Below are 115,343 nucleotides of genomic sequence, written 5' to 3' on the forward strand. Positions count from 1 at the left end.
ACCGTCCACGTTCCGTCCGCAGGTCTGGCGTTTTCTGAATGACATGTGGGAACAGCTCATGTTCTGGGCTGGCTCACTGGTGTTCCTGCTGGCCTCGATGCTAGTGCCGCGGCTACTGATCGGCATGACTAAATGGGACTGTGTCCTGATCCTGATCGCCAGCGTGGCGGGATTGGCCGCGCGGGCAGCCGTGATTTTCGGCATGCTGCCGCTTCTGGCCATCACAAAGCTCTCTCCACCCGTTCCGCTGCCTTTCAAGGCTACAATGGCCTGGGGGGGACTGCGCGGCGCCATCACGCTGGCACTGGCGCTGGCCGTTACTGAAAATCAGAGCGTCTCCAGTCCGATCGCCCATTTCATTGGTATTATCGCAACCGGCTTCGTGCTGATTACGCTGCTCGTCAACGGTACGACCCTGCGGTCTCTGGTGCTGTTTTTCAAACTGGATCAGCTTTCACCCGTCGATCAGGCAATCCGGCAACAGATCCTAGGAATCGGGCTAGGAGAAGTCGCAGAACGGACGAAAACACTTTCCGAAGAACTCGGCTTCAGCGAGCAGACCCGTACCGGCGTCATACGACGACTGGAAAAGCGTGCGGAAAGGGAGAGGGCGGCCAATAATTTCGAATCCGCACTCGGCGACCGGGACCGTGTCAACGTTGCCCTGATTACCCTTGCAAATCAGGAGCGCTCCATTCTGCTGGACCTGTTCCGTATGCAGGGCCTGTCACGACGCGTGATGGAAACCCTGCTGCGGACAGCGGAGGCCATGGCGGATGGTGCGCGGCTTGAAGGGCGATATGGATATGTCCGTGCCCTCAAGAGGCGTCTCCAGCCAACACTGCGTTTCCGAATTGCGCAGATGCTGCACAGCCGGTTTCACATCGACGAGCCGCTAACGCATTGCATGATGGAACGGTTCGAGATGCTCATTATCGTGCATCTTGTCTCGCTTTCCCTGCAACGCTTCATCCGTCAGCGGATGGAGCCGACGCTCGGGCCGCGCATTACGGAAATCGTGTCGGAAGTTCTGGGGCGCCAGCGCAAGCTTCTGGACGATGCCCTTGAAACGTTGCGCCTGCATTATGCGGGGTATTCGGAGGCGCTTGAAAGCCGCATCCTGCGGCAGATCGCGCTGCGTCTCGAGGACGAGGAATACGATGCGCTCGAATCAGATAGCCTCATTTCAGAGGAACTGCATCGGGAACTTCATCGGGATATCGAGCGCCGTCGCAGCCGCCTGGACGCTCCGCTGCGTTTCAACCTGAAAAGTGGGATCGAGCAGCGCCTGCGGGCTTTTCCGGCATTCAATGGCCTGCCGGACAGCGCCATCCGCAAGCTGTCACGCCGCGTTTCCCTGCATTTCGTCTCTCCAGGAGAAATCCTGTGTAAGCGCGACCAGCGGGTAAAGGTCGTATATGCACAGGTTGCCGGACTGGCTGAGGTTCACCTTCCGGAACAGGAAATTCTCTACGGCAGCGGAGATCTGATCGGAGCGGCTTCTGCCATTCGGAATGAGCGGATGGCGGGCACCGTACGGTGCCTCCAGTTCAGTCATCTCCTCGCTATTCCGCGACCAGTTTTCAACCGCCTTCTGCGGAAATATCCCATCGTAAAGCGCACCATTATCAAAAGAACAGAAAAGCGCGAGGAGGGGGCCCTAAGGCCCATGGTTCTACGCGCGCCGGACGGTACGGCTATTCCACCCGCAGCCATTATTGAAGTCCGCAAGACAACAATGCCTTCTCACTCACCCTGAGAAGGAGCGGAAACTGATGTTTCGGGTGCCAGAAGGGGCCGGAAAATCATGGCGCAGAATCCCAGAACCACCGAGGCTCCAAGGGCTGCCCCGGAGTGAAGGAACCAGAATGTAGCGTCACTGACATGTCCAAGGAGCGTTGAGAACTTGCCGACGATCAGGTTGGCCAGAAACAAGTGAAGCGAAAAACAGGCCACCATGATGGTGTTCACACTTTTCGGGGCAGCCCGTGAGAACAGAGCCATCCCGATGGCGTAGTTCATCGCAAAACCGATATCGTTGACGGTATGGAACGCAATGCCCCAGAGCAGACTGAGCTGATGGGGCTGGGGAGTGATCCATGATCCGAGAGCGAGCAGAAGCGGGCTGAAAGACGCAATGAATGTACCGATCGCAACTTTCGTGATTTCGGACACGTCCGGGCGATAGCGGGCATAGACTTTCCAGAATCCCAGAACCGCGACAGCCGTTATGGTGCTGATAAAACCATCAAGAGAAAGCAGCGCGCTGACCGGGAAGGGATAGCCCAGCAGGGTCAAGGCGTAGTGCTGCTGTCCCCACAGAAGGTAACCATCAAAAATTTCTTCATTCGGCAGGGCGGCAATTGCCAGAACCGGAATGAGAAACAGGAGAAGTGCGCAGGTTTTCTTTTCCGTCCGTGTCAGGGCAGGGCGAGGAACCGAGACCTTTCTTGCGGCAATGTTCTCGGACGGTAGCCAGTGTCGCCCGGCAGCATAAATGACCAGTCCGATCAGCATTCCCAGACCGGCCGCCAGAAACCCCCAGTGCCAGGCGACCTGCGCCAGTGCGCCGCAGAGAAGCGGAGAGACGATCACCGCAGCCTGAATGCCCAGCATGTAAATCTGGTAGGCATCCGAGCGTCGTCGATCGTCCACGGCATAAAGCGCGCCGACCTGTGCCCGGAGACCGCCTGCAGCGCCAATCCCCAGCAGCAGCAATCCCAAAGCGATCACAAAGCTCCAGTCAAATGACAGCAGGATATGTCCCGCTGTCATCAGAACGGCCCCAAGCAGGATCGTACGGGTCTGGCCAAGCACGCGATCTGCCAGAAAACCGCCAAACAGCGGCATGGCGTAAATTCCCGCCAAAAAAAGCCCCGTGATCGCACCTGCCGTGGCCTGACGGCCGGAAGGTGCATAAAGGAATGAGACGAAGTGGTGCAGGGCGCCATACCCCCAGACATGGGCGACATGCTCCGGTGTCAGAAGGCTGTACGTAAGATAGAGAACGAGAATGGCCTGCATCCCATAAAGCGAGAACGCCACCCAGGCTTCTGTCAGCACCAGAATCCACAGGCCCCTGGGATGTCCCATAAAATCGGGCCTTGCAGAGGCAGAAAAAGAATCCGTGGGAGGGGAAACGGGCAGAATTTCGGCCAAGGCTTTTCTCTTGCTCAGTCAGGGCAGGTGTAAGAATGGCGTAATGGCCAAACACAGGAATGGTAAAGAGGGAAAGCGCTTATGGCGCTTTGCCATAAGCGCTCATTCCATGGCAAAGCGCCATAGAACATGATTGGGCCATTTTGCCATAGACCGTATCAAACTGGCCTTTTGGCAATTTGCCTTAAAGAAGAAACCCAAGTTTCCCGCAGAATTCTGCGGGAAACGACACATCTAAATCAGTGGCAAAATGCCAAAATTGGCTTTGGTCTTTGCGGTGGTTGGATTTACACGAGCCCGAGGATTGCAAGGCTGAGGCCATCAAACAGGATGAAATTCGATTGTCATCGAGAATGGAAACAGGAACACACGCAAGTCGTATAAGATATATTATGCCAACTAGTGTGGTAAAAATATCGATTTTTCTGACGATTACGTGAGCACACACGCAATTGTTGCGAAGAATGTCCGAATGATCGCTAGGAAGAATAAAGTTCAGTTCATCTGGCTGTCATGTCTGAGCCGCAGCCGGATTTTTTGCCACCGCTGGGAGCGGCTACCGCATGCCCCGTTTTTGTTTTCGTAATCTATTCCTGTTTGGCAGTGCCCTGTGTGTTGGATCACTTTCCTTCTTCCCGTCATCAGCCTTCGCTGATGATTATACGGAGTTGCTCGATATTCTTCGGGCAAAAGGCAGCCTCACGCGCTCTGAGTACAGTAGCCTTCTCGCGCATCACCTGCATCATGCGCGTCCTTCCCTGACGCCTGAACGGCAGACCGCCTATCAGCCTGCCAGCCGGCATCGTAACCGCTACATGCGTTATGGGCCCCAGAATGAAGGCAGTACGCTTGAAGCTCCTCCTGACGTCGAGACAATCGCTTCGATCAACGCGGCACGGCAGGCTGCGCAGGATGCCCGCATGAGTGCAGCTGACGCTCGCAACTCCCTCATGGAGGCCCGCCGGACCTACAATCCGGACAGCATTGTGAGGGTAAAACCCTATGTTGCGGGTAAAGGCGTTACGATTCAGGCCGGACAGATCGATATTAACGTCTCCGGCTTCGTAAATGCCTATTACACCTACAACAGCCCTGCAGGCGGCCGGGCGGTTGCCGGTGGTGTCTCCACAGGCAGCAGCGGATTCGATTCCTCGTCCATCCGTAATGGACTGCTGCCTGGCGGCCTGATCCTGAAGCTCAATACGACGCAGTCCGGAATTGATCTCGGGGCCGTCTTCGGCATGTATCCAGGTATCAACAACGCAGATGTGGGGACGTTCAATGCCAACTCGGGCGGTAGCCCCGTTGGTCTGGGCACGGCCGGACTGGATTTTCGTCAGGTTTACATGACCGCCGGAACCAAGGATTTCGGTACCGTCAAGCTGGGTCGTGATATCGCCCTGTTTGCTTCTGACGCCATCCTGAATGACGCCACGCTTCTCAGTGTGGGCAGTACGGGCAGTAACGCCAATCCGGCCAATACGTCCCTTGGCCGTATCGGCGTGGGTTATGTTTATACGGACTGGCTGCCGCAGATCACCTACATTTCTCCGAAATGGCGTGGTTTCCAGGCTTCCGTCGGCATCATGACACCGCTGGATGAATTCAATTATGCGGGCGGCGGTCTCTCCGCCACGACAACGCAGCACAGTTCACCCATGCTTCAGGGCAAACTGACCTATGACGGCAACATTGCCGGCTTCACCACCCGGTTCTGGACGAGTTACCTCGTGCAGCATCAGCAGAATCTTACGAGTTCCACTCTGGGAAGCAGCAGCCGGAAAGGTACGACGGTTGAAGCCGGCGACGTCGGCGTGAAAATCAGTCGCGGTCCGTTTGAAGGCGTGGCCTATTACTACTACGGCAGCGGCCTTGGCACGACGGGACTGTTCTTTGACGGTGTCGCCAGCAATGGACGCAAGCGTGATTCTGAAGGGTATTACGTCCAGGCAGCCTACAAGATCCTGCCGAAACTTAAGATGGTCGGCAGCTATGGTGTCAGTAATCTCTATCGGGCACAGGGAGATGACAGCCCGTCACTGGTCCGGCGCAACCAGTCCGAAGTGGGTGCTATTTACTACAACCTGACCGACTGGTTCACGATCGTGGGCGAATACGCTCATACGGAATCGGACGGACACAGCCGCCTCTACAAGGAGAGCGATCATACATTCTCCGCTGGTGCGATGATGACGTTCTGATCCACCGGAACACGATCGGATCGGGTATGGCCTCCCTGCCCGATCCGATCGTTTGTTCAGAGATCCAGCACCATACCGTCATAAGCCGGTTCGACATCTGCGGGCAGCGTCTGACAGAGCATTCGGTAATCCATCTCCGGCCCCATGTGAGTCAGAATGGTTCTGGGGCAGCCAATCCTGTCACGCCATTCCAGCACGCGCTGCACCCAGGCGTGTGCCGGATGGGGCTCGTGCTGGAAGCAGTCCACGACCCATGTCCTGATGCCAGTCAGCGCCATCAATCCGTCTTCGGAAAGTGTGTCGACATCCGTGGAATAGGCGAAGTCATCTACCCGGATGCCCAGGGACGTGATTCGTCCATGCTGCTGTTCAAACAGACGGAGCGTCATCTCTGGTAGCGGAATGACGTCCCCTGCCCTGACAATGGTTTCATCAAAGACCGGTCGATAAAAATCCGGTCCTTTCCACGGCGCAAAGGCATAGGCGTAACGCAGGCGCAGTTCGTCCATGACGTCCTGTGCGGCAAAAAGCGGCAACGGTGATTCAATGACACGATTGACGGCCCGCAACTCATCCAGACCGCCAATATGATCCCCGTGCGCATGCGTATAGATCACACCATGAACATGGCTGAGCCCGCAGGCCAGCATCTGGTGACGGAAATCAGGGCCTGAATCCACCAGCAGCCGAAAGCCGTTTTCACTCTCCAGAACAGCGGAGGTGCGGGTGCGCCTGTTACGGGGTTCCTGCGGATCGCAGGAACCCCAGATTCCCGTCTGTAGACCCTCCCCGCCCCCGATCATCGGGACACCGGCAGAGCCTCCACATCCGAGAATCGTTACTTTCACAGGCGGGTCCTTGCAAACAGGCGATGGACATTGGCAGTTGTCACATCCGCCATTTCTTCCGGACTGACGCCCCGCTCCTGCGCCAGATGCGCAGCCGTGTGCGCGACGTAACCTGGTGTGTTGGGTTTGCCACGTTTCGGGACTGGCGCGAGGAACGGACTATCCGTTTCAACCAGAATGCGATCCTGAGGCAACGCCCGCGCAACTTCCCGGATTTCCTCGCATTTCGGAAATGTGAGAAGACCGGAGAAACTGATATAACCGCCCAGTTCCAGTGCAGCCTGCGCCAGCTTTGGCCCGGATGCAAAGCAATGGATCAGAAAGGGAAAGGCCCCTTTCCCGTGCTCATCCCGAAGAATGGCAATCGTATCGTCATCCGCCTGACGCGTGTGGATCACGACGGGAAGTCCGGTCCTGCGAGCCGCAGCGATATGGGTGCGGAACGCCGCATGCTGGGCAGGTTTGGCCTCGTCCCCGCTATGGAAATAATCCAGCCCTGATTCTCCGATGGCAACAATACCCGGATGTTCAGTTCTGGCGACGATTTCATCCACGGAAGGAAGCGGTTCCTCCACGACATGATCGGGATGAATGCCAATCGCACACCAGACACGCATCTGCGGCGTATCATATCGCGTCAGGTCAATCTGGCGGCTTGCCTGTGTCCAGCGCGTACCGATCGTAATCATGCCTGATAGACCGGATCCCCGCGCGATATCCAGAGCGGCGGGAACATCATCCAGAAGATCCAGATGACAGTGGCTGTCGATCAGTCCGGTCATGCGCTTTCCTCAACAAAGCGCGGGAAAAGCCCGGTCGGTTTCGGCAGGATCTGCCCGCCCGGCAGAGGCGTCTCCAGAGCGTCGAAACCGCGTTCGCTATCTTCAACGCCAAGCTGGGTCAGCATTTTTGCCATCGTATCGGGCATGTAAGGCTGAAGCAGCGTCGCGATGGCCCGGATGACATCCACCAGAACACGCAGTACGTCCGCCATGCGCGCCGTATCTGTTTTTTTCAGCGCCCAAGGCGCCTGACGGTCGATATAGGCATTGGCTGCCCGGATGACTTTCCAGACTTCCTCCAGAGCATCCGTAATGGCCTTGCGCTCGATCTGTTCAGTCATGATGGTTGGAAGAACTTCCGTCATGGCGAGTATGGCCTGGTCATCTTCCGTCAGCGCGCCGCGTTCTGGCAGAACACCGTCGAGATTCCTGGCGATCTGGCTCAGTGTGCGCTGGCACAGATTTCCCAGATCATTTGCCAGTTCGACATTCGTGCGCGTGATCATGGAACGGCGACTGAAATTGGAATCCCCGCCAAACGGCACTTCCCGCATCAGAAAGAAGCGCAGCGCATCCAGACCGAATTCATCAGCCAGCGCCTTCGGATCCAAGACATTCCCGAGGGACTTGCTCATTTTTTCGCCCTCGACTGTCCACCAGCCATGGGCAAAGACGCTTTTCGGCAGAGGCAGTCCGGCCGCCATCAGGAAAGCCGGCCAGTATACACAGTGGAAGCGCGCGATTTCCTTGCCGACAACGTGCAGGTCAGCTGGCCAGAACCTAGCCCTCGGATTATTCAGATCTGGATACCCTACAGCCGTCAGATAGTTGGCCAGAGCATCGAACCAGACATACATCACGTGATCCGGGTCATTCGGAACCGGCACGCCCCATCTGAAACTGGTGCGGCTGATGGACAGGTCCTTCAGGCCCTGTCTGACAAAACTTTCAATTTCCCGTTTCGGACCATGCGGACCAATGAAATCGGGGTTATTTTCATAAAGTTCGAGCAGCCGTCCTTCGAATTCGGAGAGTTTGAAGAAGTAGGATGGCTCCTTGACGCGCTCGACCGGTGCACCGGACGGCGCCATCATCGTCCCATCAGGTTTCCTGACCAGTTCGTCTTCGCCAATGAATGCCTCATCACGCGTGGAATACCAGCCTTCATAAGCTCCGAGATAAATGAACCCGTTTGCCGCGACCTTCTCCCACAGTGCACAGGCGGCATTCTTGTGACGGTCCTCGGTCGTGCGGATGAACTCGTCGGTCGAGATCGCCATGTCCTTCTGCATCTGACGGAAGCTGGCTGAAATCTCATCCGCGTATGCCTGAGGCTCTTTGCCGAGCGAACGCGCCGTCTGCTCGACCTTCTGGCCATGCTCGTCCGTCCCGCTGACGAACAGGACGTCTTCCCCGTTCAGACGATGGAAACGCGCCATGACATCGGCGGCGATGCAGGTATAGGCGTGCCCGATATGAGGAGCACCGTTCACATAGAAAATCGGGGTCGTGATGGTGAAGCGCCGCGTCATATCCACTCATTTCGTCACGCCGGAACCATCACACGCCGGCAGCGAGTTCCACTGCCTGCCGGATGGCCTGGGCCTTATCCAGATTGAAGCCTTCCGTCTGCCGCTTCAGTGTGTCGAGTTCCGAACACATCCGGGCCGCAGTGTCAGCCTGTGTCAGGTTACCGTGCCGCGCTGCTTGGCGCGCACGATCTGCCAGACCCTCACCTAGCAAATCGCACAGCAATGCAAAACCGTCTGCTTCCCGCGCGATACGATCAATCAGCACCATCATGGCCGCATCCAGCATCCGGCCCTTCAGGATATCCGCCACGAATGCAGCGATTGCTCCATCCCGGTCACGGGAAAGAAATACGGCGCGTCCCGGTGAACCATGCGCCCGTTCCAGCACGTGTTCCGGTACATCCGGCAGGACAGCATGCATGTCATCCGCAGAAAGCGGAGAGAGAGCCAGAGGACGGCAGCGGCTGCGGATGGTCGGCAGCAGAGCACCGGGAGATGACGTCGTCAGCAGTACGATGGCACGTGGTGGGGGCTCTTCCAGAATCTTGAGCAGGGCATTGGCGGCAAAGCGGTTGAGGTATTCCGCCCCATCCACGATCACTACGCGCCATCCGCCTTCCGTCGCCGTATGGTGCAGGAAGGACTGGACGGGCCTGACATCCGCAGCCGTGATTTCCCCCCTCAGCCGTCCCTTCTTTTCGTCCATGGCGCGGGAGATTTCTAACAAATCTCCATGCGTTCCGGCTGTAATCCGGCGTCCGGCTGGCGATTCAGGGTCTTCGCCATGCAGCAGAAGACGGGCGAGACGGAAGGCCAGCGTGGCCTTTCCCACACCGGCCGGCCCTGAAATCAGCCAGGCGTGGTGCAGTCGCCCAGAGGCCAGCGCTGCTCGAAAAGACTGCTCCGCCGCGTCATGCCCACGGAGGGTAAAAGTATGCCGTGGATCGGTCACGCCACCCCGGCATTTTCGGTCTGCGTCAGTCGTTGATGAACCAGTTCCAGCAGGACATGACTGACGGCTTCAGGAGTCTGATCCGCATCAATGCGCTGCACGCGGTCCGGCTCCGCCACGGCAATCCGGTCAAAAGCCATCAGAACCCGGTCATGAAACGCCTCGGCCTGCCCTTCATATCGATCCGTGCGGCCGCCACGTGCTTTCAGGCGCGTAATCGCCTTCGTCCGCGATACATCGAGCAGAAGGGTAAGGTCCGGTTCGCACCCCACGAGAGTCCGGGCCTTTTTCAGAAATGCCAGTCTGGCCGGCGCCCCCTGCCCGATCCCGTAACCCTGATAGGCCAGGGTCGAGTCGTGGAAACGGTCACAGATCACGATCTCACCACGCGCAAGCGCCGGTAGGATGGCATTGTCCAGATGATCGCATCTGGCGGCCATATGTCCCAGAATTTCCGCACGCCATGAGAGGTCAGCTTCACCAAACAGCAGAAGGTGACGGATTTCCTCGGCACCAGGTGTCCCGCCCGGCTCTCGGGTCTGGAACACCGACCGGCCTTCTGCCCTCAGCGCATCGGCCAGAAGGCGTGCCTGGGTGGATTTTCCGGCTCCCTCGCCGCCTTCCAGCGTAACGAACAGTCCTTTACGCTGGGCCATGGCCCAGCCGCGCCATGGCACGTCCTATCAGCCCGAGCTGTCCAACGGAACGCCCTGCCTGAAGCGGCACCCGGATATCCGGCATTCCCGCGGCGGAAATCACCAGTGCACCACAGACCTGCCCTTCCCGTACCGGTGCGATCACCGGAGAAGAGTAGTCCACTCCGATATGAGAGCGCTGCTGCCAGCCGATCGGCAGGGTCATGACGATATCGGAACCGGCCACCAGAGGTACGTCCTTGTGTTCCCCCATCCAGACCGGGGCATGATCCACAACCTGTCCCCGGCGGAACAGGGTCGCGTTTTCGAAATTGGCGAACGCCCAGGCCATGAGCCGTTCCCCTTCATGGGCACGCTCGTTACTGGAAGACGTTCCATTGATGACCACGATCACGCGGTTGCCGTTACGGTTCGAACTGGCACAAAGACCGAAGCCACCCGCGTCGGTATGTCCGGTCTTGAGACCATCCGCGAGTCCCTTGTCCACAAGAACGTTGCGGTTGCCCTGCTTGATGCGGTTGAAGGTAAATTCGGTTTCCCCGAAGAAGTGATAATACTGCGGGAAATCACGGATCAGGTGCAGCGCGACTGTGCCGACGTCATGGGCGGACATATAATGCCCCTCAGCCGGCAGACCCGTCACGTTCATAAAGTGCGAATTGGTCAGGCCGATCTTGGGCGCTTCCTCATTCATCATTGCAACGAAGCGTTCTTCCGAACCGGCAATGCCTTCGGCCAGAACTACACAGGCATCATTGCCAGACTGAATGACCATGCCCTGAATGAGATCGGATACCAGAACGCTTTCGCCCAGCGGCACGAACATCTTTGAGCCCTGGGTGCGCCATGCCTTCTCACTCACCGGCAGGGACTGATCGAGGCGGATCCGTCCCGTCGCCAGCATTCCGAAGACGATGTAGGCCGTCATCATTTTCGTCAGGGACGACGGCGCCATGCGTTCATCCGACGCCTTGTCCAGCAGCACCGCGCCCGTCGTGTAATCAACGACATAGGCCCAGCGCGCCACTGTATCGAACGGCCCGATGGGTGTGTTGGCCGGAACCGAAGGTACGGCGTCAGCACCGGCAGCCACGCTGGCGGCCTTGGCATGGGCGGGATGAGCATGATGATGCGGGCGGGCGAAAGCCCTCAGTGGCCCCGCCAGAGAAGCGCAGGCTGCAAAACCTGCCACACCACCAAAAAGAGAGCGTCTAGTCCGCACGTTCGTCCCCAGTTGTTCGGCCGTCAGAATGGCCGTCATTCCACAATGATCCGCGCGCCCTCTACCCCGCAGAGCCGGGTATGGTCCAGTGCTTCATCAGCCTGCGACACATCGCGATAGGGGCCACTCCTGACCCGCCAGTCCAGTCCGGTCCCGTCACGGGTATGCAGAACCGTACCATTACAGCGGGCCGCAACACGGGCGGCCGTGGCCTGCCCGGAAAAAATTCCCACCAATACGTAAAGATCGTGCGGGCCCGGCGCCCCCTGCTGCCAGACGGTAGGAAGGGGCGCCACGGAAGCCCTGGAGGTATCCGCCTCGGAGGAACCGTTGCCATAGACGCGCGATGTTCCGTCATTCAGGGATGTCGCCTGAACTTCTCCGACCGGCGCAGACTGAATGACCAGTGCGGGTGTCTTCATCAACACGGCTGAAAGCCTGTGACTTTCCTGCTCGTCTTCGGTTATCTCGACAGGAGTATCACCTTTCATGACAAGAAGTTCTGCCACCTTTGGCGAAACTGCGAGGATGCGCCCCTGATCGGCCGGGCCACGGTCATTCAGTCGAATCCGTACAATACGGCCATTCTCTAGATTGCGGACATTCACGATCGCAGGCAGTTGGAGGGTCTGGTGAGCGCCTGTCATGCTGGACGCCGACCAGATTTCCCCATCCGCGGTTACATGTGAATCCTGATCCTTCTCGATCGTGGCCAGACCGGTGGCGTGGTAGTCGAACTGCTCGTTCGGATAGAACCAGCCATACGTTCCATGCCAACCATTGCCGAGTTCATAATGCATGCTCTCTACCGGAGCAGGCGCTTCCCGATGACAGGCCACCAGAAGCGGCAGGACTGTCAGAAGCGTCGCGGCTTTACGAGGCGGGAGAAACAATGCCTGTCCCCAGAAGACCTACGCCTAGCGCGTAGTAGTCAGATGGATTATAGCGCCGGATCACGTTGAAATTATGGTAAACCATGAAGGCCTGCGTTCCTGGTCCGTCAGGCTGGATGACAGCCCCCACGACATCGGGCCGTGAGAAAGGCTGCCCGTCAGCACGACGCACACCATTCTGCATCCATTCTGCCAGTGTCCGGGTGTTCGTCCGTCCGATCTGGTTTTTGGCCAGCACGGTCTGGAGAGAAACCTCCTGTCCCCAGGGTTCCTGTGGCTGCCAGCCGCATTTTCCGAGGTAATTGGCGATAGAGGCGAACACATCGGGTTCCGACGTCCAGATGTTACGCTTCCCGTCTCCGTCTCCGTCAGCAGCATATCGCAGATAGGCACTTGGCATGAACTGCGCCTGCCCCATAGCACCCGCATAGCTGCCGATCATGGCGGCGGGAGTAATGTCTCCGTCGTTGAGAATCTGAAGAGCCTTGAGCAGTTCACCCCGGAAAAAGGAAGCCCGGCGTCCGTCAAAGGCCAGCGTCGCGAGTGCATCAACCACGGAATAGGTGCCGTCATGCGCGCCGAATCCCGACTCGAGCCCCCAGATCCCCATGACGGCCCGGTCATCGCAGCCGAAGCGGTCGCTGATCGGCGTCATGACCGACTGTTGTGAAGCATAGATGGTCCGTCCCTTCTCGAAACGCGACTCGGGCAGGACACGATCACGGTACTGTGCCCATGTCAGGGTAAATTCCGGCTGATGCCGGTCAAGTTTCAGGACCTTCGGATTGGGCTGACGCGTCAGGGCCAGAGCCTGCGTCACGATGGAGGATGATACACCTTGGGCAATGGCCTGCGCCCGGACACCTGCCAGGAAAGCGCCATAGTCCAGAGCCAGCGCAGGCCGCCCTCCCATGGCCGCCAGACCGGCGGCAGAAGTCAGGACAGTGAGAAGTGAGCGTCTTTGAAGCACAGGCCAGAACAGTCCGCAGCAAAGGGGAAATTGCGTTTCACAGGCTAGCAATCCGCGTGCCGGACCGCCAGTGGCACGCCTTTGCAGGCAGGACATTCATCGAAAATCGTGCGGCAAGATTGTCGTCCGGTCTCTGGCGTGCGAAACCGGCGCTGCAATGTTCATGAAACTGTCCCTTTCGTGATTGCCATTGGTCCTGCCATGGCATCCCAGCCGGCCTGGCTGAAAGCTGCCACCATCATCGTCGGCACCTTCATTCTTGAAGATGTGGCCACCGTGCTGTCCGCCATTGCCACCCGCGCCGGCGAGGTCAGCATGCCACTGGCGCTGATCGCCCTTTATTTCGGCGTTGCGGTGGGTGACATGGGACTTTACGGACTGGGCGCCGCAGGCGCGCGCTGGCCCTATCTGCGCCGCTTCCTGACATTGCCGAAGCGCGAACGCACCCATGACTGGTTCACGAAGCACGTCATCCGCGTTGTTGCCATTTCGCGTTTCATTCCCGGTGCACGACTGCCGCTCTATACGGCGTGCGGATTTTTCCGGGCGCCTTTTCTCCCCTTTGCGCTGACTGCCGTTCTCGCTACGCTTGTCTGGACGACACTCCTGTTTCTTCTGGCCATGCGGGTCGGCGGCTGGCTGCTCGCCCATCAGGGCGGCTGGCGCTGGGCGGGGCTTGCCGGATTTGTTCTGTGTATCGTCCTTATCGGGCGTCTGATCGCCCGCATCCAGACCATGAGCCAGTAACAGCATGTCCGAGACAGAGACCAACACAAACCCGCTTTCCCTTTTCGAATTCTGGCCGGGATCGATTTTCTATACGCCCATCGTCCTGTACTGGATCGCCATGGGGCTGAAATACCGCGATCTCAGCATCGCTACCGCCGCAAATCCCCGGATCGAGACCGGCGGCCTCTGCGGGGAGAGCAAGTCCTCGATCCTCGACATGGCCGGTCCTGTCGCACGTGCGGTCATCGCGCCCTATGTCGTCTTCCACAGCGGACGCGGCGCCATGCAGCGCGCGCTTGAGGGCATGAAGCGCGAAGGGTTGTTCTTTCCCGTCGTCGTGAAGCCCGATATCGGCTGCAACGGGACGGGTGTGAAACTTGTCCAGAATGAACAGCATCTGGAAACCATCCTGACGCAGTTCCCTGACAACGTGAATCTCATGGCACAGGAACTGATCGACCTGCCGTTCGAAGCCGGCCTGTTCTACATCCGCCATCCGGACGAACCCCACGGACGCATCACCTCCATCACCTACAAGGAAACGCCGCTTCTGACCGGAGATGGCGTCTCCACGGTGGAGGAACTGATCATGCAGGACCCGCGGATGGGTCAGGTTCCCCAGATTTACCTTCCCCGCCTGGCCGGACGCGAAAAAACCGTTCTCGCAAAAGGGGAGGAAATGCAGCTCGTCTTTGCCGGCAATCACTGCAAAGGATCCGTGTTCCGAGACGGGCGCGCGGATACAACACCCGAACTGACGGCACGACTGGATGCCATCATGAAGGACGTCCCGGATTTTCATTTCGGACGTGTTGACGTCAAGGCTGCGTCTATTGAGGCGCTGCGCCGTGGCGAGGATTTCCGTATCATCGAGATCAACGGTGTGGGATCGGAAGCCACCCACATCTGGGACCGCCGCACGACCCTGTGGGAGGCCTACCGCGCCCAGTTCTCGCATTACCGTCAGACATTCCTGATCGGGGCGGCCAACAAATCCCGCGGGTGGAAGTCGTCCGGAGCATTCAACATGCTGCATTCCTGGCGCAAGCAGCGCCGCCTGCTGGCCTCTTATCCGCTGAACGACTAGTCCGAACGGCTGGCGTTACTGTCCCAGGCTACCACCACCGAAAATGTAATTGCTGACCTGCTGCTCCAGTGAAAGCTGGTCCTGTGTGTCCCGGATGGTGCCGCCCGGCGGCAGGGCTGTCCGGGAATGCCCCGGATGGATCTCCAGGGCATTGTCGGCCGTCATGGTCGGAGCGTTGATCCCGACAGCCGTATCGTCCGGAAGGGTGATGCGTCTGTCCATGGTAAAAGCCACATCGGCCATCTGTGTTCTGGGATCCAGCGTGATCGCATTCACCCGCCCGATCGTCACGCCAGCCAGATCGACATTCGCACCGACCTTCAACCCGTTGGCTGAATTGAACGAGGCATGCAGGGTCTTTCCCTGCATCGCCGGGCCCTTGCGGAGGTCATTGCTGTAAAGCAGGAATGCACCGGCTACAACCAGCACCAGCCCGCTGGCCAAGATGGCACCTCCACGGCCGCTCAGAGTTGACTGCATTCGAGCCCCGCTTTCCGGAAAATCATGAACAGAACGGGAGTTAGTCCTCTCCCGACAGGCTGGTCAAGGTTGCGTCCCCTGCCCCCATGAGGCAAGGGACTTCCTTTTCCGCCTTTAAGTGCAGGTTTCATGACACTTCTTCAGGCCATCATCCTCGCCATCGTTCAGGGCATCACCGAACCCTTTCCGGTCAGCAGCCTTGGTCATGCCGTCCTTCTTCCAGCCCTTCTGCACTGGAATCTGGACGAGCATGCACCGATGTTTCTGCCGTTCCTGACCATGTTGCATGTCGGCACGCTCGTCGCGCTTGCCGGCGTCTTCTGGAAGGACTGGATGGCCATTCTGGATGGCATGACAGGGCGGTATGGCCAGTATGCCCAGATGGAGGCGATTCGGATTTTCGGGCTTCTGGTGATCGCCACCATTCCCGCCGTTCTGGTCGGTGGCCTTCTGGAACATCGCCTGCGAGCCTTTTTTGGTGCCCCTCTTGCGGTCGCTGGCTTTCTTGTTCTCAATGGCCTGCTTCTCATGACAACCGAATGGCTACGACGTCAGCAGGGCCGCAGCGATCACAAGCCGATTGCCGCCCTTGCGCCACGTGACGCCCTTATCATTGGAATTTGGCAGTGCCTCGCTCTCCTGCCTGGGCTGTCACGCTCCGGCGCCACGATGAATGGTGGCCTTCTGCGGGGGCTCGATCATGAAACGGCTGCACGCTTCTCGCTGCTCATGGCCCAGCCGATCGTACTGGCCGCCACCGTCAAGGAAGCGTGGCAGATCCGTCATGTACCCCTGACACATGATATTCTGGTGCAGTGTGGTGTCGGGGCGGTGGTTGCAGGCGTAACGGCCCTGGTGTGTTCCCTGCTCATGCTCCGTTTCTTCCGCAATCATGATGGATGGGCTCTGACACCCTTTGGACTTTACTGCATGGCTGCCGGGCTTCTGGCCGCCGGTGTCATCCTTTTCTGACCTTTCCAGCCGCCGCGTTTCCCGGCACACAGAGATCATGCCAGCTCCGATACGATCCAGTTCCTCCTCCGCCCGCCGCAAGACCCTTGAACAGGTCATGTTCGAAAATGATACAAGCGGGTTGAAACGGAGCCTGACAGCGACCCAGCTTGTCGTTCTGGGTGTGGGATCGACCATTGGCGCGGGTATCTATGTCATGACCGGCACTGCGGCGGCAGAATATGCCGGCCCGTCGATCCTGATCTCTTTCGTCATTGCGGCGCTGGCCTGTCTGTTCACCGCCTTTTCATACGGAGAGCTTTCTTCAACGCTGCCTGTTTCCGGCTCTGCCTATTCCTACGCCTATATTTCCATGGGAGAACGTGTAGCCTGGATCGTCGGCTGGCTGCTGCTTCTGGAATACGGTATTTCCTGTGCGGCTGTGGCGGCGGGACTATCCGGCTATGCCAGTTCACTTCTGGAGGTGTTTGGCTTCCACCTGCCGGCCGCCCTCACCCATGCCACGCTCCAGCCTGTTCCGGGAACGGATGGCGGTGCCATTGCCGCCGGGTGGCGTTTTGACCTGATCGGCTTTACCGCGACCCTGCTCGTCACGGCGCTTCTTGTGCGGGGCATTGAGGAATCCGCCAAGGTCAACACCATGATCGTCATACTGAAGGTCGGGGTTCTGTTTGTTTTCGTGGCGCTCGGAATTCATGCGGTCAATCCGGCGAACTGGCATCCATTCATCCCGCCCAGCGAAGGCGGCTTTCATTACGGAACCAAGGGCATCTTCCGGGCGGCTTCGGTGATTTTCTTTGCCTATGTCGGGTTCGAGGCCGTCTCCACCGCTTCGGCCGAAGCCCGGAACCCGACCCGCGACGTTCCCATCGGCATCATCGGCAGCCTGCTGGTCTGTACGGTGGTCTATATCATCGTTGCAGCCGTTCTGCTGGGGATTGTGCCCTACCGCCAGCTTGACGTACCCGATCCGCTCGCCATTGCAGTTCGGATCATGCACACGCCATGGCTGGCCCTTGTCATCAATATCGGAGCCACGATCGGTCTGTGCTCGGTTCTGACGGGCCTGATGTATGCGCAGTCCCGGGTCTTGCTGACCATCAGCCGGGATGGTCTGATTCCGCGCCTTTTCGGGGTCATCCATCCCCGTTTCCGTACCCCTTGGCTGGGAACGATCATTCTGGGTATCGTGGTGGCTCTCATGACTGCCACACTGCCCATCGACATCATCAGCGACCTCGTATCCATCGGCACGGCGGCGGCTTTCGGGATCGTCTGTTTCACGGTCATCTGGCAGCGGAACATGCATCCTGACCTTGAGCGGCCTTTCAGCGTGCCTTTTGGTGGAATTCGTATCCGGGGAATCTGGATCGGCCTGACACCTGTCCTCGGTATCCTGTTCTGCCTGTTCATGACTGTCCCGCTGGTGACGGACATGGTTCATGCCGTGGCCAGCGGAAACCCCGTACCCCTGATCCTGCTGGTGACCTACATCGTACTGGGCGCGGCAACCTATATTTTTTACGGTCGCCGGAATTCACTCATGCGCCAGCCCCCTGACGCCTGAACCTTCAACCTTCTCAGGACTTCGGAGATCCCATCCCTGGTCCAGGTGTTCCTGGCCCCATGTAACTTCCGGGGGGTGGTCGATTGATCGGGGGGGAAATCATGTCTGAAGGCCATGCCTCCATTCCCGGCTTCGGCGGCACCATCGCGAAGCGGGCCCGGGGCAGCGCCTCGGGACATTCTTCCCTGAGCCGGGAGATGATCTTCTCCCGGATGTCGCATCGCAGATCCCAGCTCTGAAGCGCATTCCGTGCGCTGGCAATGATGCGGATAGACATGACATGGGAGTCACAGTCGGCCACCTGCGCATCAAACACCTTGCCGTCCCAGAGCGGACAGGTCCGGATGATCTCGTTCAGCATTTCACGGACACGGTCCATTGGCGCCTCATAGTCCAGCCACAGAAACACCACACCGATGATGGCCGCGGAATTATGGGTCCAGTTCTCGAACTGGTTTTCCAGAAAATAGGAAATCGGCACGATATGACGCCGCCAGTCCCAGACCCGCAGTACGACATACGTGGCGTTGATTTCCTCCACCCAGCACCAGTCCCCGTTGATGATGACGAGGTCTTCCATCCGGATCGGCTGGGTGATGGCGATCTGCACACCGGCGATCAGGTTTGTCAGAAGTCCCCGCGCCGACAGACCGACAATCAGGGATGCTGCACCGGCCGAAGCGAACAGGGACACGCCATACTGCTTGACAGAGGGAAACAGCATCAACGCCGAAGCCACCGTCACGATACCCACCATGATCTCAGTCAGACGCCGCAGAACACGGATCTGTGTCTGATGGGTCCGGATCATGATGTCATCCGTCTGCTCCCGGGAGGACAGGCGGTTCAGATAGGCTTCCGTCATGATCCGGAAGACGATGATCGCGGAGAATCCAAACGTCAGGACCAGGAGGAACAGGAAGAACAGCTTGAGGTCCTGTGCGTTCTCGTATGAAAACCCGGTCGCGGCCGGCAACGCCGACAGCATGGCGAGCAGGGCAACCATAATGCGCGTGGGCCGGCGCAGGGCCGCCACGATGGTCCGGATCAGGGCCGCGCTTCGTGTCCCGGGGATACGAAGCAGCAGCGATGTGACGAGATTACCGCAATAGAACGCCAGCACGCCGACCACTGCAAGCATCAGGACAGAGACCACGGATGCTGGCAGCCAGGTGAAATAGGAACGGATGGCAAACAGCGTGCTGACGAAATGCTGCGTCACTAGGGAGAAATCTCCTTGAATCAGGTCTGTTTTGAAAGGTCTCTATAAGAGACACGTCCATTCTGAAAAATGCGACCCGAAAAACATCTTATTTTTCCGGCAATAACGTGTTGACACCTCTCGGGATCCTCCTTAAAACCCCGCCTCAACGCCGGGAACACCCGGCCGGATGGCGGCGTAGCTCAGCGGTAGAGCAGGGGAATCATAATCCCTTGGTCGGCGGTTCAAATCCGTCCGCCGCTACCATCCTTATTCTCCTGAAAATAAAAGAATTCTTTCGCGGCATTTGACCTGAAGGCAATTCTGTATTCTGAACAGCGGCATGAAAAAGCCTCTCGCTGTTGTCACCATGGTTTACAACGAACCAGCCCTTCTCCCAGCCTGGTGCCGCCATTATGGCGCTCAGGTCGGTGCGGAATCCTGCTACGTGATCGATCATGGTTCAAGCGATGGTACGACCCGGAATTGCGGTGCGGTCAATGTCAGGCGCATTCCCCGTTCTCCGCAGGACGACGAGCGCCGCACGCGATCCGTCGGGCATTTCTGCGAAAGCCTGCTCGAATGGTATGAGAGTGTCATCTACGTGGACGTGGATGAATTCCTTCTGGCCGACCCTGCCCTGTTCCCGTCCCTGACGGAATTTGCCTGCGCCACGCAGGCTCCAGTCATCACTGCGACAGGCTTTGACGTTGTTCATGTGCTGGAACAGGAAGAAGCGTTCGACTATTCACGCCTTATCTCCTTCAGCGAACCCATCTGCGCTTTTCCAGCGCCATGTGTAAACCCGTGCTGATCCGTGCACCCGTGACATGGGCGCCCGGATTTCACTGCTGCGCCGAAATTCCCCCTCAACTGACTGCGCCGCTGTTCCTGTTCCACCTGCGCTATGCAGATCTTTCATCAGGGCTGGCCCGCCTAAAACGCACACGTGAGCAACCATGGTGTTCCGACGATGCCGGTCGGCACCAGCGGCTTGCGGATACAGACTGGGAAAACATGCTGAACGGCATGGCGGCCCTGCCCTGTGTCCCGGTCACGCTGGATCAGACTGACAGGCGGCTTGCCAACTGGCGGAGGGCAGTGGAACAGAGCGCGGTCAGTCGTCACCAGGAGCGTTACCAGCTGGATCTTCATCTGAGCGGAACAGAACTCTGGAAGCTGCCGTCCCGTTTTATCGGGCGTATCTAGGCACAAAAAAACCCGGCTCCTGATGAGACCGGGTTTACGAGAAGAGAACTTATTCTTCTTCGCTGGATGAAACTTCTTCCACCCGCTCTTGGCTGTTGTTCCGTGGCTGACGTTCACCGCGGTCTGTCCGCGGGGAGCGGCGTGACTGACGAGGCGGAGGCGCTTCAGACGAAGGCTGCTCGCTGTTTTCCGCTTCAGGTTCGCCCAGCGAGGATCCACCTTCTTCATCATTCCGTTCGCTGCGACGGTCCTCGAAAGCGCGCTGGCGCTGCTGCTGACGCTCCGCACGCTCCTGCTGGCTCTTTTCCGCAGCCTGGTTCATGGCGTTGAGAATACGGAAATAGTGCTCCGCGTGCTGGAAATAGGCTTCCGCCAGTATGCGGTCCCCGGTTCCTGTCGCATCCCGGCCGAGCTGGAGATATTTCTCGAACAGCTGCTGAGCCGTCCCGCGGATCCGGAGATCCGGACCGTTGCTGTCAAACACATGGTTGCGGTTCAGAGGAGTCTGGGCATTACTGTTACGTGATGACCCACCGCCCGTACGGTGATGCCGGCCTCTTATACGCTTCATATTCATCGACCCGTGATGCACTTTCCTGATGGCGGGGCGTTGTCTGCTTTCAGCAGAAAACTCCTACCGCCGCTGCCGAAAAGACGTCCTGTCTGTTTCGCTGTGGCCGGACTTCCTCCGGCCTGCCTTCCACCACTTACCCTTTCCGGGAGCAGGTAACGGGCGTAACCACCGCTGAGAAGAGCCACAAAGACCCTACGCATCTGGCGTATGAAGCCTTTACTCATATCCCACAATGAAGGTCAAGCCAACGTTTTCCCTTGGCTTCCCGTCCATCGCATGACAAGTGCCCGTTCCACTCCTCCCAGATCCGCCCGACGGGCGACTTCATGAAGGCCATTGCACCGGCCAAGAGCCGAGACTGCCTCCATCTGCCCGATTCCCATTTCCAGGATGACATGCCCACCCGACACAAGAAGCGTAGGCATGGCTTTACAGATAAGCCGGTAAGCTTCCAGTCCGTCATTGCCACCATCAAGCGCCCGGACGGGCTCGTACCGCGATACCTCTGGCATCAGTCCGGCAATATCCGCACTTTCAATGTAAGGGGGATTGGACAGCACAACATCAAACCGTCCACACAGGGCATCTCCCCAGTGCCCCGCCAGAAACATGCATCGTTCTGCAAGTCCCGTGCGTCTGGCATTGCGCCGGGCCAAGTCAACCGCCTGGGGCGCAAGATCTACCCCCACCCCCCAGGCATTCGGATATTCAGAAAGAGCTGCCAGCAGGAGACATCCAGTTCCCGTACCCAGATCCAGAATGGACAGGGGAACCTTCTGGTCCGGCCGGACAGCCAGAAGCACCTCGATCAGGCTTTCACTGTCACCCCGAGGGATCAGCGTATCCGGAGCCGTTTCAAGATCCAGCGTCCAGAAGCCGGTTTCACCTGTAATAAATGCCATCGGCTCACGCGTGGCACGACGTTCAAGAGCTTTTTCGAATCGATCAGCCTGTACATCATTGATCTGATCGATCTGCCACAGACCCGCAGCATCCAGTCCCGTCGCCCAGCAGAGCAGAAGACGCGCTTCCCACCGGGCATCCTCAATCTCTGCCTCCTTCAGAACCTGAACGGCATTTTGAAGAAGCGTGTCTTTGGCGATCATCTTTTTAACGGAACCTGCTATACTGGAAACCATGAAGTCCAAACGTGCATTTCTCTTTTCCGCCCTTCTGTTTGGTTGTGCCTTACACCCGGCTTTGGCCCAGTCAGAACTGCCCGGTGCCTTTACCGTTACCGACGAGCGCGCACCCGAAGAGATTTCCGAGATTTCCCGTCTTTACCTCGACGGCAATCTTGTCGCCACCTTCCGCCTCGGACTTTCGAAATCTCACGAAACCCAGACCATTCGGCTCCCTGCAGGACGGCTGGATGTGGACTATGCCCTGTGTGGCGAAATCACCATCGTCCATAACGGACATCAGGAAACACATCAGGTCAGCAGTGAAGGTCAGCTCCACAACCCGGAAGGTCATTCACTTGACGCCGTGGGAAGCAATAATTTCACGGATTTCTTCCTCGTGGATTACGACGACTCGACCGTGGCAACACATCGGCATGGGCGCGCAGCTGTCTGCGCCAGCCCCAGCGCCTAGCCTCCTCAGAGCCCTTCCGCTGCCAGAAGCGCTGTCTGTTCTTCCTGCGTCAGGGCGTCGATGATCTCATCGAATTCTCCCGCCATGACGCGGTCAATCTTGTAAAGAGTCAGATTGATCCGGTGATCGGTCACACGCCCCTGCGGGAAGTTGTAGGTACGGATCCGTTCCGAACGGTCTCCCGTCCCGACCTGTGATTTCCGGTCCGCTGCCCGTGATTCATGAGCAGCCGAGCGCTGCCGTTCATAGAGACGGGCACGCAGGATCTTCATTGCCTTGGCGCGGTTCTTGTGCTGGCTTTTCTCTTCCTGCATCGCCACCACGACCCCGGTCGGAAGATGCGTGATCCGGACCGCACTCTCGGTCTTGTTGACGTGCTGTCCACCGGCGCCAGACGCACGATAGACATCAATGCGCAGATCATCATCATTGATCGTCACATCCACTTCTTCCGCTTCGGGAAGTACGGCGACAGTCACGGTCGAGGTGTGGATGCGTCCCTGACTTTCCGTGGCTGGAACACGCTGGACGCGGTGCACGCCGGATTCGTATTTGAGTCGTGCAAAGACAGATCTGCCTGAAATGGTCGCCATTCCCTCCTTGAGGCCTGCGACTTCATTCTCGGCATATTCCATGACTTCGAAACGCCAGCCATTCTGTTCAGCAAACCGGCGGTAGGCATCAAACAGTTCTGCTGCGAACAAGCCCGCTTCATCTCCGCCAGCGGCAGGCCTTACTTCAAGGATGGCGCTGCGTTCATCTGCGGCATCACGGGGCAGAAGGGCCAGACGCAGATCGTGCTGTAGCCTGGGAAGGCTGGCATTGACCTCGTCCAGTTCCGCCTGCGCCAGTTCCCGCATTTCCGGATCTTCCAGCAGAGACAGCGCCCCTTTCCGCGCCTTTTCGGCTTCCTGCCAGGCACGAATGGACGTTACGACAGGCTCGAGTTCCGCATATTCACGGGAAAGCGCCGTAAACTCCTCTCCCGCGATGTCGCCGGACGCCATGAGCGCCTGGATTTCCTCGGATCGCGCAACGATCCGTTCAAGCCTGTCATCAAACGCCATGGTTTCAGGCGCCTCCCAGCGCCTCGACCAGAGCGGAAAGCGCCACATCCTTCTGCTCGCGGGTCTGAAGATCGCGAAGCTGCACGACGTCGCGGGCAAGCTCGTCCTCTCCCAGCACCACGACATGTGATGCACCGGATTTTACGACCCGCTCCATCCGCTTTTTCACGTTGCCACGGGTCTCGATCTCTGCCCGAAAACCGGAATTCCGAAGACGACGTGCCACGGACGCCGCCGCAAGGGTCGCCTCCGTCCCCATCGGAACGATTCCGATCCCTGCGGGGACATCAGGCACATGATCCACCAGCAGGGCCAGCCGCTCAATTCCAGCAGCCCACCCAATAGCCGGAACGGCCGGGCCGCCCATCTGTTCGACAAGGCCTTCATAGCGACCACCCGCCAGCACTGTGCCTTGCGCACCCAGCTTGGTGGTCACGAACTCGAACGCCGTGTGGCTGTAGTAATCGAGACCACGGACGATCCGGGGATTTTCCCTGAATGTCACGCCAAAGGCCGTCAGGAAATTCCGCAGTTCATCCCAGAACCGGCGCGAATCATCGTTCAGGTAATCCGCGAATGCCGGCGCTTCATCGAGAAGCCTGCGGTCCTGTTCGGACTTGCTGTCAAGAATGCGCAGCGGGTTGGCATCAAGCCGGATACGGCTTTCCTCGGACAACGCGTCCTCATGCTGGCGGAAATACGCGACTAGAGCCTCGCGCCAGGCCTGACGACTGGCCAGGTCACCCAGTGTGTTCAGTTCCAGCGCGACATCATCCGCCAGTCCAAGCGCCGTCAGGATATCCTGCGCCATGGCAATGACTTCCGCGTCCCGCAACGGACCTTCCGCCCCCAGTAGTTCTGCACCGATCTGGTGGAACTGGCGGTAGCGGCCTTTCTGCGGACGCTCGTAGCGGAACATCGGGCCGTGATAGAAGACCTTCTGCGGAAGCGTCTGGGTCAGCCCGTTCGTGACCAGCGCGCGACAGATGGACGCCGTGTTTTCAGGACGCAGCGTGATGCTTTCCCCGCCCCGATCCTCAAAGGTGTACATTTCCTTGGAAACGACATCCGAGGTTTCACCGAGGGTGCGGGAAAAAACCCGCGTATCCTCGAAAACCGGCGTACTCCATTCCTCGAACCCATAGGTCTCCAGCACCCGACTTGCTGTTTCCACCACATGCCGGTGACGGCGCATGGTTTCACCAATCAGGTCGTGCGTGCCGCGGGGGGGCTGAAGTCCTGCCATCAGTTGCCCGCCGGGTCCATCTGCTTGGCCGTGCTTGCCTCGGCCTTTCCGGCTTCAATATCGGCAACCTTCTGTTCGACCATTTCAACAATATGCTCGATCATGTCACCTGCCGGCATCGTATGATCCTGACGTCCTGCCGAATAGACCATATGACGACCATTGCCGCCGCCCGTCACACCGAGATCGGTCATCAGTGCCTCACCCGGCCCATTCACGACGCAGCCGATGATGGACAGCGTGAGCGGGGTCTTGATGTGCTGAAGGCGGTCTTCAAGCGTCTGTACGGTTTCCACCACATTGAAGCCCTGACGGGCGCAGGACGGGCAGGAAATGATCTTCACACCGCGATGACGCAGGCCGAGGGACTTCAGGATATCCCAGCCCACGAGCACTTCCTCTTCTGGCGCGGCGGAAAGGGAGACGCGCATGGTGTCACCCACACCGGCCCAGAGCAGATTCCCCAGCCCGATAGAGGATTTCACCGTTCCCGCCCGCTTGGAGCCAGCTTCCGTGATGCCGATATGCAGGGGATGGTCACAGCAGTCAGCAAGCTGTTGATAGGCAGCAACGGCCATGAAGACATCCGAAGCCTTCACGCTGATCTTGAATTCATGAAAGTCATGATCTTCAAGAATTTTAGCGTGTTCCAGGGCACTTTCGACAAGTGCTTCCGGGTTGGGTTCACCGTATTTCTCAAGCAGGTGCTTTTCCAGTGATCCGGCGTTCACACCGATCCGGATGGAACAGCCATAATCCCTGGCGGCATTCACCACTTCGCGCACACGTTCGGCACTGCCGATATTGCCGGGGTTGATGCGCAGGCAGGCAGCCCCGGCCTTTGCCGCTTCAATGGCGCGTTTGTAGTGGAAATGAATATCCGCAACGATCGGAACGTTCACTTCATGCACGATTTCCTTGAGAGCCTCGGTACTGGCTTCATCGGGACAGGAAACGCGCACGATGTCCACGCCTGCCAGTTCGGCACGGCGGATCTGCTCGATCGTGGCCTGCGCGTCGGATGTCAGGGTGTTGGTCATGGTCTGCACGGAGATCGGCGCATCACCACCGACCGCAACCTTTCCGACATGAATCTGGCGCGACTTGCGACGCTCGATATGCTGATAAGGGCGGTAGCTGCTCATGGTTTACCTCTTCGTGCCCGCTTGCGGGGTTTCTGGCTCTGGGGCGTCGTGTCGCCAGTTTAGTGCGACGGGGATGATTGTTCCAGTTGTCGGGCGTTCAGATCATCAGCTGAAACATTTTCCGAAGGCGCTGCCGCCTTTCGGGGTTGGGGTGTCACATGGGGAACGAATGACGCTGGCGGCGGCTCGCCCCCGGACGATTCGGCCTCGCTGGGAGAAGCATCCGGGGAAATGTCCGTCGGTGTCGGTGCAGACGGCTGAACCGGCAGGGCAACTCCCCGTCCGAAAACACCGGTCCGGATGGCATCTTCCGTAACCTCGACATTGCGCCGGACTTCACCCGCCCGCCCGAGAGGCGCGCTCGTTGTTCCGTCGGCAGACAGAACAACGCCACCGGCATTGCCAAAGGACATATGGAAAGGCTCGGCATTGCTGTCACCCTGCCAGCTTTCCCCGGCCTTCAGAAGACGGGACAAAACAACATGTCCGTCCTTGTCCTTGACCTGCATCCAGACGGGCGCCAGCGTCCGAACGACCACACTTCCAGCAGGCACCGCAGGCGGAAGGGACGCTGCAGGCTCAGAAGCCGGCGCATTTTCCGTCGTGGGGGCCTGCGCGTCCTGAAAATCGGATTTCTCCGATGGGACCGGATCTGCAGAAGAGCCAGGCGGCCCCTCATTTTCCGTTACCTCTCCAGCTACAGGAGGAGAAGGAACGGAAGAGGCCTCCTGCTGTACCGGTCCTTCACTGTTCGATGGCACTTGCGGGACGGTTGGCCGGGAAGCCGGAAGAACATCATCCGGCCGGAGCGACGGTGCACGTCCGGGCATGACCGAAGCGACCTGCGGAGACGTCGTGGCAGGGGTGGCGGCACCAGGCATCAGTTCGGCAACAGGAGGCGCGTGCCGTGTGGCGGGTATGTCGTGGGCCGTGAAACGGTACCAGCCGACATAGGCCACGACCACAACAGCCAGCCCGACCCCGACCAGCAGACCAACGGGCACCCCGCGATCTCCCTCGGGCTGCGGGAAGACGAGTTCGGTTTTCGGGCTGGCCTGACCACGGCTTTCACGCCGGAACCTTGCTACCAGCGCATCGGCATCCAGGTCCATTGCTGTCGCGTAGGTCCGCAGGAAGCCCACAGCATAGGCCACACCGGGCAAAGCCCGCAGATCATCCGCCTCCAGGGCCACAAGCAGTTTTGGCCGGATCTTCAGCCACTGGGCCACATCCCCGATCTGCCACCCCAGTTCTTCACGACGCAGGCGAAGAACCGTTCCGACACTCGGTTGGTCGGACCGCAGGGGCATCATTCGGTCAGGGGAAACAGGTGCCATCCAGGATTACTCAGGCCGGGACGTGAACGCGGGCTTCCCGCTGTTCGATGGCCGTCACGGCCTCACTGACCAGCGTCTGGATGATCTCGGCGACCGGCTTGACCGCCTTGACCATGCCCACGGACTGACCTGCCATGACAGAACCGTTTTCCACGTCTCCTTCGATCACCGCGCGCCGCAGCGCACCGGACCAGAAATGTTCGATGGAAAGCAATGCTTCCTGCTTTGTAAGTTCCCCGTCGAGGAATTTCTGCAGGGCCTCGCTCTGAAGCTGCCGGAAGCGGCGTCCTCCTTCATTGGCCAGCCCGCGCACCGGAATGACCGGGAACATCTCGTCAAGCTGAACGGTTGTAACCGCATCGCGGGCATTGGCGCGCAGAAAAGCCTTTTTGAAATTCTCATGCGCAATGCTCTCGGTGGAGGCAGCAAAGATCGTTCCGAGCTGCGCACCGGATGCGCCCTGTTCGAGATAGGAGACAATGGCATCTCCCCGCCCCAGACCACCCGCCACAAAGACGGGGACGTCGCGAATATGCGGCAGGATTTCCTGCGCGAGGACCGTCAAGGATACTGGACCAACATGCCCACCCGCTTCCGAGCCTTCGATCACGAGCGCTTCGATCCCCATCTTCACGAGCCGCTTGCCCAGCGCCAAGGCAGGTGCAAACCCGATCACCCGGGCGCCGCCGTCACGCACGCGGCGGATGGTGGCGCTCGAAGGCACACCACCAGCCAGAACGATATGCGAGACATCATGCGCCAGACAGACATCGACCAGTCTGTCGAGGTCGGGATGCATGGTGATGAGGTTCACGCCGAAGGGTTTTTTCGTCAGAGCCTGCGTGGCGACGATTTCCTCTTCCAGACGATCGGGCGACATTGCCCCACAGGCAATGACGCCGAACCCGCCGGCATTGGAAATGGCCGACACCAGATGCCGCTCACTGACCCATGACATTGCCCCACCGAGAATAGCGAATTCACTGCCCAAGAAATCGCATCCCGGCTTCCACAGCCGGTCGAGTGTCGCGCGGGCGCTGAGTGAGGTGTTCACGAGGATGCCTCCTCCTGCCTGTCGAGGCCATAGGCGGCATGCAGTGCGCGCATGGCGAGTTCGGTATATTCCGAATCGATCAGAACGGAGATCTTGATTTCACTGGTCGAGATGACCTGCACGTTGATGCCACGTTCGGACAGCGTGCGGAACATGGTAGCGGCCAGCCCGGCGCTGGAACGCATCCCAATCCCGACCACACTGATTTTCACCACGTTATGTGACGCCAGCAGTTCACCATACTGAACTTCCTCACGGGCCTTTTCCAGCACGGCCCGCGCGGCGGCTTCATCCGTCTTGCTGACCGTGAAGGTCATGTTGGTCAGATTGTCCGTACCAACGCTCTGGACGATCATGTCCACATTGATGTTGGCTGCCGCAAGCGGACCAAAGATCGCAGCGGCAATACCCGGACGGTCCGGAATGCTGCGCACGGAGATTTTTGCTTCATCATGCGAGTTGGCAATCCCCGCGACCAGTTCCTTCTCCACGATTTCGTCCTCATCCACTACAAGCGATCCGCTCTCGTCATCCGTATCCGAGAACGATGACAGAACCCGGACGCGGACTTTCTCGCGCATGGCGAGACCGACGCTGCGGGTCTGAAGTACCTTGGCTCCGACGGAAGCCAGTTCAAGCATCTCCTCATAGGTAATGCGATCCAGCCGTTTGGCATTTTTCACGATGCGCGGGTCCGTCGTGTAAATACCGTCCACGTCGGTATAGATATCACACTGGTCCGCCCGGATGGCCGCGGCGATGGCGACGGCGGATGTATCCGATCCCCCGCGCCCCAGCGTCGCAATCCGCCCGTCCGGGCCAACACCCTGGAAACCGGCGATCACGGGGACAACTCCATCATCAAGGCATTCCAGCAGCGCAGTGCCGTCAATATCCTCGATGGCGGCTTTTCCATGCGCATCATCGGTGAGCAGCGGAATCTGCCATCCCTGAAAGGAACGGGACTTCACGCCAAGCGCCTGAAGGGCGATGGCGGTCAGGCCGCTCGTCACCTGTTCACCCGCCGCAACAACGGCATCATATTCCCTGGGATCGGCCAGGGCATCCAACTCGGCGCAGTAGCCGACCATGCGGTTCGTCACGCCAGCCATGGCGGACACTACGACCGCGACACGACGCCCACGGTTCACCTCGGTTTTCACCTGCCGTGCCACGTTGCGGATACGCTCGATATTACCGACAGACGTACCGCCAAATTTCATGACGATCGTTTTCCGTTTCCCGTTTGCCGCTTCCGAAGCGGAATGACTGGCAACACGACCGGAAACATGGTCGCGGACAGGAGTATCGGACATGGACATCGCGGAAAAGGCTCCAGTACGTGTCTGGCGTTGCGCGCTCGGGTCTGGCATCCGGTACGGCACGAACATGAAGCCGGCCGGGTTTCTGAACAGACTCTGCCGGTCCACATACTCGTCTCGCTCCGTCGCGTCCAGATGACGCGCGTCATGCGGACACATAGAAGGACATTCTGATGGCCACGGACAGCTTTTCAGGGACCGCTTTCCGCCGTGCTTCGGTTTCAGAAACGGAAATCGCCCATTTCAGCGCTCTTGCTGAAAACTGGTGGAACCCGCGTGGCCCGATGGCGCCCCTTCATGCCATGAATCCGCTGCGTACACAGTGGGTCCAGAAACACACCATCGCTCTTGCCGCTACGCGCGGCGAACCGCTTTCCCTGCTGGACATTGGCTGTGGCGCGGGGCTGGCCAGCGAAGCATACGCAAAGCTGGGCTTCAACACACTGGGCATCGATGCCAGCGAAGCCGCCATCCGTGCAGCCGAAACGCATGTGAACGATCATCCGCTACCTCCTGGTTCCGGCTCTCTTTTCTATCGCTGCGGCAGCGCGGAAGACCTAGTGGATGAGAGAGCACGCTTTGACGTCGTCAATGCTCTTGAAATCATTGAGCATGTGAACGACCCGCAGGAATTTCTCAACATGCTGTCTACCCTCACAACTCCGGGCGGCATGGTGGCGGTTTCCACAATGAATCGTACGCCGCGTTCCTTTGCCATGGCCAAGATCGGGGCAGAATATCTGCTACGGATGCTTCCGGTTGGCACACATGACTGGAAGAAATTCATCCGCCCCGAAGATCTGGCCGCCATGGCGCGTCGGGCCGGCCTGAGGATGACAGATATTGCGGGCATGAGCTATCTGCCGCCCCGCTGGCGCATCACCCGGGATACGGGCGTGAATTACATTGCCATGTTCCGTAAGGACTGAATGAAAAAGGGCGCCCCGGGAGGCGCCCTTCCTGCACGGTCAGGAATACGGGTCAGACTTCCGTATTCATGAACGCGAATGTGGTCGGACTGCCCACGGGTGTGAAATTATCCGTAAACGCCAGCTGGCCTGTTTTCTTGTCCACTTTGAAGGAGGTCACGGCATCCGAACGCTGGTTGGCACAGAAGAGGAACGTGCCTGACGGATCGAACATCATGGCGCGTCCGTAATCCGCGTGCATCCAGACTTCATCCTGGAGGTTGAGCGTGCCATCCGATGCGATGGCGAAAACAGCCAGGGAATCACCGAGGCGATTGGAGGCGTAAACGTATTTCCCACTGGCGGAGATCAGAATTTCCGCTGCCAGGGTCGATCCGCGGAAATGGGACGTGACCGTACTGACCGTCTGGATATTGCTGATGGCTCCCGTCGCCGGATCGAAGGTGGAAACGACGATTTTCGAATCCTGTTCACACAGGTTGTAGAGAATACGCCCCGTATGATTGAACCGGAAATGCCGCGGCGCCGAGCCGGGCTCCATATCGTAATAGGGCGTCTTGGCCGGGATCAGCTTGCCCTTCGCCAGATCGAGCGTCCAGACATAGATCCGGTCAAGCCCGGCATCATCCGCCAGAACATACTTACCGCTGGGATCCGAATGGATCATGTGCGGATGTGACCCCGAATGATCGGAAATCGCAAAGTTACCCTGTGGATTGTCAGACGCGCGTTCGGGCTGGTGCGGACCGGTATTGTGCACCACGTCCGTTGCCGCTCCGAGAGAACCGTCACTGCGGATTGGAAGGACGGCAACGCAGCCTCCCATATAGTTCGCGACGAGAACATAACGTCCGGAATGATGAATGCTCAGGTGAGCCGGAACCGCGCCTTCGGAACTGACAGCATTGAGTTTGCGCAATGAACCGGTTTTGCCATCAACGGCAAAAGCCGTGACCGCCCCGTCCCCATCCTTGTTGAAATCGTTGATCTCACTGAGAGCGTACAGAAAACGCTTGTCCTCTGAGAGCACGATGAAAGACGGACTGGCAATATCCATGAACGTCGAGATCGGGGTCAGGACTCCGCTCTCACGATCCATTTCGAAAACGGAAATCCCCTGCCCGTTTCCTGCCTCGTTTCCCGGCGGGCCATGCTTCGTATAGCCGCCGACAAAACAGATCGTTTTGGAGACCGGTTTCGGGGGTGGCGGCGGTGTTGGCGTGGAAGGAGTCGTATCAGCGGCACGGACAGTACCTGTGCCTATGGCTGCGACACCCGCGGCCAGCCCGAACGCTACGCTACGACGGGAAACAGGGTGGGACATGACGGTTCCACGATCCTTTCAGTTTGGCCAAGGCAGCCTTCCGCCCTTTGCGTGGCAGGATGCCACTGGAAGACAGACGGACTGCCGGCTCAGATCAGCCGCGATTGGCAGGCAGCTTGCAGCGGGGTCCGACAGGTGAACCCTTGTAACGGGTCCAGGTTTCAGTCTCGCCCAGCAGGGGCATTCCGAGCACGAACCCACGCAATTTCAGAACATCGGACCCGGAAGTCCAGATGCGCGCCTGATAGACCCGCCCCGTCCGGGGATCAAGGATGTGACCCTGCCATTTCTGGTCTTCAATCGGAACAAAGTCCGTCAGCATCCACAATCCGCACTCAGACCGCCCCCAGACATCCTTTGGGATATCCTTGTCGTAATCCAGACCAATCAGCTGACCGCACAGCATGTGCCCACAGGGTTTGATGGAAAAAAGCCCGTCATGATCAGCGGAAAGCCAGAGACCCTCTTCCGGAATTTCCGAAGACAGTTCAGAAGGTTGGCCTGTCTGAGCCTGTACCTGCGGCGCAAGGACTGCCAGCAGGATTACCGCAATCGCTCCCCACCGCATTCAGGAAACACCCAGCAGGGAATTGAGCTGTCCGGCACGTTCGAGCCCCATGAGATCGTCACAGCCTCCAAGTCCCTGCCCGTTCACGAAAATCTGCGGCACGGTCCGCCGCCCGGAACGCCGGATCGACTCTTCACGCTCCGCCGTTCCGTGAGGAGCGTTGATTTCCTTGAAGGGAACGCCCTTGGCTGCAAGGAGGTCAACGGCGTGTATGCAATAAGGACATCCAGGTTGGGTATAAATTTCGATTTTCGGCATCTTATCCTCATTCCTGGAGAAACGGCGTGCCCTGTTCATCCACCCTGCCGGTCCGGGCTGCAACAAGAATATCGACGTTTTTGGCTCCCGCATTCAAGAGCGCTGTTACACAGGCTGTCGCTGTTGCCCCTGTTGTCAGCACATCATCTACCAGAAGAACCGATTCTCCATAGAGAGCGCCAATCCGTTTTTCGCTCATGACCACCGCATGCTTCATCTCATTCCTCCGCTCCGCCGGAGAGAGGCGGGCCAAAGCGTGGGTGGATCTGACACGCTTGAGCCCATCGACAACACATCGGAGATGACGATCCGAAGCAATGTGACGGGCCAGCAGGGCTGCCTGGTTATATTTTCGGCGTCTTAGTCTGGCCCGATAAAGCGGCACAGGCACCACAACCGTCGTCTCAGAAAGTATGTCATACCCGGCGATGATCATCTGCCGGGCAAGAACTGCCGCATTTTCTGTGTGATCCGAATATTTCAGGGGCAGGATCAGCCTGCGGGACCAGTCGTCATACAGAAAGGCGGCACGTGCAGACCGCCAGACAGGAGGATGGGCGCTGCAATTCGTGCAGACTATGTCCCGACCGCCCGCGGCTTCACTGTCCAGAGGAACGCCACACCGTCTGCAACAGGGATAGACAATGCGCTGCGCGGACCGGAAACAGTCAGCACAGAACGCCCCTTCCGTCATGACGTCTTCTCCGCAGGCCGAACAGGTCGGAGGCAGAAGAACGTTCAGAAGACCCCGCTTCAGGCGGGCAAGAGAAAGGAAAAACACCCCGAAGGGCTAGCTGGAAACAGTCTTCAGTTCAACACGGGACGCATCAATCAGCACTTTTCCTTCGTGCTGAAAATTGACTGTTACGCGCTCGCCAATCGCTGATTGCACTTGGCCCCATCCCCATTCCGGATGGCCAGGGTGGTGGACAATCTGTCCAGGTTCCAGAAAGGACCGGAAAGGGGTGAACGTCATTGACGATATGCCGTAGTTACGGATGCGCGGAAATTTCCACTGGAAATCACTGCAACGTGAAATCCAGCGGAAAAGTCAATTCGCGACCAGTCAGTCGATGTACTTCTTGTATTTCTGCAGGAAGGCCTTCACGGCATCACCAAGATCTTCGCGATCAATGGAAAATGCCAGCTGCGCTTCAAGGAAACCGGCCTTGTTGCCGCAGTCATAGCGCGTTCCCTCGTAACGGAGACCATGGAACGGAACCGAACCAATGGTCTTGGCCATCGCATCTGTCAGCTGTACTTCATTACCAGCGCCGCGTTCCAGCTTTGCAAGGTACTGCATAACGTCCGCCGTCAGAACATAACGGCCGATAATGGAAAGATTGGACGGGGCATCCTCAGGCTCCGGCTTCTCAACCAGCCCCTTGACCTCAACCAGTCGCCCGTCATCCTTACCGACATCAAGAATGCCATAACGATTGGTCTGCTCGGGCGGAACTTCCGTAACTGCCACTACATTACCGCCCGTCTGGTTGTAGGCTTCGACCAGCTGACCGATGCACCCTTTCTTGCTCTTCACGATGTCATCGGGAAGCAGAATGGCGAACGGATCATCCCCGATGAAGGACCGGGCGCACCAGATGGCATGACCGAGACCAAGCGGCTCCTGCTGCCGTACGGCCACCAAGGAACCAGCCTTGACCGAACTGGGCTCCAGAGCTTCAAGCGCGCTCTTTTTTCCGCGCTCACGCAGGGTGGCTTCAAGCTCGTAATTGATATCGAAATAATCGATCAGACTGTCTTTGCCGCGACCAGTCACGAGACAGAATTCTTCGATCCCGGCCTCCCGTGCCTCATCGATCGCATACTGGATCAAAGGCTTGTCAACGACGGGCAGCATTTCCTTCGGCATAGCCTTGGTTGCAGGCAGAAACCGGGTGCCAAGACCGGCGACGGGAAGAACTGCTTTCTTCAGGGGCTTGATCACGAAACCTCACACATCAGCCAAATTGATACCCATTCGCCACGAAAGGATGACCGGGCGACGGGATACAAACTAGAGAAATAATCCTGCCTGTATAGTCTGGCAACAAAATGGCAGACTGCGACATACAGACCGAAACGTTGTTCCAGTCCTCTGGTTTATATGGCTATGCTGATTTCAGAGTTTTTCACTGCTTTCTGAGCAGTGGTGCGGCCGAGAAGACTCGAACTTCCACGGGGTTGCCCCCACAAGCACCTCAAGCTTGCGCGTCTACCATTCCGCCACGGCCGCCCCGTGACAAACCGCCCTGCGTAGTGCAAGACCGTCCGGTGGGAGGGGCTATAGCCGATGCCTGAAACGAGAGCAATGACCGCTAGCGATATTTATGAAGAAATCTTCTGGAGGACATCCTCCGGCCTTACGCCCTACCCGGACGCTCTCACCTTCATGGCCGAACACAGCCGCCTAATCCGGCAGGAAGGCGCCGCGCCGCTCGTCTGGCTGGTCGAACATCCTCCCGTCTTCACGGCTGGAACGTCCGCCAGGGATGCCGATCTCTACAATCCGCATGGCTATCCCACCTATGAAGCCGGACGCGGTGGCCAATGGACCTATCATGGTCCCGGACAAAGGCTGGCCTATGTCCTGCTCGATCTGACACGTCAGAACGGAACTGTCCCGCCACGGGACCTGCGCGCCTATGTCAGGGCTCTGGAGTTATGGCTGATCGATACACTGGCATTACTGGGTATCGATGCCTTTACCTGTGAAGGACGCATCGGTGTCTGGGCAATGGATCCCCTGACCAGTCAGGAAGCCAAGATTGCCGCGCTTGGTATCCGGATCAGCCGCTGGGTGAGCTGGCATGGAGTTTCCGTGAATGTCGACCCCGATCTTGAGGATTTTGACGGCATTGTTCCCTGTGGAATCCGGGATTTCGGCGTGACGAGCCTTCGCCGCTTTGATGCTGCCCTCGGTATGCCAGAGCTGGACGAGGCTCTGGCAAAAGCTTGGCCAGCGCGGTTTGGTACTACCCCCCGGGTGGCGTGAAAACCGTCGGGTCGATCCTGACACCTTCCTGTACGTCGGAGAGGCTGACACTGAAATGATGCTGGCGGGCATCAACGCCTTCCAGTCCGATCAGCCCGAGGCGACCGTTCATATCGGAAAACTGGATTGTCAGAAGGCCCTGTGAAGGATTGTCGGCTTCCGCCACGGATATCTGGAGAGAACCGTCTCCATGACGAACATCCGTGACCTGGATGCTCCCGTTATCAAAACGAATCGGCTGATGGAGCAGCAGGCCAAGGGGATTCCGTTTCAGGGAAAGATGGGTCACTGCGCCCGAACCTGCATCATCCAGAACAAGATGTCCCTTTCCGGCCACCAGCTCCATGGGATGGGGAATGACGTAATCTAGTCTGAGATGCCCGGGACTATAGGAGAATCGTCCCTCACTCTGCCCGGCATCCGGACCGTTCTGGATAAAAGCGGCCCGCATGCCGCCTATTCCATTCAGATATGTCTCGATGCGATGGACGTCCTGCTGCTGCCCTGCGGACATGCGGTCATATCCACTTGTCGCGCATCCCGAGAGCAACAGGAGCGCACAGAAAGCACGCTTCATGGGGTCTTTTCTCCATGCAGCACCAGCGACAGGGCATGAAGCCCGGTTCGGAATTCCCCGGCAAGCAGATCATTGACGAGGCGATGCCGGGCGATCCGGCTGAGACCATCGAATTTTGCGCTCGTGATGGCGATGTTGAAATGCGTCTCTCCCTCCGCTCCTAGCGCTCTGGCACCGGCATGATGGGCATGACGGGCGCTGTCATCCTGAATCTCGATCCGGCTCGGATGCAGTTCCCTTTCAAGAAGCGCCGCAATTCGGTTTCGCCGTGTACCAGTATCAGTCACGATAAATAATCCATCCAGAAATTGCCCGCTTGCATCGGGCCCGTGTCATTGCCCATATCAGACACCATGCAGCGCAAATCTACCAGACACCGGGCATTCGATCCCGATCCAGAGGCGCCGGATCAGGTGTGTGACCATCCGGGCTGCACCGAGCAGGCAGGCTATCGCGCGCCCCGCGGACGCGAGGCCCTGCGGACCTATTTCTGGTTCTGCCTTCACCATGTGCGCGAATATAATGCGCGCTGGGATTATTACCGCGGCATGACCCCGGGCCAGATCGAGGCGCATCTCCGGGCGGATGTCTCATGGCAACGTCCGTCCTGGAAACTGGGGACAGGCAGCGCACAGAAGGCCGAGTTCAACGAGGAGGATATTCTCGATCCGCTCGATATCCTTGGAAACACACGCCGCAGCCGCGCCCAGCGTGCACAGGATGCTGCCCGCCAGCGTGCCGCCGGCAGTGAAATACCCGAGCAGCTGCGTCAGCCCCTCGCCACGCTGGACCTGACATGGCCAGTCTCCTTTGACGATGTGAAAAGCCGGTATCGGGCGCTGGCCCGCCGCCATCATCCCGACGCCAACCAGAACGACGATGGTGCCGAAGAGCGTTTCAAATCCATCGGAGCGGCTTATGCTGTTCTCAAAGTCCACTTTACCCGTCAGGATGACTTCGTTTCCTGATTTCCAGACTGGAAGCCGGACGCTCAAGGCTCCATCTCGAATGGTATCTTCCGCCCCTCCCAATGAAAGTCCCTCTCAATCATGAGTGATGATTTCGCGACGATCGACGCCCCGGAAACCGTAACAACCGCCGAGAACGAAACCGTTCCGACCAGCGTTCTCGGCGCCCCGGACCTTGTGGTCTCGTCCCGCGAGGTCTTTGGCATCAAAACCGACATGAAGGTGCCGGCCTTTTCCGTGCGGACCGAACACGTGCCGGACATCGATCCGGCCTACAAGTTCGATGAGGACACCACCCGCGCCATTCTTGCAGGTTTTGCATTCAACCGTCGCGTCATGGTGCAGGGTTTCCACGGAACGGGAAAATCCTCCCATATTGAGCAGATTGCCGCGCGCCTGAACTGGCCCTGCGTCCGCATCAATCTGGACAGCCACGTTTCGCGGATCGATCTGGTCGGCAAGGATGCGATTGTCCTGCGGGATGGGAAACAGATCACGGAATTCCGTGAAGGTCTGCTGCCTTGGTGCCTGCAGCATCCCTGCGCCCTGATTTTCGACGAATATGATGCGGGGCGGCCGGACGTGATGTTCGTCATCCAGCGCGTTCTGGAAGCCGAAGGGCACCTCACCCTGCTGGACCAGAACCGCGTCATCCGCCCCAACCCGTCTTTCCGCCTCTTTGCCACGGCCAATACCGTCGGGCTGGGCGACACCACGGGCCTCTATCACGGGACACAGCAGATCAACCAAGGTCAGATGGACCGCTGGAACATCGTCGCCACCCTGAACTATCTCCCGCTGGAACAGGAAGTCGGGATCGTCACATCCAGGCTGAAGATTGACCCGGACGATGCAGAAGGAACGAAACTGGTCGAGCGGATGGTCGCACTTGCCAACCTGACCCGCGCCGGTTTCATGGCGGGCGATATTTCCACGGTCATGTCTCCCCGTTCCGTCATCGCATGGGCAGAAAACAACCGCATCTTCAACGACGTGGCTTTCGCTTTCCGTCTGACGTTCCTGAACAAATGTGATGAGGCCGAACGGGGGATCGTCGCCGAGTATTACCAGCGCTGTTTCAACGTTTCTCCCCTGGAGTAAAAAGCCGTGACTGCGCACAAGAACGGCCTTCCTGACGAAAACCGACAGGAAGGCTTCCGCCGCGCCACGATCGCGACCCTCCGCGCCATGGGCGGCGTTCCTGAACAGGACGTGGATTTTCAGGGCGCCGTCAACGGCAACAGGCCTCCTGCCCCGCCGTCCCCCGATGCCGTACAGCTTCCCTACCTCTCTCGGAACATGCACGACCGGGAAATCCAGAAAGTGCGCGGCGCGGCGGATGCTGCCGCCCTGCGGTTGCGCTACCACAAAGATGCAACCGCTGCCGCGCCCCCGGAACCGGAAGCACAGCAGGCCTTCGATGCAATCGAACAGGCGCGGTGCGAAATTTATGGCTCCCGCCATATGGCGGGCGTGCGGGCCAATCTGGACCAGCGCGTTATCCAGCGCTGTGCGGAACTCGGCACCAACCGGATGCACGTGCGCGAAGACATGCCGCCTGCCCTTGCTCTGGATCTTCTGGCCCGGGAAGCCATGTCCAGTGAACCGGCCCCTCCGCAGGCCGGTGAGGCCCTGAAGGCTTGGCGCACCTCCCTGTCGCCGGCCGCGCAGAACGCATTGGAGGACATGGCCCGGACACAAAATGACCAGACAGCTTTCGCCCGTGCTTGCACATCTCTGCTCGGCGCCTGCCAGCTTACGGAGATGGCAGATGAAACGGAGCAGAAAGCTCCGTCCGAAGAGCAGTCAGACAATGACGAGCAGGCAGAAGCCGACAGCGAACCTGCCGCACAGACAGGAGAGGAAGAAGCACCGGCGCCACAGGAGGAAGACAACGAAGAGGGTTATCAGCCCGAAAGCGGTGAAACCGATCAGTCAGGTGAAAGCGAAACTTCCGAATCGCTGGATACGCCGGAAACGGGTTCGGAAGAGGCGGCCGGCCCCTCCGACCAGTCGCCAGACAGCGCACCGACCTCCGATGCCGCGCCACTCTACAAGGCTTACACGACGGAATTTGATGAAGTCGTCAATGCGGCTGATCTCTGCGACCCCGAAGAGCTGGACCGTCTCCGGCAGCAGCTGGACCAGCAGATGACTCAGCTTCACGGGGTGGTTTCCCGTCTGGCCCACCGCCTGCAGCGGCGCCTGATGGCGCAGCAGCAGCGACGCTGGCAGTTCGATCAGGAGGAAGGCATCCTTGATGCCGCGCGTCTGTCGCGCGTTGTCACCAATCCGACCATTCCCCTTTCCTTCAAGCATGAATGTGCGATGGAGTTCCGCGATACGGTCGTAACCCTTCTGATCGACAATTCCGGCTCCATGCGGGGACGTCCGATTGGAACCGCTGCCATCTGCGGAGATATTCTGGCGCGGACACTGGAACGCTGTGGGGTGAAAGTGGAAGTTCTGGGTTTTACGACCCGGCAGTGGAAAGGGGGACAGAGCCGTGCACGCTGGACTGAGGCTGGCAAGCCACCAGGGCCGGGGCGCCTGAACGATCTGCGGCACATCATCTACAAGGATGCCGATGCGCCAATGCGCCGGGCCCGGCGCAATCTGGGCCTGATGCTGCGAGACGGACTTCTGAAGGAAAACATCGATGGCGAGGCGCTTCTGTGGGCCTGGAAACGGCTTCAGAAGCGGCCGGAACACCGCCATATCCTCATGGTCATTTCAGATGGCGCGCCGGTAGATGACAGCACGTTTTCCGCCAATGCGCACAACTATCTGGAAGATCACCTGCGTCAGATTATCGCCATGATTGAAAACGACCGGAAGACAGAACTTCTGGCCATCGGCATCGGACATGACGTTACGCGCTATTATCGTAACAGCGTCACGATCAGTTCCGTTGAGGATCTGGGCGGAACCATGATGGCACAGCTCAGCGAACTGTTCCGTCCAGCCGGCGCGCCGCGAAGTCGATGACCGCATCCAGCATCCTGTCCACGTGAACGGTCTCCGTGCGGTGATTGACAATCGCCGCACGGATGGCGAGGCGACCGTTGATCCGGGTCGTTGACGGCGCGGCAATCCCGCTTTCATGCAGATCCTGCACCAGCTCCGAAGTCTCCGTATCCGAAAGCCCCTCGACGCCGAAGCAGACGATGTTAAGCGTCACCGGCGCTAGAAGCACCAGTCCCTGCGTCTCTGTCACACGCTGAGCCAGATGGCGGGCAATAGCACAACAGCCTTCCACCATTTCTCCTAGACGATCCGCACCATAATGACCGAGTGTCATCCAGACCTTCAGCGCCCTGAAGCCACGTGAAAGATCCGGCCCGAAGTCACAGAACCATGGCGCATCACTGGCGAGACCACGCTTTTCACGTGTCAGGTAATCAAGGGACTGGGCAAAAGCGGCGGCGTGAAGCGTACGATCCCGTACCAGCACACAGCCCGCATCGTATGGCACCTGTGCCCACTTGTGAAAATCAAACGCCAGACTGTCCGCGTTTTCTATTCCGGCCAATCGAGGCCGGAAACGTGGCGACAGGCAGGCCAGCGCGCCAAACGCCGCATCCACATGGAACCAGAGGCCGAAATCCCGGGCCGTCTTTTCAATCGCCGCAAGATCATCGATGGCCCCACAATCCACCGTACCGGCTGTGGCTGCGACCATGAACGGCGTCAATCCGGCTTTCAGATCAGTCTCGATCATGCTGCGCAGTGCAGCGACATCCATCCTGTGATCCGCATCGACCGGAACACGGCGCAGGGCATTGCTGCCAAAACCCGCCATGTCGAATGCACGCGGCAGACAACCGTGAGCCGTTGTCGCGGCATACCCTACCATGGTCTGATTTCCCACGCCTTCCTGCCGAAGAGCCGGATCATGTGCACGGCTGGCTGTAATGACGCCGATGAAATTCGCCATGGAAGAGCCGGTTACCAGAACGCCCGAACCATTCTCCGGCATCCCGACCATCTGAAGCGCCCAGCGAATGACATTACGCTCCACCTCGTTGGCGGCGTGGCTTCGGCCACCACAGTTTGCGTTCAGTCCACCAGCCAGCATCTCCGCCAGCATACCCACGGGCGTTCCCGCACCATGCACCCACCCCATGAAACAAGGGTGCGTATTGCCGTTGCCATAGGGTACGACATTCTCGGAAAAGCTGCTGTAGAGCGCTTCAAGACTCTGCCCATCTGCAGGCAGATCCTGTCTCAGAGCATCCCTGGCCTCCTGCGGCATGGGGCGCCAGACAGGTCCCTGCCCCATTGTCTCCATACGGTCGAAGACCTCATCCAGCATCCGGTGACCCATTGCACGGATACCGCTCCAGTCTTTGGGATCGAGCCCGGCCATGGAAAAATTCCCTTCATCCAGAAATCCGTCACAGGCTGCGATACAGACCACGGACGCGGATGTCACGCACTACAGCAGGGCGGAATAAAGGGGATTCGTATTGTCCGATGAGGTGTTACCCGTAAAAAGCGAGAGAATGCTTGTGGAAGACCCACCTCCTCCATAGAGCGTCATCATGCTGGCTGGCGTACTGGATGTCTGGGGATGAACCTGCAACAGCGCCAGATACTGTTCAGCCATTTTCTGGACACCCTGCGTTGTCTTGAGTCTGGACATATCCATTTTCGATCCCAGTAGCCGGACCTGCTGATCGTAATCCAGCGCGCCGAACTGGGTGGTGTCGAACCCGCTCACGACCTCGGCTACCCTGAGCAGTTTGGGATCGGCCATGATGCCGGCGAGCGTCGTATCCGAAGTAACGGTCCGCGTGAAATAGAGGGCATCCCCCAGCCCCGGCGTTTCGGTCTGGACACTGTTTTCATAGCTGCTGGTCAGATAGCCCTGCGCGATACTGTCGACCGTTTCGGACGAGGAAAAGGGCGATGTGGACCAGTCGGAAAATGCCTTGGCGAAAGCCTGCCAGGACGTATTGCCGCTTGTTTTTGCCAGCGAGGTCGAAGAGGTCGGGTCCTGCGTCATGAGCTGTTTAAGGACCGCTGTCTGACTGATGGCCGAAGACATGCCGTAGGCCCCGAGCACCACCGTCAGCGCCTTGTAGTTTTTCAGAAGCTGATCCGGCGTCGTGATGGACGATGCATCTTTCTGGAACGCGGCGACGGCCTGCTGGGAAGAAACGCTGGTCTTTTCCCAGCGGGTAACGGAAGACGTTTCGTCTTTCACGATCGAAAGATATTGCGGAACGGCAGGCATGGCGGAAATTGACGATGACATGCACGTTCTCCTGCACTGAAACCCTCTGCCTGTCTTAGGCGGAAAGTCCTAATGTTTTACTAACGCCCTTTTCAACCCGATGGCTCGCCAGCCTTTACCCGTTGTACACGAGCCATTCCGTTCCCAACTGGACGCCCATGATAGCCCGTATCCTCTGCCTCGCTGCGCTGGCCGCAACCCTTCCTCTTTCAGGCATCGCGCATGCGCGGGCCGATACGCTTTCACCGATCCCGGAGTCCTGCTTCACCTATACCCTCGCCAGCCCGCAGCCTTCGGCGCATGGACTGGCAGCCGGAGGCATGCACGCCACGCTGACAGGCACGGGGATTACGCTGGATGTTCATACTCTTTCCCTGAACGACCCACAGGGAAAGGTTGATGGTGACAGCCTGAGGCGTTTCAACGCCGCCGCAGCCTATGCAGCCCTGACGGCTTTCCGTGGCGGCAACAGCGGCGCCTGCCAGAACCGCTCCCTGACCACCGATGACGCCCATATCCACGGCGGCACACCTCAGGCGACCTGGACAGGCGTCACGCTCGCCCGGCCGGGCCATGACATGACCATTTCCCGCGCAACCATCGCAGCCGTGGAAACCACACCGGACCTGCGCCTGCGGGTCAGCGGTACCGGGGTCCACGATTCGAAACAGCCCCTTATTCCATCACAGGTGTCGGCGGATATGACCCTTCTGGGCAATGCAGCCGCTCTCAGGGAAATCGTCATCAACAGCGCACATGCCGTTTCCGGCAGCAGCGTTCTGGACGGGCATGGCACGATCGAGCCGGGCCCCAGTGCCGCGGCAACAAAAGCCGATGGACATCTTTCAGTCACGAATGTCAGTGATCTTCTGACCCGTCTTCGGGAGACGGCACCGAAAAAGGTCTATGTCGCCCTGTCCATCGCTCACCTCATGGGACGGCAGAACGGGAATGCCACGGAATGGGATCTGGGACTGGACAGCGGGGTCGCTACGGTCAACCGCGTTCCGCTGCCTATCTCCCTTCCCCATTAAACCTCCGGCGCCGGGTGACTGCGATCCGGCGCGTCAGTTCCCGGCTTCCACCTTGCGGACGAGCTTGCACAGGACGGTCGTGATCTTCTTCGCGTAGCCGATCCGGGTGGCGTTGGTCATCTCCCGGATAATGGCCAGCTTGTGGTCCGGCCGGATCTTCACGCCGGCCTCCTTCCTGCGCGTGGCCCAGTCGATCAGCCCGGCGGGGTTGCGGAAGCGATTCTTGCGGAACTGGAGCACCATGCCTTTCGGCCCGGTCTCCAGCCGTTCCACGCCCGCCTCACGGCACAGCCGCTTGATGATGACGACATCCAGCAGGTTCCCCACTTCCGGCGGCAGGGTGCCAAACCGGTCCACCAGTTCGGCACGCATCGCATCCACTTCCGCTTCCCCGTTCAGGGCAGCGATACGGCGATACAGCCCCAGCCGGACCGGCAGATCAGGAACATAGGCTTCAGGGATAAGAACTGGCAGCCCAAGGATGATGTTCGGGGTCCAGCTGTCTTCCTCTTCGGTCTGACGGCCCTTTTCACGGCGCATTTCGATGACCGCGTCTTCCAGCATCTGCTGGTACAGCTCGATCCCGACTTCCTTGATATGGCCGGACTGCTCGTCTCCCAGCAGGTTGCCCGCACCGCGCAGGTCCAGATCATGGGAGGCCAGCGTAAAGCCCGCACCCAGCGAATCGAGCGTCTGCATGATTTCCAGCCGCTTCTGGGAAGCCGCGGAAAGCGAACGGGACTGCGGCCAAGTCAAATAGGCGTAACCGCGCTGTTTGCCACGTCCCACACGGCCACGAAGCTGATAGAGCTGTCCCAGACCGAACATGTCCGCACGATGGATGATGATCGTGTTCACGCTCGGCATATCGAGACCGCTCTCCACGATGTTCGTGGACAGGAGGATGTCATACCGGCCATCCGCAAACTCGGTCATGACGCGTTCGAGTTCCGTTGGCGTCAGACGGCCATGCGCCTGCACCACCTTCGCATCCGGCACGATTTCGCCCAGGCGCTCGGCCATGCGGTCCAGATCCGCAAGACGCGGCAGGACGCAGAAGACCTGCCCGCCCCGGAAACGTTCACGCTGGATCGCCTCGCGAATCATTACGCTGTCGAACGGCGTGATGAATGTCCGCACGGCCAGACGGTCGGTCGGCGGGGTCGCGATCAGACTCATTTCCCGCACGCCGGAGAGTGAAAGCTGAAGCGTACGAGGCAGCGGCGTGGCGGAAAGCGTTAGAACATGCACGTCTTCACGCAAAGCCTTGAGCTTCTCCTTGTGGGAAACGCCAAAATGCTGCTCCTCATCGATGATGAGCAGCCCGAGACGGTTGAAGGAGACGGATTTCGCTAGCAGGGCATGCGTCCCGATCACGATGTCGATCGTTCCTTCCGCCAGTCCCTCGCGCACTTTTGTGGCTTCCTTCGGCGTCACGAGACGCGAGAGCTGCGCGACTTTCACCGGCAGTCCCTCGAACCGCGTTGCGAAACTGCGGAAATGCTGACGGGCCAGCAGTGTTGTCGGCACGACGACCGCGACCTGCATTCCGGACAGCGCCGCCACGAAGGCCGCACGCAGGGCAACTTCCGTCTTGCCAAAACCGACATCGCCACACACCAGACGGTCCATCGGTCGACCGGCGCTCATATCCTCCAGCACGTCCGCGATGGCGCGGGACTGGTCTTCCGTCTCCACGAATGGGAAACGGGCGCAGAATTCATCCCAGAGGCCCTCGGCGGGTGCGAGGGTCGGCGCATCTTTCAGTGCCCGGGCGGCAGCCGTGCGGATCAGTTCACCCGCCATGACGCGGATGCGGGACTTCATCTTCGCCTTGCGGGCCTGCCAGGCTGTTCCACCCAGCTTGTCGAGCTGAACGCCCGCCTGCTCCGAACCAAAACGGCTCAGAAGTTCGATATTCTCAACCGGCAGGAGAAGACGCTGCTCTCCGTCATAGAGAATCGACAGGTAATCGTGGGCAACGCGTCCTTCCGTCACCGTCTCCAGCCCGACGTAACGCCCGATCCCATAATCCTGATGCACGACCAGATCACCATCCGCGATCTCGCCAACCTGCGAGATAAATTGCTCTCCGCGCTTGCGGCGGCGTGGCGGCCGGGAGATCCGCTCGCCCAGAAGATCCTGCTCGGACACAAAGGCCAGACGGTCAGAGGCAAAGCCACGCTCCAGCCCCAGAACCAGCAGCCCGACCACGCCGCGCTTCATGCCCGCTGCGGACGGCCAGTCATCATAAAGCGCCACAGGTACGCCATGTTCCTGAAGCAGGTGGGAAATACGCTCCCGCGAGCCGCGGCTCCAGGCCGTGACATAGGTCCGGCGTCCAGCCTCACCCCATTCGGCGACCCGCTTCCCGAACGCCTCGAACATGCCTTCGCGCGAACCGTCCCGCGCGCGCGCGAACAGTGCGCCGGGACGGAAACCGGCATCGATCCCCGCTGCCGTATCCGGCTTTGCAAACGGATTGAGCAGGACGGACGGCACATCGCGCAGCATTCCGTCCCAGCCATGCCGGTCCAGATAGAGGCGATGCGGCGGCAGGGGGCGATAAGGCATCTCCCCTTCCCGTGTGGGGGCCCGGCGCGCCTCGTAATGATCGGCGATCATGTCCAGCCGGGATTTCAGGATCTCCGGGGCATGCTGATCGAAGCTGATTGCCGCTCCGGGCAGGTAGTCCAGCAGCGTTTCCATCTGATGGCCATCACCATCGTGGAAAAGCGGCAAATAATGTTCCAGACCGGGGTAACGGCGGCCATCCGAGACGTTCTCGTAGATCGTGTCGGACGTAGCGGCAGCCCCGAACGCATCGCGCCAACCCGTGCGGAAACGGCTGATGCTGTCAGGTCCGAGGGAAAATTCCGAGACGGGTCGCAATTCGAAACGGGCCAGCTTCTCAGTGGAACGCTGGGTGCCGACATCGAAAGCCCGGATGTTCTCGACCTCGTCCCCGAAGAGGTCGAGGCGGATCGGATCGCTCGCGCCTGCCGGGAAAAGATCGAAAATCCCGCCCCGCGTTGCGAATTCCCCGGCTTCCATGACCGTATCGGTGCGGGTGTAACCATTGGCGACCAGAAGATCGATCAGCATGGCCGGATCAAGCGATTCGCCCGCCTTGATACTCAGGGACTGCCCCTTGAAGGCAGAGCGCGGCGGCACCCGCTGCATCAGGCTGTGTACTGTGGTCAGCACGACCCGGCGCGCGCGCGTGAGCTCCAGCAGGCGGCAGAGCGTCCCGACCCGCTCCGCCACAATGACCGGATTGGGAGAAACGCGATCATAAGGCAGACAGTCCCAGGCCGGCAGCTTCAGGACTTCGACTTCCGGCATGAGATAGGCCAGCATGTCCGCCAGCCCCGCCACCGCCGCATCATCCCGCGCCACATGCAACAGCGGGCCGTCATGTTCGGCCAGACGCTGACGCAGGAGCAGCGCGACACTGCCGTCAGGGACACCCCAGACTGTGGGGCCGAAGGAAGACGCGGACGTCTCGCGGGTCATGGTTTCGTTTTGTTCCATCCTGCCAATGCCCTATACCTGCCGTTCCTGACCCTGTCAGCCACCCTATCAGACATGAGGAGCGCGGGAGCACCCCTGCAATGCCATCCGAACTGCCCTCTCACGATCTTCTGTCCCCCCTTTTCGCCCCCCTGACCACCCTGCCCGGTATCGGTCCCCGCCATGCCGGTCTGCTTCAGAAAATCGCGGGCGGAAAGCGTATCGTGGATCTGCTGTTCACGTTGCCCGAACGGATCGTTGACCGCCGTATTCTGCGCACTGTCGCGGAAGGACACAATCTTGCACCCGGTGAAATTCTCACCTGCCGGGTCCGTGTCCTGTCCATTCGGAAAGCGGCCCGGCCAGGCCAGCCTTCCGTCATCCGTACGGAAGATGACACCGGCACGCTCGATCTGGTATTTTTCCAGCAGCGCAATATGCCGGCACCCATCGTGGGTGCCGATCTTCTCGTTTCCGGCAAGACGGGTTGGTTTCAGGGAAGCCTGACCATGCCGCAGCCTGACCATGTCATGAACTGGAACCGGCGCGAGACCTTCCCCACACTTGAACCCGTCTGGCCCCTGACGGCAGGACTGTTTCCCTCAACCGTGCGCAAGGCCATGCGGGCCGCGCTCTCGCTTCTGCCCGACCTCCCGGAATGGCAGGATCATGCCCTCATGCAGAAACGGCGCTGGCCATCTTTCGGACAGGCCCTGCGCATCATGCAGTCTCCTGACATCATTCCGCCAAACATTGCCTGGGAACCCGTACGGGAACGGGCCCTGTCCCGTCTGGCGGCGGATGAGCTTCTGGCGGACCAACTCTGTTTCGGTCTCGCCCGTCTGAAGGCCCGCAGCCGGCCAGGACGCAGCTTTACCGGACCTGACAGTCTGCGCACGGAAATGCGCCACCGCTTCGGCCACACGCCCACCCCGGCCCAGTCGCATGCGATTGCGGAAATCTCCGCCGATCTTGCGGCACCAACGCCCATGGTGCGTCTGCTTCAGGGAGATGTCGGCGCAGGCAAGACCTTCGTGGCGATGAATGCCATGCTTCAGGTTGTGGAATCCGGAGCGCAGGCCGCACTGATGGCGCCGACGGAGATTCTGGCCCGGCAGCATTTCGAGACCATCTCTCGCCTCTGCCCCACGAAATGTGTCTATCTCAGCGGAACCGTGAAAGGCGCAGCCCGGCGTGACACGCTGGCCCGGATCGCGGATGGCTCCGCCAGGATTGTCATCGGGACGCACGCTCTGTTTCAGGAAGGCGTCACTTTTGCCGATTTGGGACTAGCTGTCATCGACGAGCAGCACCGATTCGGCGTCGAGCAGCGCATGAATCTCAGCAACAAGGGACAGGCAACGGACATTCTCGTCATGACCGCAACCCCGATTCCCCGCACGCTGCAACTGATGGAATGGGGCGAGATGAGCGTCAGTCGCCTCGACTCCAAACCGGCTGGACGGCAGCCCATCCGCACCACCCTGCATGGCATGGAGTCCCTACCCGACATTCTGGCCGCCATTACGCGCGCCCTGTCCAGAAACGTACAGGTCTTCTGGGTCTGCCCACTGATCGAGAATAGCGAGACGCAGGCAGCAGCCGCGGCAGAGGAACGATGGGCCATGCTGAGCGAACGCTTCGGCGAAATCGTGGGGCTGGCGCATGGCAAGCAGGACATTACCGTCCGCCAGGCTGCGCTGGACGCCTTCCGCGATGGACAGTTCCGCATTCTTGTTGCCACCACCGTGATCGAGGTTGGTGTGGACATTCCCAATGCGTCGATCATGGTGATCGAACAGGCCGAACGGTTTGGTCTGGCCCAGCTTCATCAGCTCCGCGGGCGCGTCGGGCGGGGCACACAGCAATCCTTCTGCCTGCTTCTGCATGACAGGGACGCCACACCGACGGCTGTCCGACGGCTCTCACTGTTACGCGATACAAATGATGGCTTTCTGATTGCGGACGAAGACTACAGAATCCGCGGCGGGGGTGATCTTGCTGGTAATCGGCAGTCCGGCCTACCCGGTCTCAGGCTTGCCCAAGGCCAAAGAATTAACATTTTGCTAACTTCCATGAAGCAGGATGCGGAACGGGAATTATCTCGCAATCCCGGACTTGAAGGCGTACGAGGTCATGCGTTGAAACAACTTCTTGCACTCTTTAATCGCACTGACACCGATAAACTTCTGATTTCAGGTTAGCCTTCCATCCGGTTCAGCCTGAGCACTTTTTCTTCAGGTATGTAAACTGTCATTTCAGTCAGGATCGGAAAGGCTTGATGCCGCTTATCAGTGATGACCAGAACGGCTTTCCGTCACAATCTAGGGAAACAGCCTGTTTGCTGGCGCTTCTCCGCCTTGCTGCAGGCAGCAGCGAATGCGATGTCGCAGCTATGGCAACCCGTGGTGCAAAAGGCCCGTTCCAGATCCGGCACAGCACCGGTTCAGTCCCAGCCGGCCTTATTACAAAAGACCTTCTCGAAAAACTTTCCGGTATTTCAGGCCCGACACTGCTGACAGCGCCCAATGGATGGAGCCTTGCAGCCCTTCTGTGCAGTCAAAAAACGTCACCTGGTGGAAAAGTCGCGCCTTATCCACCCGCCATGATGGTTCTGATCGCACGGCCGGGATGTCGTCCTCTGGACAAGACCTGCTTTCCGGTTCTGACAGACGTGGCATCCCTGATTTCAGTGTCTTCCGAGTTACCGCGAAGAAAAATTCCCTCCCTTCCGGACCGCAGCGACAGCCTGACCGCCCTGAAGGACCGGATCAGGCAAACGGACAGGCTTCCCCGTCGTGCGGTGTTCGGACTGATCAATCTGAAACTTGATCATCTCGCCCTGATGAACGAGCGATATGGCTGGGACACGGCCGATCTGGTGCTGGCGGAAATTACCCAGCGCATTCAGGACATTCTTCCCGAGGATGGCTTTCTCGGCCATATCGGTGGCGGTCATTTCATGGTCCTGACCCCCCCGGGCTTTACGGCCATCACCACCCGCACGCTGGTTCTCAGGATCCTCAGACTGTCAGCCCTTCCAGTCGAACTGGAGATGGGTGCCCTGCCCATTTCCCTTTCGGCAGGATGGAGCATGTATCCACAGGACGGCGGCAACGAGAACGCCCTGCTTCTGTCGGCAAAGGCTGCCCTGGCGGAAGCCGACCGGACGGGAGGGGGGCATGAACGCCGAACCAGCACGGAACTTGTCCGGCTGCACATGCTTTCATCCTCTCTTGAGCAGGATCTCCTGAAAGCGATCGACAGGGATGAACTGTTCCTGAAATGGATGCCCATCGTCGATACGGTCAGCCAGAAGATCATCGCTTATGAAGCGCTCCTGCGCTGGAACCGGCCCGGCCACGGAGAAGTCTCCCCGACGCTTTTCATCCAGCACGCTGAAAAGGCGGGCATGATTGAAGCGATCGATAAATGGAGCCTTCATCACGCCTGCCTGGCTGCTCTGGACTGGAAATCGTCCCTGCGTGTCTGCGTGAATGTCTCGCCGGTCTGGCTGGTCAATGAACGCCTGTCGGGTATTGTAGAGAAGGTTCTGCGGGAAACCGGAATCGCTCCCCACCGGCTTCAGATCGAACTGTCCGAACGGCGTCCATTCGGACCGGCGGATATCGCGTTCCGGGAACTGGCACGTGTCCGGGCGATGGGCGTCAAACTTGCGCTCGATGATTTCGGCGCTGGTTATTCCTCGCTTGAACGGCTGCAGATCTATCCGCTGGACCAGATCAAGCTGGACCGCGCTTTCATGGCGCAACTCGGAGAAAGCCCCCGCGCCGATGCAGTCATGACCAGTATCCTGAACCTGGCCCGTACGCTCAATCTGACCTGCTGCGCCAAGGGTGTGGAAACGGAGTTCCAGATGGCGTTTCTGGATACGTATGGCTGTGAGGAAGTTCAGGGCTATCTGTTTGGCGCGCCAGTCCGGGAGCAGGACATTCCGCTGCCAGTCACGGACAGATAAAAAAAGCCCGACCACCAAAAGGTGGCTGGGCCATCATGACAGATCCGGTCTTTCCTGACTAGCGCGATCAGAATTTCACGGACAGCTTGAGCGAGCCATAGTTGAACAGACCGGCTTTCTGGGTCTTGAATTCCGCCGTCTGCCAGTTCTGGCTGTAGGACAGGCGCACACCATGCCACATCACGGCGACACCGGCATGGATCTCGCCAACATCCCACATCTTGTCGACATGCGGCGAGTTTGCACGAAGGGTATTGCCCTGAAGAGTGGCGTCATAGGCAACAGCCTGCCCTTCCACACCGCCGTAAAAATACCAGGCCACGGGTCGGGTAGCCTTGAAGGCGTCCGTTCCATCCAGCCCCGGTCCGATCGTGGCGTTGCCGAAATCGCTGTTCAGCCCCTGACCGATCCGGAAGGTAGCCGCCGCATCCGCATAGGTGCGGTAGTCACCGGCGGCACCGGAGGCCGCAGGCAGGACATCCATCCCGATTCCATAAATCTTCGCAACCGGGAAACGCCAGATCCGGCCTGCCTGGATCTGGAAGATCGGCTGGTTGGCCAGCTGATGCGACCAGCCGGAGTTGGTCGTATCACCGATCGCGTTATGGAAGCCGTTCTGCACCTGACGTCCCAGACCGCCGGGCCCCATGATGCCGACCTGCATGCCCATGACTGTCCGGGAGTTGTCCTTGTCATTGATCAGGTTGACGGTTCCCAGCAGAAGACTCGAATACGGCCGGTCACCGATCGGCGGCGTTGCGTCCTGCGTGGCACGAGGCGTGTTGATGAGCTGCTGAACACCGATGCTGATGCGCTGGACACCGTCACCCATGAAAAGGTGACCGATATCGTCGATCGGCTTCGGCAGGGAGGTCGGAGACGTCCAGTTTATCCGCAGGCCGGACGTGTAATACTGGTCGGACGTACCCTTGAGTGTGGATACAGCGTCGTTCTCGCCCTGAACGGTCAGAATGCCGTACGGATCCTGTTCAGGAGTCGCGAACGCGGGGGAAACCATGGCCAGTACAGCAGTCATCCCGAAGGCAAAAGTCAGTCTGGTTCGCATGGGCACATCATTCCTGTCAGGGGCCGGACGGCAAGTATTCGGGCCCTGTATGTCATTTCCGGCCCCCGAAGCAAAGACTTCACCACCCCCTCCCCGATCTTAAAATCAGCGCGAGTTGTGTTTCAGCTACACTTTCGTTGTGGCAGAGCGGGAAAAAAGCGTGCTAGGCATTACATCAGGCGAGCGGCGGGATGCAGCTTTCCTAAACTTTTTGAATATACGTCATGGCGGGTTCATGTCCCTCCTGGCGCCCCAGTCTCGGGATTAGACCGTTGAGAAACAATAGAACCGACCGTAGCTTCAATTCACCTCGCCGCAGCGGGTTTGACGGGGACTACATGTCCCAGCCGTCTTATGGTGACCGTGGAGGCTTCGGCGGAGGCTACAACAGTGGTGGTGGCGCTCCGCGTCGCGGTGGCGGCGGTGGCGGCTTCGTCACAGCTTCCGGCCCAGAAATCAGCTCGCGCGTGAAGTGGTTCAACACGGAGAAGGGCTTTGGCTTCGTTGAACTCGCCGATGGCTCCGGAGACGTGTTCCTGCACGCCAACGCCCTGACGAATGCCGGCTACAACTCCGTCAATCCGGGTGCAACGGTCGTTGTCCGCATCGGACAGGGTCCGAAGGGCCGTCAGGTCGCAGAAGTGCTGTCCGTTGATGAAAGCACGGCGGAAGAGCCCCGTCCCCGCAGCCAGTTCGGCGCACAGCCGCGCTTCGGTGGCGGTGCACGTCCGGGCCGCCCTGCTCCGGATCTGTCCCAGGCAGAAGACATTCGTGGCACCGTCAAGTGGTACAATGCCACCAAGGGCTTCGGCTTCATCACGCCGGACAGCGGTGGCAAGGACATCTTCGTCCACGCATCCGCTCTGGAGCGTTCCCACCTTCAGTCTCTCGACGAAGGCCAGACCATCAACGTGAAGGTTGTGCAGGGCCAGAAGGGTCCGGAAGCCGCAGAAATCACGGCTGACTGATCTGTTTCAGCCCTTAACAGGCTGAACAAGAAAAACCGCCGCGGCAAAAGCTCGGCGGTTTTTTTATGCTCTTTCCCGGGAAATGGGTCGGGCCGGAAGACATCTCCCGACAAGAGACCGTCAGTAGTCCCTGCCACCACTCCGGACCAGACGTGCCTTTGAACGCTGCCAGTCCCGTTCCGCGATGGCGTGCCGCTTGTCTTCCTTCTTGCGCCCCTGCCCCAGACCCAGGGTAACTTTCGCGATGCCGCGGGCATTGAAATGGATATCCAGCGGAACCAAGCTCGCTCCGGAACGGGTTACGGCTCCTAGGTAATGGGCAATTTGCTTGCGATGCATCAGGAGCTTGCGGGGTGCGCGCGTGTCAAAGCGGGAAAGGACACCACCCTGATATTCAGGGATATAGGCATTGAACAGCCAGATTTCCCCGTCCCGTTCCCCGGCATAGGCTTCCGTAATAGTCGCCCGGCCCAGACGGAGGCTTTTGACCTCAGGCCCTTTCAGGACAATCCCGGCTTCAGTAGTTTCAAGAATCGTGTAGTTGAACCGGCCTTTACGGTTCTGGGCGGCAATCCCGTGGGAAATCATGCCGCTTTTCGTTTTCTTTCCAGCCATGGTGCAGGGTCAGTCCAGCAGATCGAGAGATTTCAGGGCCGAGTCGATCGCCTGCCGGGTTGCGTCCTGTGGCTCGACGAGCGGCAGACGTAGTGTCGGGTTACATAGGCCGAGTCGTGACATGGCATATTTCACAGGGCCCGGATTGCTCTCCATGAACATGGCATCGTGAAGCGGAGAGAGACGATCCTGAAGGGCAATGGCATCGCTGGTGCGCCCTTCCTGCCAGGCACAATGCAGATCCGCGGCAAGATGGGGCACGACATTCGAGGTCACGCCAATGCACCCGTCACCGCCTGCGGCCATGAACGAAAGAATCGTGTTGTCATCGCCGGAAAGCTGGTTGAACCGGTGCCCGACGGCCCGGCGGACCGCGATGGGACGTGCCATATTGGCCGTGGCATCCTTCGTGCCCACAATGTTCGGATGCCTAGCCAGACGCCCCATGGTCTGCGGGGAAATATCGACGACCGAGCGCCCCGGAATGCAGTACAGGTACATGGGAAGCGGAGTCGCATCCGCAATCGTCATGAAGTGGCGGTAAAGCCCTTCCTGCGTGGGTTTGTTGTAATAAGGCACAACCACCAGAAGGCTGTCGGCCCCGACGGAATGGGCATGTTTCGCCATGCCGACGGCTTCCGACGTACTGTTGGATCCCGCCCCGGCCATCACGCGCACGCGGCCATTGGACACCTCGACGCAGTGCGCCACGATCCGGCTGTGTTCCTCGTGGCTCAGGGTCGGGCTCTCGCCTGTCGTTCCCGCCGGAACGAGCCCTGTGGTCCCGCCTGCAATCTGACGTTCGATCAGTCTGGCCGCCGCGTCGTAATCAATCCGGCCATCTGTATGCAGTGGTGTGACCAGAGCCGTCAGTGACCCCTGATACATGCTGTCAGCCATTATTGCGCCTCTGCTTGTCATGCGTTTGTTGTCCCATCCCGCCGGGACAGGCTGCTTGGGTAAACGCCCAGTATTTTCAGATCATCACTGACCTGCCTCAGATCCTGTAACGCTCCAGCGAGCGCCGGTTTCTCGGGGTGGCCTTCCACATCCATGAGAAACTGCGTTGCCGCGAAGGAGCCGTTCAGCATGTAGCTTTCGATCCGTGTCATGTTGATACCATGCCGGGAGAAACCTCCCAATGCGGCATAGAGCGCGCCTGGACGATTGCTTACGCGCATCAGTAGCGTCGTAAGGATATTCCGGCTTTCCGGGTCCGGAATACAGGGCTCCGAGGCCACACGATAAAAGCGCGTCGTGTTATGGGCGGCATCCTCGACGTTCTGCCGCAGGATCACCAGCTCGTTCAGGTCTCCCGCCAGCGAGGAGGCTATAGCCGCATCTTCGTGACGCCTCCACTTCGCCACCATTTCCGCCGCGCCGGCCGTATCGAACTGGGCGACCGGTTCGGCTCCCAGTTCACGGATCAGCCTGCGGATCTGCCCCAGCGCCACCGGATGTGTATGCAGGCGACGGATATCGGAAAGTTTGGTTCCGGGGACAGCCAGCAGGCAATGTTCGACGCGCTGGAAATGCTCCCCCACAATATGCAGCCCGGCATCCGGCAGAAGCGCGTGGATGTCCGGTACGCGCCCGGCGAGCGTATTCTCGCAGGCCAGCAGGGCCTCATCCGCTCTGCCGTCATGAACAGCCTTGATCGCGTCGGCGAATGTCGGGCAAGGCAGGGTTGTCCAGCCCGGACGTGCCTGACGGCAGGCCAGATCGGAATAGGCGCCCGGACGGCCCTGAAACGCAATCACCGCCATCAGACCAGTTCCCTCACCCGCGCCAGATCGGCTGGCGTATCCACGCCCTGTGGCGCACGATCGATCCGCGCACAGCCGATTGTCATGCCGGCTTCCAGCGCGCGCAGCTGTTCGAGGCTTTCCCGACGCTCCAGAGCCGAAGGTGGCAGACTGACAAACCGGTCCAGTGCGGCGCGGCGCCAGGCATATACGCCCACATGATGCCAGCGCGGTCCGTCCCCCCAGGGGATCGGCAGTCTGGAAAAATATAATGCGCGCGCCACGGTCGCATCACCGAACGCACAGGCGATCTTCACGACCTGCGGCGCGTCACGCTCCGCTTCGTCCTGTATCGGGGCGGCCAGTGTTCCGATATCGATGGCGGGATCACGCAATGGCTCCAGCACGGCCGTCAGGCTGGACGGATCGATCAGAGGCAGATCCCCCTGAAGATTGATGACGACATCATGCACGCCATCCGGGTCTGCCTGCCGGAGCGCGGCATGAACACGGTCGGAACCACTGGTCAGGGCGGCTTCCGTCAGGACGGCCCGCACACCATCCAGCCCGGCCACGGCGTCAAGGATCTCCTGGTCTCCCGCTGCCACCACAACCGCTCCGATCCCGGCGTCAACGGCGCGTTTCGCCACCCGGACAATCATGGGACAGCCACCGATATCGGCGAGGGGCTTGCGTGGCAGACGGGTGGAGGCAAGTCTGGAGGGAATAACGATGATCGGGCGCATGGCCCTGTGATGCCGTCCGGCTGTTCGGGCGTCAATCTCAGGGGGGTGCTTTCAGGCGGGATTGAAAAAAATCATGAGTGAAGCGGTTCTGGATACGGCTCTTGCGGTCGCGGAGGCTTGCGCAGATGCGGCACGGCGGAGCGTGGTCCCTTATTTCCGCACATCCCTTCAGGCGGATGCAAAATTCGATGACAGTCCCGTCACCAGGGCGGACAGGGAGGCGGAACGCATCATGCGGACCCTTCTGGAAGAGCGCCTGCCCGAACACGCCATCCTTGGGGAAGAAGGTGGCAGATCCGGGATGGACAGCGACTGGCTCTGGGTTCTGGACCCGATCGACGGTACACGCGCCTTTCTGACGGGGCGCCCCACCTTCGGCACGCTGGTGTCTCTGTTCCACAGGGGGCGTCCGGTTCTGGGGCTGATTGATCAGCCCGTCACCGGGGAAAGATGGATCGGCATCGAAGGCCGACCGACGCGCTTCGTGTCGGACCGTCTGCCCGGGCGTATCGGAACGCGGAGACGCCCGGGAATCGCGGAGGCGGAACTCTCCTGCACGGCGCCTGAAATCATGACACCGGCCCACGCGCCCCGCTTCGTGCGGCTTCAGGAGCATGTCCGGCGCACGTCATGGGGCGGAGACTGCTACGCTTATGGTCTGCTGGCGCTGGGGCAGATCGACATCATTGCCGAATGCACCATGAAACCGTGGGACTGGGGAGCGCTGGTTCCGGTCGTACAGGGTGCTGGCGGCAGCATGACCGACTGGCAGGGCCAGCCTCTGGGCCTAGAAAGCGACGGGACGGTTCTGGCCTGCGGAGATGCGTCTCTCCTGCCAGAGATCATGGCCCATCTTTCCTGATCGGAGTTGATCGGGTAGGCATGATGCCCCGGTGGCATGGGCCGGGAAGCAAATTTGGATTCAGACCGGAACCTTCCGGTGCATGACCGGGACGGAAGTATGGACACGCAATTCTCTCTCCCCAAGAACAAGATCCGCATCCTGTTGCTGGAAGGCATTCACGAGAGTGCCGTCGCCCATTTCAACGCCGAGGGTTACACCGAAGTCACCCGTCTGAAAGGCGCGCTTGAGGGAGAAGCCCTGAAACAGGCCCTTCAGGGCGTCCATATGGTTGGCATCCGCAGCCGTACGCAGCTGACGAAGGATATCATCGAGTCCGCTGACCGCCTCATGGCAATCGGCTGCTTCTGCATTGGCACCAATCAGGTTGATCTGGCGACAGCCCGGATGCACGGGATTCCCGTCTTCAACGCCCCTTACAGCAATACGCGTTCTGTGGCCGAACTGGTCATGGGCGAAGTCGTGATGCTTCTGCGTCGCATTCCCTCGCGGTCGGAAGCCTGTCATCAGGGTGGCTGGGACAAGTCCGCTACGAATGCCTGGGAAGTCAGGGGCAAGACGCTGGGCATCGTGGGTTACGGTTCCATCGGCTCCCAGCTTTCCGTTCTGGCAGAAGCTTTCGGGATGCGCGTCCTGTATTATGATGTGCTGCCGCGCCTTCCGCATGGAAACGCCACGGCGGTCTCCAGCCTGAACGAACTGCTCGCACAGTCGGATGTGGTCAGTCTCCATGTCCCGCAGACACCGGAGACCAACAATCTCATCGGCGAAGCGGAAATCCGGGCCATGAAACCCAATTCCATCCTGCTGAACAATGCCCGCGGCAATGTCGTGGACCTTGATGCGCTGGCCGCCGCCCTGCGGAACGGTCATCTCATGGGTGCGGGCGTGGATGTCTTCCCGGTCGAGCCAAAAAAGGCCGGCGAACCGTTCAGAAGCCCGCTCCAGGGCATCGAGAACGTGATCCTTACCCCGCATATCGGTGGCTCCACCATGGAGGCCCAGGAACGCATCGGCGTGGAAGTCTCCCGGAAGCTGGTTGACTACTCCGATGTCGGGTCCACGATCGGCGCCGTGAACTTCCCCAGTGTCCAGCTTCCGGAACGACCGCGCGGCACACGCTTCATGCATGTCCACGCCAACCGCCCCGGCATCATGCGGCAGATCAACGAGATCTTCGCAGCGCACAACTGCAACGTGACTGCCCAGTATCTCCAGACGGACGGAGAGGTCGGATATGTTGTTGTGGAAGCGGAATCCGAAAGCGCGGACATGGACCTGAAGCTGCTTGACGGCCTGAAGGCGCTGGATGGCACGTTACGTGCGCGACTCCTTTACCAGCGCCCCTGATCTCTCTTCCGTTAACCATCTGGAAAGTTTTTCTGGCTAGGCTCCGTCCGATGACGACGCCCAGCCAGATTTCTTCCCCCGCCTCCGCTCCGACACTGGCCCGAATCCAGAGTTTTGCATTCTCGGGAATTGAAGCCGTCCCGGTGACGGTCGAGGTTCAGCTCTCCAGCGGCCCTCCAGCGTTTCTGGTGGTCGGGCTGGCAGACAAATCCGTAGGCGAAGCCCGTGAACGAGTCCGGGCTGCCCTGACGGCGATGGGGTTGGCCCTTCCTCCCAAGCGGATCCTTGTCAATCTCGTCCCGGCGGATCTCGTCAAGGAAGGCGCGCATTTCGACCTGCCGATCGCGCTGGGCCTTCTGGTGGCCATGGGCGTGCTCTCTTTCGAGGCCATATCTGCCTATGCCGCAGTCGGAGAGCTGTCTTTGGACGGACGCATCAATCCGGTCAACGGTCCTGTCTGCCGCTCTGGGGGCGAATGCGGGGAAGCTGGGGCTGATCTGCCCGCATTCGCAGGGTCTCGAAGCGCGCTGGGGTAATCCGGAGTTTGATATTCTTGCTCCGTCCACCCTGCTCGCTCTTGTCGCGCATTTTCAGGGCGAGCAGGTTCTGACGCCTGTTCCCGAACCTGAAGGATACCGCCCGGATTACGGGCCTGACCTTGCGGACATCAAAGGTATGCCTCTAGGACGACGGGCACTGGAAATTGCAGCAGCCGGTCGTCATTCACTGCTGATGAGCGGACCGCCCGGCGCCGGGAAATCCATGCTGGCCAGCCGCCTGCCCGGGATTTTGCCCGACCTTACGACGGAAGAAATGCTGGAAAACCAGCCGCATCCAGAGTGTTTCAGGTCTGCTGCGGGAGGGAAGACTGACGGTCAGGCCGTCTTATCGTGCCCCACATCATAGTGCCAGTCTGGCTGCCATGGTCGGGGGTGGCGCGAAGGCGAAGCCAGGCGAGGTCAGTCTGGCCAATCACGGAGTCCTGTTCCTGGACGAGTTGCCGGAGTTTTCCCGGTCCTGCCTCGAAGCCCTGCGCCAGCCGATCGAGACAGGCGTAATCTCCATAGCCCGTGCTGCACAGCACACCACCTATCCCGCGCATTTCCAGTTCATCGCCGCCATGAATCCGTGCCGTTGCGGGTATCTGGGAGATCCGGAGCGCGGCTGCCGGAAAGCACCGCGATGCGGCGAGGATTACACGGCGCGTATTTCCGGCCCGATGCTGGACCGGATCGATCTCTGCGTTCAGATCGATCCCCTTTCTCCTGTCGAAATCAGTCGCGCACCCCGGGGCGAAGACAGCGCGACGGTCCGCGCCCGTGTCAGCGCGGCCCGTCAGAGGCAGCTTGCACGACAGGGTCAATGCAACGCAGATACGTCTCCGGATCTTTTTGTCATGGATGACTATGCATGCTCGCTGGCGGAACAGGCCGCGACAAAAATGCGCCTGTCCAACCGGGGCATGACACGGCTGATGCGGGTCAGCCGCACCATTGCCGATCTGGAAGGAACCAGCCAGATCCAGCGTCACCATGTGGCAGAAGCTCTGGCCTTCCGCCGCCGCTAGGACGGTGGCGGACGCCGGAACTGTTCCCTCAGGCCCGGGATCGTACAGGCCACGATGAACAGGGAGGCCCAGAAATTGAAATTGCTGAAGGCTGCGGCCCCGCTCCGGACCAGAAGGGTTACGAGCAGGATAGCCTGTACGCCGTCACAGATCAGAAGGAGCCAAACAAGCCCCCTGCTCCGTGTCGGGCTCACAGCTCGTCCCCGCCGAGACTGTCCAGACCGCGCGCCAGATCGGCTCGAAGATCCTCGATGTTTTCCAGTCCGATCTGAAGGCGGAACATCGCGGCTTCCGGCCCACCTGCTTCTGTCGTTCGCCGGATATGTCCGGTAGTAGGCAGCACAAGGCTTTCATAGCCGCCCCATGACGCCCCGATCCCGAACATTTCCAGCCCGTCGATCATCCGTTCTGCATCCGCGATGGGAATATCGGATCGCAGTTCGACCCCGAACAGTCCTGAGGCGCCTGTGAAATCACGCTTCCAGAATTCATGCCCCGGGCAATCCTCGAATGCCGGATGCAGGACACGCGCCACTTCGGGCCGGCTTCTGAGCCAGAGCGCAAGATCAAGAGCCGCGCGAGCCTGATGCGCCAGGCGCACACCCATGGTGCGCAGGCCACGCATTGTCAGCCAGCAGTCATCAGGGCCGGCACACTGGCCAAGCTGGATTGCGGCGTCGCGCAGGGTTTTCCAGTGCGTTTCGTCTTTGACCGTGACGGAGCCAATAATGACGTCCGAATGCCCGGCGGGATATTTCGTCAGAGCCTGAATCGAGACGTCCACCCCATGCTGAAACGGCTGGAAGATGCCGATCCCCCATGTATTGTCGAGCATCAGAAGCGCCCCGGACCGGTGCGCCACATCCGCCAGCATGGGCATGTCCTGAACCTCGAATGTATGGCTGCCCGGACTTTCGGCAAACAGGATTTTCGTCTCCGGGCGGATCAGGGCAAGGATTTCCTCCTGCGTGGCCAGTGGGGGATAAAACGTGGTGTCTACCCCCATCCTCGCCAGCATGGTTCCGGCAAAGCGGCGCGTCGGACCATAGACCGAATCGGGAAGCAGGAGATGGTCTCCATGTCCCAGAAAGGCCAGAAGCGGCACTGTACAGGCGGCCAGTCCGGAATTGACGACCTGCGTGTGCGTTCCGCCCTCGATTTCGGTCAGGAGTTCTTCAAGCTGGTGCTGGATCGGAGATCCCATCGCGCCATAGACGAGCTTGTGGACATGACTGCGGTTGTCGGTCCGGTTCATGTCCGCGAGGGATGGGAAAAGGACTGTCGAGCCACGCGTCACGGGTGGATTGACAAACGTGCCGCTTGCGGGAACCTCCTCCACGCGACCACCCTGCACCAGCCGTGAAGCCAGTCTGTTCCATCCGCTGCTGACCTGGTCTTCCAGTCTGCTCATACATCCCCCGTCACGATCGGGGCATCGGGGTCACTACCCCATTCTGCCCAAGACCCGTCATACAACGCACCATCCGGCAGGCCTGCAATCCCCAGTCCGGCCACCAGTGTCGCGGCTGTCAGGCCTGACCCACAACTGGCGATCACCCTTTTTTTGCCCGCGGCAGGCGCAAAAAGGGAGCGCAATGTCTCCGGTGACTGAAAGCAACCCGCTCCATCCAGCAGCTGGGTCCAGTCCAGACTGAGCGCACCAGGCATATGGCCGCCCCTGACGCCGGATCGCGGTTCGGGAACCGTGGCGGCAAAACGGGCGGCGCTGCGAGCGTCCAGTACCAGATGGTCTTCCGGATCATGCAGCGCCGCCAGAACATCGCCCGATCCCGCCAGCAGGCCGTAACGAAGACGTGTCCGGTAAGCGGCTGACGGGAAATCAACAGCCTGGCCCTTTTCCACAGGGCCTCCAGCCTCTCGCCACGCTTTCAGCCCGCCATCCAGAATCCGCACGTTACGGTGACCGAACAGCCGCGCCAGCCACCAGCCGCGACACGCACCAACGCTGCCGGTCTGATCGTAGAAAACGAGAGGCGTTTCTTCCGTCAGCCCCATCTCTTCCATCAGACGGGCAAACCGTGCCGCACCCGGAACCGTGTGTGGGAGCGCGCTTTCCGGATCGGCGAAGACGTCGATATCGAATCGGCGCGCGTCCGGCAGATGCGCTTCCGTGAAGGCCGCTTCCGGATCGCCTTTCTGGCCTGGCAGCAGGACGCTAGCGTCAAGAGGAACGTAGCCGCCGCCTTCGGAAAGAAGAGAGGCAGCCCCGACAAGAGGAGAAATCGTCATATCGACAGCATAGGTCGAGGGATGCACAGAACGCCAGAGCGTGGCAGAGTGTCTCCCCATGACCACACAGGCGCCTTTTTCATGCTGATCCTTGTGCCGGGCTTGGCGGCATGACGACCGAGCGGATTATCCTCGCCCTTGTCCTCGCCGGAATTGCCTATGGATGTGGAATCATCCTCTGGCCGTTTCTCTCGGCCGTTCTCTGGGCCGCGATCCTGGTCTTCACGACCTGGCCCCTGTATCGCCGTCTGAGAACACGGATGAAGCCCGTTCTGGCAGCCCTGGCCATGATGGTGCTGAGCGCGGTCATCATCATCGTGCCGCTGGTAGTTCTGGCGACGGCTGGCATCAGTGACATTCCAGGCACGTTCGCCGAACTCGACACCCTGATCCAGAAAGCGACGACTGCGAATCCTCCCCCGCACTGGATGGCCGGAATCCCGATGGCTGGGCCTCATCTGGTAGAGGCCTGGCATCGCGTCAAGGAAGGCATTGGGGCTTTCGCAACGGATATCCTGCGTCCCTATACCGGGGAAATCGCTCAGATCGCACTTGCGATCTTGGTGAAGCTGACCAGCGGTCTGGCTGAGCTGGTGATGGCGCTGTTCGTAGCATTCTTCCTCTGGCTGAATGGCGATTCGCTTGGCCAGACGATCACGTCCCTAATGGACCGCATCGCCGGACCGCGGAGCACACCGCGCCTTATCAACATCATTGGGCGCACGATCCGCGGTACGGTTTACGGGATTCTGGGCACGGCTCTCATTCAGGGCGTTCTGACGGGGATCGGGCTCATGCTGGCAGGCGTTCCCTCACCCGTACTGCTGGCGGGACTGACCGCCTTCGTGGCCGTTTTCCCCATCGGGGCGCCTCTGGTCTGGATTCCGGCCGCCATATGGCTGGCCATGACCCATCACCTAGGCCATGGCATTTTCCTGGCCGTTTATGGCGTACTGATCATTTCCGGTGCGGATCATACCATCCGCCCGGCTTTCATCGCACGGGGCGCACAGCTTCCCTATCTCCTGACGGTGCTGGGTGTGCTCGGTGGCGTCGTCGCATTCGGGGGCCTGGGGATTTTCCTGGGGCCGGTTCTGCTGGCAGTCGGATATACGCTGACCAGTGAATTCGCAGCGTCCCCCCATACATCCGAGCATCACCCCGTCTATCTGCCGGAGGCGCCCAAATAATGCTTTCTCCCCTGCCCGGATCACCCATCCGTATCCTGAGCTGGAACCTGTATCGCTGGGAGGGCGCCACGCTGGAAGATGTCCTGACCGTCATCCGCGCGGAAGAGCCCGACATCGTGGCCATGCAGGAAGCGCAGGAGCCCATGGACGCCCTGCCCGAGATCCTGGGGGGATATTATGACCGCATTCCCCTGCCCGGACGGCCGCATGGCACGGCCTGCTGGAGTCGCCTACCATTCAGCAGGCCGCCCTCCTTCTGCCGCCTGCCACGCGGACTGCTGGTCAAGCGGACGGCCCAGCTTATCGATTTTGGCAGTTTTTCACTGGCGAATGTCCATCTCTCGCACGGGCAGATCCTGAACCGCCGGCAGTTGCGCAGCATCAGCGAGAACATGCGCCACCGCGCTGTCATCATGGGAGATTTCAATCTGGTGGGTCCCGTTCTGCTGCCCGGTTTTCATGATGTCGGCCCGAAGGAAAAACCCACCACATGCTGAACCGTGTTCCCCTGCGGCTGGACCGCTGTCTGGTCCGCGGTCTCAACCGGCTGGAAGCTCATGCGCTGCCACGTTTCGGTTCGGATCACCGGCCGATTTCCGTTTCCCTGCGTCTCGGGGCCTGAGGCTTTACAGATACGGCAAGAAAAGACGCAGGACTGCATTCCGCAGCCTGACGGGCAGGGAAACGCGATCCAGATCATGATGAGTCAGGCGATTCCTGCGATGGGTCGCCATGAAGGTCGCGAGGTTGTGTGCGACCTCTTTGTCGTAGATTTCCAGATTGATCTCGAAATTCAGACGCAGGGAGCGCACATCAAGGTTGGTGCTGCCAACGAAGCTCCATTCCTCATCCACCACCATGAGTTTGGAATGATTGAACGGCGGGTCCGCCATCCACAGACGGCACCCTGCTTCCAGAAACGGCCGCAGATTGGCATCACGCGCATCATCGATCAGGACGTGATTGCTGCTTTTCGGCACAACGATGTCAATGACCACACCCCGCAGGGCTGCCAGTTGCAGTTCCGTTGAAAAACGGTCATCCGGCAGGAAATACGGCGTCATCAGCCAGACGTGGCTCCGAGCCAGCGTAATGGCCTGAAGCATCCCGTATTCGATCTTTTCGAGATCCGCATCCGGTCCGGATGTCACGATCCGCATGGGAATTTCCCCGACGGTCGCAGGCTCCGGAAAGTACAGCTCGCCTTCCAGATCCTCATCCGTAGTGAAGGACCAGTCCCATACGAACGCTTCGGCAAGCTGATGCACAACGGGGCCTTCGAGCCGGAAATGCGTATCAGCCACCGGAAGTTTCGTCCGGAGCCGGAGGAGGTTTTCCTCACCGATGTTCAGACCGCCCATGAAGCCGATCCTGCCATCCACGACGAGGATCTTGCGATGATTGCGCAGATTGATGAACGGCATGCGCCAGGGCCAGACCGAATGCATGAAGCGGGCGCATTTCACCCCCCCGCGCCGCAGACGCCGCTCGATCCCGCAATGAAAATAGCCACTACCGATCCCGTCCACGAGCACACGAACCTCAACACCACGGTTTTTAGCGGCGATCAGGGCTTCGGCAAATTTTTCGCCCACCTCGTCGGCCCGGAAGATATAGGAGCAGAGAATGACGGACTTACGCGCCTGCTGGATGGCTTCGATCATGACGGGATACGCATTGTCCCCGTTATGGAGGCAGGTCACGGCGTTGCCGGCCATAAGTGGGCGTTCCGTCAGACGGCCCATCATCCGGGCCAGTGGTTTCAGGTTTCCTTCGATCGTATGGCGGTATTGTGCCAGAGGGTCACGTCCCTCCAGGGAATGGCGGTTCATCATCTTCCGCGCCCGACGCCGCACGCGGTTGATGCCGAACATGAGATAAAGGGCTGTTCCGAGGAACGGTGCAAACCAGCAGGTTCCGATCCATCCGGCACAGGCTGCAGTATTCCGCTTGTTGAGCAGGGCGTGCACCGTCACGAGAACCGGCAACCCCCATCTGAGGGGAAAAAGGATAATGTCCCAGACATTCCAGTGACTCATACAACTCCCAGTACAATCAGCGTTTCATCTTCCCGGAAACATGATGGATGCGCCAGTCTTCAAGCTGCGCTACGATAAGGGCTGGTCCGGTTCCACCTGAAGGAGCGACCCCATGCAGCACCACCCCCAGCTTTTCTATACCACGGCACCCGCTCCCTGCCCTTACCTGCCCAACCGGACCGAACGGAAGGTCCTGACGGAGCTGACGGGCAGGAATGCCACCGCGCTGCATGACCGTCTGGCGCAGGCCGGTTTCCGGCGCAGTCACACGATCGCCTATGCTCCGGTCTGTCCTGCCTGCCGGGCCTGTGTCCCCATCCGCATTCCAGTCTCCACGTTCCGGCCGACACGCACCCAGCGCAGAACGCGCAGACGCCATGAAGACCTCATTGGCCGGGTAGTCCCGCCTGTCGCCACGCAGGAACAGTATCGTTTGTTCGTAACCTATCAGGCCAGCCGGCACACAGGCGGGGACATGACTCATATGTCATGGACCGAATATGCCGACCTGATCGGAAATACGCCAGTTGACACCTTCGTCGTGGAATTCCGCCAGCAGGATGGAACGCTGGTCTGTGTCAGCCTAGTGGACCGCATGGCGGATGGTCTCTCCGCCGTTTACACCTTCTATGACGTCACCGATCTGATGGCGTCGTGGGGGACATATTCCATCCTGTGGCTGATGGACCATGCAGCGGCTCTTGGCCTGCCCTATCTTTATCTTGGGTATTATGTCCCCGGCAGCCGGAAGATGGCCTACAAGGCAAATTTCCAGCCTGCTGAAATTCTGCGGGATGGCGAATGGCTGCCCTGCGTTCCCGAACAACCGAGCATGCTCCCTTCCCGCTAGGGAAAGGAGCCGTTCCGATCAGCTTTTCCGCAGCATCCACTGCGGAGCCGCACGCCCCGTGGCTGCACGCCGCGCTTCCAGCGGGGCCAGATCAGCCGGCGAGCGCACACGCTGACCGTCCTGCCACAGCAGTCCCTCTTCAAGGGTAAAGACCCGCACGTCACGCAGGGTGCTGTCGCCAAGCTTCTGAAGTGCGACGCCCGTGCCGCGGTTCATTTCGGGGACCTGCTCAAGCGGGAAGACAAGGACACGCTTGTTGCTCCCCAGCGTCAGAACATGGGTACCGACCGCCGGGATACAGGCGAAGACCGTATCTCCGTCCTTGACGTTGAAGACCTGTCGTCCCGTTCTCTTCTCGGCGGCAATGCCGCTTTCCAAGACCACCATACCGCGCCCGCGCTGCGTCACGATCAGGCGCCGACCCTCTTCCGTCACCGGGAACAGGGCGACAACCTGATCTTCCTGTGGAATATCCACGAGTGTCCGGACAGGCTGCCCGAATCCCCGCCCGCGCGGGAGATCGGCCGCCTTGAGCGTATAGGCCTTGCCGCCGCTGGCGATCAGGCAGAGACGGTCCGTACTCTGGCATTCGACCGTCAGGCCGGCTTCATCGCCTTCCTTGAAACGATGTCCTTCCGGGTCCAGCCCATGTCCCTTCATGGTACGGATCCATCCCTCGCGGGACAGCAGGACCGTCAGCGGTTCCCGATCGACTTCAAGGGCGGCGGAAATGTCCACCGGTTTAGGTGGCTGTGCAATCGTGGTGCGACGATCACCCAGCGGGCCGCTGCCAAACCGCTGGATCGTGTTCTCCAGGTCTTTGCCGATCCGGGTCCAGCGCCGCTTTTCCGACCCCAGAAGCGTTTCCAGGGATTTGCGTTCATCGGCCAGCTTGTTGCGTTCCTTGCGGATTTCCATTTCCTCAAGACGGCGAAGAGACCGCAGACGCATGTTCAGGACGGCCTCAGCCTGAAGATCGGTCAGTTCGAACGTCTTCATCAGGCTGGCCTTGGGCTCGTCCTCCTCCCGAATGATCCGGATGACTTCATCGAGATTGAGATAGACCGCTAGGAAGCCGTCCAAGATTTCCAGCCGGCGCAGCACAGCCGCCAGACGGTGATTGGAACGACGCACCAGCACTTCATGCACATGGTCGAGCCAGGCGCGCAGCACCTGCTTCAGGGACAGAACGCCAGGCACCCTGTCTCCACCCAGCACGTTCATGTTCAGGCTGAAGCGGTTTTCAAGCGCCGTATTGCGGAACAGTGTCTCCATCAGCACTTCGGGCTCGACGCCCTTGCTCTTGGGCTCCAGGACAAGGCGGATATCCGTCGTGCTTTCATCGCGCACATCGCCCAGAAGCGGCAGCTTGCGCTGGTCCATCATTTCCGCGATCTGCTCGATCAGGCGAGATTTCTGAACCTGATACGGAATCTCAGTCACGATGATGGCCCATGTCCCGAATCGGCCCTGTTCGACGGCCCAGCGCGCCCGCGTGCGGAAACTGCCACGTCCCGTCTCGTATGCGCGGATGATGGCGTCCCGCTCCTCGACGAGGATGCCACCCGTCGGAAAATCGGGACCGGGAATGCATTCCACCAGATCTGCGACTGTTGCGTCGGGTTTTTCGATCAGAAGACGGGCTGCGCGGCAGACCTCGCCCGCATTATGCGGCGGAATGCTCGTCGCCATGCCCACAGCGATCCCGGCTGCGCCATTGGCCAGCAGGTTGGGGAATGTCCCGGGCAGGACAACCGGTTCGGCGTCTTCATTGTCGTAGGTCGGACGGAAATCGACGGCATCGTCCTCGATTCCCTCCAACATGGCCTTGGCGATCTCGGTCAGGCGGCTTTCCGTATAACGCATGGCCGCCGCGCCATCACCGTCGATGGAACCGAAATTGCCCTGCCCTTCCACCAGCGGATAACGGACGGCAAAATCCTGCGCCAGCCGCACGAGAGCCTCATAAACGGAGGCATCGCCATGCGGGTGAAACTTACCGATCACATCACCGACGACACGTGCACACTTTTTAAACCCTGATGTGGGATCAAGGCGTAGCTGCTGCATCGCATACAGGAGGCGGCGATGCACCGGCTTGAGACCATCACGCACGTCCGGAAGGGAACGCGACATGATTGTCGACATCGCATACGCAATATACCGCTCGCTCAGTGCCTCCGCGAGCTTGGTGTCCTCGATATGACCAGCCAGATCAACGCCCATGCAATACCCCTTTTCCTCGCAGGACTTAGACAGTCGCGTGCGCTTCTGTCCAGCGCCGTGCTTGTCCTGCTGAGTGCCTGTTCACCTTACCGTCCTGTCCTGCACAGAGAAAACACCCTTGCCCTGGCCGGGTTTACGGCGCATCCCGCAGATACGACCGCGCGCTGGCAGATGATGAACCTTCTGCCCCCCACGACCCTGACCTATCGGATGCAGAACGGCCAGCCGATCCTTCTTTATGCAGATCCCATCGCCTGTGGCTGCGTCTATATGGGAGACAGTCGTGCCTATGACGCTTACAGGAAATCCCATCCCATCTCCCTGGCTGAAGAGCAGCGCATGACGGCGGAGATCAACCAGCATCCCGGATGGGACTGGTCCGTCTGGGACAGTTCAGCAGATGTGAATGTCGTCAATGGCCTGCGTCCCGGCCCCAGTCACGTCTTCTACTGAAGGTCTTCTTCCACCGGACCCTGCGGTTCTGTCAGCCTCCGCACCCGCTCCACCAGACGGTCGCGGGCGGCAGGCAATGGATGATGGCGGATGCCGAACACCCAGCGGGAGAGGAAATGACCGGTCAGGGCCAGACCCTGAATCCAGTCGTCCGCTGTGCCGTCAAGCTGCTCGTCCCGCATCAAGGCCGGAAGCACCAGAAGACGGTCGCGCCATTCTCCCGCCCCGCCTCACTGACTGCCCGCCCCGAACGCGGAGAGACATAGCGGAGGTCTTCCCTCAACCCCGTTACGGCGCAGGCTTCAAGATTCAGCCCGTACCCCACGCTCCGAAAGAAGCTCGCGTTCCCAGCGGAGATATGCACCAAGGGGCGGCGGTTCCGGGGCGACACCGATCAGCGTCAGCAGGCGGATCATCCGCATGAACAGTTCCGGATGTGGCTCTGCCTGCGGCAACGCCCCGTCTGCCAGCGCACAGACACTGCTCACCATTGCCAGCTGCAGGGGCATATCGAGCAGCTTCGCCGCCATACTCTGCACGGGTTCGGCCGTTACGGTGCCCAGTTGCCCCACCAGCCGCGCACGCCATCGCGCCATGACGAGATTACCCGTCTGCCAGAGGGAGGCCTGCTTCCGGGAACCGCCGCCGCGGACCATCCCGTGAGAGACGCCATGTTCCTCACTGAAAAGATGTACCAGCGTACTTCCCTCACCATAGGGCTGGACAGACAGGACAAGGGCCGCTGCTTCCCACTCCATGATGATTGTCCCCCTTCAAAACAGAAAAGCTCCCATGCCAGACGCATGGGAGCTTTCTATCGTCTTTCCGCACCGGACCGAAACAGGTCTGCACCTGTCGCGATCCGGCCTGCCCGAAAAACTTACTTGCTGCCTGCAGCAGCAGCCACTTCAGCCGCGAAGTCGTTTTCGTCCTTCTCGATGCCTTCGCCGAGGTGGAAGCGCTCGAAGCCAACCAGCTTTGCTCCAGCCTGCTGCACGATCTTGGCCACACGGCTCTCACCGTCATGAACCCAGATCTGCTCCAGCAGAACGACTTCCTCGTAGAACTTGCGAATACGGCCTTCGACCATCTTCTCGATGATGTTTTCCGGCTTGCCGGAAGCACGGGCCTGCTCGATCAGAACGGAACGCTCACGCTCCAGAGCGTCGCTGTCAACGCTGGCGACATCTAGGGCTGCCGGACGCGTTGCCGCAACATGCATGCCAACCTGACGGCCCAGGGTTTCCAGGGCATCGCTCTCGGACGGGGCTTCCAGCGCAGCCAGAACACCAATCTTGCCAATGCCCGGACGCAGCGCTGCGTGGACATAGCTGGCAACGACACCTGACGGAACGCTCAGGACCTTGGCGCGACGAAGGGACATGTTCTCGCCGATGGTGGCGATCAGATGCGTCAGTTCGTCAGCAACGGTCCGGCCGGACGCCAGCGTAGCCTTCTTGAGGGTTTCCAGATCGTCACCGACCTTCAGAGCGGCTTCTGCAACCTGCTGGACGAAGGTCTGGAAGGCTTCGTTACGGCCCACGAAGTCCGTCTCGGCATTGACCTCGACCATGGCGGCGCGGTTCTTTTCAGACGCAACTGCAACCAGGCCTTCAGCCGTGGTACGGCCGGATTTTTTGGCAGCTTGGGACAGCCCCTTCTTGCGCAGCCAGTCAATCGCGCCTTCCATGTCGCCAGCGGCTTCCGTGAGAGCCTTCTTGCAATCCATCATGCCTGCGCCGGTCGCTTCGCGCAGTTCGCGGACCAGAGCAGCGGTGATCTCTGCCATTTTCTTATCCCTCAAATAAATCATGCGGCCGGACGCAATCGCCCGGCCGCATGGCATGGTTCAGTGGCCGGTTTCCATTGCGGGAAACCTGCCTCCTGTCTCAGTTCGCGGCAGCCGGAACAGCCTGCTCACCTTCAGCGGCGGGAGCAACCGGAGCGGCATCAGCAGCTTCGAGAACAGCCGTTTCAGCCGGCAGGTCCTCAGCGGCACCGATATCATGGCCCGAAGCGGCCATTTCAGCGGAAATACCATCCAGAACCGCACCGGCGACCAGATCGCAGTACAGCGTGATGGCACGGATGGCATCGTCGTTACCCGGGATCGGATAGGTCACGCCGGCCGGGTTGGAATTGGAGTCCAGAACGCCAATCACCGGGATACCCAGCTTGTTGGCTTCCTCGACTGCCAGCTTCTCCTTGTTCGTGTCGATCACGAACAGCAGGTCCGGCAGGCCGCCCATTTCCTTGATACCACCGAGGGAGCGCTCGAGCTTCTCGCGGTCACGCGTGATATCAAGCACTTCCTTCTTGGTCAGACCAGCCGTACCACCAGCCAGCATGTCATCGATCTGGCGCAGACGCTTGATGGAACCCGTAATGGTCTTCCAGTTGGTCAGCATTCCGCCGAGCCAGCGGTGATTGACATAGTACTGGCCACAACGCTGGGCAGCTTCCGCCACATGTTCCGCAGCGGCGCGCTTGGTGCCGACGAACAGAACGCGACCACCATTAGCGACCGTGTCACGGACAACCTTCAGGGCGCGGTCCAGCAGCGGAACAGTCTGCTGCAGATCGATAATGTGGACCTGGTTGCGGACACCGAAGAGGTACGGAGCCATCGCCGGGTTCCAACGACGGGTGTGGTGACCGAAATGAACGCCGGCTTCGAGCAGCTGGCGCATGGTGAATTCAGGCGCTGCCATGATTCAGAATTCCTTGCATCTGGTTGAACCTCCGCATGACAACGTCCCTTGCGGGACACCAGAGGTCGTCAGGGTCATGCGTGCGGATTGTCTCGCCCTCCCGGAAGGAATCAGAGACGTGCGCGATATGGCCGATCAACGCCGGAATTGCAAGAGGGATGTCGCGTTACGCCCCGTCTGTCTCTTATTTCTGCTCCGCTTTCTCCACTCCACGGAGTGTCCTCAGGCGTTCTGCCAGACGGGGCGTAACGCGATAGGCGCCGGGCAAGGCAATCTCCACATCGCGGGTTTCTTCCACCGATGGCAGAAGAACGACCCGTCCCACACCGCCACGGACGTCTTCCAACATGGCCGTCAATCCACTCAGGGCTTCTTTCTGCTTCAGCCAGACCCGGATTTCAGCCCGCTCCGCCGCTGCCGCTGCCTCAAGATCCATGACACTCTGGGCTGTAATGCGCAGGGCGTCACCATCCACTTTCAGTTCGGCATTCACGAGGATCGCCTGCCCCGCCACGAGCAGGTCACGGCATGACAGGAGCGTTTCCGCAAAGAGCGTGATTTCACAGCCCCCGCTGCTGTCGGACATGTTGACCCATGCCATTTTCTTGCCGGTCCGGGTCGGGCGCTCCTTTTTATCGACCACGCATCCAGCGATCTTGACGCGCGTAACCCCTGATTGTGCAGCATTTTCCAGCGCATTGGAGGGCGTGACTCCCAGCCGACGCAGGACACTACCGTAAGCATCAAGCGGATGAGCACTCATATGAAAGCCGATCGCTGATGCTTCCAGTGACAGGCGCTCGAACTCCGGCCAGGGACGACCTTCATTCAGGCGCAGGATTTCACGGTCCTGACCCGCGCCTCCGAACAGTCCGGCCTGTCCCATCTGCTGTTCCTGAGCCTTGGACTGCGCACGCCGGAGCAGGATATCCGCACTGGCAAAAACCGTGTGACGATCTTTGAGAAGATTGTCGAAAGCACCTGCTTTTGCAAGACTTTCTATCTGGATCTTGTTCAGGCTCTTCGGATCACAGCGTTCCGCAAAATCCGTCAGATCCGTAAAGGGTCGGTCTCCACGCGCTGCGACAACCGCATCCATCGCAGTGGCTCCGACGCGCTTGATGGCTGACAGTGCATAACGGATACCCTGCCGGCCATCTTCCAGCGTCTCGATAGAGAAATCCGATTTGGAACGGTTGATATCCACGGGCAGGACCGGAATTTTCATCCGGCGCGCTTCCTGACACAGCGCAGAGAGCTTGTCCGTCTTTTCCCGCGCCAGAGACATGCAGCCTGCTAGGAAGGCCACAGGATGGGTCGCCTTCATCCATGCCGTCTGATACGAGACAAGCGCATAAGCCGCGGCATGGGATTTGTTAAATCCATAATCCGCAAAACGAGCCATAAGATCAAAGACTTCGACGGCTTTCTCCTGAGAGATTCCGCGTGCCGTTGCGCCTTCCGTAAAGATCGCGCGCTGCTTTTCCATCTCGGACGCAATCTTCTTGCCCATGGCCCGGCGCAGCAGGTCAGCGCCACCGAGACTGTATCCAGCCATCTTCTGGGCGATCTGCATGACCTGTTCCTGATAGACCATGATGCCATAGGTCTCTTCGAGGATGTCCCGGATTTCCTCATGCGGGGGCTCCCATGGCTCCCCGTGCTTTCGGCGGCAGTAATCCGGAATGTTGGCCATCGGTCCCGGACGGTAGAGCGACACACCGGCAATCAGATCTTCCAGACGGCTGGCAGCCATCTGCTTGAGCATGTCCCGCATGCCCGCACCTTCGAACTGGAACACACCGGCCGTATCGCCCTTGGCCAGCATCTCAAAGGTCTTCTTGTCGTCCAAAGGAATACGTGAGAGATCGACGCTAATGCCTTGTTCTTCAAGGAAATCCAGACCACGCTTCAGAATGGTCAGCGTCGTCAGACCAAGAAAGTCGAACTTCACGAGCCCGGCCTGCTCGACATATTTCATGTTGTACTGCGTCACGAGCATATCGCTCTTGGGGTCGCGATAAAGCGGCACCAGTTCGACCAGTTCGCGATCACCGATCACCACGCCGGCAGCGTGAGTCGACGCATGTCGGTACAGCCCTTCCAGCTGAAGCGCGATTTCCAGCAGCCGTTTCAGCGCTTCGTCACTGTCCCGCATCTCCTGAAGACGGGGCTCACCTTCAATAGCCTGCGCCAGGGAAACGGGCTTGGCAGGATTGTTGGGAATCAGTTCCGCCACGCGGTTGACCATGCCATAGGGCAGCCCCAGCACACGGCCGACGTCACGCACCGCCGCCTTGGCCTGTAACTTACCGAAAGTGATGATCTGCGCTACACGACTGCCACCATATTCCTCACGGACATAGCGAATGACCTCGTCGCGCCGGTCCTGACAGAAATCGATATCAAAGTCCGGCATCGACACACGTTCCGGATTCAGGAACCGTTCGAACAGCAGCCCGAACGGAAGCGGATCGATGTCGGTAATGGTCAGGGCATAGGCCACCAGCGAGCCTGCGCCCGAGCCGCGCCCCGGCCCGACCGGAATATCATGTGCCTTGGCCCACTGGATGAAGTCCGCAACGATCAGGAAGTAACCGGGAAACCCCATCCGGGCGATAATGTCCAGTTCCGTTTGAAGACGCTCGGAATAGACTTTGCGTTTGTTGTCATCCACGCCGTCCATCGCTTCGAGCCGCTTTTCCAGCCCCTCCCAGGCCATGGCCCGCAACGTTTCCTCTTCCGTGGAACCTTCCCGGACTTTCGGACAGATGGGCAGAAGCGGTTTGCGGGTACAGGCTGCAACGGCGCATTTCCGGGCGATGACAAGGGTGTTGTCGCAGGCTTCCGGCAGATCATGAAAGACGGCACGCATTTCCGCCGGCGTCTTGAACCAGGCTTCTGGCGAAACATGCCAGCGGTCATCTTCCGCCATGGTCCGGCCCTGCGCGATGCACAACAGGGCGTCATGCGCCTCATGCATCTGCGGCGACGGGAAGAAACATTCATTTGTCGCTACCAAGGGCAGGCCAAGATCATCCGCAAGCGGGATCAGGATACTTTCGACTTCCTTTTCGCCAGCCTCGCCCAGACGGTTCAGTTCGACGGCCATGTTCTCACCAAACGTGGCCTGAAGACGTTCCAGCAGGCCTCTGGCCTCTGCGTTCTGTTCCTCGAAGATCAGGCGGTTGACAGGGCCGCGATTTCCTCCGGTCAGCAGGAACAATCCATCCGCATGCTGGCAAAGCACCTCAATGGCGACAGTCGGATCAGCCGGATCACCATGCAGGAAGCCATGGGTAGAAAGAATCTGAAGATTGGCCAGTCCTGTCTCGTTGCGTGCGAGAACGACCATCGGCTCGGGCATGGCGCCCGGTTTGGTGCTGCGCGATGGAAGGGAAAGCTGGCAGCCGACGATCGGCTGGACGCCGTTATTCCGACAATACAGGGAAAATTCCAGCGCCCCGAAAAGATTGCCGCTATCCGTCAGGGCAACGGCAGGCATTCCATTTTTGGCGGCCATTCCCACGAGATCGGGAATCCGAATGGCCCCCTGGCTCAGGGAATAGGCAGAGTGGCTCCGGAGATGAACAAAATCGGCGTGAGACATGCCTCTATTCTATCAGGAGCATGCGCCTGATGCAGCGGAATTCAGTGCTCGAATGGCACCAGTTTTCTCTCCTGCAACGTCACGGTGTGATCCATACGGGCGGCCAGTTCCTCATTATGGGTCGCAATCAGTGCTGCCACCCCTTCATCCCGGACAGCCCGCAGCAATTCATCAAACACATGATCCGCTGTTGCGATATCAAGATTGCCTGTCGGTTCGTCCGCCAGCAGTAGTTTGGGGCGGTTGGCCAGCGCACGGGCGATGGCCGTACGCTGCTGCTCGCCTCCGGAAAGCCGCCCGGGCAATGAATTCAGCCTGTGAGACAAACCGAACCGCCCTAGCAGATCTTCCGCCCTGGCTCGGGCCGCAGCCGATGAAATGCCTGCAATCAGCTGCGGCAGCATGACATTTTCGCAGGCCGTAAATTCACCCAGCAGATGATGGAACTGGTAGACGAACCCAATTTCGTCACGCCGCACGGCTGTCCGGATCGGATCGCTGAGACCGCTGACGGGCTTTTCATTAATGAAGACCGTACCTTCCGTTGGCGCTTCGAGCAGCCCTGCGAGATGCAGGAGAGTGGATTTCCCCGTCCCGCTGGGAGCAACCAGCGCCACGATCTCGCCAGAACGGAGGCTGAAATCAGCGTTCTTCAGGATTTCCAGTGTTTCTTCGCCGGACTGGAAACGACGGGTCAATTTTTCGAGGCGAAGGGCAGCTGTGGTTTTCGGTGTCACGTCATTCATGGCGCAACGCCTCGATCGGGTCGGTCCGTGCAGCCCGCCAGGATGGATAAAGCGTCGCCAGCAGGGACAGGATGAGCGACATGCCGATGACTTCCCAGACCTGAGACCAGACCAGTTTGGCCGGCAGGCGTTCGAGGAAATAGACTTCCGGATTGAACAGGTTGGTGCCTGTCAGGGACTGGAGCCACTGGCGGATACGCTCGATGTTCAGGGCGAAGGCAATACCGAGCACAGATCCTGCCACTGTTCCCATGATTCCGACGGATGCGCCGCACATCAGGAAAATCCGCATGATGGCGCCACGGCTGGCTCCCAGAGTCCGCAGGACGGCAATGTCCCGTGTCTTGTCCTTGACCATCATGATCAGGGAGGAAATAACGTTGAAGGCCGCCACGAGAATGATGAGCGTCAGAATCAGGAACATGACATTCTGCTCGACCGTAACGGCATCCAGAAAGCCATTGGCGCTCTGGGTCCAGTCCAGAACTCTCAGCCGTGGATCTTCCAGCCTGTTGGCAATCGCCTGACGCACAGGCCGGACATTGGCGGGATCAGATGTCGAGACCTGGATCTGCGAAACGGCATCCGGTCCCATCAGCAGGAATTTCTGCGCCGCCGGAAGCGGAACCAGCACGACGTTCGCGTTGTAATCGTTCCAGTTGGCATCGAAAATGGCAGCGACGTGATAGGTCTTGACCCGGGGCATGGTACCGAAAGGGGTCGCCTGCCCGTTCGGCGACAGAAGCGTGAGCGGCGAGCCAATGCTCAGTCCCGCCCGGTCCGCAAGCGTTGATCCCACTGCAACCGCATCATCCCCGGTGAAGCGGTCCACGCTCCCGGCGATGATCCCGCTGCTCAGCGCTTTCCATTCCCGGAAGGACTGCTGGGACACACCCTGCATGTCCGCTCCGGTTGAATAGCGTCCCGCTTCGACAAGAACCGTCCCTTCCGCCATGGGGATAACGGATTTTACGCCCGGCACCTGACGGATAGCTTCCACGTCGTTCTGGTAGGCTTCGATGGGACGGCCGTACCCGAACACGGTGAGATCACCGTGCAGACCGAGAATACGGCCCATGAGGTCGGATTTGAAACCGTTCATCACCGACATGACGATGATGAGAGTAGCCACCCCGAGCGCAATGCCGATCAGGGAAAAAACCGCAATGATCGAGGCGAATCTTTCACCCCGGCGGGCGCGCAGATAACGCCCCGCCACCATGCGCTCGAAGCGGCCGAACATCAGCCCTCTCCGATTTTCGCCAGAGCTTCCTCAACCGGAAGTTCGAACCGTTCCCCACTTACGCGGTGCTTAAGTTCGACCTTGCCTTCTTTCGCACCACGCGGTCCGACGATGATCTGCCAGGGATGTCCCATCAGATCCGCGTCGTTGAATTTTACCCCGGCACGCTCGGAGCGGTCATCGTATAGAAGGTTTTCCGGGTCCGTCGCATAGATGCGGTCACAGATCGCATCGCAGGTTTCATCGCCCTGACGAAGATTGAGGATAGCTGCACGATACGGCGCTACCGAGGCAGGCCAGATGATACCGGCATCGTCATGAGAGGCTTCGATGATGGCGCCGGTCAGCCGGGAAACACCAATGCCATACGATCCCATATGCGGGTTGAATGGCGCGCCATCCGGACCGCTGACCTCGATCCCCATGGACTGCGTGTATTTCGTGCCGAAGTAGAAGATATGTCCGACTTCGATGCCACGCCCCGTGCGCTTGCGCTCTTCCGGGACGCTGGCCCATTCGGCTTCATTATGTTTCTCGTCCGTAGCGGCATAATGATCCGTCACAGCGGAGAAGAACTGCGCCAGACTTTCAGAACTGTCACAGTCAACAGGACGGCCAAGCCAGTCCTGCTGTTCCAGAGCCGCGTCGAAAAAAACTTCGCTTTCACCGGTCGGTGCCAGTACGAGAAACTCGTGACTGAGATCACCGCCGATCGGACCGGTATCCGCCACCATCGGCACGGCACGAACGCCCAGTCTCTGGAAAATACGCAGATAGGACAGCATCATGCGCCGGTAGCTATCAACCGCACCGGCATAATCCGCGTCAAAGGAATAGGCATCCTTCATCAGGAATTCACGGCCACGCATCACACCGAAGCGCGGACGAACCTCGTCACGGAATTTCCACTGGATATGATAGAGCGACTTGGGAAGTTCCTTATAGGACTTCACGGACGCACCGAAAATATCCGTGATCATTTCCTCGTTGGTCGGCCCGTACAGCAGGTCCCGGCCGTGACGGTCCTGAATACGCAGCATCTCGGGCCCGTAGGCGTCGTAACGGCCGGAACGGCGCCACAGATCAGCAGACTGAAGGGTCGGCATCAGGACTTCCTGCGCGCCGATCGCGTCCTGTTCCTCTCGGATGATGCGTTCGATATTGCGCAGAACGCGCAGACCCGCCGGCAACCAGGCATAGATACCTGACGCCGTCTGACGGATCAGCCCGGCCCGCAGCATCAGCCGGTGAGACGCAATCTGCGCCTCGGCCGGGACTTCCTTCAATGTGGGCTGAAAAGCTTTACTCAGGCGCATGTTCTTCTCTCTCAGACACGCAGCAGATGGACATCGACAAGCGGACGCTTCTGAAGCTTGCGCCCAAGCGCACGACGCAGGGCCGTCTTGGCCGCATCGCGGAACTCACCGTCGTCACGACGCAGCCCATCGGGAATTTCATCAATGGCGTCTGCGAACTCTTCCTGAATCCGCACGCTCTCGGGATCATCGGCTTCCAGCAGGCCCGGGGCGCTGATCTTGGGCTCACCAATGACGTATCCTTCGTCATCCACGGCGAAGCTCGCCAGCACCATGCCATTGAAGAGCATCTTGCGCCGCGCAGCCAGAACGCCACCCGTCATGGGCAGCAGACGGCCACCGTCAAGCGCCAGACGCCCGGTAGGCGCCGTATCGACGACCTTCACTTCGCCCGGCGCGAGATTCAGAATATCTCCATCTTCCAGCAGAACCGGGTCCGCGCCGACTTCATATGCCAGAGCGGCATGAGCCGTCAGGTGGCGCCATTCCCCGTGAGTCGGCACGCTGTATTTCGGACGTACGATGCCATACAGGGTGCGGATATCCTCGCTCGTGGCATGACCCGACGTATGAACCTTCGCATCCTTGTCCGTCAGGACCGTCACGCCCCGACGTGACAGGTTGTCCTGTACTGTCGTGACCGCCTGCTCGTTTCCGGGGATGACGCGGGAACTGTAGATGACCGTATCCCCCTCACCCAGTCCGATATTGGGATGCGTATCCGCTGCGATGCGTGACAGGGCCGAACGCGGCTCCCCCTGGCTTCCCGTGATGATCATCAGCAGATTGTCATCATGGATGTCGCGGGCGTCCTGCTCGGTCAGGAAAGGCGGCAGATCAGAGAAATACCCGCATTCCCGGGCAGCGGTCTCCAGATTGCGCAGGGACCGCCCCACGATCATGACATGCCGGCCCGAAGCCTGCGCGGCCTTGGCAATGCTTTCGACGCGCGCCACGTTGCTGGCGAAGCAGGTCACCGCCACCCGTCCCTCGAGACGGGCGATCAGGTCCGTCAGGCCCTTGCGGACATCAGCTTCCGATTCCGACTTGCCAGGCTTCAGAACATTGGTGCTGTCACACACCATGGCCAGAACGCCTTCGTCCCCCAGTTCGCGAAATGCCTCCAGATCGGTCACCGGCCCGACAAGCGGATTTTCGTCAAGCTTCCAGTCACCCGTATGCACGATGATGCCGACCGGGGTCCGCAGTGCGATGGCCTGGGCTTCCGCAACGGAATGTGTGACAGGAATGAACTGGAGATCAAACGGTCCCACCTCAAAGCGCGAGGCAGGGCGGATAACGTGGATCTTCACCTGGTTGAGCAGGTGCGCTTCCTGGAGCTTTCGACGCAGCACGGCTGCGGCGAAAGGCGTTGCATAAACCGGACACCGCAGATACGGCCACAGATGCGCCACAGCCCCGAGATGATCCTCGTGAGCATGCGTAATCACCAGTCCGCACAGATCCTTCGCCCGTTCCGCAATGAAGGTCGGATCGGGCATCAGCACTTCGGCTTCAGGTGTGTCATTGCCCGAAAACCCAATACCACAGTCAATAGCCAGCCAGGTTTCTTTCCCATTGCGGGTCAGGCGGTAAAGATTGAAGTTCATTCCGATCTCGCCCGTCCCGCCCAGAGGCAGGAAGGACAGACCGTCCTTTGTTTCCGTCATCGTCGTTCCTTGTCATTCATGTCGTATGATCAGATGTATTCAATGCCGAAAGCCTACGGGCGTTCGGGGGAATGCGAAAGCAGCGGGGCAGGATTCCTGTCCGCAAGAAATCTCAGGCCATCCAGCGTCAGATCCGGCGCAAGCACGTCGAAAAGTTCCGTACCTTCGGAAAAAAGCGGCGCCAGACCACCGGTCGCTATGATTTTGGGACGGGAAGCCATTTCAGCGGAAATGCGCTTTACAAGGCCTTCGACCAACCCGACATATCCCCAGAAAAGGCCCGAGCGCATGGCAACGTTCGTGTTCCGGCCAATGGCCTCGCTGGGACGTCCAACGCTCATTCTAGGCAGACGGGCAGCCGCGCGGTGCAGTGCGTCGATCGACAGGTTGACACCCGGAGCAATCGCACCGCCGCAAAACTGTCCCTTTTCGTTCACGACATCAAACGTGGTTGCCGTCCCGAAATCCACCACGACCAGCGGGCCGCCATAAAGCTTCTGGGCCGCCAGGCCGTTGAGACGCCGATCCGCTCCGAGTTCGTCGGGATTGTCCACCAGGACATCCTCGCCCCAGTCCAGATGCGCATTGGCGATAAGCGGCTCGACTTTCAGCCACTGCCGGCAGAAACGGCGCAGTTCATAGAGGGCCGCCGGAACGACGATCCCAATAATGGCGCGGCTGATGGCGCGTGCATCCAGCCCCACACGATCAAAGAGACTGAGTAGACTGACCGCATACTCGTCTGCTGTGCGGACGTCGCTGGTCGAAAGCCGCCATTGGCCTACCCACGCATGTCCATCATGGACTGCGAACACGACGTTGGTGTTGCCAGCATCAATGACGAGAAGCACGTTCGATCCGGTCCTTCAACCCAGCAGAATATCGCCGGTAATAACCGGTATGGTTGTCCCTTCGGGCAGCGTCAGGAGCAGACATCCCTGCTCATCCAGCCCGGAAAATGATCCTGTAATATAAGTTTCACATCTCTGAACTGCAAGCCGGCTTCCCGGTGGATGTGCCCGGGCCAGCCATTCCGTGCGGATTGAAGCGAAGCCCTGCCCGTCCCAGAGCGCCATCCAGCGTTCCATCTGTTGCGCAAGTTCATGGCATACTGCCTGTGGATCAGGAGCGGCAACCCACTCCGAAAGCGCCGCCAGCTTACGCCCAGGCACATCAGGGGCCTTGCGCAGATTGGCTCCGACGCCGATCACGACCCAGCGCCCGTCCGCGGGGCCGCCGGTCTCGATCAGGATACCGGCCATCTTGCGACCATCCAGCAGAAGGTCGTTGGGCCATTTCAGCAGAAGGGGAGCGGTAACGCCGACACGTTCACAGAAAGACCGGATGCTCTCATACAGGGCCAAAGCCGCAATAAAAGGGAGAGCCCTGATAAAGGCGTCTGGATCATGGGGGTGCAGCAGAAAGGAAACCGCCAGATTCCCGCCCGGATCTACCCAATGCCGCCCGCGCGTGCCCCGACCGGAGGTCTGGGATAATGCCTGGACGACCAGGCCTGCGTCTTCCCCTGCTTCGGCTTTTTCCTTGCAGAGATCAGAGGTGGAACCTAACGACTCATGGCATTCAAAACGCCAGGATATCATGGAAATATCTGAAGAATGGTGGGCGATGACGGGATTGAACCGCCGACCCTCTCGGTGTAAACGAGACGCTCTACCGCTGAGCTAATCGCCCTCAGAAAATCGTGGATGTGTATATACACGGATCTGAACAGCCGTAAAGCCATCCAGATCCGAAAAGTGAGCGTTTTCAGCTCACTGCGTCCTTCAGACCCTTACCAGGCTTGAAACGGACCGAGGTGGATGCCGGAATGTCGATCTCTTCACCGGTACGCGGGTTGCGGCCCTTTGCGGCCTTGCGCGTTGCGGTCACGAAGCTGCCGAAGCCAACGAGACGGACTTCCTGCTTCTTGGCAAGCGTCTTTTCGATCGTGCTGAACACCGCATCGACAACTTCGCTGGCCTTTGCCTTCGGAAGATCGGCGGCGTCAGCAACGGCGGCGATCAGTTCCTGCTTGTTGAGGGGCTTCTCCATGATGTGCCTTTCTGGTGTTGGTGCGTCCGGACAGGCCTCCGAAGAGTCTCCTGATCCGGACGCCTGTTCGATCTGAGGCCGCACTATGAAGCGGTTTTTCGCCGCGTCAACTCCAAGAATCGCCTCTGAGCGAAAGCATCAGTGCGGAAGTGCTCTCGAAGCCGCATTCTGTCCTGCAATTCCACCGATCGGATCTACGGTTTCATCCCATTCGATCGGCTCGGGAGCACGCGTCAGAGCGATTTTCAGCACCTCATCCACGTGACTGACCGGAATGATCTTGAGGGCATGACGGACGTTGTCGGGAACCTCGACCAGATCCTTCTCATTGTCCTGCGGGATCAGAACGGTCTTGATACCGGCACGAACCGCAGCAAGGAGCTTTTCCTTCAGCCCCCCGATCTCCAGAACACGCCCACGCAAGGTAATCTCACCCGTCATGGCCACGTCCCGCCTGATGGGGATCTGGGTCATGACACTGACGATGGACGTTGCCAGGGCAATACCGGCGGAAGGACCATCCTTTGGCGTCGCACCCTCAGGGAGATGGATGTGAATGTCCCGCTTCTCGAACAGTGGCGGCCGGATACCATACTCCTGAGCCCGGGAACGGACATAGGATAGGGCAGCCGAGACACTCTCCTGCATCACTTCACCAAGCTTGCCGGTCTGCTTGACCTGCCCCTTGCCCGGCACCATGACGCTTTCGATGGTCAGGATCTCACCCCCGACCTGCGTCCAGGCCAGACCGGTCACCACACCGACCATATCCTCCTTCTCGGTTTCACCGTGACGAAAGCGCCGGACCCCTGCATATTTCTCAAGGTTCTTCGGCGTGATCTCGACATGGTCGACACCCGTCGTGATGATTTCCTTCACGGCCTTGCGGGCCAGCTTGGCAATCTCACGCTCCAGATTACGGACACCTGCCTCACGTGTGTAAGACTGGATCAGGGCCCGGATGGTAGCGTCCGACACAGACCATTCTTCAGGCTTGAGGTTATGCGCCTCTGCCTGTTTGGCCAGAAGATGACGACGGGCAATCTGAACCTTCTCGTCTTCCGTGTAACCCGAGAGATTGATGATCTCCATCCGGTCCAGCAGCGGCTGAGGCATGTTCAGACTGTTGGCCGTCGTCACGAACATGACGTCCGATAGGTCGTAATCCACCTCGAGGTAGTGATCCGCGAAAGTCGCGTTCTGTTCCGGATCCAGCACCTCAAGCAGTGCTGATGAGGGATCTCCACGCCAGTCCGCACCCAGCTTGTCAATTTCATCAAGCAGGAAGAGTGGATTGGAGGTCTTGGCCTTCTTCATTCCCTGGATGATCTTGCCCGGCATGGATCCGATATAGGTCCGCCGGTGTCCCCGGATTTCCGATTCGTCACGGACACCACCAAGAGACATGCGCACGTAGTTCCGTCCGGTCGCTTTCGCGATGGAACGTGCAAGGGATGTCTTGCCCACACCTGGAGGCCCAACCAGACACAGGATAGGGCCCTTGAGTTTCTGGGAGCGGGTCTGGACAGCCAGATATTCGAGGATACGTTCCTTGACCTTTTCTAGCCCGTAATGCTGTGCCTCCAGCACCTCTTCCGCATGGGAGAATTCACGAGTGATCTTGGAACGCTTCTTCCACGGAATACCCAGAAGCCAGTCCAGATAGTTCCGAACCACTGTACTTTCCGCGGACATGGGGCTCATGCCGCGCAGTTTTTTCAGCTCCGCATGTGCCTTTTCCTTGGCTTCCTTGCTCAGCCGCGTTTTGTTAATCTTCTCCTCAAGCTCGGCCATTTCGTCACGACCGTCTTCGCCCTCGCCCAGTTCTTTCTGAATCGCCTTGAGCTGTTCGTTCAGATAGTACTCGCGCTGGGTTTTCTCCATCTGCCGCTTGACGCGGTTCCGGATCCGCTTTTCGACCTGGAGAACACCGATTTCCGTCTCGATATGGGCAAAAACCTGCTCGAGGCGACGGGCGGCGGATGGCGTTTCAAGAATTTCCTGTTTTTCGGAAATCTTGAGGTTCAGATGGCTGGCAATCGTATCCGCAAGCTTGGACACGTTTTCGATCTGGTTGATCGAAACCATCACTTCCGGCGGGATCTTCTTGTTAAGCTTGATGTACTGCTCGAACTGGGAAATCGTGGAACGGCTCAGCGCCTCGATTTCACTTCCCGGCGCCGCTTCCGGAGCCTCGTCAGGAACATCCTCGATTTCTGCTTCGAAATGTCCATCCACGTCAAACAGGCGCGTAATATGGACACGCCGTGTTCCTTCCACCAGAACCTTGACCGTTCCATCCGGAAGTTTCAGAAGCTGCAGGATCGTGGAAACGGTCCCGTAACGATAGATATCGTCTGCAGAAGGATCGTCCTGCGAGACATCTTTCTGGGCAACCAGCAGAATCTGCTTGTTTTCGCGCGTGACGGTTTCGAGAGCCTTGACGGATTTCTCACGCCCCACGAAAAGGGGCACGATCATATGCGGGAAAACAACAATATTCCGCAGCGGCAGTACAGCCATGACATGGCCATGATGCTGCACCGGATACTCTTCCGTCACAGCCTCCACACGCGGTTCATCTGGCTGGGTCGCATTCTTGCGGGAAGCACGCGGCTTGCGCGCGCTCTTCTTTTCGGGCTTTTCCACTGAAGTGGATGTAGTTTCTTCGACCTTCTTGGTCCGACGCCGCGTTTTGGGCTTGGTGTCGTCAGTCATTCAATTGATCTCCAAAGGGACGATCTCAGAGCCTCCGCCTGCCTGGCAGCGCGAACACCCTGATCTCTTCATGCAGACAGGCATGAATTCAGACAGTACCAGTCAGATATGTCGGAAGGGAAAGGGATTTACGCAAGCCCTTCCCCTTCACGCAAATCCTCAGGCCGACTGCTCGGCCGGTTCGCTCTTGCCTTTTCCATAGACATAGACCGGCTTGGCCTTGTTTTCCGCCACGTCCTTGTTGATGACGACTTCCTCGACCCCTTCTAGGCCAGGCAGATCGAACATGGTGTCAAGCAGAATGCTTTCCATGATCGAACGGAGACCACGAGCCCCCGTTTTTCGTTCAATGGCGCGTTTGGCGATTGCAACGAGCGCATCTTCCGTAAAGGTCAGCTTGACGCCTTCCATTTCAAAGAGGCGGGCATACTGCTTGACGAGAGCATTCTTCGGCTTGCTCAGAATCTGGATCAGCGCAGCTTCATCCAGATCATTCAGCGCCGCGATGACCGGCAGACGACCAATGAATTCCGGGATCAGGCCGAATTTGAGAAGATCTTCCGGCTCCACGCTCTGAAGAATGGCACCAAGACGGCGCTCTTCATCCGAACGTACATCTGCACCGAATCCAATGCCGGACCCTTTTCCTCGCGCCACAATGATCTTGTCCAGACCAGAGAATGCGCCACCGCAGATGAACAGCATGTTGGTCGTATCAACCTGCAGGAATTCCTGCTGGGGATGCTTGCGACCACCCTGCGGCGGAACGGAGGCAACCGTTCCTTCCATCAGCTTGAGCAGCGCCTGCTGGACACCCTCGCCCGAAACATCACGCGTGATGGACGGATTATCGGACTTGCGGGAAATCTTGTCGATTTCATCGATATAGACGATGCCGCGCTGCGCACGATCCACATTGTAGTCGGCAGCCTGAAGAAGTTTCAGGATGATGTTCTCGACATCCTCACCCACATACCCGGCTTCCGTCAGCGTGGTCGCATCAGCCATGGTGAAGGGCACATCAAGAATGCGGGCCAGCGTCTGGGCTAACAGCGTCTTGCCGGAACCCGTAGGGCCAATCAGCAGGATATTGGATTTTGCAATCTCGATATCATTGCTTTTGCCAGCGTGGGACAGGCGCTTGTAGTGATTGTGCACAGCCACGGATAGGGCCCGTTTGGCCTCGAACTGCCCGATGACGTAATCATCAAGAACCTTGCAGATTTCCTTGGGCGTAGGCACGCCGTCACGGGACTTCACAAGATGGGTCTTGTGTTCCTCGCGGATGATATCCATGCACAGTTCGACGCATTCATCACAGATGAAGACTGTCGGACCGGCAATCAGCTTGCGGACTTCGTGCTGGGATTTCCCACAGAACGAGCAATACAGGGTGTTTTTGGAATCGCCAGATTTGTTGCTCATCACTGTTCCTCTTTCCCTCACGCACGCGCAGACCGCATCAAGCAGCAGACATGCGAAAGAACTTGAACTTTAGGCCGAGGTCAGAGCCTTCGGCAAGTCCGGAGCGCACCGCTCCAAGACGTGGAAAGCGGCATATCGGTATGCCGCTTTCCCATTCCAAGGGGAAAAGCCAAAGCCTTCCCCTTCTCTATCAGTCAGTCCGGACTCAGGACTGGGATTCTGAAACCTGCGGATGACGGCGGACAACCTCATCAATCAACCCGAATTCCTTCGCTTCTTCAGCGGAGAGATAGCTGTCGCGTTCGAGCTTCCGCTCGATCTGTTCCAGCGTCTGCCCCGTATGCTCACGATAGATCTCGTTCAGGCGCTGACGGATAATCAGGATTTCCCGAGCCTGGATTTCGATATCCGAGGCCTGCCCCTGCGCACCGCCCGATGGCTGGTGAACCATGACGCGCGCATTCGGAAGCGCGTAACGATGATTCTTTTCACCGCCTGCCAGCAGCAGGGAGCCCATCGACGCCGCCTGCCCGATGCAGACCGTGCTGACGGGGCAGCGAATGTACTGCATCGTGTCATAGATCGCGAGCCCGGCAGAAACGACACCGCCCGGACTGTTGATATAGAAGGAGATTTCCTTGGTGGGATTGACGCTCTCAAGATAGAGAAGCTGCGCACAGATCAGGGACGAGACCTGATCATATACGGGTCCGGTCAGGAAAATGATGCGCTCCTGAAGGAGGCGGGAATAGATGTCGAAAGCGCGCTCTCCGCGGGAGGTCTGTTCGACCACCATCGGAACCAGAGAGTTGCTGAACACCTCGAGGGGATCACGATCCCTAATGGCCATGCTGTCTGTTCCTCAATACCCTTTGGGACGGACCCGGCGGGCTGTACTTCAGCTCCCTAACATGGACCCGGCATGGCGTTCCGTCAAAGGGAGCAGACAGGAAAAAACGGACACCCCGAGGAGTGTCCGTTCTTGCCCGGCCTGTAAGATCAGAGTTCGGCCGGGGGAATTTCTGCCAGCTCTTCCGGCGTCACTTCCTTGTCGGTGACGTCAGCCAGCTCGATCAGGTAGTCAACGACCTTGTTTTCCAGGATCGGGCCACGGAGCCCTTCAACGGCCTGCGGGTTCTTGGAGAAGAACTCGAAAACCATCTTTTCCTGGCCCGGATAACGCTGCGCTTCCTGCTGCATTGCACCAATCAGCTCTTCACGGGAAACCTGGATGTCCTGCTTGCGGCCGATCTCGGCCAGCAGCAGACCTAGCTTCACGCGACGTTCGGCAATGCGACGGTAATCCGCACGCAGCGTCTCATCGTCCTTGCCTGCGTCTTCCTCATCGAGACGGCCAGCCTTGCGGTCTTCCTCGACACGCGCCCAGATCTGGTTGAACTCGGCGTCCACCATGTTCTGCGGTGCTTCGAAATCCGTCTTCTCGGCCAGGGCGTCCAGCAGGTCGCGCTTGATGCGCAGACGCGAAAGCTGCTTGTACTCGCCTTCGGCCTGATCACTGATGATCTTGCGGATCTGCTCGAGATTCTCAAAACCGATGGTCTTGGCCAGCTCGTCGTCAATCGCCGGATCAACAGGCTTCTTCAGCGCCTTGGCCTTGACATCGAACGTCACGGCCTTGCCGGCGAGTTCCTCGGCCTGATAGTCCTCAGGGAACGTCACGTTGATCGTGCGCTCCTCACCCGGCTTCATGCCTTCCATCTGCTCGGCAAAACCCGGGATGAAACCTTCGCCGCCGATCTCGACGTTGACGTCATCAGCCGTTCCGCCATCGAAAGGCGTGCCATCGAGCTTGCCAACAAAATCAACGGTCAGCACGTCGCCCTTGGCGGCCGGACGGTCTTCCTCGATCGTCTCGAACTTGCGGCTGCGCTTGGCGACATCGTTGAGAGCCTTCTCAACCGTTTCTTCGCTCACCTTGGCGTTCAGGCGCGTCAGCTTCAGCCCGGACAGATCCGGAATTTCGATTTCCGGCAGGATTTCCGTCTCGAGCTTGAATTCGAGATCCTTGCCCTCTTCGCCAGCGGAAACAATGTCCACCTTCGGCTGCATGGCCGGACGGATGTTCTGCTCCTGCAGGAGCTTGCCGGTCGCGTCATTGACGAATTCCTCAAGCAGTTCCGCGTTCACGGATGCGCCATAGCGCTGCTTGACGAGGGACGCCGGCACCTTGCCCGGACGGAAACCCGGCAGCTTGATCGTCTTGGCGACTTCAGCGAGTCGGGCATCGCGACGGGCCTGCAGGTCGGCAGAAGGGACGACGACTGTGAAGGCGCGCTTAAGTCCTTCGTTGAGCGTGGGCGTAACCTGCATGTGCCAGGCGATCCTCTCGGTCGGTAAGTTATAAATCTCTGTCTCAGGAAACCGGGCTGGTGCGGGCGGAGGGACTTGAACCCCCACGGCTTGCGCCACCAGAACCTAAATCTGGCGTGTCTACCAATTTCACCACGCCCGCAAATGCCTGGCTTCCGGGTTCGTATGACCGAACCATGGAAGCGCGGCCTTTAGCGCATGATACGCGACTTCACAACAGGGAGCCGGTCGGGTTTTTACGTTCCGCCTCCTGAGCCAGCCTCGCGGCTTTCTCTCGGGCAAGCCCCAGCGGTGCGTCCAGATCTTCCGCAACAGGCCATCCTCCATAGGCTTTTCCGGCTTCGATTCCGGCCTCCCCATGAAGCCAGACGCCTGCACAGCACGCTTCCCAGACATCCATTTTTGCCGCCAGCAGCGCCGCGATCACGCCGGTCAGCGTATCACCCGACCCCGCTGTCGCCAGCGCGGAAGATGCGTGCCGGTTGATGGCAATCCGGCCGTCCGGCGCAGCAATGACCGTATCCGGTCCTTTCATGACCACGACCGCATTGATGCGCCGCGCCGCATCGAGAGCCGCATCCAGTTTACTCCCGTTGACCGGCCCGAACAGTTTGCGGAACTCCCCGATATGCGGCGTTACAGCGGCAACCCCTTTCAGGCGGGTCAGATCCTCCGCTCCCCAGGCCAGGGCGCCCGCATCGGCCAGCACGGTCCGTTCCGCCGACAGGAGCTGAGGCATGACTGCCGCAACTTCATCCGGAGTTAGACCGGGACCACAGATCCAGACCTGCCGCCTCCTGTCTTCCAGAAGATCGGACAGAGGCGCGTCGTCGATGATCAGGCCCGGATCTCCGAGTCGGTAGGCTGGAGCTCCCTTCCCGGCCGCAATCCGGACAAGCCCCGCGCCCGTACGCCGTGCTCCCCGGGCGGAGAGCCGTGTTGCGCCCGGCATTTCCTCCCCGGCACAGAGACTGACAACGCCGCGCCGATACTTGTAATCTCCGTCAGACGATACCGGAATCCGCCACAGCCCCGGCTGGTTCAACTGAATGGACGGCTGAATTCCGTCCCACGCCTGTACAGGCATTCCGATATCCGCACAGACCACCTCGCCGCACAGTTCCGCCCCGGGGCCCAGCAGATGACCCGGCCGAGGACGCACAAAAGTCACCGTCATGAGGCACTGGGGAGCATAACCAAGAATTTCTCCCGACGCGCCAGAGACGCCGCTTGGCATATCTATTGCCACGACATGTTCCGCAGCCTGAAGAACGGCCCAGACCTCATCGCTCACCGGACGTTTCAGGCCGGAACCGAAAACCGCGTCGACAACGAGGTCCGCCTCCGCAAGGCGATCCGCCACGAACGGAACAACGGGACCAGTCCAGAGACTGGCAGCCTCATATGCGGGCGTTCCCTCCTTCGGGGATGCCATGGCCGCAACAACGACCGACCAGCCCCACTGCGCCAGATGACGGGCAGCCACATAGCCGTCACCACCATTGTTTCCTGGTCCGCATGCCACGACGACCCGGCAGGGATCGAAACGGCTGCGAATACTGCGGGCCACGGCCCATCCGGCATTTTCCATCAGGCGGCTGACCGGCGTCATGGAAGAGGCCGCATGGTCCATGGCAGCACTTTCGGCAGGTGTCAGAAGGGCAAAGGGAAATGGAGGCATGGGTATATTTTTCCTCTATGGTCTAAGAACAGAAAGCATGAACGGCACCTGCGTTGCCTCTGGCGCTGCGGGGACACCGTCGGGTATTCAGTCCGTTATCCCGGACAACAGTCCGATCTTTTCCACTCTTCAACCATGATGAGAATCAATGACGAAAATCATGCCGTTCATAACGGGCTCGTCGATTATCTGGAGCCTCGTGCTCGCCGTTCATATCCTGAGCATCACCTACTGGGTGGGAGGATCGATCTATTCGGCGCTCATTGTCCGCTCCACTGTCGGACTGCTCGATCCGGGACCGCGCAATTCCGTCCTGCTTCAGGGCTATACCCGTTTTTTCCGTGGCCTTTATCAGGTTGTGCCGTTCACCCTGCTCAGCGGCTGGGCCCTGATCTGGCATGAAGGCGGGTTCAAGGTCATTGGCTGGCCCGTCAATGCGATGCAGGGTCTGGGCGTTGTCATGGCGATCATTTTCGTCATCACGGTCCAGGGACCATTCATGCGCGCCCGCCGCGCCATGCGCCCGCAGCCTGCCCTGTTCGATACGCTGCATCAGCGTATGCTTCTCATGGCAGGGCTCGGCGTCCTGACCATCATTGTCGCTGCAATAGCACGCGGCATCTGAAATATGGCGGCGATACGGCGTTTTCCAGGCCGTGTCGCTTGCCATTTCGCGCAATTCCGGATAACGGACCAGAGATATGCTTGCGGGGAAATATTCCCGCCCGTCTCACTCCGGTTCACTTTCCTCCCGAAACCGAACCGTCAACGCAGAGTCTCGAGAGTCATTTGAGCGCGAAAACGACCTCCGGTCCTTCCAAGTCCCGTACGACAGCCACTCCGAAACGCGGACGCTCCAGCGCCGCCCGTGCCGCAAAGGCCAAGGCGCATGAGAGCGAACCCGTAACAGCGGATGTGCCCGTCGAAAAGGTAGCGGCACCCGAGAAAAAGACCCGTGTCCGCCGCGCCAGCAAGACAGAGACAAAGGCCGCCGTCTCCACGGCTTCCAGAAGCCGGAAAAAAGCCGCTCCCGAGCCGGTAGCGGACAACACCGAAGCCGTGTCAGAAGACCTCGCGCCAGAAACCAAGACGGTCCGCCGCACACGCAAAACCACCGAGAGCACACCGGAAGCAGAGGCACCCGCGCCCCGTCGCCGTGGTCGCCCCCGCAAAAGCGACGTTGCCGTCGCAAAAACGCCGACAGGCTCTACGGAAGAGACGCCGGATTCTCCCGCAACGACCGAAAAGCCTGCTATCAAACGGCGCGGGCGGCCCCGCAAAGCCGAGACTGCGCAGGTAGACAGTCCCGCAGCGCCGGAAGCGGCCGACGAGGCCGTTGCCACGCCTCCCAAACGGCGCGGACAGGCGCGCAAGAATGACGCAGCACCAGTCGAAGCAGATGTGGTGGCAACCGTCGCACCAACAGAAGACGCAGTGCAGCCTGAAGCAAAAGCCGTTGAAAGCACTGCTCCGAAACGGCGTGGAAGGCCGCGCAAAACAGCCGTTGCCTCGGACACTCCGGAAACGCCTGCTGAACCCTCATCTGAGGAAACGGCAGAAGCCAGCCTCAACCGCAAGGCATCCGGACACACCGCCAGCACGACGACAGATGTGGATGACACGACACCGGCGCCCAGAAAGCCGCGTGCCCGCAAGGTGTCCAGCCGCAAGGCCGATGCTGCTCCAGTTGACGGTACAGTAGAAAACACCGTCGAGATTTCCGTCACCGAAATCCCTGTGGCGGCAACGGAGACTGTTACCGCGGAAGAAAGCACGCCTGCCGATGCCGGGCAACCGCGCTTTTCGGAACTGGGGCTGAGCGCTCCCATCATGCAGGCCATCAAAGAACTTGGCTATGAGCATCCCACACCCATTCAGGCTCAGGCCATACCGGAAATCCTGAAAGGACACGATGTACTGGGCGTCGCCCAGACAGGAACCGGCAAGACCGCATCCTTTACCCTGCCGATGCTCGAAAAGCTTTCCGGCTCCCGGGCTCGGGCTCGGATGCCTCGCTCCCTGATCCTAGAACCCACCCGGGAACTGGCCCTTCAGGTGGCGGAGAATTTCAAGCTGTACGGCAAGCACCTGCGCCTGACTCATGCCCTGCTGATCGGCGGGGAAAGCATGACCGACCAGAGAGAGGTCCTGAACCGCGGAGCGGACGTCCTGATCGCCACACCCGGCCGCCTTCTCGACCTGTTCGGACGTGGAGGCCTTCTCCTGACCCAGACCAGTCTGCTCGTCATCGATGAGGCAGACCGCATGCTGGACATGGGGTTCATTCCGGATATCGAGAAAATCGTCAGTCTCCTGCCGCCATATCGGCAGACGCTGTTTTTCTCCGCAACCATGGCGCCTGAAATCCGCCGTCTGGCCGATGCTTTCCTCAAGCATCCTGTGGAAATTACCGTTTCCCGTCCCTCGTCAGTGGCCACAACGATTGAAGAACGGGTCGTCATTGTCCCGGCCGATGAAAAACGACGTGCGCTGAAAAAACTTCTTCGCCATGAAGACGTGCAGAACGCCATTGTTTTCTGCAACCGCAAGCGCGATGTGGACATGCTTCAGCGCTATCTGTCCAAGCATAGTTTCTCAGCCGGGCATCTGCACGGAGATCTGGCTCAGTCCCTGCGGTTCTCAACGCTCGACAGCTTCAAGAACGGTGACCTGAAAATCCTGGTCTGCTCGGATGTCGCGGCCCGGGGCATTGATATCGGTGGCCTGTCGCACGTCTTCAATTTCGACCTGCCGTTCAACGCGGAAGACTACGTTCACCGCATCGGACGGACCGGACGCGCCGGCAAGGAAGGTCATGCCTTCAGTATTGCCGGCCCGAGAGATCAGAAACTCCTGGAAGCCATCGAAGCCCTGACCGGCAAGGCCATTGTCCGACAGGATGTCCCCGGCATCCCTTCGACTGACTGGGAAGTTCGTGAAGAGGATGGCAAACCTGTCGCGCCTGCCTCCACTCCGGCTGTAGCGTCAGCGCCTGAAGCCGTGGATGCCGAACCCACGGATGAGGATGACGCTCCGCGCCGGAAGCGTCGTCGTGGCGGGCGTCGTCGCAACGGGCGCCGGGATCAGGACAGCCAGACGGTTCAGCCTGTATCCGCTGAAAGTGGTGTTTCCTCCACTCCTGCGCAGGCAGAACAGAACCGGCCTTCCGTCGAACTGGCTCCTGCATTTGAAAATGACGCACCCAAGACAGGTTTCGGGGGCGATACGCCAGCCTTCATGCTGGTTCCACGCAGACACCGTCTGACGACGGCCGCGGAAAACGACCGTGCTGGTCCGATCCAGCACGATGGTCGCCATTACGGTGACCAATAACCGACAGACCGGCACGTTCACTGTCCGCATTGAAGGACTGGGGGCTGCCGGTGATGGCGTAGTGCATCATGACGGTCGAACACTCTTCTTCCCCGGCACTTTACCCAGGGAAGATATTAAGGTCCGTCTGTCTGCTGACCGCCCCGAGCTGATCGAGATTCTGCGCCCCTCTCCCGAGCGGGTCACGGCACCGTGCAGCTTATTCGGGACATGTGGCGGATGCGCTCTGCAGCACCTTTCTCTCAGTGCCATTCTGCGATGGAAGACCGATCGCGTCTCTCAGGCCCTCAGAGAGGCCGGTTTCGTGGATCTGCCTCCGCCGCAGACATACCAGACTGCGCCCGAAACGCGGCAGCGTATGGATTTTGCGCTCCGGCGCGTTCCAGGCGGGATCATCATCGGTCTGCATCGACGCAATGGTGATCCGGTCGACATGACGGAATGTCATGTGCTTCATCCTGTTCTGTTTCAGCTTCTGTCCCCCTTGCGCGCCGTTCTGGCGGCTCTCGGCGCACTGACCGGCGAAGGAAGTCTGATTGTCAATCTTCTGGACAGTGGGCCAGACCTGACGCTTTCCACACCCGCTCCATTGACAAGCGCAGACAGGACAAAGCTCGCTGCTTTTGGCCGCGAGCACGGAACACCGCGGATCTCCTGGCAGAATCCTAAGGATCGCTCCATTGAGACTGTCGCGCAGTCAGGTCCTGTTTTCGAGGATTTTGGTGGCGTCCCGACCAGCCCCCCACCTGCGGCTTTTTTGCAGGCCGCCCGGGATGGAGAAAAAGCCATTACAGAAGCCGTTCTTGCCGGCCTTCCGCCTCTGAACAAAAAAGATGTCACGGTTGAACTCTATGCCGGATGCGGGACGCTCACGTTCCCGATTTCCGAAAAAGGGCGCGTAAAGGCTTTTGAAGGAGATGCAGCGGCGGCAGCCTGTCTCAAGGCTGCCGCAGGCGGACGGTGCGTGGAAGCATTCCAGCGCGATCTGGGGCGGCAGCCGCTTTTGCCGCCGGATCTCAAGGCCACACGGGCCGTCGTACTGGACCCGCCTCATGCCGGAGCAGGCCTGCAGATAGCCCCTCTGGCCCGCTCGACCATTCAGGATGTCATTTACGTCAGCTGTAACCCCGTAGCCTTGACCCGGGATCTACGCCCCTTGGAGCAGGCTGGATTTACTGTTCTGAACTGGACCATTGTTGACCAGTTTCTCTGGTCAACAGAAGTAGAGACCGTTGTTGTGCTGTCGCGTGATCTCAAACGGATCAGACGTGAAAGCTCTCGCCGCACCCGCAGCGGCCTTTCTCATTCGGATTCCTGAACGTGAACCCGGATTCAAGATCCTTGACCTCGTAATCCATCACCGTTCCGGTAAGAAACAGCGTTGCCTTGCGATCCACCAGCAATGTAACGCCCTGATCTTCCACCCGCTCATCGGTCGGAAGAGGCTCGTCCACGAAATTCATGTCGTAGGACAGGCCGGAACATCCGCGGGTTCCGACACTGATCCGTAGAAGCTGGCCTTTATGAGCTCCCGCATACAGGTTCTGAAGCCGGATTGCGGCTTTTGGAGACAGGGTCAGGAGGGCAGGCAGCGTGCGATGCGTAAGAGTTTCGGACATAATAACTGGCTTTCGGTCAGAACATATTGAGCGCAAGACGCGCATCATCACTCATGCGGCTCATGTCCCACGGTGGATCCCAGACAATCTCGACCTCGACATTTTTTACATGTGGAACGTGAGAAACGGCATCCTTGACCATTTCCGGGAGTTCCTGCGCACTGGGACAGTTGGGGGCTGTCAGGGTCATCTCGATTTTCACGCGCCCGTCATCGTGCAGGTCGATCGCGTAAATCAGCCCGAGTTCATAGATATTGACCGGAATTTCCGGATCATACACCGTTGCGATCGACGCAATGATGGCATCCTGATCCGGAACAGTTCCCTCGCCTTCCTGAACGCCAGGAAAGGCGGTTTCCTCATGAGAAGGCATATTGTCGGTCATGGCATCACTCATGTGAGCATCTTCCGGGCCCGTTCAAGCCCCGTGATCAGCGCGTCTATCTCTTCCGTGGTCGTATAGACGCCAAAACTGGCCCGGGCCGTGGCATGCACGCCGAGCCGGCGCACCAGCGGTTCCGCACAGTGCTGCCCGGCCCGGATGGCAATCCCGAGCTGGTCGAGCAGGGTAGCGAGGTCATGGGGATGTGCCCCATCCATCACAAAGGAAATCACGCCTCCCCGCTCCCGGGGTGCACCCAGAACGCGCAATCCGTCCAGCGCATCAAGACGTTCCAGCGCATAAGCAGTCAACGCGGCCTCATGAGCGGAAATCGCGTCGTATCCCAGTTCCTCGATGAACCCGACTGCAGCTCCGAGCCCGACCGCCTCAAGAATGGCAGGGGTTCCCGCCTCGAATTTATGAGGCACATGTGCCCAGGTGGCCCGTTCAAAGGAAACACTCTGGATCATTTCTCCGCCACCGAGAAAAGGCGGCATGATGTCCAGCAGTTCCTTTTTGCCCCAGAGAACGCCAATTCCCGTCGGCCCATACAGCTTGTGGCCTGTGAAGGTGAAAAAATCCGCGCCCAGAGCCTGAACATCAATTTGCCGGTGCACAACGGACTGTGATCCATCCAGAAGGATGCGTGCATCATGATGATGCGCAATTTCCACCACTCTGCGGGCAGGCGTGACGGTTCCCAGCACGTTGGACATGTGCGTGACGGCAACGAGCGCGACTTTCCTGTCTTCCAGAAGCTTCTCATAGGCTTCCAGATCGATATCACCCTCATCCGTAATGGGCGCTACGCGCAGTTCGATACCAAGACGGTCCCGCAGCATGAGCCAGGGAATGATATTGGCGTGATGTTCCAGTTCGGAAATGAGGACCGCCTGCCCCGGCTTCATCAAAGAGCCAAGACTGTGGGCTACCAGATTGATCGCTTCCGTGCTGTTGCGTGTAAAGACGATCTCACGGTGATCCGGAGCATTCAGAAGACGCGCAACATCACTACGGGCGCGCTCATAGGCTTCCGTCGTCCGTTCGCTCATCCAGTGGAGACCACGATGGATGTTGGCGTACTGATGGTAAGCAGCCTCTCTCATTGCCTCGACAACAACATCGGGCTTCTGCGCGGATGCTGCACTGTCGAGAAAGACGAGAGGGCGACCATGCACCTGTTCGGACAGGATTGGAAACCGGGCGCGAATTTCCTGGATCATACTGACAGGCTCCTTAGCAGGAGGTCACGCATGTCCGCATCCGCCACCAGATCCAGAGCATCGACAAGGAAAGCCTGAACCAGGAGATCACGCGCCTGACTGTCCGGAATTCCGCGAGACCGCAGGTAAAACAGTTGTTCCTCGTCCAGCGCCCCGACCGTTGCACCGTGACTGCACCGGACATCATCCGCGTAGATTTCCAGTTCCGGTTTGCTGTTGATCTGCGCTTTTTCCGACAGCAGGAGGGCCTGGTTCATCTGGTAGCCATCGGTTTTCTGGGCAATACGATCCACGAGGATCTTGCCCTGAAAAACACCCTGCCCCGCATCTGAAAGAACCGTCTTGACGGTCTGGCGCGATCCGCAGTCCGGTGCGGCATGATGAATCATGGACGTCAGATCGTTCAGGCGATTGCCGTCCACGGTCTGCACTCCGTTGACATGCACAAAAGCATGCGGCCCTTCTAGGGTGGCGCCAACTTCATGGCGGGCCAGCAATCCCCCCTGATTCAGGACAAAGCTGTCATATTCGCCTTTTTCAGCCACATCCACCGACAGGATCGCCAGATGCGTAGCATCCGTGCTTTCGCGTTGCAGCTTGACATGGCGCAGGCGCGCCCCTGCCCCGACGCTGATATCGAGACGGGGATTGGCAACATAACTGCCCTCGCCGGCATTGACATCGAATAACGTCAAGGACGCTCCGGCTTCCAGAACGATCCTGTGCTGAAGATGGGTGGACACATCCTCTCCAGCCGTCAGGCTGGCCAGTGTCAGTGTTCCGGCATCCATCCCCGCAGGAATCCGGAGATCAAGACCGGTTTCACCCAGCGCGGCATTCAGCACTGCCGAAAAATGGACTGAAAGCGGAGCAACTTCGTCACCCGCTCCCGCAATGGTGCCGCCCGGCAGAGCCGAGAGGCCCGGCATCCTTTTTCCGTTCCCGAAAATCACCCGATGCCCCGTCTCCGGCAACGGCAGTGAGCGCAGGATCACCTCAGCTTTTTCGGTGGACAGGCCAGAAGGTGCATTCCAGACGGTATTGGCGACATTCCGTAAAGGCGTGTACCGCCATTCCTCGACACGTCGCGTCGGAAAACCCGCACCAGCCAGGATAGCGCCTCGATGGCCTGCCCGCTTTACGAACGCATCAAGGGCCAAAGAGGATTGCAGGACTGTCGGTGCCGCTGTCACGCTGCAGCCTCAAGAAACTGCGTATATCCCTGCTTCTCAAGCGTTCTGGCAACCTCAGGGCCACCGCTATGGATGATTTTTCCTCTGGCCATGACATGCACACGGTCCGGCACGATATACTCGAGCAGACGCTGATGATGGGTGATGACCAAGGCGGAGAAATCCGGGCCACGCAGGGAATTCACGCCATCGGCGACAATACGCAGGGCGTCGATGTCCAGTCCGCTGTCCGTTTCGTCAAGGATGGCAAAGGATGGCTGGAGAAGACGCATCTGAAGGACTTCGTTGCGCTTTTTCTCACCGCCCGAGAAACCGACATTTACGGCGCGCTTGAGCATTTCGTCCGACATAGAGAGACGCTTCGTCTCGGCCCGCACCGCCTTGAGAAAAGCCACGGCGTCCAGTTCGTCCATGCCACGCGCGCGACGAACCGCATTGACAGCAGTACGCAGGAAATTGGCATTGTTCACGCCCGGAAGCTCAACCGGGGACTGAAAGGCAAGAAAAATTCCCAACGCCGCCCGTTCCTCGGGTTCGAGCGCCAGAAGATCCTGACCTTTGAACGTGGCGCTGCCACCCGTCACTTCATAATCGTCGCGCCCGGCGAGAACATAGGACAGCGTGGACTTGCCGGAGCCATTCGGCCCCATGATGGCGTGGACCTCTCCCTTGGGGATGTCGAGATCAATCCCCTTGAGGATCTCCTTCGGCGTCCCGTCAGCTTCGATCCGGGCCTGCAGACCCTGAATATTCAGAAATTCGCTCATTTTAACCCACACTTCCTTCGAGGCTGATCTGCAGCAGCTTCTGTGCTTCGACCGCGAATTCCATCGGCAGCTCCTTGAGCACCTCGCGACAGAACCCGTTGACGATCAGGCCAACCGCATCTTCTTCAGACAGGCCGCGGGAACGGCAGTAGAAGAGCTGGTCCTCGGAAATCTTCGACGTGGTGGCTTCATGCTCCACCCGCGCCGTCATGTTGCGGCTTTCAATGTAGGGTACTGTATGCGCCCCGCATCGGTCACCGATCAGAAGGCTGTCGCACTGCGTGAAATTACGTGCGTTCCGCGCCTTCGGCTGCATGCGGACAAGGCCGCGATAGGTACTGTCGGACTGCCCGGCGGAAATGGTCTTGGCGATGATTGTCGAGCGCGTATTGGGCGCCAGATGAATCATCTTCGTACCGGTATCGGCCTGCTGGTGACTGTTGGTCACGGCAACAGAATAGAACTCGCCTACCGAGCCCTCACCCGCCAGAACGCAGGACGGATATTTCCAGGTAATGGCCGAACCGGTCTCCACCTGTGTCCAGGAAATCTTGGACCGTGCCCCCCGGCATGCGCCACGCTTGGTGACGAAATTGTAGATGCCACCCCGACCTTCTTCATCACCCGGATACCAGTTCTGGACCGTCGAATACTTGATGGAAGCGTCATCCATCGCGATCAGTTCGACAACCGCCGCATGAAGCTGGTTCTCGTCCCGCTGCGGGGCCGTGCAACCTTCGAGGTAAGAGACGCTGGCGCGCTCTTCCGCAATGATCAGCGTACGCTCGAACTGGCCCGTATTACGCGCATTGATGCGGAAATAGGTGGAAAGCTCCATCGGGCAGCGGACGCCCTTCGGTACATAAACAAAAGAGCCATCCGTGAAGACGGCAGAGTTCAGGGCCGCAAAGAAATTGTCTCCGGCCGGCACAACAGAGCCGAGATACTGCTTCACCAGATCCGGATGCTCGCGGATGGCATCGGAAATAGGGCAGAAGATAACCCCGGCTTCCTGAAGCGTCTTGCGGAAGGTTGTCGCAACGGACACGCTGTCAAAAACGGCATCCACGGCGACAGGCATCCGCTTTTCGGCATCCGCACCTTCGACACCGGCCAGCAAGGCCTGCTCGTGCAGGGGAATACCCAGCTTGGCATAAGTCTTCAGAAGTTCAGGATCGACTTCCTCCAGGCTCTTGGGGCCAGGCTTCTTCTTGGGCTGGGCGAAGTAATGCGCGTCCTGATAGTCAATCGGAGGGTGATGGATCTTGGCCCAGTGCGGCTCTTCCATTTCCAGCCAGGCGCGGAACGCCTTCAGACGCCAGTTCAGCATCCATTCCGGCTCGCCCTTGCGTTCCGAAATCAGGCGCACCGTCCCTTCATTGAGCCCCTTCGGAGCAATATCCATTTCGATATTGGTCTCGAAGCCCCATTCGTAGCTGGATTTCGCGAGTTTTTCGACTGTTTCGCGGGTCTCCGTCACGGCTGGCATGATTGCGTATCCTCAGTTGACCGTATCGATAGCCGGTTCGGAACCGGCTGCCGCAGAGGTGGCTGCCTGCATCTTCGATGTGGCTGAAGCCTCTGAATGACGGCTCATATCCGCCAGATTGATGCTGTTGAGCGTGTTCAGGATGGCGTCGTTCACCATGTCCCACTGCCCTGAAAGGCCGCACAGCGTGCTGTGTTCGCATTCGCGGCCGTCACAGCAGGCCGTAATGGAAATCGGCCCGTCTACGGCGGCGATGACGGCCGCGACGGTAATTTTCTCGAGTTCTTGGGCCAAGCGATAACCGCCACGGGCGCCACGGTGGGAAATGACCAGTCCATTAGAGGCCAGTCCCTTGAGAAGTTTGGCGACGGTCGGTTCCGGAACACCGGTTTCCCCCGCGAGGGCTGCCGCTGTGGCCAGCCCTTCATGGCGACCGAGATGGACCAGAAGGACGGTGGCGTAATCGGCCAGTTTTGACAGCCTCAGCATCGCTTGCACACTCACTTAAGGTTCTTATTAAAGACTTGGCAAGTCCTGTTTCAACTTCAGATGACCCATGCAGCCTGAAAGGTCAAGGGCTTTATCTGTCCGTGAAGCAGATATGGGAACGTTACACTCCGAAAAACAGGCGGGAAACCGCATCAAGAGCGGCACCGGCCAGAAAGCCCACCACTGTGCCGTTGACGCGGATATAGGCCAGATCACGCCCAACCCGTGTTTCCAGCCGACTCGCCAGCTCGTCCCCGTCCCACCCCGCCATGACGGATGCGATGAAGCCGGAGAGCTTTTCCCGCATTCCGGGCAGCACCCGCATGATGGCTTTTTCCATGGCCTGATTGATTTTCGCCCTCAAGGCAGCGTTATCGCGCATGGATGCGGCCAGATGACCAAGCGCTGCATCCAGCACCCGTGCGCTCCAGCCATCCTCACTGACGCTGTCTTCTTCGGCCATGCGCCTCAGACGCTCCCACAGCTCCCCGCTCCAGGCCTTCAGGCTCGTATGGGTGAGAACGGAAGTGATGGCGTTCGCAATGTCCTTGCGACGGACGGGATCGTTTTCAATCCTGTCGATTTCTCCCCGGACCCAGTTTGTAAAGCCATGCCGCAAATCCGAGTCCATCGGATCGATCCGCTCGAATTCAGCATTCAGGGCGGCGAGAACCCGGCTGGCCACGGATCCACCGATGGCCCAGCCAACGAGACGACCGCCCTGCTCCCGGACCCTTTCTTCCACGAAACGCCTCAGATCCGACTCGCGGGCGGCGATGGTTGTCTTAAGGCGTTCAAGAAGAAAGGACAGGACTTCCTGATGCATTTCACTGTCCACCATCGCCCGCATTCCGCGTGAGACAAGTGGCGTGATTTCCTCGCCGTTCAGCAGAACCGGCAAGGCACGGGAAATAGCCGAACTGGCGCGCCCGTCTTCCATGCGTTCGAACATGGTGGGAATGGCGGCGCGCATGGTAGAAACAAGGGCTTTACGGGTGGACGGCTCGCTCACCATATCGGCCAGAAGACCCGGCAGATCGAATTTTGAAAGGGCAGCCCGGACATCCTTGTCCGTGAAGAACTGGCTGGCCACAAACCGGCCCAGCGCCTGCCCGAGGCGCACTTTCTGCCTGGGCAGGATGGCGGTATGGGGAATGGGCAGCCCAAGCGGATGACGGAACAGGGCCGTCACGGCAAACCAGTCCGCCAGACCACCGACCACACCTGCACGCGATCCTGATTTCAGCAATTCGAACCACAGGCTATCCGGATACAGATGGCGGGCCGCAACAAAAGTCGTGCCTGTCGCCAGAACACCCATTCCCACCAGCAATCCGCCGGCCAGAATAGGGGGCGATATACCGGAAGACTGTTTTCCGATCTCTCTGGGTCGGGCAGGATTGATGTCCTCACGCATGATGGCTCCGATAGCATCATCCAGACGCCCTGTCGCGTCTGCTGGAAGGTTGCGCTTGGGGACAGGGCATGAAAGAAGTTCTGCCTCCATCAGCTTTAATTCCGCAGAAGCGAGACTGTTCCCGATGTCTGACTGCGCCGCCCAGCTTGACGCATCCCTTTATGACCAGATCAATGCCATGGCCTCGCGGCTTCTGCATGACCGCAACGGGCTGGGAGACCTGATCTCCTCCATCGGTGACGACCTGTCTGCCAGAGAAGATGCACTGAACGATCTCGAACGAACGGTGCGTGCGCTGCGGGACGAACATTTCGTCCAGCGGGCCGCACATCTGAGGTCTTATATCGGGCTGGAAGACGGCAACCCGCAGGACCGGCTTGCCGCAGTTGCAACACAGCTTGTGGAACAGGCCGAGAACGCTGAAAACCTGTCCGTTCCGGCTATTGCCGCGGTATTCACGGCGCATCCGACTTTTGCCCTGGCGGATCATGTTTACGACCTTCTGACAGAACGTGCCGAGAATCCGGAAAAGCCCCTTCCCTGCCTGCAGACCCACCGACGCGATGCGCCACCGACACTCGCACATGAACAGGCTCTGGCGCTGGCCGCCATCCTGCGTGGCCGGGACGCACTGGACGCCCTGACAGCCTGCCTGATCCAGGAAATGTCTTCACGCTGGGCCGGGGAAGCAGATCATGTCGATCCGGCTCCCGTGGTTCTGGCAAGCTGGGTTGGTTTTGATACGGACGGGCGGAACGATATCGGCTGGTGGGACACCATCCGTATCAGGCTGGAACTGAAACTGGCCCAGTTGCAGCGGCTGGAAACCGGTCTGGCGACGCTGGGCCTTCAGGATTCTGCCCTTGCCATGCGGGTGCGTCGCGCTATCGAGGCCGTCAACACCCAGCATGCCTCCTGTCCGATCGGACGGGATGCTACCCCTTTGGAAATCCAGACTTTTGCCCAGACGCTAATTTTTCATCGGGAGAAGGCCCTTCTCGATGCCCGGGAACTGCTGCCTCTTTTCCGGGATGCCATGTCCGCCCTGTCATCGGACCGGGACGCGACCCTGCACCTGCGGACGCTGCGGGCGGGCTTCATTACACATGGACTGGGCATTGCCCATATCCATACCCGCCTGAATGCCGCACAGATTTACAATGTGGCGCGGACGCGGCTGGGGCTCATGGATGATCCTGCGCTTCCCTCCCGGCGCCGGGTGCTTCTGGCCAAGATCGACGAGGCACTTTCCGACCTTTCCCCTCGGGCAGTCGATTTCGGCTCCCTGCTGGTCGAACCGGCATCTGCCGCGCGCCTGATGATGACGATGGCGCAGATTCTCAAGCACATCGACAGCGGAACCCCCATCCGCTTTCTGATTGCCGAGACCGAGAGCGGCTATACGCTGCTCGCGACCCTGTGGCTGGCGCGTCTTTTCGGTATTCAGGATCACCAGATCGAAATTTCTCCCCTTTTCGAGACAGAAAGCGCTCTGGAAAATGGCGAAACCATCCTGGAGGAAGCATTCCATTCTCCGCACTGGCGGGCCTATCTGCGCGCCAACGGACGCCTTTCGCTTCAGTTCGGATATTCGGATTCAGGCCGTTATGTCGGGCAGCTTGCCGCAACCAATCTGGTGGAACGTCTGCGAAACCGGACGCTTGCGCTTCTGAAAGAGCATGATCTGGAAGATGTAGCGCTGACGCTTTTCGATACGCATGGTGAAAGTATCGGCCGTGGTGCCCATCCGTTCACACTGAGGCAGCGCCTGAACTATTTCTCGCCTGCGCGGACCAGGATCGCCATGCTGGAAGCAGGCGTGAACTGCCGGGTGGAGACTGCTTTTCAGGGGGGCGACGGCTATACCCTGTTCGGTACGAATGCGCTTGCAGCCTCAACGATTGCCACACTGGCGGAACATGTCGCGGATGTACCAAAAAAGATGGATGACCCCATCTATGCCCGGCCTGATTTCGCGGCCGACTTTTTCTCAACGATTGCAATCGACATGGGCACACTGGTGGATGATCCAGGGTATGCGGCGCTTCTGAGCGCTTTCGGACCATCTCTGATCGACAAGACCGGCTCCCGCCCTTCCGCCCGCCAGTCCGATACGGCAACCGTTACCCGCATCACCCATCCAAGCCAGCTCCGGGCGATCCCTAACAACGCCATCCTCCAGCAGCTTGGATGGTGGGCCAATGTCCTGCACGGTCTGGGAAATGCGGCCCAGCGTCATCCGGATACGTTCGAGCAGTTCGCCAAAGGCTCTCCGCGTTTCCGCGAAGCCATGGATTTTGCCCGTCAGGCCCTTGCCCATTCTGACCTGGCTGTTCTTCGCGCCACCATCCGGCAACTTGACCCGGGGCTATGGCTGGACCGGGCCGCACAGGCAAAGGACGAGGAAAGCAGGCAGCATCTTCTGACCATTTCCCGTGGTCTGGAAATCCTGCGTTTCTGGGTCAGCGCGCCAGCCATGTTCCGCCGGATCCAGACGGACCACATCGCCCTGCGGGCAGCCTGGCCCGACGCCCCCCAGATGGACGTCCGCGAAAAGCTGCTCCATGCCATCCGCTTCGCCCTGATCGACAGGCTATGGGTTCTTTCCACGCACATCCCATATTTCGGTCCCCGCAACACCCTGACCCGGGAGGCGATCACGAACCTGATCCTGTGTCTGGACGTTCCCCGCGCACTGCATCTTCTGGAAGATCTCTTTCCTGTTTCCGGTCCCAGCATTTCCAATCTGGATTTCGGTGAGCCGGGAGACGCCGGAGAAGAATGTGGCTTTACCCGGGAGCACGAGCAGATTTTCAAGCCCCTGAAGCGGCATTTTGACCTGATGCGGGAAGTCGGCGTCGCCATCATGCATGCCAACCGCGCTTTCGGTTAAGAAACGGAATGATCTCAGGGAGGCTTGCTCATCCTGCTGAGCAGTGGTTAGAGAAAAGCAACATAACGAACGGAAAGTGTTTTCTGCATGTTGCGCAAGGCCCTTCTTCTGTGCGCGACCATAATGGTCGCGCCTGCTCTCGCCGCCTCTCCTTCCACGCCAGCGGAACCGAACGCAGACAGCGTCACGACCGGAACCGTCACGGTCAACGGCACACCCATTCCCTATCAGGCTGTTGCCGGCACCATTCTGGTTCACGGAAAAGACTATAACGACTCTGCCGACCTCATCTCAAAGCGCGGCACAAAGATCGACACCAGCAAGGATGACGCGGCCAAAAATCCGCCTGTCGCCTCCATGTTCTATACGGCCTATTTCAAGCAGGGTGTTCCGTCTGCGAAACGGCCAATTACTTTCCTGTACAATGGCGGCCCGGGTTCGGCCTCTGTCTGGGTCCATATGGGCACTTTCGGCCCCTGGCGCGTCAATACGCCCGGAGATCAGCACCTTCCGGCAGCTCCCTACGCCCTCATCAACAATCCGCAGTCCCTGATGGATGTTTCGGATGTCGTCTTCGTGGACGCGCCCGGGACCGGCTTCTCGCGCATTGCCGGCAAGGATGCGGCCAAGGAATTTCTGGGCGTCGACGGGGATGCTGAAGCCTTCACCCATTTCATTGCGCAGTTTCTCGCCAAATATCACCGCTACAATTCACCAAAATACCTGTTTGGCGAAAGTTACGGCACGATGCGTTCCGCAGTAGTCATCAATGACCTGGAGCAGGAAGAGAATATCGACTTCAATGGCGTCATCCTGCTCTCCCAGATCCTGAACTACGACAACAGCGCGGACGGCCCCCAGTTCAATCCCGGCATTGACGATCCTTACATCCTCGCTCTGCCGACCTATGCCGCCACAGCCTGGTACCATCACTGCCTGCCGCAGGATCACCCCGATCTGAAGGCTTTCCTGCACGAAGTGGAACATTTCGCCCAGAACGATTATGCACTCGCGCTTCGGCAGGGTGCGGACCTTTCCGATACCCGAAAAGAAGCCATTGCCCAGAAGCTGCATGACTATACCGGATTGCCTGCGGACTACATCCTGCGGGCTGACCTGCGCGTCAATGGCGGTGAGTTCGAACAGCAGCTCCAGGCAAAGACAGGGATGGCGACCGGCCGTCTGGACACGCGCTATTCCAGCCCGACGATTGATCCCCTGTCACAGGAAGTGGACTACGATCCGCAGTCAAGCGCCATCAGCTCCGCTTACGTGACCGTTTTCAACGATTACATCCGCAATACGCTGAAATACGGCACGGACGAGAAATACCGTCTGTTCAATCCTGAAGATCACTGGGACAACAAGCATACGCAGCCTGGTCATGGTTACCAGCCGAAGGGCGTTCCCAATGTCATGGCGGATCTTGCCATGGCCATGAAAACCAACCCCAATCTGCATGTAATGCTGAATGCGGGATATTATGATCTCGCCACCCCTTATTACGAGGGGATCTACGAAATGAAGCATCTGCCTATCTCGAATGATCTTCAGAAGAACATCGAGTATGCCCAGTATGAATCAGGTCATATGGTTTACGTGAACCCGGTGACCCTTCAGCAGCTTCATGACAACGTCGCAGCGTTCATTCGCAAGACTGACAATCTGCATTGACCGGAGAGACAGGGTTTTATCCAGAACCCTGTCTTTGACAGCACCCGCAGCGCCTCAGGGCCTGCGGGTTTTTTTATGGTCCTCATTTGACCCACTGCTCTGTCCATAAAAAAACCCTGCCAGAATATTCTGGCAGGGTTTTCCATTTCCCGATGTCTGAGAGAAATCAGGCGGACTTGGCCATGATTTCCTCAGCCACGTTACGCGGCACCGGATCATAGTGATGGAACTGCATCGTGAAGGATGCACGGCCCTTCGTTGCGGAGCGCAGATGAGAAATGTAACCGAACATTTCCTTCAGCGGCACCTGAGCGCGGATCATCACGGTCGAACCAGCAGTTTCCTGGCTCTGGATGATGCCACGGCGACGGTTGAGATCGCCCACCACGTCACCGACGTGATCGTTCGGCGTCGTGATTTCCACATCCATGATCGGCTCGAGAATCACCGGACCGGCGTTCTTCATGCCTTCACGGAAGCAGGCCTTAGCTGCGATTTCGAAGGCTAGCGCCGAGGAGTCAACGTCATGGTACTTGCCGTCGAGCAGCGTGAACTTGAAGTCCACGGTCGGGAAGCCGGCCAGAACACCTGTGCTGGACTGGTTGCGGATGCCCTTTTCGACAGCCGGGATGTATTCCTTCGGTACGGAACCACCAACGATCTTGTTCTCGAAGATGATCTCATCCGGCTTGTCGGACGGAGCAAACTCGATCTTGACCTCAGCGAACTGACCCGAACCACCGGACTGCTTCTTGTGGGTATAGGTCTCGGTATGAGCCTTCGTGATCGTCTCACGATACGCCACCTGCGGAGCACCGATGTTGGCGTCAACACCGTATTCACGACGGAGACGGTCAACGATGATGTCAAGGTGAAGCTCACCCATGCCGGACAGGATGGTCTGGCCCGTTTCCTGATCGGTCTTGAGCTGCAGGGACGGATCTTCGGCCGTCAGCTTCTGCAGGGCCAGCGTCATCTTCTCGACGGCGTCCTTGGTCTTCGGCTCGACGGAAATGTCGATGACCGGAACCGGGAACTGCATCCGCTCCAGCACGACAGGATCAGCAGCATCGGCCAGCGTGTCACCGGTGACGGTGTCTTTCAGACCAACGAACGCGGCGATGTCGCCAGCACCAACGGACTTCACTTCCTGACGCTTGTCGGCGTGCATCTGGAACATGCGGCCAACGCGTTCCTTGTGCCCCTTCGTCGTGTTCAGGATGGTGTCGCCGGAGTTCAGGACGCCACGATAGACGCGGACAAAGGTCAGCGTGCCATACTTGTCGGAAATGATCTTGAACGCGAGGCCGGCAAACTTGCCGTCCGGGTCAACCGGAACGATCGGAAGGAAGTTTTCGTCAACCTCTTCGCCTTCCGGCGGAGCGATGCGGATGCCTTCCACTTCGTCAGGAGCCGGCAGGTAATCGATGACGGCATCGAGCAGCGGCTGAACGCCCTTGTTCTTGAAGGCCGTACCACACATGACCGGACGGAACTCACCGGAAATGGCGCCCTTCTTGATGCACCGCTTGAGGGTAGCGACATCAACGTCGCCCTTCTCGAAGTACTCTTCCATGGCGGCGTCATCGACGGCCAGGGCGGTATCGAGCAGGTTCTGGCGGGCTTCCGCTGCCTTTTCCTTCAGGTCGGCCGGAATCTCTTCATAGTGGAACTTGGCGCCAAGTTCGCCGCCTTCCCACACGATCGCACGCATCTCGACCAGATCGACAACGCCGACGAAGTTTTCTTCGGCACCAATCGGGAGCTGCAGCGGGATCGCCACGATGTCCAGCTTCTCTTTCAGCGTGCTGAAAGCGTAATAGAAGTCGGCGCCGGTGCGGTCGAGCTTGTTGATGAAGATAATGCGCGGCACGTTGTACCGGTCAGCCAAACGCCAGTTGGTCTCGGACTGCGGCTGCACGCCGGCAACGCCTTCGATCACGAAGATGGCGCCGTCGAGCACGCGGAGCGAACGGTTCACTTCGATGTTGAAGTCGATGTGACCCGGGGTATCGATGATGTTGATGCGGTGATCATTCCACTCGCACGTCACGGCAGCGGACGTAATCGTGATGCCGCGCTCACGTTCCTGCGCCATGTAGTCGGTCGTGGTGTTGCCTTCGTGGACTTCACCGATCTTGTGAGACACACCCGTGTAATACAGGATACGCTCGGTCGTCGTGGTCTTGCCGGCATCGATATGCGCGGTAATACCGATGTTGCGGATCTTCGAGAGAGCCGATTTGGCTTCCTGAACGCTTTCTGACACGGAGAACCTCCAAAATACAATGAAAGGTGCTTCAGCCTGAACTGAAACACCTCCGCTGCGGCCGATTGCGGCCGAACCTGAATTGCCCCAGTGGCGGCTGAATGACGCAGACCGCCATGGTTTTCAAGAGCAATCTTTTTCCCGGAAAGAGTGCCGGGAAAAAGAATCAGGCTGGCTGTGCAGCCTTACGCTCCTGAACGCGCAGGATACGGCGCTTGATGACCTGGGCTTCGGTCGGCAGCTTGCGGTTGGGCGTACCCAGCAGGAACGAATCCAGTCCGCCATTATGCTCGATCGTGCGGATACCGTTGGTGGACAGGCGCAGACGCACCGACGCCCCAAGAATATCGGAGATCAGCGTGGTCTCCTGCAGGTTCGGGAGAAAACGACGGCGGGACTTGTTGTTGGCGTGGCTGACGTTATTGCCCGTCAGCACGCCTTTGCCCGTGATCTGGCAACGGCGAGACATGATAACACTTTCCTCGATGCTGGATGACGCAGGACAACGAGGCCCGGCGCGTTCCGTAAATCAGGCGCGGCTTATGGCGAAGGATCGGGCTTCCGTCAAGCCCTGATCACATTTTCTCCGGCCTGAACCGCCCACATGGCCGCATAATATCCACCTTTTCCCAGCAGATCCATATGTGTTCCACGTTCGACAATCCTGCCGGCATCCAGAACAATGATCTGACCGGCGTTCTGGACGGTGGATAAACGGTGCGCCACAATGATGGTGGTCCGGGTCCGGGACAGGCTCTGAAGCTCCTGCTGGATGGCGGCTTCCGTTCTGGTATCGAGTGCGCTCGTCGCCTCGTCCAGAAGCAGGACGCGCGGATCCTTCAGAATGACCCGCGCAATCGCGACACGCTGTTTCTCCCCCCCGGACAGCTTCAGCCCCCGTTCCCCGACGATGGTGTCATAACCATCCGGCAAGGACTGGATGAAATCATGGATCTGCGCACTGCGGGCCGCGTCTTCTACTTCCTCGCGGGATGCCCCCAGATTTCCGTAAGCAATGTTTTCCCTGATGGAAGCGTTGAACAGCACGGTGTCCTGAGGAACGGTTCCTATGATCCTGCGAAGGTCATCCAGAGCAATGTCACGCACGTCATGGCCATCCAGTCTTACCTGCCCTTCCGTCGGGTCATAGGCCCGTGTCAGAAGGCGCCCCATGGTGGATTTTCCTGATCCCGTGTGACCGACAATAGCTAGTGAACTGCCAGCCTCAACCTTCAGGCTGACATCATGGAGAATCTGGCGTGCAGGATCATAGCCAAAGGATATATGATCAAAGACCACGGAAGCCGGACCAGCCTGTGACAGTCGGGTCGGAAGGCGCACGGGATGCGCCGCTTCCATGACTTCGGGCTGGACCGCCAGCAGTTCCAGATAGTTTTCCAGATCCACCCGCGCATTCCGCCAGCCAGCGCTGACATAATTCAGCGTTGCGACAGAACTGTACAACCCGCGCAAATAACTTCCGATCAGAACGAACTGGGCCACCGCGATACGGTGCAGGACAATGTCTCGGGCCGCCAGCGCCAGAAGACCGGTCGTCGTGGCTGCAATCAGGAGACTACGGCTCATCTGTGAAAAACTGACTAGCCGCTGAAGGCGGATCTCGGCCCGTTTCACAGCCAGACAGGCGTCATCGTAAAGGGCAATTTCGTGCTGTTCGTTGGCGAAGCTGCGAACCGTTTCGAAATTCAGGATACTGTCGACAAGCTGATGCTGGGCATGGCTGTTGCTCGTGTTCCGAACGCGACGGGCCGCCATACGCAGACGTGTAAAGACATAGGACACAGCGCCATAGGCCCCCAGCGCGCCAGCCAGAACCACGACATACCGCCAGTCAAAGACCCGCAGGATGATGAACAGGGTCATCCCCAGTTCGACGACATTGGGCAGCACGCTGAAGAGAACAAGCCCCAGCAATGTCCCAACCGCGTCCGAACCCCGATCGAGCGTCCGTGTAATGGACCCAGTCTGGCGGTCCAGGTGGAACCTGACACTCAACCGATGCAGGTGTTTCAGCCCCAGCAGAGCCACCCGCCGCTGGAGATCGACCTCCACCGGTTTGACCAGCAACTCTCGTGCGGGCGTGACAATCCCGGATATGACGCGAATGACCCCGTACTGAACGATCAGCCAGACCGGAACGCTTGCAAGCTGATCCCGGACCGACAAAGCGCCAACCATACGACTGAACAGCCAGGGCGTGGCTACCGTACCACCACTTTCGACCAGCAGCATGATGAGAGCCAGCCCGACGGGAAGTCCCATGGTCCGGAATTTACGGGGACGTATCTGACGCCACAGATCACGCAGGCTGATGGCCGGAAGCATCGAATCGGGTTTTCTTGCCATGCGGGACTATGACGACGGCATGGAGTGCTTTGCAATCGTGCGCGCACATGCGAAACTTGACGCTGTGCCTGATGAAACGTCCTTTCCTGCCCTCGCTCCCTTCATGCGCCATATCCGCGCCTGCAACGATGCCGTCCTGCCCGGTGACAGAAAGCCTTTTTTCTGCGGCTCGGAGCCCATGGGATGGGTAACGCCTGAAACAGGCCGTTTTCTGGCGGAACTGGGACTGAAGCGTGACGACAGTTATGGGGTTCAGACAGGAACCGAACTTTCCCATCTTTCCAGATGGCTCTGTGATCAGGACGTCTATGCCTCTCACCATGAAGACTTCGATGTGCGCAGCAAAACCGGGGTCGTTCTCGGACAGGTGGATCGTGGCGCCATTCCCGTGCTCGGCGTGGCTGCGGAAGGTGTGCACCTGAACGGCCTGGTGGAGAGACCGGACGGTACTTTTCTCTGGATTGCCCGGCGCAGCAGAAGCAAGCGGCTCGACCCCGGCAAGCTTGATCACCTCGTGGCTGGCGGCATCAGTGCAGGGCTGTCTCCTGACGCCACCGTCATCAAGGAAGCGCAGGAAGAAGCCGGAATACCCGACGCCGTGACGCGCACCGCACAGCCTGTCAGCCGGCTCCAGTACGCGCTGGAACGTCCCGAAGGGCTGCGCCGGGATATCCTGCATTGTTATGATCTTGTCCTGCCGCCGGATTTTGTCCCGGTGGCAGAGGATGGGGAGGTGGAAAGTTTTCACCTTCTTCCCCTGCAGGAGGTATTCGGTCTTGTGCGTGACACGGATGATTTCAAATTCAACGTCAATCTCGTACTGATCGACCTGTTTGTCCGTCGCGGGCTTTTCAGTCCCGCGGAAAGCTCTTTTCTTCAGGCCGCTCTGACGGGAGAGAACCAGGCATGAAATCCATGCTGTCGCTCGGTGCCCTGACGGCACTCCCTCTCCTGCTGGGAGGATGCATCGTTCCAGTCAGCGTCACACCCAATCTCTGCCGCGAAGTCAGCGCGCAGGACAGTCTGCAGATCCGGCTTATGTTTGGCATGACGCGTCCGGATGGAACGACAATCACCGAAGGGGAATGGCAGGATTTCTTGGCTCGGGAAGTAACACCGCGTTTTCCAGCCGGTTTCAGCGTCATATCGAGCTATGGCCAGTGGTATGACGCCGCCAATCGCCGCGTTACAAAGGAACCTTCTCGCCTTTTATGGATTGTGACAGTCCCGAACCGGGATCTCCTGGGCAATCTGCACAGTATCAGGCAGGATTACATGCAGCGTTTTTCCCAGCAATCCGTAGGTCTGGCCATTCAGAACGGATGTGCATCCTTTTGAGGGCAGGATATGATTTTCCGCCCGACGAGGCTGAAAGACCCTTTCCTCTGGTCTGTGACCGCCACATGCACCCGTCATATCGGCCTTTCTTTTCAGGACTAGCATGACCGACTTTACCTCTCCCCCGTCTCCCGACGTCATTCCGGTCGAAGCCTCCGCCTCGACCGAAACGATCCAGCGCCGCGCGCGGGGATTTCTGGCCCTTTTTTTCGTAGCGATCGGTCTATACACCCTCAAGGGCTTTCTGCCTGCTCTGCTCTGGGGATGCGTCTTTGCCATTTCCATCTGGCCACTCTACAGCCGGGCGGAACGACGTTTTGGCAAGAGCGACTGGCTGCCCCTGCTCTTCACCCTCGCGATCGCGCTGATCTTCCTCGTACCGGTCTCGCTGGTCGGCGTAAAAGTGGCCGATGAGGCCCGGAGTGCGCTGGAATGGATTGATGATGTCCGCAACAACGGGATTCCAATGCCGGAATGGGTCCCTAACCTTCCGGTCGGAGCAACGGCCGCCACGAACTGGTGGCAGAGCCACCTGACCAGTCCACAACGCGTCTCCCATTTGTTGCATTCCGTCAATGTGGGGCACGGCGTCCAGATGACCAGACAGGTTGGTTCCCAAGTTGCCAGACGAGGCACACTGTTCGCCTTCTCCCTGCTGACCCTGTTTTTCCTGCTGAAGGACGGGGACTACGTGATCCGCAAATGCCTGATCGGATCACAGCGGCTTTTCGGCGCCCAAGGCGAAAGTGTGGCCAAGCAGATGATCTCATCTGTGCATGGAACACTGGCGGGGCTGGTCCTGGTCGGGCTGGGAGAAGGCGCGATCATGGGCATCACCTATATCAGCACGGATGCCCCGCAGCCGCTTCTCTTCGCGATGCTGACAGCTGTGGCGGCCATGATACCGTTCCTGGCATGGCCAACCGTTGCTCTCGTCGCTCTTCTGCTTCTGGCCAACAGCAGCATGATTGGAGCCATTGTGGTGATGGTCATCGGCTCGATCGTAATTTTCGTAGCCGACCATTTCATCCGGCCGGCCCTTATCGGCGGCAGCACGAAGATGCCATTTCTATGGGTTCTGCTGGGTATTCTGGGTGGTGCAGAGACCTGGGGACTGCTGGGCCTGTTCCTTGGACCAGCCATCATGGCCGCACTTCATCTTCTCTGGATGCTCTGGACAACGGAGCAGCCACAGGAAGAGAAACAGATTTTCAAGGAAGAATAACCGCAGGACTTGGTCGGGCAGGCGGGATTCGAACCCACGACCCCCAGTCCCCCAGACTGATGCGCTACCAAGCTGCGCTACTGCCCGTCTGTCCTGCGGTGGAGGCGGTTTAGCAGTGTCCGCCTTTCATCGCAATGGGGTATCTTTCTCAAACAGGCAGAAGATTGCGAAGAGACTGAAGCTCTTCAAGAATTTCCCCTAATTCCGCCCGCAGGAAGCCGTTCTCACCCTCCAGCTTTTCCGCAAGCGCATAAAGCTGTTCGTTCTCATCGCGCAGGATTTGCAGAGCTTCAGAATCGCCAGCCTGCACCGCTGGCAGATCTTCGGCTTCGGCTTCGGCTTCGGCTTCGGCTTCGGCTTCGGCTTCGGCTTCGGCTTCGGCTTCGGCTTCGGCTTCGGCTTCGGCTGAAGCAGGTGTCAGGGATTCTTCGTAAAGAAAAGCCGTATTTTCTTTAGTCTGCTGATTATTAGGCTCGCTCTCGTGAACATTTTCCTGCGTAACGATCACTTCATCTGCGAGGGTAAGGTCCTGTGCAGGTGTCTGCTGATCGTCCAACGCGTCAAGGATTTGCACCTCGTCCGTGACAGCTTCCTTATCAGGCGCCACAGAGTGGGAAAGGACCGGAAGTATTTCAGGGCCTTTTTCGGAAATGACCTCACCATCCTGACGCTGAGCCGCCTTGCGTTCCCTCAGAACCCTCAATACACCCTGGGTCTTGTATCCCTGCACGTAAAGCAGGTCCGAAATCAGTTTCAGGGTTTCGATATGCTGCGGATTGTAATACCGCCGCCCGCTTTCACCACGGAACGGTTTTACTCCGGGGTAAATTGTTTCCCACGAGCGCAGGCGATGCTGGGGAATATGAAGTTCTTCAGCAACTTCACTGATTGTCCGATAAGCCTCAGGGGCCTTTTTAACGCGCCCGGTTTCTTCCTTCCCAGAGGACAAACCGGAAGACGAAGAAGAATCGTTATCTGTCATGAAAATACTTCTGGTTCCGGGGCGTTACTGTTCATGAGGCTCTTGTACGGACGCAGCGGCATCCGCGG

The 115,343-nt window shown here is 59.2% G+C and carries 99 protein-coding genes, 5 tRNA genes and 3 pseudogenes (2 of these 107 running past the window's edge); 34 read left to right on the top strand and 73 right to left on the bottom strand.

The window, feature by feature from the left end; translation table 11 throughout:
• Positions 1 to 1,759, top strand: the 3' portion of a protein-coding gene (locus GMO_RS05955) for a cation:proton antiporter (protein WP_008851411.1). It extends 824 nt beyond the left edge of the window; the window shows 1,759 of its 2,583 coding nt (coding positions 825-2,583); its start codon lies off the left edge, out of view; it ends in the stop codon at positions 1,757 to 1,759.
• On the opposite strand, the gene GMO_RS05960 is transcribed toward GMO_RS05955, so the two are convergent.
• The gene (locus GMO_RS05960) at positions 1,747 to 3,093 is read right to left on the bottom strand and encodes a peptide MFS transporter (RefSeq protein WP_083813626.1); all 1,347 of its coding nucleotides are present in this window, start codon (positions 3,091 to 3,093) and stop codon (positions 1,747 to 1,749) included. The genes GMO_RS05955 and GMO_RS05960 overlap by 13 nt on opposite strands.
• 629 nt (positions 3,094 to 3,722) lie before the next feature.
• Here GMO_RS05960 and GMO_RS05965 point away from each other — a divergent pair.
• Positions 3,723 to 5,360, top strand: a complete 1,638-nt coding sequence (locus tag GMO_RS05965; protein ID WP_050801419.1) for a porin — start codon at positions 3,723 to 3,725, stop codon at positions 5,358 to 5,360.
• A gap of 56 nt (positions 5,361 to 5,416) precedes the next feature.
• On the opposite strand, the gene GMO_RS05970 is transcribed toward GMO_RS05965, so the two are convergent.
• From GMO_RS05970 to GMO_RS06005, 8 genes are read right to left on the bottom strand one after another with little or no spacing between them, the layout of a single operon-like run.
• Entirely contained in the window at positions 5,417 to 6,208 is a 792-nt protein-coding gene (locus GMO_RS05970; protein WP_040508365.1) for an MBL fold metallo-hydrolase, read from the bottom strand.
• On the bottom strand, positions 6,205 to 6,990 hold the full coding sequence (locus tag GMO_RS05975; RefSeq protein WP_008851416.1) for a TatD family hydrolase: 786 nt from the start codon (positions 6,988 to 6,990) through the stop codon (positions 6,205 to 6,207). Before GMO_RS05975 ends, GMO_RS05970 begins: the two co-directional genes overlap by 4 nt.
• Positions 6,987 to 8,522: a methionine--tRNA ligase gene (metG, locus tag GMO_RS05980; RefSeq protein WP_040508366.1), complete on the bottom strand. Its 1,536-nt coding sequence runs from the start codon at positions 8,520 to 8,522 to the stop codon at positions 6,987 to 6,989. Before metG ends, GMO_RS05975 begins: the two co-directional genes overlap by 4 nt.
• Positions 8,523 to 8,550: 28 nt before the next feature.
• Complete coding sequence (locus GMO_RS05985) at positions 8,551 to 9,474, bottom strand: DNA polymerase III subunit delta' (protein ID WP_040508367.1); 924 nt, start codon at positions 9,472 to 9,474, stop codon at positions 8,551 to 8,553.
• A complete protein-coding gene (gene tmk / locus GMO_RS05990; protein WP_008851419.1) occupies positions 9,471 to 10,130 on the bottom strand; it encodes a dTMP kinase in 660 nt (219 codons plus the stop codon). The genes GMO_RS05985 and tmk overlap by 4 nt, the downstream gene beginning before the upstream one ends.
• Entirely contained in the window at positions 10,117 to 11,391 is a 1,275-nt protein-coding gene (locus tag GMO_RS05995) for a D-alanyl-D-alanine carboxypeptidase family protein (RefSeq protein WP_008851420.1), read from the bottom strand. Before GMO_RS05995 ends, tmk begins: the two co-directional genes overlap by 14 nt.
• Positions 11,388 to 12,245, bottom strand: a complete 858-nt coding sequence (locus GMO_RS06000; RefSeq protein ID WP_008851421.1) for a septal ring lytic transglycosylase RlpA family protein — start codon at positions 12,243 to 12,245, stop codon at positions 11,388 to 11,390. Before GMO_RS06000 ends, GMO_RS05995 begins: the two co-directional genes overlap by 4 nt.
• Complete coding sequence (locus GMO_RS06005; RefSeq protein ID WP_008851423.1) at positions 12,226 to 13,215, bottom strand: lytic murein transglycosylase; 990 nt, start codon at positions 13,213 to 13,215, stop codon at positions 12,226 to 12,228. The genes GMO_RS06000 and GMO_RS06005 overlap by 20 nt, the downstream gene beginning before the upstream one ends.
• 180 nt (positions 13,216 to 13,395) lie before the next feature.
• On the opposite strand from GMO_RS06005, the gene GMO_RS06010 reads away from it, so the two are divergent.
• Both GMO_RS06010 and GMO_RS06015 read left to right on the top strand, forming a co-directional pair.
• Positions 13,396 to 13,962 (top strand): DedA family protein, encoded by a 567-nt coding sequence (locus tag GMO_RS06010; RefSeq protein WP_040508503.1) that lies wholly within the window; start codon positions 13,396 to 13,398, stop codon positions 13,960 to 13,962.
• A 4-nt stretch (positions 13,963 to 13,966) separates the two neighbouring features.
• On the top strand, positions 13,967 to 15,031 hold the full coding sequence (locus GMO_RS06015) for an ATP-grasp domain-containing protein (RefSeq protein ID WP_008851425.1): 1,065 nt from the start codon (positions 13,967 to 13,969) through the stop codon (positions 15,029 to 15,031).
• A 15-nt stretch (positions 15,032 to 15,046) separates the two neighbouring features.
• On the opposite strand, the gene GMO_RS06020 is transcribed toward GMO_RS06015, so the two are convergent.
• Positions 15,047 to 15,511 carry an MlaD family protein gene (locus GMO_RS06020; RefSeq protein WP_040508368.1) on the bottom strand — a complete coding sequence of 155 codons (465 nt, stop codon included), beginning with the start codon at positions 15,509 to 15,511 and terminating at the stop codon, positions 15,047 to 15,049.
• Between the two features lie 129 nt (positions 15,512 to 15,640).
• On the opposite strand from GMO_RS06020, the gene GMO_RS06025 reads away from it, so the two are divergent.
• Complete coding sequence (locus GMO_RS06025; protein WP_008851427.1) at positions 15,641 to 16,483, top strand: undecaprenyl-diphosphate phosphatase; 843 nt, start codon at positions 15,641 to 15,643, stop codon at positions 16,481 to 16,483.
• A 37-nt stretch (positions 16,484 to 16,520) separates the two neighbouring features.
• Entirely contained in the window at positions 16,521 to 18,050 is a 1,530-nt protein-coding gene (locus GMO_RS06030) for an amino acid permease (protein ID WP_040508505.1), read from the top strand.
• Positions 18,051 to 18,063: 13 nt separating this feature from the next.
• On the opposite strand, the gene GMO_RS06035 is transcribed toward GMO_RS06030, so the two are convergent.
• The gene (locus GMO_RS06035) at positions 18,064 to 19,272 is read right to left on the bottom strand and encodes a mechanosensitive ion channel family protein (protein ID WP_008851429.1); all 1,209 of its coding nucleotides are present in this window, start codon (positions 19,270 to 19,272) and stop codon (positions 18,064 to 18,066) included.
• A 171-nt stretch (positions 19,273 to 19,443) separates the two neighbouring features.
• Here GMO_RS06035 and GMO_RS06040 point away from each other — a divergent pair.
• From GMO_RS06040 to GMO_RS14665, 3 genes are all read left to right on the top strand, one after another.
• Positions 19,444 to 19,518, top strand: a tRNA-Met gene (locus tag GMO_RS06040).
• Between the two features lie 76 nt (positions 19,519 to 19,594).
• Complete coding sequence (locus GMO_RS14660; protein WP_008851430.1) at positions 19,595 to 20,065, top strand: glycosyltransferase family 2 protein; 471 nt, start codon at positions 19,595 to 19,597, stop codon at positions 20,063 to 20,065.
• On the top strand, positions 20,059 to 20,460 hold the full coding sequence (locus GMO_RS14665) for a hypothetical protein (protein WP_245528443.1): 402 nt from the start codon (positions 20,059 to 20,061) through the stop codon (positions 20,458 to 20,460). The genes GMO_RS14660 and GMO_RS14665 overlap by 7 nt, the downstream gene beginning before the upstream one ends.
• Positions 20,461 to 20,509: 49 nt before the next feature.
• On the opposite strand, the gene GMO_RS06050 is transcribed toward GMO_RS14665, so the two are convergent.
• Together GMO_RS06050 and prmC are read right to left on the bottom strand one after the other, a co-directional pair.
• The gene (locus GMO_RS06050) at positions 20,510 to 21,037 is read right to left on the bottom strand and encodes a DUF4167 domain-containing protein (RefSeq protein ID WP_040508369.1); all 528 of its coding nucleotides are present in this window, start codon (positions 21,035 to 21,037) and stop codon (positions 20,510 to 20,512) included.
• 236 nt (positions 21,038 to 21,273) lie between these two features.
• A complete protein-coding gene (prmC, locus tag GMO_RS06055) occupies positions 21,274 to 22,140 on the bottom strand; it encodes a peptide chain release factor N(5)-glutamine methyltransferase (RefSeq protein ID WP_008851433.1) in 867 nt (288 codons plus the stop codon).
• 31 nt (positions 22,141 to 22,171) lie between these two features.
• Between prmC and GMO_RS06060 the strand changes: the two genes are divergently transcribed.
• A complete protein-coding gene (locus GMO_RS06060) occupies positions 22,172 to 22,630 on the top strand; it encodes a hypothetical protein (protein WP_040508370.1) in 459 nt (152 codons plus the stop codon).
• Positions 22,631 to 22,635: 5 nt separating this feature from the next.
• On the opposite strand, the gene prfA is transcribed toward GMO_RS06060, so the two are convergent.
• From prfA to GMO_RS06090, 6 genes are read right to left on the bottom strand one after another with little or no spacing between them, the layout of a single operon-like run.
• Positions 22,636 to 23,697 carry a peptide chain release factor 1 gene (gene prfA / locus GMO_RS06065; RefSeq protein ID WP_008851435.1) on the bottom strand — a complete coding sequence of 354 codons (1,062 nt, stop codon included), beginning with the start codon at positions 23,695 to 23,697 and terminating at the stop codon, positions 22,636 to 22,638.
• A 4-nt stretch (positions 23,698 to 23,701) separates the two neighbouring features.
• The gene (hisS, locus tag GMO_RS06070) at positions 23,702 to 24,943 is read right to left on the bottom strand and encodes a histidine--tRNA ligase (RefSeq protein ID WP_008851436.1); all 1,242 of its coding nucleotides are present in this window, start codon (positions 24,941 to 24,943) and stop codon (positions 23,702 to 23,704) included.
• Positions 24,943 to 26,088: a flavodoxin-dependent (E)-4-hydroxy-3-methylbut-2-enyl-diphosphate synthase gene (gene ispG, locus GMO_RS06075; RefSeq protein ID WP_008851437.1), complete on the bottom strand. Its 1,146-nt coding sequence runs from the start codon at positions 26,086 to 26,088 to the stop codon at positions 24,943 to 24,945. Before ispG ends, hisS begins: the two co-directional genes overlap by 1 nt.
• Before the next feature lie 59 nt (positions 26,089 to 26,147).
• Entirely contained in the window at positions 26,148 to 27,425 is a 1,278-nt protein-coding gene (locus tag GMO_RS06080) for a helix-turn-helix domain-containing protein (protein WP_040508375.1), read from the bottom strand.
• A gap of 10 nt (positions 27,426 to 27,435) precedes the next feature.
• A complete protein-coding gene (locus GMO_RS06085; protein WP_008851439.1) occupies positions 27,436 to 28,479 on the bottom strand; it encodes an NAD(P)H-dependent flavin oxidoreductase in 1,044 nt (347 codons plus the stop codon).
• Entirely contained in the window at positions 28,476 to 29,801 is a 1,326-nt protein-coding gene (locus tag GMO_RS06090) for an aspartate kinase (RefSeq protein WP_040508508.1), read from the bottom strand. The genes GMO_RS06085 and GMO_RS06090 overlap by 4 nt, the downstream gene beginning before the upstream one ends.
• A gap of 173 nt (positions 29,802 to 29,974) precedes the next feature.
• Here GMO_RS06090 and ubiG point away from each other — a divergent pair, with 173 nt between their 5' ends.
• Positions 29,975 to 30,730, top strand: coding sequence for a bifunctional 2-polyprenyl-6-hydroxyphenol methylase/3-demethylubiquinol 3-O-methyltransferase UbiG (gene ubiG / locus GMO_RS06095; RefSeq protein WP_008851441.1), 756 nt, complete (start codon positions 29,975 to 29,977; stop codon positions 30,728 to 30,730).
• 52 nt (positions 30,731 to 30,782) lie between these two features.
• Here the strand turns inward: ubiG and GMO_RS06100 are convergent, their stop codons facing one another.
• The 7 genes from GMO_RS06100 to GMO_RS06130 form a co-directional block, all read right to left on the bottom strand.
• Positions 30,783 to 32,054, bottom strand: a complete 1,272-nt coding sequence (locus GMO_RS06100; protein WP_008851442.1) for a lactonase family protein — start codon at positions 32,052 to 32,054, stop codon at positions 30,783 to 30,785.
• Positions 32,055 to 32,148: 94 nt separating this feature from the next.
• A complete protein-coding gene (locus GMO_RS06105) occupies positions 32,149 to 32,622 on the bottom strand; it encodes a DUF2147 domain-containing protein (protein ID WP_008851443.1) in 474 nt (157 codons plus the stop codon).
• On the bottom strand, positions 32,623 to 32,880 hold the full coding sequence (gene grxC, locus GMO_RS06110) for a glutaredoxin 3 (RefSeq protein WP_008851444.1): 258 nt from the start codon (positions 32,878 to 32,880) through the stop codon (positions 32,623 to 32,625). It lies immediately after the preceding gene.
• Between the two features lie 7 nt (positions 32,881 to 32,887).
• On the bottom strand, positions 32,888 to 33,661 hold the full coding sequence (locus GMO_RS06115) for a ComF family protein (RefSeq protein WP_008851445.1): 774 nt from the start codon (positions 33,659 to 33,661) through the stop codon (positions 32,888 to 32,890).
• Positions 33,662 to 33,670: 9 nt separating this feature from the next.
• Positions 33,671 to 33,856, bottom strand: a complete 186-nt coding sequence (locus GMO_RS06120) for a DUF3553 domain-containing protein (protein WP_008851446.1) — start codon at positions 33,854 to 33,856, stop codon at positions 33,671 to 33,673.
• 90 nt (positions 33,857 to 33,946) lie between these two features.
• Positions 33,947 to 34,828 carry a UTP--glucose-1-phosphate uridylyltransferase GalU gene (gene galU / locus GMO_RS06125; RefSeq protein WP_008851447.1) on the bottom strand — a complete coding sequence of 294 codons (882 nt, stop codon included), beginning with the start codon at positions 34,826 to 34,828 and terminating at the stop codon, positions 33,947 to 33,949.
• Between the two features lie 202 nt (positions 34,829 to 35,030).
• Positions 35,031 to 35,116 (bottom strand) — tRNA-Leu (locus tag GMO_RS06130).
• Between the two features lie 75 nt (positions 35,117 to 35,191).
• On the opposite strand from GMO_RS06130, the gene lipB reads away from it, so the two are divergent.
• A complete protein-coding gene (lipB, locus tag GMO_RS06135; protein ID WP_008851448.1) occupies positions 35,192 to 35,875 on the top strand; it encodes a lipoyl(octanoyl) transferase LipB in 684 nt (227 codons plus the stop codon).
• On the opposite strand, the gene GMO_RS06140 is transcribed toward lipB, so the two are convergent.
• Both GMO_RS06140 and GMO_RS06145 read right to left on the bottom strand, forming a co-directional pair.
• On the bottom strand, positions 35,856 to 36,452 hold the full coding sequence (locus GMO_RS06140) for a LolA family protein (RefSeq protein ID WP_008851449.1): 597 nt from the start codon (positions 36,450 to 36,452) through the stop codon (positions 35,856 to 35,858). The genes lipB and GMO_RS06140 overlap by 20 nt on opposite strands.
• Positions 36,449 to 36,739 (bottom strand): BolA family protein, encoded by a 291-nt coding sequence (locus GMO_RS06145; protein ID WP_008851450.1) that lies wholly within the window; start codon positions 36,737 to 36,739, stop codon positions 36,449 to 36,451. Before GMO_RS06145 ends, GMO_RS06140 begins: the two co-directional genes overlap by 4 nt.
• Positions 36,740 to 36,805: 66 nt before the next feature.
• On the opposite strand from GMO_RS06145, the gene GMO_RS06150 reads away from it, so the two are divergent.
• From GMO_RS06150 to GMO_RS06160, 3 genes are all read left to right on the top strand, one after another.
• Positions 36,806 to 37,420: a J domain-containing protein gene (locus GMO_RS06150; protein ID WP_008851451.1), complete on the top strand. Its 615-nt coding sequence runs from the start codon at positions 36,806 to 36,808 to the stop codon at positions 37,418 to 37,420.
• 81 nt (positions 37,421 to 37,501) lie between these two features.
• A complete protein-coding gene (cobS, locus tag GMO_RS06155) occupies positions 37,502 to 38,521 on the top strand; it encodes a cobaltochelatase subunit CobS (protein WP_008851452.1) in 1,020 nt (339 codons plus the stop codon).
• A gap of 6 nt (positions 38,522 to 38,527) precedes the next feature.
• On the top strand, positions 38,528 to 40,408 hold the full coding sequence (locus tag GMO_RS06160) for a cobaltochelatase CobT-related protein (RefSeq protein WP_008851453.1): 1,881 nt from the start codon (positions 38,528 to 38,530) through the stop codon (positions 40,406 to 40,408).
• Here GMO_RS06160 and GMO_RS06165 read toward each other — a convergent pair.
• Both GMO_RS06165 and GMO_RS06170 read right to left on the bottom strand, forming a co-directional pair.
• Positions 40,365 to 41,789: a pyridoxal phosphate-dependent decarboxylase family protein gene (locus GMO_RS06165; protein WP_040508513.1), complete on the bottom strand. Its 1,425-nt coding sequence runs from the start codon at positions 41,787 to 41,789 to the stop codon at positions 40,365 to 40,367. The genes GMO_RS06160 and GMO_RS06165 overlap by 44 nt on opposite strands.
• A 69-nt stretch (positions 41,790 to 41,858) precedes the next feature.
• Positions 41,859 to 42,680 carry a DUF1217 domain-containing protein gene (locus tag GMO_RS06170; protein WP_008851455.1) on the bottom strand — a complete coding sequence of 274 codons (822 nt, stop codon included), beginning with the start codon at positions 42,678 to 42,680 and terminating at the stop codon, positions 41,859 to 41,861.
• A gap of 137 nt (positions 42,681 to 42,817) precedes the next feature.
• On the opposite strand from GMO_RS06170, the gene GMO_RS06175 reads away from it, so the two are divergent.
• Positions 42,818 to 43,693 carry a hypothetical protein gene (locus GMO_RS06175; RefSeq protein WP_008851456.1) on the top strand — a complete coding sequence of 292 codons (876 nt, stop codon included), beginning with the start codon at positions 42,818 to 42,820 and terminating at the stop codon, positions 43,691 to 43,693.
• Between the two features lie 33 nt (positions 43,694 to 43,726).
• Here the strand turns inward: GMO_RS06175 and mfd are convergent, their stop codons facing one another.
• Positions 43,727 to 47,227 carry a transcription-repair coupling factor gene (mfd, locus tag GMO_RS06180; RefSeq protein WP_008851457.1) on the bottom strand — a complete coding sequence of 1,167 codons (3,501 nt, stop codon included), beginning with the start codon at positions 47,225 to 47,227 and terminating at the stop codon, positions 43,727 to 43,729.
• Positions 47,228 to 47,307: 80 nt separating this feature from the next.
• Between mfd and recG the strand changes: the two genes are divergently transcribed.
• Both recG and GMO_RS06190 read left to right on the top strand, forming a co-directional pair.
• Positions 47,308 to 49,410 carry an ATP-dependent DNA helicase RecG gene (gene recG / locus GMO_RS06185; protein ID WP_008851458.1) on the top strand — a complete coding sequence of 701 codons (2,103 nt, stop codon included), beginning with the start codon at positions 47,308 to 47,310 and terminating at the stop codon, positions 49,408 to 49,410.
• 77 nt (positions 49,411 to 49,487) lie between these two features.
• Positions 49,488 to 51,185, top strand: a complete 1,698-nt coding sequence (locus tag GMO_RS06190) for a putative bifunctional diguanylate cyclase/phosphodiesterase (RefSeq protein WP_008851459.1) — start codon at positions 49,488 to 49,490, stop codon at positions 51,183 to 51,185.
• A gap of 67 nt (positions 51,186 to 51,252) precedes the next feature.
• Here GMO_RS06190 and GMO_RS06195 read toward each other — a convergent pair whose 3' ends face one another.
• Positions 51,253 to 52,251, bottom strand: a complete 999-nt coding sequence (locus GMO_RS06195) for a lipid A deacylase LpxR family protein (RefSeq protein WP_040508379.1) — start codon at positions 52,249 to 52,251, stop codon at positions 51,253 to 51,255.
• A 272-nt stretch (positions 52,252 to 52,523) separates the two neighbouring features.
• Here GMO_RS06195 and GMO_RS14850 point away from each other — a divergent pair, with 272 nt between their 5' ends.
• The gene (locus tag GMO_RS14850; RefSeq protein ID WP_040508380.1) at positions 52,524 to 53,219 is read left to right on the top strand and encodes a cold-shock protein; all 696 of its coding nucleotides are present in this window, start codon (positions 52,524 to 52,526) and stop codon (positions 53,217 to 53,219) included.
• 120 nt (positions 53,220 to 53,339) lie between these two features.
• Here the strand turns inward: GMO_RS14850 and smpB are convergent, their stop codons facing one another.
• The 4 genes from smpB to GMO_RS06220 are packed head-to-tail and all read right to left on the bottom strand — an operon-like array spanning position 53,340 to position 56,325.
• Positions 53,340 to 53,834, bottom strand: coding sequence for an SsrA-binding protein SmpB (gene smpB / locus GMO_RS06205; protein ID WP_008851463.1), 495 nt, complete (start codon positions 53,832 to 53,834; stop codon positions 53,340 to 53,342).
• A 9-nt stretch (positions 53,835 to 53,843) separates the two neighbouring features.
• The gene (dapA, locus tag GMO_RS06210; protein ID WP_008851464.1) at positions 53,844 to 54,734 is read right to left on the bottom strand and encodes a 4-hydroxy-tetrahydrodipicolinate synthase; all 891 of its coding nucleotides are present in this window, start codon (positions 54,732 to 54,734) and stop codon (positions 53,844 to 53,846) included.
• A 17-nt stretch (positions 54,735 to 54,751) separates the two neighbouring features.
• Positions 54,752 to 55,600 (bottom strand): prephenate dehydratase, encoded by an 849-nt coding sequence (locus tag GMO_RS06215; protein WP_008851465.1) that lies wholly within the window; start codon positions 55,598 to 55,600, stop codon positions 54,752 to 54,754.
• Positions 55,600 to 56,325 (bottom strand): 3-deoxy-manno-octulosonate cytidylyltransferase, encoded by a 726-nt coding sequence (locus GMO_RS06220; RefSeq protein ID WP_008851466.1) that lies wholly within the window; start codon positions 56,323 to 56,325, stop codon positions 55,600 to 55,602. The genes GMO_RS06215 and GMO_RS06220 overlap by 1 nt, the downstream gene beginning before the upstream one ends.
• Before the next feature lie 73 nt (positions 56,326 to 56,398).
• Here GMO_RS06220 and GMO_RS06225 point away from each other — a divergent pair, with 73 nt between their 5' ends.
• The 3 genes and pseudogenes from GMO_RS06225 (at position 56,399) to GMO_RS14855 (ending at position 60,104) form a co-directional block, all read left to right on the top strand.
• Positions 56,399 to 57,187: an inositol monophosphatase family protein gene (locus GMO_RS06225; protein ID WP_040508382.1), complete on the top strand. Its 789-nt coding sequence runs from the start codon at positions 56,399 to 56,401 to the stop codon at positions 57,185 to 57,187.
• 99 nt (positions 57,188 to 57,286) lie between these two features.
• The gene (gene serA, locus GMO_RS06230; protein ID WP_040508515.1) at positions 57,287 to 58,537 is read left to right on the top strand and encodes a phosphoglycerate dehydrogenase; all 1,251 of its coding nucleotides are present in this window, start codon (positions 57,287 to 57,289) and stop codon (positions 58,535 to 58,537) included.
• Positions 58,538 to 58,587: 50 nt separating this feature from the next.
• Positions 58,588 to 60,104 (top strand): annotated as a pseudogene (locus GMO_RS14855) (YifB family Mg chelatase-like AAA ATPase).
• On the opposite strand, the gene GMO_RS06240 reads toward GMO_RS14855, so the two are convergent.
• From GMO_RS06240 to GMO_RS06250, 3 genes are read right to left on the bottom strand one after another with little or no spacing between them, the layout of a single operon-like run.
• A complete protein-coding gene (locus tag GMO_RS06240) occupies positions 60,101 to 60,298 on the bottom strand; it encodes a hypothetical protein (protein ID WP_008851472.1) in 198 nt (65 codons plus the stop codon). The pseudogene GMO_RS14855 and the gene GMO_RS06240 overlap by 4 nt on opposite strands.
• Positions 60,295 to 61,515 (bottom strand): cystathionine beta-lyase, encoded by a 1,221-nt coding sequence (metC, locus tag GMO_RS06245; protein ID WP_008851473.1) that lies wholly within the window; start codon positions 61,513 to 61,515, stop codon positions 60,295 to 60,297. The genes GMO_RS06240 and metC overlap by 4 nt, the downstream gene beginning before the upstream one ends.
• The gene (locus GMO_RS06250; protein ID WP_050801428.1) at positions 61,512 to 62,354 is read right to left on the bottom strand and encodes a rhodanese-like domain-containing protein; all 843 of its coding nucleotides are present in this window, start codon (positions 62,352 to 62,354) and stop codon (positions 61,512 to 61,514) included. The genes metC and GMO_RS06250 overlap by 4 nt, the downstream gene beginning before the upstream one ends.
• A 110-nt stretch (positions 62,355 to 62,464) precedes the next feature.
• Between GMO_RS06250 and GMO_RS06255 the strand changes: the two genes are divergently transcribed.
• A complete protein-coding gene (locus GMO_RS06255; RefSeq protein WP_008851475.1) occupies positions 62,465 to 63,544 on the top strand; it encodes an AI-2E family transporter in 1,080 nt (359 codons plus the stop codon).
• Positions 63,544 to 64,166, top strand: a pseudogene (locus tag GMO_RS06260) (endonuclease/exonuclease/phosphatase family protein). Before GMO_RS06255 ends, GMO_RS06260 begins: the two are co-directional and overlap by 1 nt.
• 4 nt (positions 64,167 to 64,170) lie before the next feature.
• On the opposite strand, the gene cls reads toward GMO_RS06260, so the two are convergent.
• Positions 64,171 to 65,583 (bottom strand): cardiolipin synthase, encoded by a 1,413-nt coding sequence (cls, locus tag GMO_RS06265; protein ID WP_040508383.1) that lies wholly within the window; start codon positions 65,581 to 65,583, stop codon positions 64,171 to 64,173.
• Positions 65,584 to 65,695: 112 nt separating this feature from the next.
• Here cls and GMO_RS06270 point away from each other — a divergent pair, with 112 nt between their 5' ends.
• On the top strand, positions 65,696 to 66,433 hold the full coding sequence (locus GMO_RS06270) for an arginyltransferase (protein ID WP_008851480.1): 738 nt from the start codon (positions 65,696 to 65,698) through the stop codon (positions 66,431 to 66,433).
• A gap of 18 nt (positions 66,434 to 66,451) precedes the next feature.
• Here GMO_RS06270 and parC read toward each other — a convergent pair whose 3' ends face one another.
• Complete coding sequence (gene parC, locus GMO_RS06275) at positions 66,452 to 68,659, bottom strand: DNA topoisomerase IV subunit A (RefSeq protein WP_008851481.1); 2,208 nt, start codon at positions 68,657 to 68,659, stop codon at positions 66,452 to 66,454.
• Between parC and GMO_RS06280 the strand changes: the two genes are divergently transcribed.
• Complete coding sequence (locus GMO_RS06280) at positions 68,636 to 69,112, top strand: hypothetical protein (protein WP_040508517.1); 477 nt, start codon at positions 68,636 to 68,638, stop codon at positions 69,110 to 69,112. The genes parC and GMO_RS06280 overlap by 24 nt on opposite strands.
• Here the strand turns inward: GMO_RS06280 and recO are convergent.
• From recO to GMO_RS06370, 18 genes and pseudogenes are all read right to left on the bottom strand, one after another.
• A pseudogene (gene recO / locus GMO_RS06285) lies at positions 69,106 to 69,870 on the bottom strand (DNA repair protein RecO). The gene GMO_RS06280 and the pseudogene recO overlap by 7 nt on opposite strands.
• 122 nt (positions 69,871 to 69,992) lie before the next feature.
• On the bottom strand, positions 69,993 to 70,901 hold the full coding sequence (tsf, locus tag GMO_RS06290) for a translation elongation factor Ts (RefSeq protein WP_008851486.1): 909 nt from the start codon (positions 70,899 to 70,901) through the stop codon (positions 69,993 to 69,995).
• Between the two features lie 100 nt (positions 70,902 to 71,001).
• Positions 71,002 to 71,823 carry a 30S ribosomal protein S2 gene (rpsB, locus tag GMO_RS06295; protein ID WP_008851487.1) on the bottom strand — a complete coding sequence of 274 codons (822 nt, stop codon included), beginning with the start codon at positions 71,821 to 71,823 and terminating at the stop codon, positions 71,002 to 71,004.
• Positions 71,824 to 72,007: 184 nt separating this feature from the next.
• The gene (gene dnaE / locus GMO_RS06300; protein ID WP_040508385.1) at positions 72,008 to 75,433 is read right to left on the bottom strand and encodes a DNA polymerase III subunit alpha; all 3,426 of its coding nucleotides are present in this window, start codon (positions 75,431 to 75,433) and stop codon (positions 72,008 to 72,010) included.
• A gap of 41 nt (positions 75,434 to 75,474) precedes the next feature.
• Entirely contained in the window at positions 75,475 to 76,179 is a 705-nt protein-coding gene (locus GMO_RS06305; protein ID WP_008851490.1) for an ABC transporter ATP-binding protein, read from the bottom strand.
• Positions 76,172 to 77,422, bottom strand: coding sequence for a lipoprotein-releasing ABC transporter permease subunit (locus tag GMO_RS06310; protein ID WP_008851491.1), 1,251 nt, complete (start codon positions 77,420 to 77,422; stop codon positions 76,172 to 76,174). Before GMO_RS06310 ends, GMO_RS06305 begins: the two co-directional genes overlap by 8 nt.
• Positions 77,422 to 78,738 (bottom strand): proline--tRNA ligase, encoded by a 1,317-nt coding sequence (gene proS / locus GMO_RS06315; RefSeq protein ID WP_008851492.1) that lies wholly within the window; start codon positions 78,736 to 78,738, stop codon positions 77,422 to 77,424. The genes GMO_RS06310 and proS overlap by 1 nt, the downstream gene beginning before the upstream one ends.
• Before the next feature lie 11 nt (positions 78,739 to 78,749).
• Entirely contained in the window at positions 78,750 to 80,408 is a 1,659-nt protein-coding gene (locus GMO_RS06320) for a ribonuclease J (RefSeq protein ID WP_008851493.1), read from the bottom strand.
• A gap of 53 nt (positions 80,409 to 80,461) precedes the next feature.
• A complete protein-coding gene (locus GMO_RS06325; RefSeq protein ID WP_008851494.1) occupies positions 80,462 to 81,259 on the bottom strand; it encodes a type III pantothenate kinase in 798 nt (265 codons plus the stop codon).
• Positions 81,260 to 81,274: 15 nt separating this feature from the next.
• Positions 81,275 to 82,009, bottom strand: a complete 735-nt coding sequence (locus GMO_RS06330) for a biotin--[acetyl-CoA-carboxylase] ligase (protein ID WP_245528445.1) — start codon at positions 82,007 to 82,009, stop codon at positions 81,275 to 81,277.
• 16 nt (positions 82,010 to 82,025) lie between these two features.
• A tRNA-Val gene (locus tag GMO_RS06335) sits at positions 82,026 to 82,100 on the bottom strand.
• Between the two features lie 75 nt (positions 82,101 to 82,175).
• Complete coding sequence (locus GMO_RS06340) at positions 82,176 to 82,460, bottom strand: HU family DNA-binding protein (protein ID WP_008851496.1); 285 nt, start codon at positions 82,458 to 82,460, stop codon at positions 82,176 to 82,178.
• 138 nt (positions 82,461 to 82,598) lie between these two features.
• Positions 82,599 to 85,178: an endopeptidase La gene (gene lon, locus GMO_RS06345; RefSeq protein WP_040508387.1), complete on the bottom strand. Its 2,580-nt coding sequence runs from the start codon at positions 85,176 to 85,178 to the stop codon at positions 82,599 to 82,601.
• A 159-nt stretch (positions 85,179 to 85,337) separates the two neighbouring features.
• Positions 85,338 to 86,603 (bottom strand): ATP-dependent Clp protease ATP-binding subunit ClpX, encoded by a 1,266-nt coding sequence (clpX, locus tag GMO_RS06350; protein WP_040508389.1) that lies wholly within the window; start codon positions 86,601 to 86,603, stop codon positions 85,338 to 85,340.
• Between the two features lie 205 nt (positions 86,604 to 86,808).
• On the bottom strand, positions 86,809 to 87,453 hold the full coding sequence (locus tag GMO_RS06355; protein WP_040508391.1) for an ATP-dependent Clp protease proteolytic subunit: 645 nt from the start codon (positions 87,451 to 87,453) through the stop codon (positions 86,809 to 86,811).
• Positions 87,454 to 87,602: 149 nt separating this feature from the next.
• Complete coding sequence (gene tig, locus GMO_RS06360) at positions 87,603 to 88,934, bottom strand: trigger factor (protein ID WP_008851501.1); 1,332 nt, start codon at positions 88,932 to 88,934, stop codon at positions 87,603 to 87,605.
• A gap of 57 nt (positions 88,935 to 88,991) precedes the next feature.
• Positions 88,992 to 89,076: transfer RNA gene (locus GMO_RS06365), tRNA-Leu, on the bottom strand.
• A 69-nt stretch (positions 89,077 to 89,145) separates the two neighbouring features.
• Positions 89,146 to 90,615 carry a bifunctional ADP-dependent NAD(P)H-hydrate dehydratase/NAD(P)H-hydrate epimerase gene (locus tag GMO_RS06370; protein WP_008851502.1) on the bottom strand — a complete coding sequence of 490 codons (1,470 nt, stop codon included), beginning with the start codon at positions 90,613 to 90,615 and terminating at the stop codon, positions 89,146 to 89,148.
• Between the two features lie 148 nt (positions 90,616 to 90,763).
• Here GMO_RS06370 and GMO_RS06375 point away from each other — a divergent pair, with 148 nt between their 5' ends.
• The 3 genes from GMO_RS06375 to GMO_RS06385 all read left to right on the top strand — a co-directional run bounded on the left by GMO_RS06375 (position 90,764) and on the right by GMO_RS06385 (position 95,266).
• Complete coding sequence (locus GMO_RS06375; RefSeq protein ID WP_342632840.1) at positions 90,764 to 91,240, top strand: hypothetical protein; 477 nt, start codon at positions 90,764 to 90,766, stop codon at positions 91,238 to 91,240.
• Positions 91,241 to 92,226: 986 nt separating this feature from the next.
• Entirely contained in the window at positions 92,227 to 93,948 is a 1,722-nt protein-coding gene (locus tag GMO_RS14695; RefSeq protein WP_008851505.1) for a DEAD/DEAH box helicase, read from the top strand.
• A complete protein-coding gene (locus GMO_RS06385) occupies positions 93,923 to 95,266 on the top strand; it encodes a class I SAM-dependent RNA methyltransferase (protein ID WP_008851506.1) in 1,344 nt (447 codons plus the stop codon). The genes GMO_RS14695 and GMO_RS06385 overlap by 26 nt, the downstream gene beginning before the upstream one ends.
• On the opposite strand, the gene GMO_RS06390 is transcribed toward GMO_RS06385, so the two are convergent.
• From GMO_RS06390 to GMO_RS06425, 8 genes are all read right to left on the bottom strand, one after another.
• Positions 95,211 to 95,567: a HesB/IscA family protein gene (locus GMO_RS06390; RefSeq protein WP_040508394.1), complete on the bottom strand. Its 357-nt coding sequence runs from the start codon at positions 95,565 to 95,567 to the stop codon at positions 95,211 to 95,213. The genes GMO_RS06385 and GMO_RS06390 overlap by 56 nt on opposite strands.
• Positions 95,568 to 95,583: 16 nt before the next feature.
• Positions 95,584 to 95,964 (bottom strand): SUF system Fe-S cluster assembly protein, encoded by a 381-nt coding sequence (locus tag GMO_RS06395; protein WP_008851507.1) that lies wholly within the window; start codon positions 95,962 to 95,964, stop codon positions 95,584 to 95,586.
• Positions 95,961 to 97,172, bottom strand: coding sequence for an aminotransferase class V-fold PLP-dependent enzyme (locus tag GMO_RS06400; protein ID WP_008851508.1), 1,212 nt, complete (start codon positions 97,170 to 97,172; stop codon positions 95,961 to 95,963). The genes GMO_RS06395 and GMO_RS06400 overlap by 4 nt, the downstream gene beginning before the upstream one ends.
• Positions 97,169 to 98,365, bottom strand: a complete 1,197-nt coding sequence (gene sufD / locus GMO_RS06405; protein ID WP_040508395.1) for a Fe-S cluster assembly protein SufD — start codon at positions 98,363 to 98,365, stop codon at positions 97,169 to 97,171. Before sufD ends, GMO_RS06400 begins: the two co-directional genes overlap by 4 nt.
• Entirely contained in the window at positions 98,362 to 99,132 is a 771-nt protein-coding gene (sufC, locus tag GMO_RS06410; protein ID WP_008851510.1) for a Fe-S cluster assembly ATPase SufC, read from the bottom strand. Before sufC ends, sufD begins: the two co-directional genes overlap by 4 nt.
• A gap of 1 nt (position 99,133) precedes the next feature.
• Entirely contained in the window at positions 99,134 to 100,621 is a 1,488-nt protein-coding gene (gene sufB / locus GMO_RS06415; protein ID WP_008851511.1) for a Fe-S cluster assembly protein SufB, read from the bottom strand.
• 12 nt (positions 100,622 to 100,633) lie between these two features.
• Complete coding sequence (locus GMO_RS06420) at positions 100,634 to 101,110, bottom strand: SUF system Fe-S cluster assembly regulator (RefSeq protein ID WP_008851512.1); 477 nt, start codon at positions 101,108 to 101,110, stop codon at positions 100,634 to 100,636.
• A 121-nt stretch (positions 101,111 to 101,231) separates the two neighbouring features.
• On the bottom strand, positions 101,232 to 102,617 hold the full coding sequence (locus tag GMO_RS06425; RefSeq protein ID WP_008851513.1) for a DUF445 domain-containing protein: 1,386 nt from the start codon (positions 102,615 to 102,617) through the stop codon (positions 101,232 to 101,234).
• Positions 102,618 to 102,651: 34 nt separating this feature from the next.
• On the opposite strand from GMO_RS06425, the gene GMO_RS06430 reads away from it, so the two are divergent.
• Together GMO_RS06430 and GMO_RS06435 are read left to right on the top strand one after the other, a co-directional pair.
• Positions 102,652 to 105,420, top strand: coding sequence for a phosphoenolpyruvate carboxylase (locus tag GMO_RS06430; RefSeq protein WP_008851514.1), 2,769 nt, complete (start codon positions 102,652 to 102,654; stop codon positions 105,418 to 105,420).
• 87 nt (positions 105,421 to 105,507) lie between these two features.
• Entirely contained in the window at positions 105,508 to 107,094 is a 1,587-nt protein-coding gene (locus GMO_RS06435) for a S10 family peptidase (RefSeq protein ID WP_040508397.1), read from the top strand.
• Between the two features lie 166 nt (positions 107,095 to 107,260).
• Here the strand turns inward: GMO_RS06435 and fusA are convergent, their stop codons facing one another.
• From fusA to GMO_RS06450, 3 genes are all read right to left on the bottom strand, one after another.
• Positions 107,261 to 109,363, bottom strand: coding sequence for an elongation factor G (gene fusA / locus GMO_RS06440; RefSeq protein ID WP_008851516.1), 2,103 nt, complete (start codon positions 109,361 to 109,363; stop codon positions 107,261 to 107,263).
• A gap of 166 nt (positions 109,364 to 109,529) precedes the next feature.
• Entirely contained in the window at positions 109,530 to 109,832 is a 303-nt protein-coding gene (gene rpmB, locus GMO_RS06445; RefSeq protein ID WP_040508399.1) for a 50S ribosomal protein L28, read from the bottom strand.
• 95 nt (positions 109,833 to 109,927) lie between these two features.
• Complete coding sequence (locus tag GMO_RS06450) at positions 109,928 to 111,709, bottom strand: ABCB family ABC transporter ATP-binding protein/permease (RefSeq protein WP_008851519.1); 1,782 nt, start codon at positions 111,707 to 111,709, stop codon at positions 109,928 to 109,930.
• Between GMO_RS06450 and GMO_RS06455 the strand changes: the two genes are divergently transcribed.
• The 3 genes from GMO_RS06455 to GMO_RS06465 all read left to right on the top strand — a co-directional run bounded on the left by GMO_RS06455 (position 111,696) and on the right by GMO_RS06465 (position 114,293).
• Positions 111,696 to 112,640, top strand: coding sequence for an NUDIX hydrolase (locus tag GMO_RS06455; protein ID WP_008851518.1), 945 nt, complete (start codon positions 111,696 to 111,698; stop codon positions 112,638 to 112,640). The two genes, GMO_RS06450 and GMO_RS06455, sit on opposite strands and share 14 nt — an antisense overlap.
• The gene (locus GMO_RS06460; RefSeq protein WP_008851520.1) at positions 112,637 to 113,068 is read left to right on the top strand and encodes a DUF3574 domain-containing protein; all 432 of its coding nucleotides are present in this window, start codon (positions 112,637 to 112,639) and stop codon (positions 113,066 to 113,068) included. Before GMO_RS06455 ends, GMO_RS06460 begins: the two co-directional genes overlap by 4 nt.
• A gap of 103 nt (positions 113,069 to 113,171) precedes the next feature.
• Positions 113,172 to 114,293, top strand: a complete 1,122-nt coding sequence (locus tag GMO_RS06465; RefSeq protein WP_008851521.1) for an AI-2E family transporter — start codon at positions 113,172 to 113,174, stop codon at positions 114,291 to 114,293.
• Between the two features lie 10 nt (positions 114,294 to 114,303).
• Here the strand turns inward: GMO_RS06465 and GMO_RS06470 are convergent.
• The 3 genes from GMO_RS06470 to GMO_RS06480 form a co-directional block, all read right to left on the bottom strand.
• Positions 114,304 to 114,380 (bottom strand) — tRNA-Pro (locus GMO_RS06470).
• Between the two features lie 61 nt (positions 114,381 to 114,441).
• Entirely contained in the window at positions 114,442 to 115,275 is an 834-nt protein-coding gene (locus tag GMO_RS14390) for a MerR family transcriptional regulator (protein WP_008851522.1), read from the bottom strand.
• A gap of 24 nt (positions 115,276 to 115,299) precedes the next feature.
• On the bottom strand, positions 115,300 to 115,343 hold the end of the coding sequence (locus tag GMO_RS06480; protein WP_008851523.1) for an integration host factor subunit alpha. Its footprint extends 283 nt past the window's final position; the window shows 44 of its 327 coding nt (coding positions 284-327); its start codon lies beyond the right edge, outside the window; the stop codon is at positions 115,300 to 115,302.

The organism is Gluconobacter morbifer G707 (assembly GCF_000234355.1).
GTDB lineage: Bacteria > Pseudomonadota > Alphaproteobacteria > Acetobacterales > Acetobacteraceae > Gluconobacter > Gluconobacter morbifer.

What these genes read in the sequence shown, in the direction of transcription:
- GMO_RS05960 (WP_083813626.1), bottom strand. Translation starts at nt 3,093, where the DNA reads ATGGGACATCCCAGGGGCCTGTGGATTCTGGTGCTGACAGAAGCCTGG.
- GMO_RS05965 (WP_050801419.1), top strand. Translation starts at nt 3,723, where the DNA reads ATGCCCCGTTTTTGTTTTCGTAATCTATTCCTGTTTGGCAGTGCCCTG.
- GMO_RS05975 (WP_008851416.1), bottom strand. Translation starts at nt 6,990, where the DNA reads ATGACCGGACTGATCGACAGCCACTGTCATCTGGATCTTCTGGATGAT.
- metG (WP_040508366.1), bottom strand. Translation starts at nt 8,522, where the DNA reads ATGACGCGGCGCTTCACCATCACGACCCCGATTTTCTATGTGAACGGT.
- tmk (WP_008851419.1), bottom strand. Translation starts at nt 10,130, where the DNA reads ATGGCCCAGCGTAAAGGACTGTTCGTTACGCTGGAAGGCGGCGAGGGA.
- GMO_RS05995 (WP_008851420.1), bottom strand. Translation starts at nt 11,391, where the DNA reads ATGACGGCCATTCTGACGGCCGAACAACTGGGGACGAACGTGCGGACT.
- GMO_RS06015 (WP_008851425.1), top strand. Translation starts at nt 13,967, where the DNA reads ATGTCCGAGACAGAGACCAACACAAACCCGCTTTCCCTTTTCGAATTC.
- GMO_RS06020 (WP_040508368.1), bottom strand. Translation starts at nt 15,511, where the DNA reads ATGCAGTCAACTCTGAGCGGCCGTGGAGGTGCCATCTTGGCCAGCGGG.
- GMO_RS06025 (WP_008851427.1), top strand. Translation starts at nt 15,641, where the DNA reads ATGACACTTCTTCAGGCCATCATCCTCGCCATCGTTCAGGGCATCACC.
- GMO_RS06030 (WP_040508505.1), top strand. Translation starts at nt 16,521, where the DNA reads ATGCCAGCTCCGATACGATCCAGTTCCTCCTCCGCCCGCCGCAAGACC.
- GMO_RS14660 (WP_008851430.1), top strand. Translation starts at nt 19,595, where the DNA reads ATGAAAAAGCCTCTCGCTGTTGTCACCATGGTTTACAACGAACCAGCC.
- GMO_RS06050 (WP_040508369.1), bottom strand. Translation starts at nt 21,037, where the DNA reads ATGAATATGAAGCGTATAAGAGGCCGGCATCACCGTACGGGCGGTGGG.
- prmC (WP_008851433.1), bottom strand. Translation starts at nt 22,140, where the DNA reads ATGATCGCCAAAGACACGCTTCTTCAAAATGCCGTTCAGGTTCTGAAG.
- GMO_RS06060 (WP_040508370.1), top strand. Translation starts at nt 22,172, where the DNA reads ATGAAGTCCAAACGTGCATTTCTCTTTTCCGCCCTTCTGTTTGGTTGT.
- prfA (WP_008851435.1), bottom strand. Translation starts at nt 23,697, where the DNA reads ATGGCGTTTGATGACAGGCTTGAACGGATCGTTGCGCGATCCGAGGAA.
- hisS (WP_008851436.1), bottom strand. Translation starts at nt 24,943, where the DNA reads ATGGCAGGACTTCAGCCCCCCCGCGGCACGCACGACCTGATTGGTGAA.
- ispG (WP_008851437.1), bottom strand. Translation starts at nt 26,088, where the DNA reads ATGAGCAGCTACCGCCCTTATCAGCATATCGAGCGTCGCAAGTCGCGC.
- GMO_RS06080 (WP_040508375.1), bottom strand. Translation starts at nt 27,425, where the DNA reads ATGGCACCTGTTTCCCCTGACCGAATGATGCCCCTGCGGTCCGACCAA.
- GMO_RS06090 (WP_040508508.1), bottom strand. Translation starts at nt 29,801, where the DNA reads ATGTCCATGTCCGATACTCCTGTCCGCGACCATGTTTCCGGTCGTGTT.
- ubiG (WP_008851441.1), top strand. Translation starts at nt 29,975, where the DNA reads ATGGCCACGGACAGCTTTTCAGGGACCGCTTTCCGCCGTGCTTCGGTT.
- GMO_RS06100 (WP_008851442.1), bottom strand. Translation starts at nt 32,054, where the DNA reads ATGTCCCACCCTGTTTCCCGTCGTAGCGTAGCGTTCGGGCTGGCCGCG.
- GMO_RS06105 (WP_008851443.1), bottom strand. Translation starts at nt 32,622, where the DNA reads ATGCGGTGGGGAGCGATTGCGGTAATCCTGCTGGCAGTCCTTGCGCCG.
- grxC (WP_008851444.1), bottom strand. Translation starts at nt 32,880, where the DNA reads ATGCCGAAAATCGAAATTTATACCCAACCTGGATGTCCTTATTGCATA.
- GMO_RS06120 (WP_008851446.1), bottom strand. Translation starts at nt 33,856, where the DNA reads ATGACGTTCACCCCTTTCCGGTCCTTTCTGGAACCTGGACAGATTGTC.
- lipB (WP_008851448.1), top strand. Translation starts at nt 35,192, where the DNA reads ATGACCGCTAGCGATATTTATGAAGAAATCTTCTGGAGGACATCCTCC.
- GMO_RS06140 (WP_008851449.1), bottom strand. Translation starts at nt 36,452, where the DNA reads ATGAAGCGTGCTTTCTGTGCGCTCCTGTTGCTCTCGGGATGCGCGACA.
- GMO_RS06150 (WP_008851451.1), top strand. Translation starts at nt 36,806, where the DNA reads ATGCAGCGCAAATCTACCAGACACCGGGCATTCGATCCCGATCCAGAG.
- cobS (WP_008851452.1), top strand. Translation starts at nt 37,502, where the DNA reads ATGAGTGATGATTTCGCGACGATCGACGCCCCGGAAACCGTAACAACC.
- GMO_RS06165 (WP_040508513.1), bottom strand. Translation starts at nt 41,789, where the DNA reads ATGGCCGGGCTCGATCCCAAAGACTGGAGCGGTATCCGTGCAATGGGT.
- GMO_RS06170 (WP_008851455.1), bottom strand. Translation starts at nt 42,680, where the DNA reads ATGTCATCGTCAATTTCCGCCATGCCTGCCGTTCCGCAATATCTTTCG.
- GMO_RS06175 (WP_008851456.1), top strand. Translation starts at nt 42,818, where the DNA reads ATGATAGCCCGTATCCTCTGCCTCGCTGCGCTGGCCGCAACCCTTCCT.
- mfd (WP_008851457.1), bottom strand. Translation starts at nt 47,227, where the DNA reads ATGGAACAAAACGAAACCATGACCCGCGAGACGTCCGCGTCTTCCTTC.
- recG (WP_008851458.1), top strand. Translation starts at nt 47,308, where the DNA reads ATGCCATCCGAACTGCCCTCTCACGATCTTCTGTCCCCCCTTTTCGCC.
- GMO_RS06190 (WP_008851459.1), top strand. Translation starts at nt 49,488, where the DNA reads ATGCCGCTTATCAGTGATGACCAGAACGGCTTTCCGTCACAATCTAGG.
- GMO_RS06195 (WP_040508379.1), bottom strand. Translation starts at nt 52,251, where the DNA reads ATGCGAACCAGACTGACTTTTGCCTTCGGGATGACTGCTGTACTGGCC.
- smpB (WP_008851463.1), bottom strand. Translation starts at nt 53,834, where the DNA reads ATGGCTGGAAAGAAAACGAAAAGCGGCATGATTTCCCACGGGATTGCC.
- dapA (WP_008851464.1), bottom strand. Translation starts at nt 54,734, where the DNA reads ATGGCTGACAGCATGTATCAGGGGTCACTGACGGCTCTGGTCACACCA.
- GMO_RS06215 (WP_008851465.1), bottom strand. Translation starts at nt 55,600, where the DNA reads ATGGCGGTGATTGCGTTTCAGGGCCGTCCGGGCGCCTATTCCGATCTG.
- GMO_RS06220 (WP_008851466.1), bottom strand. Translation starts at nt 56,325, where the DNA reads ATGCGCCCGATCATCGTTATTCCCTCCAGACTTGCCTCCACCCGTCTG.
- GMO_RS06225 (WP_040508382.1), top strand. Translation starts at nt 56,399, where the DNA reads ATGAGTGAAGCGGTTCTGGATACGGCTCTTGCGGTCGCGGAGGCTTGC.
- serA (WP_040508515.1), top strand. Translation starts at nt 57,287, where the DNA reads ATGGACACGCAATTCTCTCTCCCCAAGAACAAGATCCGCATCCTGTTG.
- metC (WP_008851473.1), bottom strand. Translation starts at nt 61,515, where the DNA reads ATGAGCAGACTGGAAGACCAGGTCAGCAGCGGATGGAACAGACTGGCT.
- GMO_RS06250 (WP_050801428.1), bottom strand. Translation starts at nt 62,354, where the DNA reads ATGACGATTTCTCCTCTTGTCGGGGCTGCCTCTCTTCTTTCCGAAGGC.
- GMO_RS06255 (WP_008851475.1), top strand. Translation starts at nt 62,465, where the DNA reads ATGACGACCGAGCGGATTATCCTCGCCCTTGTCCTCGCCGGAATTGCC.
- cls (WP_040508383.1), bottom strand. Translation starts at nt 65,583, where the DNA reads ATGAGTCACTGGAATGTCTGGGACATTATCCTTTTTCCCCTCAGATGG.
- GMO_RS06270 (WP_008851480.1), top strand. Translation starts at nt 65,696, where the DNA reads ATGCAGCACCACCCCCAGCTTTTCTATACCACGGCACCCGCTCCCTGC.
- GMO_RS06280 (WP_040508517.1), top strand. Translation starts at nt 68,636, where the DNA reads ATGACCAGCCAGATCAACGCCCATGCAATACCCCTTTTCCTCGCAGGA.
- parC (WP_008851481.1), bottom strand. Translation starts at nt 68,659, where the DNA reads ATGGGCGTTGATCTGGCTGGTCATATCGAGGACACCAAGCTCGCGGAG.
- tsf (WP_008851486.1), bottom strand. Translation starts at nt 70,901, where the DNA reads ATGGCAGAGATCACCGCTGCTCTGGTCCGCGAACTGCGCGAAGCGACC.
- rpsB (WP_008851487.1), bottom strand. Translation starts at nt 71,823, where the DNA reads ATGGCAGCGCCTGAATTCACCATGCGCCAGCTGCTCGAAGCCGGCGTT.
- dnaE (WP_040508385.1), bottom strand. Translation starts at nt 75,433, where the DNA reads ATGTCTCACGCCGATTTTGTTCATCTCCGGAGCCACTCTGCCTATTCC.
- GMO_RS06305 (WP_008851490.1), bottom strand. Translation starts at nt 76,179, where the DNA reads ATGAATGACGTGACACCGAAAACCACAGCTGCCCTTCGCCTCGAAAAA.
- GMO_RS06310 (WP_008851491.1), bottom strand. Translation starts at nt 77,422, where the DNA reads ATGTTCGGCCGCTTCGAGCGCATGGTGGCGGGGCGTTATCTGCGCGCC.
- proS (WP_008851492.1), bottom strand. Translation starts at nt 78,738, where the DNA reads ATGCGCCTGAGTAAAGCTTTTCAGCCCACATTGAAGGAAGTCCCGGCC.
- GMO_RS06320 (WP_008851493.1), bottom strand. Translation starts at nt 80,408, where the DNA reads ATGACGGAAACAAAGGACGGTCTGTCCTTCCTGCCTCTGGGCGGGACG.
- GMO_RS06330 (WP_245528445.1), bottom strand. Translation starts at nt 82,009, where the DNA reads ATGATATCCTGGCGTTTTGAATGCCATGAGTCGTTAGGTTCCACCTCT.
- GMO_RS06340 (WP_008851496.1), bottom strand. Translation starts at nt 82,460, where the DNA reads ATGGAGAAGCCCCTCAACAAGCAGGAACTGATCGCCGCCGTTGCTGAC.
- lon (WP_040508387.1), bottom strand. Translation starts at nt 85,178, where the DNA reads ATGACTGACGACACCAAGCCCAAAACGCGGCGTCGGACCAAGAAGGTC.
- clpX (WP_040508389.1), bottom strand. Translation starts at nt 86,603, where the DNA reads ATGAGCAACAAATCTGGCGATTCCAAAAACACCCTGTATTGCTCGTTC.
- GMO_RS06355 (WP_040508391.1), bottom strand. Translation starts at nt 87,453, where the DNA reads ATGGCCATTAGGGATCGTGATCCCCTCGAGGTGTTCAGCAACTCTCTG.
- tig (WP_008851501.1), bottom strand. Translation starts at nt 88,934, where the DNA reads ATGCAGGTTACGCCCACGCTCAACGAAGGACTTAAGCGCGCCTTCACA.
- GMO_RS06370 (WP_008851502.1), bottom strand. Translation starts at nt 90,615, where the DNA reads ATGCCTCCATTTCCCTTTGCCCTTCTGACACCTGCCGAAAGTGCTGCC.
- GMO_RS06375 (WP_342632840.1), top strand. Translation starts at nt 90,764, where the DNA reads ATGACGAAAATCATGCCGTTCATAACGGGCTCGTCGATTATCTGGAGC.
- GMO_RS06385 (WP_008851506.1), top strand. Translation starts at nt 93,923, where the DNA reads ATGGTCGCCATTACGGTGACCAATAACCGACAGACCGGCACGTTCACT.
- GMO_RS06390 (WP_040508394.1), bottom strand. Translation starts at nt 95,567, where the DNA reads ATGTCCGAAACTCTTACGCATCGCACGCTGCCTGCCCTCCTGACCCTG.
- GMO_RS06395 (WP_008851507.1), bottom strand. Translation starts at nt 95,964, where the DNA reads ATGAGTGATGCCATGACCGACAATATGCCTTCTCATGAGGAAACCGCC.
- GMO_RS06400 (WP_008851508.1), bottom strand. Translation starts at nt 97,172, where the DNA reads ATGATCCAGGAAATTCGCGCCCGGTTTCCAATCCTGTCCGAACAGGTG.
- sufC (WP_008851510.1), bottom strand. Translation starts at nt 99,132, where the DNA reads ATGAGCGAATTTCTGAATATTCAGGGTCTGCAGGCCCGGATCGAAGCT.
- sufB (WP_008851511.1), bottom strand. Translation starts at nt 100,621, where the DNA reads ATGCCAGCCGTGACGGAGACCCGCGAAACAGTCGAAAAACTCGCGAAA.
- GMO_RS06420 (WP_008851512.1), bottom strand. Translation starts at nt 101,110, where the DNA reads ATGCTGAGGCTGTCAAAACTGGCCGATTACGCCACCGTCCTTCTGGTC.
- GMO_RS06425 (WP_008851513.1), bottom strand. Translation starts at nt 102,617, where the DNA reads ATGGAGGCAGAACTTCTTTCATGCCCTGTCCCCAAGCGCAACCTTCCA.
- GMO_RS06430 (WP_008851514.1), top strand. Translation starts at nt 102,652, where the DNA reads ATGTCTGACTGCGCCGCCCAGCTTGACGCATCCCTTTATGACCAGATC.
- GMO_RS06435 (WP_040508397.1), top strand. Translation starts at nt 105,508, where the DNA reads ATGTTGCGCAAGGCCCTTCTTCTGTGCGCGACCATAATGGTCGCGCCT.
- rpmB (WP_040508399.1), bottom strand. Translation starts at nt 109,832, where the DNA reads ATGTCTCGCCGTTGCCAGATCACGGGCAAAGGCGTGCTGACGGGCAAT.
- GMO_RS06455 (WP_008851518.1), top strand. Translation starts at nt 111,696, where the DNA reads ATGGCCGGAAGCATCGAATCGGGTTTTCTTGCCATGCGGGACTATGAC.
- GMO_RS06450 (WP_008851519.1), bottom strand. Translation starts at nt 111,709, where the DNA reads ATGCTTCCGGCCATCAGCCTGCGTGATCTGTGGCGTCAGATACGTCCC.
- GMO_RS06460 (WP_008851520.1), top strand. Translation starts at nt 112,637, where the DNA reads ATGAAATCCATGCTGTCGCTCGGTGCCCTGACGGCACTCCCTCTCCTG.
- GMO_RS06465 (WP_008851521.1), top strand. Translation starts at nt 113,172, where the DNA reads ATGACCGACTTTACCTCTCCCCCGTCTCCCGACGTCATTCCGGTCGAA.
- GMO_RS14390 (WP_008851522.1), bottom strand. Translation starts at nt 115,275, where the DNA reads ATGACAGATAACGATTCTTCTTCGTCTTCCGGTTTGTCCTCTGGGAAG.